Origin of the sequence: Sphingomonas jatrophae, assembly GCF_900113315.1 — a bacterium.
GTDB lineage: Bacteria > Pseudomonadota > Alphaproteobacteria > Sphingomonadales > Sphingomonadaceae > Sphingomonas_P > Sphingomonas_P jatrophae.
The window spans coordinates 1131984-1242367 of the sequence record NZ_FOZG01000001.1; the positions used below are offsets into that span (position 1 = coordinate 1131984).

The window sequence follows — 110384 nt, forward strand, 5'->3', positions numbered from 1 at the left end:
GGAGGAAGCGCTGATCGCCTCCGATCTCGGCCCCGCCGCCGCCGCCCGCGTGCGGGATCGGCTGGAGGGTGAGCGGTTCGATCGCGGCATCGACGAGGCGGGCGTCCGCGAAGTGACCGCGCAGGAGATCGCCAAGATCCTCATGCCCGTCGCCAAGCCGCTCGAGATCGAGGCCTTTCCCCGCCCGCAGGTCATCCTCGTCATCGGCGTCAACGGCTCAGGCAAGACGACCACCATCGCCAAGCTCGCCCACCTGCTGATGGAGCAGGATTATTCGGTCATGCTCGTCGCCGGCGACACCTTCCGCGCTGCCGCCATCGGCCAGCTCAAGGTCTGGGCGGAGCGGATCGGCGTGCCGATCATCTCGGGGAAAGAAGGCGGCGATGCCGCCAGCCTCGTCTGGGAAGGCGTCAAGCGCGGCACCGCGGAGGGCACCGACGCGCTGATCGTCGACACCGCCGGCCGCCTCCAGAACAAGGCAGGCCTGATGGACGAGCTCGCCAAGATCCGCCGCGTCCTCGGCCGCCTCAACCCCGCGGCACCGCATGATGTGGTGCTCGTGCTCGACGCCACCACCGGGCAGAACGCGATCAGCCAGATCGACGTGTTCGGCAAGGAAGCCGGCGTCACCGGCCTCGTCATGACCAAGCTGGACGGCACCGCGCGCGGCGGCGTGCTGGTCGCGGCGGCGGAGAAGTTCGGCCTGCCGATCCACGCCATCGGCGTCGGCGAAACGCTCGACGATCTCCGCCCCTTCGATCCGCAGGAAGTCGCCCGCGCGATCGCGGGGGCGTGATGCGGTCGTCACCCCGGACTTGTTCCGGGGTCCACCTGGCTGCCCCCCCCCCCCGCCGGCTGCTGCGCCGCGCGGTGGATGCCGGAACAAGTCCGGCATGACGAGGTAGAGAGCGAATGACTTCCCAAGCCAATCCCCGTCCCGAACCCTCGCCGCTGCTCAAGCTGGCGCTCGATCTCGGCCCGCTGATCATCTTCTTCGGCGCCTATGCGATCCTGAAGGACGTCTACATCGCCACCGGCCTGTTCATGGCCGCCACCGCCGTCGCGATGATCGCCTCGCGCCTGACGCATGGCCGCGTGTCGCCGATGCTGTGGTTCTCGGGCGCGATGGTGCTGCTGATGGGCGGCGCCACCCTGTGGCTGCGCGACGAGACGTTCATCAAGGTCAAGCCGACGCTCTATTATCTCGTCGTCGCGGGCATCCTCGCCTTCGGCCTGTGGAGCGGGCGGCCGACGCTGAAGCTGGTGCTGGGCGCCGCCTACCCCGGCCTGACCGAGCGGGGCTGGACGCTGCTGACGCGCAACTGGGCAATCTTCTTCGTGGTGCTGGCGGTCGCCAACGAGGCGGTGTGGCGCAACACCACGACCAGCCTGTGGCTCGGCTACAAGCTCTGGGGTGCGCTGCCCGCCACCTTGCTGTTCGCCGTCGCCAACGTGCCGATGCTGCTGCGCCACGGCCTGACCAGCACCGCCGGCGAGCCGGACGCGCCGCCATCCAGCTGAGGCCTACGAACTTCAGATCGTCATGCTGAACTCGTTTCAGCATCCACCGGGAGGCGCATCCAATGGCCGCTGGCTCACGCCGCCGGGTGGACCCTGAAACTGGTTCGGGGTGACGAGAGCCGAACTCCCGCCACCCCGATCTTCACGCCGAAGGCGTCTCGCGCTTACCAGCCGCGATAGTAACCCGGCCGGTACGGCTGGTTGTAGCCGTAACGCGGGCCGTAGCCATAACGCGGGCCATAGCGGCGCCCGTCGCGCCACCCGTAGCGATTGCCGCGCCAGTTGCGGTTGCCGTTCCAGCGCCGGTCGTTGCGGTAATCGCGGCCGGCGCGGCGCAGGTCGCGATTATAGTCGCGATAGGCCTGGCGCACGTCGCCCCGGTCGTCCGCACGGCGCAGGTCGCGGCGCAGATCCTGCCGGGCGTCGATCACGTCGCGGCGATACTCGATCCGGTCGCGCCGGCTCTGCGCCTCGGCGGCGGAGACGGGAACGGCGATCCCGGCGAGGGTGGCGGCGGCGGCAATGGCAATCGTCAGCATCTTCATGACACGTCTCCTTGTCCGGAGACGTAAATGCGCGAGTCGGGCTGAACGCTGCCGGTATGCGCCTGTAAGATGCGGTTCAGACGAGGCTTCACCTGGAAGGAGGCCGTTCGCCCTGAGCCTGTCGAAGGGCCGTCCTTCTTCCGTCCACGCGGTTGAGGAAATGCAGTGCTTCGACAAGCTCAGCACGAACGGGTGGGCAGAAGCTTCCGCCCACCCGTCCGAAGGTTCAACCCTGCGTCTGGTCCGCGCGCGACACGCCCTGGCCGTCCAGGTTCTGCGCCACGAACTCCCAGTTGATCACGTTGCCGAGCACGCTCTCGGCGAACTTCGGCCGCGCGTTGCGATAGTCGATGTAATAGGCATGTTCCCACACATCGAGCGTCAAGAGCGGCTTCACGCCGTCATACACGACGGGCGTGTCGGCATCGTGATAGGAGGTGATCTTCAGCTGATCGCCGTCCAGCACCAGCCACGCCCAGCCGCTCGCGAAATGGCCCACCGCCTCGGCGGCCAGCTTGTCGAGCATGGTCTTGTGGTCGCCGAACGTGGCGTTGATGCGCTCCGCCAGCTCGCCCGTCGGGCTCTGGCCGGCCGGCGCCAGGCAGTTCCAGAAGAAGGTGTGGTTCCAGATCTGCGCGCTGTTATTGAACAGGCCCTTGTCGCCGTCGGCCTTCGACTTCTTGATCACCTCGACCAGCGACATGCCGGCAAGGCCCTTCTCGTCGATCCAGCCATTGGTCTTGTCGACATAGGCCTTGTGATGCTTGCCGTGATGATATTCGAACGTCTCGGCCGACATGTACGGGTCGAGCGCATTCGGCTCGAACGGCAGCGGGGGAAGCTGGAAAGCCATGGCTTGCTCCTCTTGAGGGGGTGTTTCGGTGGCGTCGCGCGTCCTAACGCCCCGCCGCGCCGCTCGTCCCGGAAAATCGACTGTTGCGAGTGGTTCTCACCATACTCATCGATCATCGCAGCTTTGCCCGAAGCCTATGGCTCGGGGCCTTTAAGCGTCCCGCCCTTCATCGTCCTTCGCCACGCGGATCTTGCCCACCGGCCGGGGGCCGCGCCCGCCATGCTTCTGCGCGCGCCGCTCGCGCTCTGCCAGGCGGTGGGATCGCCAGCGATAATATCTGATCCGCTCGATCGCGAAGAGCAGCAGCCCGAACGCCACGAGCCCGCCGAGTACAAGGTAGGCCGTCCGCATGTCTTCTCACCTCGGCGCCTCCATGCCGCGGAACGTGGCCGACGGGAAGCCGTGTGACGCCCGCTCGCATCCATCTTCGATGGATTACGGCCTTGACGGCCAATGGCTTAGGCGAACAGGCCTGCGTCTGGCAGCCTGCCCTCACCCGCTCAGCATGCCCAGCCGCCGCAGCGAATGGCGCAGCTGGTCATAGGTCAGCCCCAGCGCCTTCGCCGTCGAGCGCTGGTTGAAGCGATTGGCCTGCATCGCCGCCTCCAGCGTCCGCCGTTCGAAGCGTTCCACCGCCGCCTTATAGTCGGTCACCGCCTCCACCTCAGGTGCCACGGGCACCGCCGCGTTCGCAGGCGCCACGCCTCCGGTGCGCTCCGCCGGCGCAGGATCGCGCGGACGCCAGGGGGAGGCGAAGGGATCGAACTCGATCTCGCCTACCGGCCGCTCGGGATCGTCCCAGCGGTAGACGGCGCGCTCCACCACGTTGCGCAGCTCGCGCACATTGCCCGGCCAGTCATGCGCCGCCAGCTGCTCGGCCGCCGCATCGGAGAAGCCGGGCCACTGCGTCCAGCCGAGCTCACTCGCCATGCGCCGCCCGAAATAGGCCGCCAGCACGGGCACGTCGCCTTCGCGCGCACGGAGCGGCGGCAACGTCACCACCTCGAAGCTCAGCCGATCCAGCAGGTCGGCACGGAAGCGGCCGCGCTCGACCAAGCCCGGCAGATGCTCGTTGGTCGCGGCGACGATGCGCACATCCACCCGGATCGCGCGCGACGAGCCGATCCGCGTCACCTCGCCATATTCCACCGCGCGCAACAGCCGCTCCTGCGCGCCCGACGACATCGTCGCCAGCTCGTCGAGGAACAGCGTTCCCCCATCCGCCTCCTCGAAGCGGCCCGCGCGGGCCTTGGTCGCCCCGGTGAAGGCGCCCGCCTCATGGCCGAACAATTCCGCCTCGATCAGCGTCTCGGGCATCGCCGCGCAATTGAGCGTGACCAGCGGGCCCGACCAGCGCGGGCTGAGGCGGTGCAGCCGCTCGGCGATCAGCTCCTTGCCCGTCCCCCGCTCGCCGATCACCAGCACCGGACGATTGAGCGCAGCGGCGCGGCTCGCCCGTTCGACGGAGTCGAAAAAGGCCGTTGATTCGCCAATGAACTGGGTGTCGCTCGCCATCGCCACTGTTTAGCGGATTTCGCTAATATTCGGCAAGTGCCTCAGGCCGTTCTTGGCGCGACTTTCGTGACCTTCGCGGAAAACCGCCATTCCTGAAACTGGCACGCCTCCTGCAAAACCCTTTGCAACACCGTCGGGCGCCGCCCGGCGGCCAAGACAAGCCAAGGTTCAGGGAGTCACCACAATGTCCAACACCAGCGAATTTGGCCGCATCCTTCTCTCCGCCATCGGCGCGCTCGTGGCCTCGGCCACCTGCCTCGTCGGTGCCGCCGGCCCGGCCCGCGCCAACCCCGCCGTGTCCGTCGCCAAGGTCGTCGTCTCTGCGCCGGCCACCACCGGCCTCGTCGGCGCGGTCCGCTACTGATAGCCTCGCCTCAAGCCCCCAGGAGTATCGTTCAGATGGGAATTTTCTCCCGCACCCGCGACATCATCGCCGCCAACGTCACCGACCTGCTCGACAAGGCGGAAGACCCGGCCAAGATGATCCGCATGATCATCCTCGAGATGGAGGAAACGCTGGTCGAGGTCCGCGCGTCGGCCGCGCGCACCATCGCCGACCAGAAGGAGATGCGCCGCTCCATCGCCAAGCTGGATACGGTGCAGGCAAGCTGGACCGAAAAGGCCGAGCTCGCTCTCTCCAAGGGCCGCGAGGATCTCGCCAAGGCGGCGCTGGTCGAGAAGCAGAAGGCGGGTGACCTGGCCGAGCAACTCTCGGCCGAGATCACCGTGCTGGACGACGCGCTCAAGGCTAACGAGGCCGACATCGCCAAGCTCCAGAACAAGCTGCGCGAGGCCCGCGCCCGCCAGAACTCGATCGCCACCCGGCTGGAAAGCGCCGAGAACCGCTTCAAGCTGCGCCAGGCCCATACCGGCCCGCGCATTGACGAGGCCTTCTCCCGCTTCGAGTTGATGGAGCGCCGCGTCGATCTGGCCGAGGGCCGCGCCGATGCCGCCGGCATGGGGGCTGCGCCCAAGACGCTGGAGGAGGAGATTGCCGAACTGCGCTCCGCCGACAAGGTCGAGGCCGAGCTCGCCGCGCTGAAGGCGAAGGCCGCCGGCCGCGAGGGCTGAGGCGATGGAGGACGTCCTTCTCCCCATCGTCATCTGCGGCATGCTGTTCATCGGCATGCCGTGGATCGTCCTCCACTATCTGATGAGCTGGAAGAAACATGCCAGCCTGACGGCGGAGGACGAGAAGCTGATGGACGAGCTGTACGAGACGGCCCGCCGCCTCGACGAACGGCTCCACACGATCGAGCGGATTATCGCCGCCGATCATCCGGAATATCGCCGTCCGACCACGGGCGGCATCACCAGCGACCGGTCGCCGGACCTCTGATCCGGCCCGCCACAAACAGGGAGTGACCGCAATGTCCGCGCGTCGCACGAAGTTCTACCTCGACAAGCGCAACGGCAAGATCATGGGTGTCTGCGCAGGGCTGGCCGATTATACCGGCGTCGATGTCACGCTGGTCCGCGTCGGTGTCGTCCTGCTCACCGTCTTCGCGCTCGGGCCGATCGCGCCGGTCGCCTATCTGGTGCTCGGCTGGGTGGCGACCGACCGCCCGCGCGAACTGGACGACATGAGCGACGAGGATGCGCGCTTCTGGCAGCGCGTCCGCACCAAGCCGCACGCCAGCGTCAAGGATGTGCGCAACCGCTTCCGCGACATCGATCGCCGCCTCGCCGACATCGAGCTACAGGTGACGAGCCACAACAGCCGCCTCGCCAACGAGATCGACGCGCTGCGCTGAGGCAAAGGTCCGGGCAGAAGTGGCGCGGACCGGGGGCACGCATCGCCAAGCCGACGCACGCCCCCCCGCCGGTCGCTCCATCGCCATCGCCGCCGCACCGGGGAAGCCCGCGGCACTCTGCTGAACTTAGGGGAATGACATGAACATCTGGGAGATGATCGTCCTGATCGTGGCGATCGGTGCCGTCGCGAGTGTGCTGCGGGCCCGTTATGGCATCCGGGAAGATGCGGAAGGCAACCAATATCCGATCGCCGATCCCGATGCCGCACGTGCCCGGGAGGAAATCCGCAACCTCAAGGAACGGATCGCCGTGCTCGAGCGGATCGCCACCGAGAATGATCGCAGCCACATGCTCGACCGCGAGATCGAGCGGCTGCGTGACCGGCCCTGATCGAGGGGAGTGCCGCCATGCCCACCGACCCGCTCGACACGCTGATCCTCGCGGGCGCCGCGCTGCTCGGCCTCGCCATCGCCGCGGCGGCGCTCCTGAGCGGGTGGCGCGGCTGGCTGGCGCTCCGCCGGTTCGAGCTGGAGCAACGCCGCGATTCCGCCGCCCCGCCCAGCCCCGCGGCGCGGATCGAACTGGCCGACCTGAAGGAGAGGCTGCGCAAGCTGGAGGCAATCGCCGCCGGGGTGGACCTCTAGGCCCGGCGGCGTCTATCCCGCGCGCCATGACATGCCCGGCCGCCCTCCTCTTCGACTTCGACGGCGTGCTGGTGGAGAGCGAATATAGCGGCAACGCGCATGTCGCGGCCTACCTCACTGGCATCGGCCACCCGACCACGCCCGAGCAGGCGATGGCGAGCTTCATGGGCCTGTCGGGCCAGGACTTCCTCAGCGCCATTGAAGCCGCGATCGGCCGTTCCCTGCCCGATGATTTCCACAGCGCACGTCAGGCGGAAAATGAGCGCGTCATGCGCGAGGGGATCGACGGGGTGGCGGGCGCCATCGCCTTCGTCCGCGCACTCCCGGCCGATCTGCCCCGCGCGATCGTTTCGTCGAGCAGCACTGCGTGGATCACGCGTCACCTCGACCATGTCGGCCTGCGCGATGCCTTTGAGGGATACATTTACAGCGGCAAGGAGCATGTGGCCCGCGGCAAGCCCGCGCCTGACATCTACCTTCATGCCGCCGAGCAGCTGGGCGTGCCGATCCAGGCCTGCGCCATTCTCGAGGATTCGCCTGTCGGCGTCACCGGCGCGGTCGCATCGGGTGCCCGCGTGATCGGGCTGTGCGCCGGCCTGCACTGCGGCGCAGACCATGGTGCCGCACTTCGCCGACTTGGCGTGACGGAACTCGCCGCAGACTTCGGCGAGGTCTCTCGCCTGCTCGATCTGCCTATCGCCTGAGAAGAACCGCGGCGGCCCCGATCAGGCCGCGCGGCGCGTGCGGCGTGCCTTGTCCAGCTTCTTCAGCAGCATCTCGCGTTTCAGGCGCGAGAGATGGTCGATGAACAGCACGCCCTCGAGATGGTCCATCTCATGCTGGAGGCAGGTGGCGAGCAGACCGTCCAGCGCTTCCTCATGCGAATTGCCGTCACGGTCGCGCCAGCGGGCATGGATGCGCGTCGGCCGCTCCACCTCGGCATATTGGTCCGGCACCGACAGGCAGCCCTCATTGTAGAGGGTCTTGTCGTCCGAAGGATCGAACAGCTCGGGATTGATGAAGACACGGGGATTGCGGACCGGCTTGCCCTCCGCATCCTCGTCTTCCTGAAGGTCGATCACCAGCACGCGCTGAGGCACGCCGATCTGGATTGCGGCCAGGCCGATGCCGGGCGCGTCGTACATCGTCTCGAACATGTCGTCGATCAGCGTCTGGAGCGCGTCGTCGAACGTCTCCACCGGCGTGGATTTCACGCGCAGCCGGGGATCGGGCGCCTCGAGGATGGGACGGATAGCCATGCCCACAAGGTAGGTTTGCGGGCGCGCCGGGTCAAGAAAACCGACCCGATCAGCCTGATCGCTCTAGCTGGCAACCGGGCGCCGCGCGCGGAGCGCCTGCGCCAGCGTGCCCTCGTCGAGATAATCGAGCTCACCGCCGACGGGCAGCCCATGCGCCAGCTGCGTCAGCCGCACCGGCAACCGGCCGATGCGATCCGCCAGATAATGGGCGGTGGTTTGCCCCTCCAGCGTCGCATTCATCGCCAGCACCACCTCGTCCACGCCACCTTCCTCCAGCCGGCGGATCAGCGTGTCAATGGCGAGATCCTCCGGGCGCACGCCCTCCAGTGCGGAAAGACGCCCGCCCAGCACATGAAAGCGGCCGGGGAACAGGCGCGACCGGTCGAGCGCCCAAAGATCCGCCACCTCCTCCACCACGCACAGCATGGCGCCGTCGCGGCGGGGATCGGCGCAGATCGCGCACGGATCGCGCGTGTCGACATTGCCGCAGGTCGAACAGGTGGACAGCGTCGTGCTCACCGCCTCCAGCGCGCGCAGCAGCGGGGTAAGCGCCGTTTCGCGCTTCTTCATCAGGTGCAGCACCGCGCGCCGTGCGGACCGGGGCCCGAGCCCGGGCAGGCGCGCCAGCGCCTGGGTCAGCGCGTCGATTTCGGAAGAAGCCATGAAGGTCCGATATGGGCGTGCGGCAGCGCTTGCCAAGCGCATGGTTGAACCAAAACGCTTATCCGCGATTGTCCCTCCCGCATGAAGATGGGGGCAGCACCAGCGGCGAACGGAGCCGACCGCGCAGCAGCGATGCGGCGCACCGCCACCGGCCTGCTCGTGGTCATGGCAGGCCTGTTCGGGCTTGCGCGGTGGATGGAGCCCGCCTACCCCGCCTGGAGCTTCGTCCGGGCGTTTGCCGAGGCGGCGATGGTCGGCGGCATGGCGGACTGGTTCGCCGTCACCGCACTGTTCCGCCATCCGCTCGGAATTCCGATCCCGCACACGGCCATCATTCCGAACAACAAGGACCGGATCGCAGAGACGCTCGCCCGCTTCCTGCGCGAGAATTTCCTGACGCCGATCATCGTGTCGCGCCGCATGCAGCGGATCGACGTCGCCGGTGCGGTGGGCCGCTTCCTCGCGGATCCGGTTCCCGGAGGGCGCCTGCGCAAGGGGGCCGGCCGGTTGCTCGCCGATGCGCTGGAGGCGCTCGATCCCGAACGGCTCGGCACGATGGTGCGCGGCGGCCTTGTCGCGCAGCTGCGCCGGCTGGAGGTGGCACCACTGATCGGTCAGGCGCTTGCCGCAGCGATGACGGACGGGCGGCACCGGCCGATTATCGACACGATGATCCTGTGGGCCGATCGCACGCTCGACGCCAACCAGGTGCTGATCCGCGAATCGGTGGCCAAGCGTGCAGGCTCCCTCCTGCGCTGGACAGGCCTCGATGAGCGGCTGGCTAACGCGATCCTCGATGCGCTGCACAAGCTGCTGGCCGAGATGGCGGCCGATCCGGACCATCCCGTGCGCGCCAAATCGGAAGAAGGCATGGCGGAGCTGGCGCATCGCCTGCAGCACGATCCCGAGCTGCGTGCGAAGGTGGAGCACGCCAAGGAGGAGATCCTCGACAATCCCGCGATCAGCTTGTGGTGGCAGGGCGTTTGGGAGCAGGCGCGCGCCGGGCTGTTGCGGGCTGCACGCTCGCCGGATACTGCCGTTGCGGGCTTCATCGGCGATGGCCTGCGCCAACTCGGCGACACGCTGCAGCGCGAACCGCGGCTCGCCCACACGATCAACCGCTTCGCCAGGCGTGCGACGGTCGGCATCACGACGGGCTATGGCGATCAGATCGTCCGCGTCGTCTCGGAAACGGTGCGTCGCTGGGATACGGAGACGCTTACCGGCCGACTGGAACAGACAGTCGGGCGGGATCTGCAATATATCCGGATCAACGGCACGCTGGTCGGCGGCCTCGTCGGCCTGCTGATCCACACCTTCGATACGCTGATATGACCTGCGGCACAGCGGGGTACGAGCCTGGCGCCTAGACAGGTGCGACTCGTCGTTACCATCGCGGCAGGGACGGGCGGGAGGCAGCGCGTTAACGCGCTCGCCGCTACGGCTCTGCCGACACCGTATGCAGGAGAAGTCCGATGACCCGCATGTTCACCCTGGCGCTCTCGGGCGCGCTGCTCGCCACCCCTGCCCTCGCCGCCGATCCGAAGCCAAGCCGCTCGGCCTCAGAGATCGTCTGCGCCCTGACCGGCGACTGCGCCGCCGCAAGCGACGGCCCGCGCGCACAGCGCCCGGCGGAGGCGGCATTCAGCTTCACGCGTCCCGGTGGTGCCAAGCCGACGCCGCCCGCCAAGGCTGCATCCGTCCGCACGGCGACGGTGGCTGAGCCGGCCCGGATGCGCCGCGCCGCTGCACCCGCTGCCGCTTCGTCGGGCCTCGACATGAGGATCAACTTCGCCTCGGGTTCGGCCGATCTGACGCCGCAGGCGCGCGCTGAGGCGGCGCAGTTCGCCAAGGCGATGGCGATGCCGCAGCTCGCCGGCCGCCGCTTCGTTGTCGAAGGGCATACCGACTCGGTCGGCAACCGCGACTACAACCTCGATCTTTCGAAGCGCCGTGCCGCGTCGGTCGTCAGCTACATCGTGTCGCTCGGCGTGCCCGCGGACCGCGTCGAAGCGAAGGGCTACGGCTTCGACAAGCCGCTGCCGGGCCGCGGCGCCGGCGCGCCCGGCAATCGCCGCGTGCAGTTCGTCCCCGCTGCGTGAGCCCAGATGGCGGGGCTCAGGCCCCGCCGACCCGCTCGATATCGGCACCGACGGCGGAGAGCTTGTCCTCAAGCCGCTCGTAACCGCGGTCGAGATGATAGACGCGGTGCACCTGCGTCTCACCTTCCGCCGCCAGCCCGGCGAGAACGAGGCCCATCGAGGCGCGCAGATCGGTCGCCATCACCTCGGCCCCGATCAGCCGCGGAACGCCGCGCACCACTGCCGAACGGCCACGCACCTGAATGTCGGCGCCCATCCGCGCCAGTTCGGGCACGTGCATGTAGCGGTTTTCGAAGATCGATTCGGTCAGCACCGACGCACCGTTCGCCAGCGACAGCATCGCCATGAATTGCGCCTGCATGTCGGTGGGGAAAGCCGGGAACGGTGCGGTTGAGAGCGTCAGCGGGTGGATCTCGCCCGCAGCAGTGACGGTCAGCCCCCGCTCCGTTTCCTCGATCTCCACACCCGCTTCGCGGAGCGCATGGAGGATCGCCGCCATGTCCTCGGCACGCGCACCGTCCAGCTCCAGCGTCCCGCCGGTGATCGCCGCAGCGCAGGCATAGCTGCCCGCCTCGATCCGATCCGGCATCACCTCGTGCGTCGCGCCGTGCAGCGCATCGCGCCCCTCGATCACGAGCCGCTCGCTGCCGACGCCGTCGATCGATGCGCCCATCGCGATGAGGCAGCGGCACAGGTCGATAATCTCCGGCTCGCGTGCTGCATTGTCGATTACGGTCGTGCCGCGGGCGAGCGTTGCAGCCATGACCGCATTCTCCGTCGCGCCGACCGAGACCAGCGGGAAGACGATGCGCCCGCCGACCAGTCCCCCCCGCGGTGCCGTCGCCTTGACGTAGCCCGCCGCAATTTCGAGCTCAGCGCCCAGCGCCTCGAGGGCCTTGAGGTGGAGATCGATGGGACGATTGCCGATGGCACATCCGCCCGGCAGCGACACTGTCGCCTGCCCCTCGCGGGCGACCAGGGGGCCGAGCACCAGGATCGACGCGCGCATCTTGCGGACGATGTCGTAGGGCGCGACGGTGGATTGCACCGCAGCCGCGTCGATGGTCATCGCCCGCGTCGCACCGGCGCCCCGCCCGGCAACCGTCGTCGAGGCGCCGAGTTCGTTCAGCAGATGGCCGAAGCTTTCGACGTCGGCGAGCCGCGGCAGATTGGTGAGCGTGAGCGGTGCCGAACTCAGCAACGCACACGGCATGAGGGTGAGTGCGGCGTTCTTGGCGCCGGAAATCGGCACGCGGCCCTCAAGCCGGCGGCCGCCGCGGATGACGATCCTGTCCATGCGCACGCCTTAACGGTTCGCATCGCGGGGGCAAGCGTGCCGCACCGGCGCCGAATGTTTGCAGCGATTGATCGTAGTTAGAGCGGCCGCCCGCGCCTTCGTCCACATCCCCTGCAAGATCAAAGAGGTCCGGGGGCGTTCGAAGGGTGGGAAGGAGTTGTCTGGCGGATCGGCTGGAGCATTACGTGCGCCTGACGGACCGGGAACAGCAGGCGCTCGCGCGTTTGGAGGAGAACGAGCGGCCGGTGCGTCGCGGCGCCATGGTGCGGCGGGAGCGCGACAACTCGACCGAGCTGTTCGTGCTGCGCAGCGGCTGGCTGTTCAGCTCGATCCTGCTTGATGATGGGAGCCGCCAGATCGTACGGCTGCATCTGCCGGGCGATGTGATCGGTCTGTCCGCGGCCGCGTTCGGCGAGTCTCCCGAAGCGGTGGTGGCGTTGACCGACGCGCGGGTTCACCCGTTCGACCGCGGCCTGCTGCGCGACCTGTTCGAGGATCATCCGCGCCTTGCCGCGATCGTGCTGATGCTCGCCAAGCTGGACTATGTCGCGGTGGTGGATCGGCTCGCCTCGATCGGCCGCACGCCGGCGCGCGCGCGCGTCGCATCGCTGATCCTCGAGACGGCCGGCCGCCTGCGCATCACCAAGCCGGACCTCGGCCGGGGCTTCGACTTGCCCTTGACGCAGGAGGAGATTGGCGACGCGACCGGGCTCACCGCAGTGCACGTAAACCGGATGATGCGGACGCTGGTCGAGGATGGCGTGATCGCGCGTTCAGGGTCGCGTGTGGAGATCCTCGACGAGCAGCGGCTCGCGCGGATCGCGAAGCATGTCGATCGTTATAGCCGGCTCGATACCGGCTGGTTGCCAGCGGCGCGCTGAGGCGGGCTGCGACAGTCGGTCGCGGCCGCCTCAGGCCTTCTCAAGCGTGCATTGCAGCGGATGCTGGTTCTGCCGCGCGAAATCGATCACCTGGCTGACCTTGGTTTCGGCGACTTCGTAGGAAAAGACGCCGCAAACGCCCACGCCACGCTGGTGGACGTGCAGCATAACCCGGGTCGCATCCTCCATGCTCATCCGGAAAAAGCGCTGAAGGCAGAGGACGACGAACTCCATCGGCGTATAATCGTCGTTCAGCATCAGCACCTTGTAGGGCGATGGCTTCTTGGTCCGCGTGCGGGTGCGCGTGGCGATCCCGAGACCGGTGCCGTCATTCTCCTCCTCATCGCCGCGCCGGTTGCCCATGTGCGGGGCAAGCGGGAGGCAAGCGCCTGCCGCCTCGGCGGGGATCGCAGCAGCTCGGTGGGTGACGGCCTGTGCCTTCATCTTATCGGATCATCGCTCGGGAGTGTGTCGCCAGAATATGGCAAGCCGCGGGGTGGAGGCAAGAGCGAGCTCCAGCGCCTGACATGCGAAACGGCCGCCCCGTCGCCGGAGCGGCCGTCACATCCGTCAGGCCGTTTCCGGCCGGAGCGGCTCAGATCAGAGCGCGGTCGCCTTGATCTTCTCGGCAGCAAGCGCATAGCGGCTGGAGAGCGGCTGAGCGATGTCGCCCATCAGCTTCATCATTGCTTCCGAGAACTTCGACGCATCGGCGACGGCACCGTCAAAGTAGCTGCGCGCATAGTCGCTCTGCAGCTGGAACAGCTCGGTCGGCGACTTCACCGCAGCGAAGCTCTTCATCGTCGCGGTCGCGCTCTCAAAGTTCTTCTTCATGGTCTCGGCCAAGTCCTGCGCCAGCGTCTCGCAACCCTTGGCGGCGACACGGCCGGACGTCACGAGCGCCTCGACATTGCCCTTGGTGAACTCGGTCATTTCTTCGCCGAGCTTGGCCGACTTCTCCATCGCGCTCTTGGCGCGGTCGTTGAAGTCACCGAACATGGCCTTGGCCTTGTCCGAGAAATCGGCAGTGGTGCTGGCAGCTTCGTAGGCAGTGGCCATTGCAGAAGATCCTTCAGATGAGTTCTCGGCAACCGCCGAGGAGAGAGAGGCGACAGGCTGTTCTTCGATTACTTCGGTAATTTCGGAAGCCGGCTCGACCGGCTCGGCCGCTTCGATCACCGGCGCAGGAGCAGCTTCTTGCTTCGGCTCGGCCGTCGGCGCAGCGCCGACCAGCGCGTCGATCGTGATCGCAGCCGGCTCGACCGGAGCGAAAGCGATCGCCGCCGTTTCACCAAACGAGACCGGTGGCACTTCGGCATCGACCGCCGGCTGGGCAAGGATCGCCGGCGCGGGCTTGCGGCCCCGCCTCTTGGACGTTGCGGTCTCGACCATGTGCAGGCTCCAACACCCCGTGATGCAGCGCACAATAACCGAATTGCCGAAATGTTGCAAGTGCGCTTGTGCGGTGCAGCAAAGTCGTTTGAACAGTCTGCTGCCCCGCCTTATCGCAGCTTTACGTAGCGTCCCGGCGCATCCTCGAGGGCGGGAAGGCTGCCCGAGCCCGGCTGTCGTGCGCCATCTGCAGCAACGGTCGCCGGATCGATCCCGGCGAGCCAAGCACGCCAGTCAGGCCACCAGCTGCCCTTCGTCTCCGTCGCGCCCGCGATGAACTCGTCGAGCGACTCCGGTTTTCCGTCATACGTCCAGAACTGGTATTTGCCGGCGGAGGGCGGGTTCACGACGCCCGCAATGTGGCCTGATCCAGCCAGCACGAAACGCGCCGGCCCGTTCAGATAATGCATCAGCTTCCACACGCTTTTCGCCGGCGCGATATGATCCTCGCGCCCCGCCTGCACGTAGGCGGGCGTCTCGATCCGCGAGAGATCGATGGGCGTGCCATCGATCGTGTAGCTTCCGTCTACCAGCCGGTTGTCGCGATACAGATCGCGCAGATAGGCGTTGTGCCAGTCGACGGGCAGGTTGGTCGTATCACCATTCCAGTGCAGCAGGTCGAAGGGCGGATAATCGTCGCCCATGAGGTAATTGTTGACCACATAGTTCCAGATCAGTTCGCGGCCGCGCAGCAGGTTGAACGTGGCCGCCATATAGCGCCCGTCCAGATAGCCATTGTCCTTCGCTAGTGCCTGCGCGAGCGCCAGCTGCTCATCGTCGACGAACAGCTTGAGATCGCCCGAATCGGCGAAGTCGACCTGCGCGGTGAAGAAGGTGGCGGAGGCGACCTTGTCCGCCTGGCCCCGCGCTGCCAGCAGCGCGAGCAAGGCCGCCAGCGCCGTGCCGGCAACGCAATAGCCCACCGTATGCACCGCCGGCACGTCCAGCAGCTCGCGCACCGTGTCGATCGCGTCCAGTTCGCCGCGCAGCAGATAGTCGTCCATCGTCGTCGCGGCCATGGCGGCGTCCGCCGATTTCCACGACACGACGAAGACGGTCAGCCCCTCCGCGACCGCCCAGCGGATGAAGCTTTTCTCGGGCGACAGATCGAGGATGTAGAATCGGTTGATCCACGGCGGGAAGATGACGAGCGGGATGCGCGCGACCGTCTCCGTCACCGGCGTATACTGGATCAGCTGGTAAAGCGGCGTTTCCTTGATCACCTTGCCCGGGGTCGCAGCAATGTTGCGGCCGACCTCGAACGCCTTGCTGTCGGTGTGCGTCAGCTGGCCCTTGCCGATGTCGGCCAGCATATGCTCCAGCCCCTTCACCAGATTCTGGCCGTTGGTCTCCAGCGTGCGCGCCAGCACCTCGGGGTTGGTAATGGCGAAGTTGGACGGGCTCATCGCATCGGCGAAGGCCCGCGTGGCAAAGCGCAGCCGCTCGCGCTGCGCCGGGGTCAGCCCCTCGACCGCATCGACACCTTGCAGCAGATGATCGGAGAGCAGCTGATAGCTTTGCCGGATCAGATCGAACATCGGGTTCTCGCGCCATGCTGCCCCCTTGAAGCGGCGATCCTTCTCGTGATCGGCGGGCGGCGGCGGGGCGGTTTCTGGCGTGATGAAACGCTGCCACAGGATCATCGAGTCCGACCAGAAATTGGCCTGCGCCTGCATCAGCCGGCTCATGTCGGGTGCGCCCACCCCCTCTGCCGGCTTGCCGCGGGCGAGTTGCGAAGAGACATATTCGAGCATCATCTGCTGCACGGAGCCGATCGCGCCGGTCCACGCCTGCATCTGCTCGAGCGTGGGGATGCCGCTGCCCGCGTCTTTTTCCGTCTGGTCGGTCATTGCGCCATCCTCTCTGTCCGACGCCCTGTCGCGCCGCGCCGTTTCGGCCTATAGCTGCCGGCGGCGTGTTTCCGCCGGGTGACGAGCGCCCGGGCGCGCCCCTGATCTTGAAAGGTCGTGAGGAACATCATGTCCGAGGAGTTCTACCGCATCAAGCGGCTGCCGCCCTATGTCATCGCCGAAGTCAACGCGATGCGGGCAGCGGCGCGCGCACGCGGGGAGGACATCATCGATCTCGGCATGGGCAATCCCGATCTGCCGCCGCCCGCCCACGTAATCGACAAGCTGGTCGAGGTGGCGAAAAAGCCCGACGCGCATGGCTACTCGGCCTCCAAGGGCATTCCGGGGCTCCGCCGCGCACAGGCAGCTTATTACGGCCGCCGCTTCGGCGTGGAGCTGGATCCGGAAACCGAAGTGGTCGTGACGATGGGCTCCAAGGAGGGCCTATCCAGCCTCGCGACGGCGATCACGGCGCCGGGCGACGTCATCCTGGCGCCCAATCCGTCCTATCCGATCCACACCTTCGGCTTCATCATCGCCGGCGCCACCATCCGCTCGGTGCCGACGACGCCGAACGAGGCCTATTGGGATTCGCTCGATCGGGCGATGAAGTTCACCGTGCCGCGCCCCTCGGTGCTGGTGGTCGGCTATCCGTCCAACCCCACCGCCGAGGTCGTCGATCTCGCTTTCTACGAGCGGCTGGTCGCATGGGCGAAGGAGCACAAGGTCTGGATCCTGTCCGACCTCGCTTATTCCGAGCTTTATTATGATGGCGTGCCAACCCCATCGGTGCTGCAGGTGCCAGGCGCGAAGGACGTGGCGGTGGAGTTCACCTCCATGTCCAAGACCTTCTCGATGGCGGGCTGGCGAATGGGCTTCGCGGTCGGCAACAAGCGGCTGATCGCGGCACTGACGCGGGTAAAGTCCTATCTCGATTACGGCGCCTTCACGCCGATCCAGGCGGCGGCCGTGGCGGCGCTGAACGGCCCGCAGGACATCGTCGAGCAGAACCGCACGCTCTACCGCAAGCGCCGCGACGTGCTGGTCGAGAGCTTCGGCCGTGCCGGCTGGGACATCCCCAGTCCTCGGGCCTCCATGTTCGCCTGGGCACCGATGCCGCCCGCGCTCGCCCACCTGGGCTCGCTCGAATTCTCCAAGCAGCTGCTCAGCGAGGCGGGCGTCGCGGTGGCGCCGGGTGTCGGCTATGGCGAGGAGGGCGAAGGCTTCGTCCGCATCGCCATGGTCGAGAATGAGCAGCGCATCCGCCAGGCGGCGCGCAACGTGAAGCGCTACCTTCAGAGCATGGGCGTGAACACGCCCGCCCGCGGCGCGGGCTGATCCGACAACCGCGGTTCGGGCGCTACTTGAGGCAGCGCCCGAACAGCTGCGTCATCGTCCGCCAGTGCCGCTCCGCCCCTGCCTCGTCATAGCGGGCTGAGCCGGGGACGGCGAAGCCGTGCGGCGATCCGGCATAGACTTCGTTGACGAAGTCGCGCCGCGCCTCCGCCAGCATCCGGTCCAGCTCCGGAAGCCGTGCCTCGGGCAGGGTCTCGTCCTTGTCGCCATGGCCGAACACCAGAGCGGCCGAAACGCGCGCAGCGATGCGGTGCGGGCTGTCCTCCCCGTCCACGATCAGGCCGGCGCTGTGATAGGCGGCTGCTGCGGCGACGCGCTCACCGCCCGCCTCCGCCGCGTAGATGGCGTAGGGGCCGCTCATGCAATAGCCGACCACGCCCATCGCCCCGCCCATCGTCTCCGTTCGCGCTTCAAGCGCATCGAGGAAGCGGACCGCGTCAGCGCGCATCACCTCGGGCGTCAGCGTCGCCTTCAGCTTCAGCAGGTTCGGGAACGTGTCGGGATGGTTCGGGTCGGCCGACAGATCCGGCACGGGCGCGCGGCCAAGCCGCCAATAGACGTTCGGCAGCAGCACGGCGTAGCCCTGCCCCGCGAGACGATCCGCCATGCCGTAGAAGGCGTCCCGGGGGCCGCGAATGTCGGTCAGCATCAGCACTTTTGGCCACGGGCCCGAGCCCTCCGGCAGGTGCAGCGTGGCGTCGATCGTGCCGCCGTCGGCAGGCAGGTCGAGTGCAATGCGGGGCATGAACGTCTCCTCCGGTCAGCGCATCCCGACATGCCAGCAGTTGAGGCGGCGCGCCACCGCGGCTAGGGCAGCCGGGTGCAGGGCAAGCGCATCCTCCTGATCGTCGGCGGCGGTATCGCTGCCTATAAGGCGTGCGAGATCGTGCGCCTGATCCGCAAGGCCGGCGGCAGCGTGCATTGCGTGGTCACGGACGCCGCCGCGCAGTTCGTCGCACCGATGACGTTCGCCGCCTTGTCCGAACAGCAGGTCCACACCTCCTTGTGGGATCTGAAGGACGAGGCGGAGATGGGCCACATCCAGCTCAGCCGTCAGGCCGATCTCGTCGTCGTGGCACCCGCCACCGCCGATCTGCTCGCGCGCATGGCCGCCGGCCTCGCCGACGACCTCGCCACCACCCTGCTGCTCGCGACCGACAAGCCGGTGCTCGCCGCGCCGGCGATGAACGTGCGCATGTGGCAGCACCCCGCCACGCGCCGCAACGTGGCACAGCTGCGCGCCGACGGCATCACGGTGCTGGAGCCCGACGAAGGTCCGATGGCGTGCGGCGAATATGGCCCCGGCCGCCTGCCCGATCCTGCGACGATCGTCGCTGCCATCGATGCGGCGCTCGCCCCCGTCCCGCGCCCTCTCGCCGGCCGGCACGTCCTCGTCACCGCGGGGCCGACGCATGAGCCGATCGATCCGGTCCGCTACATCGCCAACCGCTCCTCGGGTAAGCAGGGCTTCGCCATCGCCGGTGCGCTGGCGGCGCTCGGCGCGCGGGTGACGTTGGTCGCCGGGCCGGTAACGTTGGCGACGCCGGCCGGGGTCGATCGGGTGGACGTGGAGACGGCGCGTGAAATGGCAGCCGCGGTCGATGCGGCTTTGCCGGCCGACGTCGCCGTGCTGGTCGCGGCGGTGGCGGACTGGCGGGCGGAGGCTCCAGCCGGGCAGAAGATCAAGAAGGGCGCCGACACGCCCACGCTGACGCTCGCCGAGAACCCCGACATCCTCGCTGGCCTAGCCCGCTCCGACCGGCGCCCTTCCCTGCTGATCGGTTTCGCGGCCGAGACGGAGCATGTGATCGACCATGCGCGGGCCAAGCTGGCGCGAAAGGGGTGCGACTGGATCGTCGCCAACGACGTCTCCGGCAACGTGATGGGCGGCGCTTTGAACCGGGTTCATATCATCACCGCGGACGGCGTTGAGACCTGGGACGAGGCGCCGAAGGATGCAGTAGCCCGGAAATTGGCGGAGCGAATATCGGATGCCCTCTGAAATCGAGATCCGTCTCAAGCGGCTGGAACATGGTGCAGGGCTGCCGCTGCCCGCTTATGCCACAGAGCACGCCGCTGGACTGGACATCGTGGCGGCCGAGGATCTGACGCTGGCGCCGGGCGCGCGGGCGGCGGTCGCGACCGGCTTCGCCATCGCCATTCCGGTCGGCTATGAGGTGCAGGTGCGGCCGCGCTCGGGGCTGGCGCTGAAGCATGGTGTCACCTGCCTCAACACGCCGGGTACGATCGATGCGGACTATCGCGGCGAGGTGAAGGTGATCCTCGCCAATCTCGGGCAGGAGCCGTTCGCGCTGCGCCGGGGGGAGCGGATTGCGCAGCTCGTCCCGGCAGCCGTCCAGCGCGCCGGCTTCGTCGAGGTTGACGCGCTGGATGAAACCGTGCGCGGCAGCGGTGGTTTCGGATCGACAGGTCGATGATCGCCGCGCTCGCCCTTCTGCTCGCGGCGGCACCTGCCACGGAAGAGCCGGTGCCGCCCGTGTCGCGCTGGAACGCCCTGCCGCGGCTGGCCTACCAGGCGGACTACAAGCCGCGCGTGACATGGGTGCAGCGGGCGAATGCGCTTCAGGGCAGCGAAGGCTGCACCATGCCCGCGCCGGTGGAGGGGATCGTGCGGCTGCGCGTGCCGTTCGTCGTGCGGCTCGACAAGGGTGGCAAGGTGCTTCAGGCGCAGGCGGAGATGCCGGGCTGCCCTGCCCTCGCGCGTCTGGTGGAGCAGTTCGCGATGCAGCAAGGCCCCAAGACGCTGCAGCCTCCGGAGGGTGCGGGGCCGCCCTTCTGGCGCGCCAGCTCCTTCCTCGCCGGCTGGCCGGCTGCGCCGCGGATCGAGGCGGAGCCCGTCGCCGACGAGCCGCAGCCCAAGTGAGCCGCTCAAACTCGCTCAGCGACGACCAGCTCGACCGTTACGCCCGCCACATCGTGCTGCGCGAGATCGGGGGCGAAGGGCAGCGGCGGCTGCTCGGCGCGACCGTCGCGATCGTCGGTGCGGGCGGCATCGGATCGCCGGTGATCCAGTATCTTGCCGCAGCCGGGGTCGGCACGCTGCGGGTGATCGACGATGACACGGTCGCCAGGTCCAACCTCCAGCGGCAGACCCTGTTCGCGACGCGCGACGTGGGATCGGGCAAGGTCGCGATGGCGGCCAACGTGGTCCAGCGGCTGAACCCGGACGTGCGGATCGACGGACGGCCGCAGCGGCTGGAGGCGGACAATGCCACAGCGCTGCTGGAGGGCGCCGACGTGGTGCTAGACGGCAGCGACAGCTTCGCCACGCGGCTGATCGTCTCCGACGCGGCGACTGCACTTCGCATCCCGCTCGTCTCGGCGGCGGTCGGGCAGTTCGAGGGGCAGCTGGCCGTTTATCGCGGGTGGGAGGCGGGTGCGCCCTGCTATCGCTGCCTTGTCGGCGAGGCGCCTGAAGGGCCGGACGTGTCCTGCGCGGATCAGGGCGTGCTGGGCGCGCTGACCGGCGTAATCGGCAGCCTGGCGGCGGTGGAGGCGGTGCGCGCGATCGTGCCGTTCGGGGCGGACCCGGTCGGCCGGCTGCTGATCGTCGATGCGCTCGCCTTCCGCTTCCGCACGATCACGCTCGGCAAGGATCCGGGATGCCGGTGCGCGGCCTGACGGTCACGCTGGCGGCGGCAGATCCGGAGCGGCTGCGGGCGGCGCTGAACCTCGCCTGCGCTGCGGCGGCGCTGGGCGGACGGGCGCGGCTGTTCCTCGACGGCAGCGCGGTGGCGCTGGCGGGGGGTAAGCTGGAGAGCGCAGAGGACGGCGCTTATGCCGCGGCGGGGCTGCCGACGCTGGCGCAGCTGATGGACGAGGCGCTGGCGCTCGGGGTGGAGCCGATCCTGTGCCAGAGCGGGCTGCAACTGGCGGGCATCAGCATGGCGACGGTCGATCCGCGCTTTGCCAGCGGCGGGCTGGTGAGCTTGATCGAGACGCTTGGCGAGGATCGGCTGGTGGCGCTCTAGGCGCGCCGTACCTCGGTTAAGTTGACAAAGTTGACACTCAGAGGCCCTTTTCCGACATGGCCGGAGCGGACCCCGGACACGTCGGAACATCGGGTGTGAGTTGCCGCAGCCGGCATGTCAAAGAACCAATCTGGTTCCTCTACCATGCCGAAGCCGACAAGGCCAGCCCCGCTCAGTCCTTCGGCTTGGCCGCCTTCTTCGGTGCGGCCTTCTTGGCCGCGGACTTCTTGGCGGCGGCCTCCTTCTTTGCAGGCTCCTTCTTCGCCGCGGCCTTGCGCGCCGGCTTCTTGCCCTTCGCCGGGCCCTTGGCGGCGCGCTCCTCCAGCAGGCGGAGCGCCTCCTCGGGCGTGAGTGCGGAGGGGTCGGCGGACTTGGGCAGGGTCGCGTTGGTCTCGCCATCGGTCAGATAAGGGCCGAAGCGGCCTTCGAGCAGGCGGACAGGCTTGCCGGTGACGGGCGAGTCGCCGAACGTCGCCAGCGGCTCGCGCGCGGCGCCGCGCTGCGGCCGGCCGCCGCCCGCCGCCGCCTCCGCCAGCTTGACCACGGCGGCATTCATGCCCGTCTCGAACACCTCCGCCGTAGAGGTGAGCCGGGCATATTTGCCGTCATGCTGGAGATAGGGGCCGTAGCGCCCGATCGAGGCGGTGATCGGCTTGCCGCTCTCCGGATGCAGGCCGACCTCGCGCGGGAGCGACAGCAGCCGCAGCGCCGCGTCGAGATCGACCTCGGTCACGTCCTTGGGGATGGACGAGCGCTTCGCCTCCTTGCCGTCGCCGAGCTGGACATAAGCGCCGAAACGACCCGAGCGACGGGAGACTTCCTCACCGCTCACCGGATCGGTGCCGAGGACGACGGGGCCGGTATCGGCACCCTCGCCCTCGCCTGCGCCGCCCTGCGCGAAACGGCGGGTATATTTGCACTCGGGATAGTTGGAGCAGGCGACGAACGCGCCGAAGCGTCCGCCGCGCAGCGCCAGCTGGCCGGCATGGCAGGCGGGGCAGAGCCGCGGATCGGTGCCCTCCCCCGTTTCGGGGAAGAGATAGGGCGCGAGGAACTGGTCTAGCGCGGCAGTCACGTCGCTCGGCCGCTGCTCCATCACCTCGGCGGTCTTCGGCTTGAAATCGCGCCAGAAGGCTTCCAGCACCGCCTGCCACTGGGCGCGGCCGCCCGACACGTCGTCGAGGCTCTCCTCCAGCCCGGCGGTGAAATCATAGGAGACGTAGCGTTCGAAGAAGCGCTCGAGGAAGGCGGTCAGCAGCCGGCCGCTCTCCGCCGGCGTGAAGCGGTTATTCTCGAGCACGACATAGTCGCGATCCTTCAGCACCTGGAGGATCGAGGCATAGGTGGAGGGGCGGCCGATGCCGAGCTCCTCCATCTTCTTGACGAGGCTCGCCTCCGAATATCGCGGCGGCGGCTGGGTGAAATGCTGCTCGGCCATGACCGACTTCTTCGCGGGCGCATCGCCCTCGTGCATGCGCGGCAGGCGGCGGCTTTCCTCATCGCCCTCGTCGTCGCGGCCCTCCTCGTAGAGCGCGAGATAGCCGGGGAAGAGGACGACCTGGCCGGTGGCGCGCAGGGCATGCTGGCCGGTGCCGTCGGTCAGCTCGACGGTCGTCCGCTCCAGCCGGGCCGACGCCATCTGGCTGGCCAGCGCGCGCTTAAAGATGAGGTCGTAGAGCTTGGCATGGTCGCCCGAGCCGGCACGATCGCGGGCGAAATCGGTCGGGCGGATCGCCTCGTGCGCTTCCTGCGCATTCTTGGCCTTGGCCTGATAGACGCGTGGGCGGTCGGGCACGTAACCGGCATCGAAGCGATCGGCGATGGCGTGGCGCGCGGCGGAGATGGCGCTGCCATCCATCTGCACGCCGTCCGTCCGCATATAGGTGATCGCGCCATCCTCGTAGAGCGCCTGGGCGACGCGCATCGTGTGGCTGGCGGAGAATCCGAGCTTGCGCGCGGCCTCCTGCTGCAGTGTCGAAGTGGTGAAAGGCGCGGGCGGATTGCGCGTAAGCGGCTTGGTCTCGACGCTGGCGACGGAGAAGCGGCCGGCCTCCACCGCGGCCTTGGCTGCCTCGGCATCGCCGCCATTGCCGATCGACAGGCGATCCAGCTTCTCGCCCCGCCAGCGAACGAGGCGGGCGCTGAACGGGATGCCGTCATGCTCCATCGCGGCGGTGACGGACCAATATTCCTGCGCGCGGAACGCCTCGATTTCGCGCTCGCGGTCGACGATCAGGCGGAGCGCCACCGACTGGACGCGGCCGGCGGATTTCGCGCCGGGAAGCTTGCGCCACAGCACCGGCGAGAGGGTGAAGCCGACGAGGTAATCCAGCGCGCGGCGGGCGCGATAGGCGTCGATCAGGTCGCCATCCAGCTCACGCGGGTTCGCCATCGCATCGAGCACGGCGGGCTTGGTGATCGCGTTGAAGGTGACGCGTCGGACGTCCTTGGGCAGCGCGCGGCGCTTCTTCAGCACCTCCTGCACATGCCAGCTGATCGCCTCCCCCTCGCGATCAGGGTCGGTGGCGAGGATCAGCGTATCGGCGCCCTTGGCCTCGTCGGCGATGGCCTTCAGCTGCTTGGCCTTGTCGGCATAGGCCTCCCACTCCATCGCGAAGCCTTCGTCCGGGTTCACGCTGCCATCCTTGGGCGGCAGATCGCGGACATGGCCGTAGGAGGCGAGGACGCGGTGACCGGGCCCGAGATACTTCTCGATGGTCTTGGCCTTGGCGGGTGATTCGACGACGACGAGCTTCATGGGGCGTCCGTATAGAGGGCTTACGCGTACGTGCGAGGGTGGGGATCGCCGGAGGGGGCCGTCAAGCGGGGGCGCGCAGACCGGCGAGGCAGTGCGTCACCACCAGAGATCGCGCACCGTCTTCCCATCTGACGGCATGTCCTCGAATGTGTTCAGCCCATCGAAATGGTCGATCGGCAGGTGCGCCACGTCGTCGAGTGACGCCAGGCGCACGTTCACGGCCATGCGCCGGCGGCCATCGGCCTCAAGGCGCAGGCCACGCCATGCGACCACGCCAGCGCAGGTAGGGCAGAACAGGATCTCGAGCGCCGGATCGGCCTTGCCGGGGCGACGGAAGGCGGACGTGTCGCCCCGGATCGCGATCCGCTCGCGCTCATAATCATAGGCCCACAGCGCGCCGTAGCGATGGCAAAGCGTGCAGTTGCATGCCGTGACCGGGCCGGGATCGCCCGAGAAGGTCCATCCGGTAGCGCCGCAATGACAGGATCCGCTCAGCATTCCGCCCCTCCGCTGCAGCGCTGTCTATCCTGCCGACGCGGCTCACGCCATCGAGGCGTTGACGAAGCGCGTTTCATCAGTCATTTCTGTTTTTACAGAAATTAGTGAGTCGTCGATGCCGCTGATGGATCATCCTGCCGTGCAGAAGTTCGTGCTGCACTGGGGCGAGATGGGCTCGCAGTGGGGCGTGAACCGGTCGGTCAGCCAGATCCATGCTTTGCTATACCTGTCGGACCGGCCGCTGCATGCGGAGGAGATCGTCGAGGCGCTGAGCCTTGCGCGGTCCAACGTGTCCACCGGCCTCAAGGAATTGCAGGGCTATGGCATTGTCCGTCGCACGCATGTGCCGGGCGACCGCCGCGATCATTTCGTCGCGGAGACAGACCTGTGGGAAATGCTGTTGCGCATCGCCGCCGAGCGCAAGCGCCGCGAGATCGACCCGACCATCGCGCACTTGGCCGAGCTGGCGCGCGAGGCGGAGGCGGATGGCGCACTGCCGCCGCATGTCCGCCAGCGGATCGCGCGGATGCATGAGTTCATCGGCACCCTGTCCGGCTGGTACGAGCAGGTGCGCGGCCTGCCCAAGCCGACGCTCGTCGCGTTGATGAAGCTGGGCGGCAAGGTGGCGCGCTTCGTCTCGCCGTTCGGACGCAAGGGAGATGCGGCGGCGGACTGAGGTCGGCCCACGATGGGCCGGACTGTGCCAAATTCTTTCTGTTTTTACTGAAGCAAGCGAAGGAGACGACCAATGACCGAGATCGCCTATCTGCTCTATCTCGCCATCACGCTCGGCATCACGGTCTGGGTCGCGCGCACGCTGTCGCACAACGGCATCGTCTTCCTGCGGCAGTGCTTCGGGCAGGATGCGGCGCTGGCGGAATCGACCAATCACCTGCTGGTGGTCGGCTTCTACCTCGTCAATATCGGCTTCATCACGCTGACGCTCAGCCTGGGGGCGGAGCCGCACACGGTGGCGGATGCGATGCGCTTCCTCAGCACCAAGGTGGGCCTTGCGGTGCTGGTGCTGGGCGGCATGCACTTCTTCAACATGGGCGCGATCGCGCGGTTCGGCCGCAAGGTGAACGGCTGGCTGGCACAGCGGCTGGCAGTGGCGTGAGGCGCGGCGGGGCGGCTGGGAGGCCGCCCTGCTTGCTTGTGGGAGTGGGATCATGAGCGACACGGGCTACCGCTACAACTTTGGGGCCGCGGTGATTGCATGCGCTGTCGCCGGGCCGATCTTCGTCGGCGTGCTGGCGGCGGGAGCGTTTGTCGATGCGGCGAGTTCCCGGCCGCTGCCGGTCGGAAACATCTTCGGCAGCGTGGTCCCTGCCTTGGCCATCTTGCCGCTGACCGGACTGTTCGGCGCGGTGCTGGCCTGCCTGCCGGTCGCGCTCGGCACCACCGCGCTCACCTTTCTCGCGCGGCGGTATGAGGCGGCGGCGGCATGGGGAGTGTGGATCGGCGCGGGGGTGGCCATTGCTGGCGGCGCCGGGCTGCTGGCGAGCCGGACCTCGCCCGAGCCGATGTTGGCGCTCGCTTTGACCGGCGCGGCCTGTGCGGCGATCGCGCGGCGGGGGCTCAGGCGAGGCTGACGCGGCCGCCGGCGTGGCGTTCGAGGCGGCCGGCGAGCTCGAGTTCGAGCAGCACCGTCTGCACGGCCGCCGGGCTTTCGCCGGCGAGGCGGACGATCTCGTCCACCGGCACGGGGACGGGGCCGAGCAGGTCGGTGATGCAGCGACGCGTCGATTCGGCGACGTCGGTGGCGACGGGCGCGGCATCGAAGCGGCCGGCAGGGGCAGCCACGCCGGGGTGTAGGGGGCTCAGCGCTTCGAGGATGTCGGCGGCGGACTGGACGAGCGTCGCGCCCTCGCGGATCAGCAGGTTGCAGCCCTGCGCCCGCGCATCCAGCGGGGAGCCGGGCACCGCCATGACCTCCCGCCCCTGCTCGGCCGCCAGCCGCGCGGTGATGAGCGAGCCGGACTTGGGCGCGGCCTCGACCACCACGGTGCCGGCGGACAGGCCGGCGATGATGCGGTTGCGATGCGGGAAGTGGCGGCCGCGCGGCTCGGTGCCGGGCGGCATTTCGGCGACCAGCAGGGCGGCGCTCGCGATCTCCTCCTGCAAGGCGGCATTTTCGGGCGGGTAGGCGACGTCGATGCCGCCCGCGATGACCGCCAGAGTGCCGCCCTCCCCGCCGAGGGCGCCGCGATGGGCCGCGGTGTCGATGCCGCGGGCAAGCCCGGAGACGACGCAACGCCCGCCTGCCGCGAGTTCGGCGGCGAGCTGGCGGGCGAAGCGGATCGCGGCGGCGGATGCGTTGCGCGCGCCGACCATCGCCACCATCGGCCGATCGAGCAGGCGCAGATCGCCGCGGACGATCAAGGCGGGCGGCGCCGTCTCGATCTCCGCCAGCGCGGCGGGATAGAGGCCGCGGCCGAGGAACAGGTAACGCGCGCCCAGCGTCTCGACGCGCGCCATCTCCCGCTCCACCTGCGCGGCGGGCGGGGGCACGGGCGCGGCCCCGCCCCCGCGGCGGGCGAGATCGGGCACCGCGGCAAGCGCGGCCGCGGGCGAGCCGAAGCGCAAGAGCAGCTGGCGATAGGAAACGGGGCCGATGCCGGGCGTGCGGATCAGCCGCAGCCGGGCCAGCCTGTCGTCGGGCGCGTCCGCCTCGGCCAAGTCAGCCTTCGGCCGACGAGGTGCCGGAGCGGCCGCCGACGCGCGGCTCCTCGCCCGCCATCAGCCGGTCGATATTGGCGCGGTGCTTCCACAGGACGAGCAGCGCCAGCGCGATGAACAGGAGGACCAGCGAGAAATTGCCGAACCAGGCGGCGGAGACCGGCGCGGAGATCGCCGCGCTCATGCCCCCGACCGACGAGATGCGCGTCGCGGCGAGCGACAGCAGCCAAACCGCGGCGAAGACCAGCCCGGTCGGCCAATGCAGCGCGAGCACGACACCGAGCATCGTCGCCACGCCCTTGCCGCCGCGGAAGCGCAGCCAGACGGGATAAAGGTGCCCCAGGAACGCGCCCGTGGCGGCGAGCGGTGCCCAATCCGGCTGGATCGCCCCGGCGACCAGCACCGCCACCGCGCCTTTGGCGGCATCGAGGATCAGCGTGGCGGCGGCCAGCCCCTTGCGGCCGGTCCGCAGCACGTTCGTCGCGCCGATATTGCCGGAGCCAATCGCGCGCAGATCGCCCGCGCCCGAGGCCCGCGTGAGCAGCAGGCCGAACGGCACCGCCCCCAGCAGATAGGACGCGATCAGCGTCACCAGCGCGCCGATCCACGGCGTTGTCAGAAGCGAAACGTCCCCCACGGATCGGACCATAGCGGGAACGGGGCCGAAGCTCAAACCACATGGATCATTGATCTGCCGGTACGTGCATCTGCCCCGCGCGACGCTATAGGCGGCGGCATGGATGCGGACCGCCCTCTCCTCTTTTTCGATTCCGGCGTGGGCGGCCTATCCGTCCTTGGCCCCACGCGCGCGCTGCTGCCGCGGGCGCCGGTCGTCTATGTCGCGGACAATGGCGGCTACCCTTACGGCACCAAGAGCGAGGCGGAGATCGCCGCGCGCGTACCCGCGCTGCTCGGCCGGCTGGCGGAGCGGCATGCGCCCCGACTGGTGGTGATCGCCTGCAACACCGCCTCCACCATCGCGCTCGACGGCGTGCGCGCGGCGCTGGACCTGCCCGTCGTCGGCACGGTGCCCGCGATCAAGCCCGCCGCGCTCGCCTCGCGCAGCCGGGTGATCGGTGTCTTGGGCACGGAGGCGACGGTGCGCCAGCCTTATGTCGACCGGCTGTCCGCACGCCATGCGGCGGACTGCACCGTGATCCGCCACGGCTCTGCCGCGCTGGTGCGGCTGGCGGAGGCGAAGCTGGCGGGTGAGCCGGTGTCCGCGGCGGAGGTGGCGGCGGCGGTCGCGCCGATGATCGACCATCCGGAGGCGGCGGCGCTCGATACGGTGGTGCTGGCCTGCACCCATTTCCCGCTGCTGGCAGACGAGCTGGCGGCGGCGTTCGGGCCGCAGGTCGGCTTCGTCGATGGCGGCGCTGGCATTGCGCGCCGCGTGGCGTTCCTGACCGAGGGGCAGCCCTGGCCGGAGACGCCGGCACCCGGCATAGCCCTGTTCACGCAAAGCTTCTTGCCGCCCGCCGGGTTGGCCGCAAGCCTTGCCCGGTTCGGCCTGGAACAAATCGCAACGCTGTGATTTGCGCTCGCTCTAATCGAGCTTCTTCGCTCACGCCACGGTGGTCAAACGTCTCCGGCGACGCTATGTCGCGGGCGATCTGACGGGGCGAAGAGGCTCTAGGCGAGTGGATTATCAGCGCGTTTTCACGCAAGCGATCGACCGGCTGCATGCCGAGGGGCGCTACCGCGTGTTCATCGACATATTGCGCAACAAGGGGGCCTTCCCCAATGCGCGCTGCTTCCACGGCCATAACGGGCCCAAGCCGATCACCGTCTGGTGCTCAAACGATTATCTCGCGATGGGGCAGCATCCCAAGGTGATCGCGGCGATGGAAGAGGCGCTGCACGATGTCGGCGCGGGCTCCGGCGGCACGCGCAACATCGGCGGCAACACGCACTACCATATCGATCTCGAGTGGGAGCTGGCGGACCTGCACGGCAAGGAGGCCGCGCTGCTGTTCACCTCCGGCTACGTCTCGAACGATGCGACGCTCTCCACCCTCGGCAAGGTGCTGCCGGGCTGCATCATCTTCTCGGACGAGCTCAATCACGCCTCGATGATCGCGGGCATCCGCAATTCGGGTTGCGAGAAGCGCGTGTGGCGGCACAATGATCTCGCCCATCTGGAGGAGCTGCTGGCAGCAGCGGACCCCGAGGCGCCGAAGCTGATCGCGTTCGAGAGCGTCTATTCGATGGACGGCGATGTCGCGCCGATCCACGCCATCTGCGACCTTGCCGACAAGTATAATGCGCTGACCTACCTCGATGAGGTCCATGCCGTCGGCATGTATGGCCCGCGCGGCGGCGGCATCTCCGACCGCGACGAGGCGGCGAAGCGGCTGACGATCATCGAGGGGACGTTGGGCAAGGCGTTCGGCGTGATGGGTGGCTATATCGCCGCCGATCGCACCGTGATCGACGTGATCCGCTCCTACGCGCCGGGCTTCATCTTCACGACCAGCCTGTCGCCCGTGCTGGTGGCCGGCGCGCTGGCGAGCGTGCGGCACCTCAAGGCCTCGTCCGAGGAGCGCGACGGCCAGCAGGCGGCAGCGGCGCGGCTGAAGGCGATGTTCGCCGGAGCGGGCCTGCCTGTGATGGATTCCACCACGCACATCGTGCCGTTGATGGTGGGCGATCCGGTGAAGGCCAAGCGGATCAGCGACATCCTGCTCGCCGAATATGGCGTCTACGTGCAGCCGATCAATTATCCGACGGTGCCCCGCGGCACCGAGCGGCTGCGCTTCACCCCCGGCCCGTCCCACGACGAAGCGATGATGCGCGAGCTGACTGCCGCGCTGGTCGAGATCTGGGACCGGCTGGAGATGCGCCAGGCGGCGTGATGGCGCACTGGCTGCTCAGCTACACGCTGGCACCCGATTACCTGGAGCGGCGCGCGCAGTACCGCCAAAAGCATCTGGTGCTCGCCTGGGCCGCGGCGGAGCGGGGCGAGCTGCTGCTGGCGGGCGCCGTCGGCGATCCGGTCGAGGATGCGCTGCTGCTCTTTTTGGGCGACGGCCCGGAAACGGCGGAGGCCTTTGCCGCGGCCGATCCCTATGTCTGCGAAGGGCTGGTGACCGGCTGGCGGGTGCGGCGCTGGGCGACGGTGGCTGGCCGGGATGCGGCGACGCCCGTACGCCCCTGAACGCGGCCCAGCATGGCACGGCTGCCATCCTGTATTTTGCAGATCTTCAGCAGAAATTAGGGTGTTAGGCGCTAGCTCGCCGCTTCGCGAAGCGCAGGGGCCGGCACGATCTTGAGCACTCACAGCCCTGCCCGACTGTCGATCGAGGGAGGCGCCGCCTTCCTGCTGGCGACGGCTGTGACGATCGCGTGCGTGGTGAACGGCTGGTTCGACCACCTCTGCATGACGCTCCGCCGCAGCGAGCGATATGAGCTCGATGAGTTCGTCGGCGCGGGCGCTGTCTTCATGACGGTGACCGCGATCATGCTCGCCCGGCGCGAGTGGCAGCTGCGCGGACAGCTGAAATTCGTGGCCGAGCAGGAGCAGACCGCGCGCGAGGCGGCGCGCCACGATTATCTGACCGGCATCCCCAACCGGCTCGCTTTGGTCGAGCGGCTGGACGACATGGCGGGCGAGGAGACGGCGCTGCTGCTGATCGATCTCGACGGCTTCAAGTCGATCAACGATCGCCACGGCCATGCCGGCGGCGACGAGGTGCTGAAAGAGGTGTCGCGTCGGCTGATGAAGATCAGGGCGAGCGAGCGTGGCGGCTTCGTCGCGCGGCTGGGCGGCGATGAGTTCGGCTTTCTCCTGCATGTCCAATCCGCCCGGGACGCACAGGCGGCGATGCGCCGGATCGCGCGCGATCTGGCCAGGCCGATCCATCTGCCGGAGGGCAGCGTCACTGTCGGGGCCTCGATCGGCAGCGCCACTGCAACCGCGGGGCGGATCAATGCCGACACGTTGCTACGGATCGCGGACACGGCGATGTACGACGCCAAGCACGCGCGGCAGGCACCCCGGCGGGTTGGGACAGCCTGAGCACATACCATCGTTGCCGGGCCGGGATCTGAGACCCGGCGCGCGTATCTAGGCCGAGCCTCCGGTCTTTCGCTCGGGCGACGATGGCGACTGCTACTCCGCCGCCATCAGCCCTTCGTCCACGTCCTGCGTTTCCTCGGTGGCGACGCCCTGTTCCAGCGCGGCTTCGTCGGCGGCGAGCGCGGCGGCATCCTCGGCATAGAGGCCGAACCGCGCGGCGACGTCGGGGGCGTAGCGGAGGAGGTCGGGGCGGAGCTTGATCAGGCTGACGTCCTTGGACTTGCCCTCCAGCATCACGTCGAATTCGAGCCCGTCGGCGTCGCGCATGAAGCGGCTGAATTCGAAGGGATTGGTGAAATCGGCATGGCCCGTCCAGATGGGCGGGCGCAGCACCGTCTTCACACGGGCGGTGGGCTTGACGACGCTCTTGGTCAGCTCGCCCTTCTTCGGTGCCTTGCCCGCCTTGGCGGCGGCGCGCTGCTTGGGGGTGATCGCCTGCTTGACCTCGCGCATCTCGGTGCGGGGCGACGAAAAGTGGATCTTGGGGCGGACGCCCTCGGGCCAGGTGGCGAGGAACTTGATCAGCGTCTCGCGCATGTCGAGCCGCTCGGGATTGAGGCACCAGAAATGCTGATAGTCGAAGATCAGGCGGACGCCGGTACGCTCGTGGATCCAGAGCACGTCCGCGGCGGAGAAGCGGATGTCGTCATTCTCGAGGACTAGGCGTGCCTTGACGTGATCGGGGCACTGGTTCCAGCCGTCGATCCAGCGGGCGCGGGCGGCATCCTTGTCGTCATAGACGCCGCCGACATGCGTCACCATGACCGCTTCCGGGCCGCAGCCCATCCGGTCGAGGATCTCGGCCTGCGACGAGAAATCCCAGATCGACTTGGCGGTGATCTTCGGATCGGGTGAGTTGAGCAGGACATATTGCGAGGGGTGGAAGGACAGGCGAATGTCCAGCGCCCGCGCCTTCGCGCCGAAGGCGGCGAGTTCGGCATCGGCCTCGCTCAGCTGGTTGTGGAATTGCGGCAGATCGGGATGCGTCGCGTAGGGCGCGAGATCGGACGACAGGCGATACATGTGGATCCGCTCGGCCGCGAGGTGATCGAGGATCTTGTCGACATGGTCGAGCGAGCATTTCAGGTGCGGGTTCTTCTGCCAGCGGCGCGTATCGTTCGATTTCAGGCCGGGCTTGGCCATCACCTTGACGGGAATGCCGAGACGGAGGGGGCGCGCTGGATCGGTCATCGGGGGCCAACGTGCGGCAATCGCCGAGGCTCCGCCATAATGCCGCCACGGACATGACGGACGAGCGCGCGATGACGATCGACAAGGCCATCATCCTTTCCGCCGGCAAGGGCTCCCGCCTGCTGCCGCTGACCGAAGACACGCCGAAGTGCCTGCTCGACTGTTCGGGCAAGACGCTGCTGGAGTGGCAGCTGGACGCGCTGTTCGCGGGCGGCTTCACCGAGGCGGTGATCGTGACCGGCTTCCGCGAGGACAAGGTGGAGCGCGTGGCCGAGGCGCAGCGCGCCGCCGGGCGGGCGGTGACGACCCTGTTCAACCCCTTCTACCATGTCGCCGACAATCTCGGCTCGATCTGGATGGCGCGGGGTGCGTTCGATCGCGACTGCGCGGTGCTGAACGGCGATACCTTGATCTCGCCCGACATCGTGCGGCTGCTGCGCGAGGGTGCGGCGGCGGACGCGATCACGCTGTCGGTGAACGAGAAGGACGACTTCGACGCGGACGACATGAAGGTGCTGCGCGAGGGCAGCCGCCTGCTGCGCGTGGGCAAGACGATCGAGGCGTATGACGCGGAGTCGATCGGCTTCATGGCGTTTGCCGGTGCGGGGCGCGCGGCGTTCCTCGCCGAGGTGGAGGCGTGGATGCGGCGGCCCGAGGGGGTGACGAGCTGGTATCTGAAGGCGATCGACCGGATCGCGGCAGGCGGCATCGTCGGCACCGTCGCGATCGGCGAGGCGGCGTGGCAGGAGGTGGATTTCCCGCCCGACCTGGTGGCAGCGAAGGCGCTGACGGCCAAGTGGGCCGTAGCGGGCGGGTTCTAGGCCCCAGCCTGCGCTGGGGCGGCGGCTGTCAGTTCAGGCGGGCCAGTGGCCCTTCAGCCAATCGCGCAAGGTGACGATCTGGTCGGGGGTGAGCGTGGTCGCGTCGCCCAGCGCGGGCTGGCCCGGCCAGCCTGCGTCTGTGAGCGTCAGGCCGTGCGCGGCGCGCTGCCCCTCGTAGCGGGGCAGGACGTGATAGTGGACGTTGGGATCCACCATCATCAGCATCAGGTAATTGAGCTTGTCATAGGCGACGGCAGCGCAAAGCATCGCCTCCAGCCGCGGAACCGCCTCGCCAAGATCGGCGAAGGCGGCGGGCGGCAGATCGGCGAATGCGGTCGCGTCCGACTTGGCGGCGAGAACGAGGCTGCCGAGCGTCGGCTGCGCCGGGCGGAGGAGGACCAGCCAATGCGCGGTCTCAGCAACCAGCGTGGCGGGCCAGCCGAACTTCTCGATGGTGGGGTTCATGCGCGGTGTCCTCAATCGAGCCACGAGATGACGGCACGTCCCTGCGAGCGGGCAATGAGTGCCTGGATGAGCTGGATCATGTGCACGGCGAGCGAGATCGCCGTCCACCATGCGACAGCGACGATGCCGAGATCGGGGCGGGCGAACAGCATGGCGGCGAACAGGATCACCATGTTCGGATTGCGCCGCGCGGTGATCAGGCGGAACTGCGAATCGATCCGCCGCCAGACGTGGATGTGCATGCCGCCGAACAGGCGCATGAACGCCCCCTCGATCAGCCGCTGGACGACGTAGCCGCCGAGGATCACCGCCAGCACCCACGTCACCGTCTCCGCCGGTAGCGGCCTGCCATAAGGCGTCAGGCCCCAGATCCACGCGACCCACCAGAAGGGCGGATGGATGAGATCGATGCCGTGATCGAAGACGTTGCCCCATTTGGAAGAGGTTATGGTGCAGCGCGCAAGCTTCCCGTCGACCGTGTCCAGCACCATCAGCACCATGCCCGACGCGATGCCGGCCCAATACCAGCCGTAAGCGAACAGGAAGGTGGCGGCGACGCAGGCGATGAAGCCGACGAGCGTCACCTGATTGGGCGTGATGCCGAGATGCGCGGCGGCGCGCGTCAGGTGAAAGGCCCAGCGCGGCCAGAGATATTTGGTGAGCAGATCGGTGACGCCCTTGTAGCTCGCCGAATAGCTCGCCTCCTGCAGCGGGCGGACCGTCTCGGGCAGCAGCCGATCGACGAATGGGCGGATGCGCTTGCGCAGCGCCGGGTTGACCAGCTCGGGCTTGTCCTCCCCGGCCAAGACGTCGAGCCCGGCAACATCGGCGGGCGCCATCGCCGCCATCGCCGCGGCGACCGCGGCGGCCCGGCCGGGATGCGGCACATGCGCGAGGACGGGCACGCCGCCGAGTGTCAGCACCATGCCGGGATGCGCCGCGACATGGCGCAGCCACAAAGGCTCGAAGGCGAAGGCGGCGTTGGCGAGGATGGTGGCGGAGGCGGGCGCATCGACCAGCCCGAGACCCTGCGCCCGCGCGATGCGGGTTATCCGTTCACGCCCGGTCAGGCTCCACAGGCGCGCTGGCGCGTCGCCGACGATCGCGATGTTCATCATGGATCGCGTCGCTAGCGATGCGGCGCTGCCAAGTCACCAGCGGTTGCCGCGGGGCCCGGCGATCTGGCAGAGCGGCGCGATGCCCTCCCCTCCCCCGCGATCCGGCTGGACCGCCATCGTGCTCGCCGGCAGCCGGCCCGGCCCCGATCCGTTCGTCGAGGCGCAAGGCGTCCGGTCCAAGGCGCTGATCGACGTGGGCGGCAAGCCGATGCTGGGCCGCGTGCTGGAGACGCTGCTGGCCGTGCCGGAAATCGCGCGCATCGTCGTGCTGGCGCAGGCACCCGAGGCGCTGCTGACCGGGTCGCTGGCCTGGGCGGCGACGGAGCCGCGGATCGGATGCCATGCCAGCGGCGCGGGCATCTCGACTAGCATTGCAAGCGTGGCGGGCAGCGCGGCGGCGCCGTGGCCACTGCTCGTCACCACGGCCGATCATCCGCTGCTGACGGTGGCGACCGTGCGCGAACTGCTCGCTGGTACCGAGAACGTCGATCTTGCGGTCGGCATGGTGGAGCGGCGCGTGGTGCTGTCCGCCTATCCAGGCAATCGGCGGACGTGGCTGAAGCTGTCCGACGGCGCGTGGACGGGGGCCAATCTGTTCGCGCTGGCCGGGCCCGAGGTGATGCCGGCCCTGTCGCTGTGGTCGGGGGTCGAGCAGGATCGCAAGCGCGTGTGGCACGTCTTCCGCGCCTTCGGCTGGCCACTGTTCGCGCGGGCGATCACGCGGACGATCGGGCTGAAGGCGGCGATCCGCAAGGCGGGCGGGCGGCTGGGCATGACGGCGCGGCTGGTGCCGCTGAGCCAGGCGGAGGCGGCGATCGACGTCGACAAGCCGACCGACCTCGCGCTGGCGCGCGAGATCGTGGCGCGGCGCGAGGGGCGGTAGGAAGCCGCTTTCCAACAGCTTGCCACCTGGGCCAGCTTGGCCGGATGTTTCATCGAGTCGCACTTCTTGCCGCCCTCCTCTGTGCCGTTCCGGCGGCCGCCGCGGTGACGGTTGAGGAACGCTCCATCGCCGGGTTGCAGGCGATGATGGCCAGGGGTGTCTCGGCGGAGAGCATCACGCGTGCCTATCTATCCCGGATCGCGGCGATGGACCGGCGGGGGCCGGCGCTGCACGCGGTGATCGCGGTGGCACCCGATGCGGTGGCGCAGGCACGCGCGGCGGATGCGCGGCGCAAGGCCGGACGCCGGATCGGGCCGCTCGACGGCGTGCCGATCCTGATCAAGGACAATATCGAGACGCGCGAGATGGCGACCACGGCGGGCAGCCTCGCGCTCAGGGACAATCGCACGGGACGCGATGCGCCGCTGGTCGCAAGGCTGCGTGCGGCGGGTGCGGTGATCCTCGGCAAGACGAACCTGAGCGAATGGGCCAACTTCCGCTCCAGCCGGTCGATGAGCGGGTGGAGCGCGGTGGGCGGGCTGGTGCGCAACCCCTATGCGCTGGACCGGACCGCGTGCGGCTCCTCCAGCGGATCTGGCGCGGCGGCAGCGGCGAGCTTCGCGGCGGCCGCAGTGGGGACGGAGACGGACGGGTCGATCATATGCCCCTCCTCCAGCAACGGGCTCGTCGGGCTGAAGCCGTCGACGCGGCTGGGCGAGAAGGACGGCATCGTCCCGATCAGCCCGAGCCAGGACGTGCCCGGGCCGATGGGGCGCAGCGTGGCGGACGTGGCGGCGCTGTTCGAGGTGATGAGCGGGTCGCCCGCGCCGCTGTCCCCGACAGCGCTGCGTGGCGGACGTGGCGGCGCTGTTCGAGGTGATGAGCGGGTCGCCCGCGCCGCTGTCCCCGACAGCGCTGCGTGGCGTGCGGGTGGCGGTGCTGCGGCCGGCGATGGCGGCGGACCTGGCCGAACGGTTCGACGCGGCCTGCAAGGCGCTGCAAGCGGCGGGCGCGGTGCTGGTGCCGGTGGAGCGGCCCAAGACCGAGACGCTCGGCGAGCAGGAATATCTGGTGCTCAAGACCGAGTTCAAGGCGGCGGTCGCGGCCTATCTGGCCAAGGCGGCACCGGCGGTGACCGCGCGCGATCTGGACGCGCTGATCGCCTTCAATCGGGCGCATGCGGGCGAGGAGCTGCGCTGGTTCGGGCAGGAGCTGTTCGAGGAAGCGGCGCAGACCAAAGGGCTGGACGATCCCGCCTATCGCGCCGCACGGATCATGAGCCGGCGGACCGCCGCGGCGGCGATCGATGCGATGCGCTTCGCGGCCAAGGCGCAGTTCATCGTCAGCCCGAGCGGCGGGCCGGCATGGCTCTCCGATCCGGTGAACGGCGACCAGTCGAACGGGCCGAGCGCGAGCCGCCTGCCGGCGGTGTCGGGCTATCCGCACCTGACCGTGCCGATGGGGCTGGTGCGCGGATTGCCGGTGGGCCTGTCCTTCTTCGGGCCGAGCGGGCGGTCGGGCGAGGCCCGGCTGCTGGCGGCGGGCTATGCGTTCGAGCAGGCGGCGAAGGCGCGCGTCGCGCCGCGTTACCTCCGGACGATCGCCGCGGAGTGAGCGGGCGACGTGCCGGATGACGGCGCGGGGTGACGCGGGGCGGCTTGCGGCACTACATAAGCGGCATGACCGACGATCTGCCCGATGACGACCTCCGCCTCGATCCCGATTTCGCGCATCGATTCGAGGCGCAGCAGCGGCCTGCCTGCCAGCTCTACCTGATCTCGCCGCCCGCGATCGATGCGGGCTTCCGCGACTCTCTGGCGCGGGCGTTCGACGGTGGACCGGTCGCGGCGTTCCAGCTGCGGCTGAAGGGCATTGACGAGCATCGCATCGCCGCCGCGGCCGAGCCGATCCAGCGGCTTTGCGCGGAGGCAGGCTGCGCGTTCATCGTCAACGACAGCATGGGGCTGGCCAAGCGGATCGGCGCGGACGGCGTGCACCTGGGGCAGGAGGATGGCGATCCGCGCGATGCGCGGGCGCTGCTCGGGCCGACGGCGCAGATCGGCGTGACCTGCCACGACAGCCGCCACCTCGCGATGGAAGCGGGTGAAGCCGGCGCCGATTATGTCGCGTTCGGCAGCTTCTATCCGACCACCACCAAGGAGGTGCGGCACCGGCCGGAGCCGTCGATCCTCGGCTGGTGGTCCACCCTGTTCGAGCTGCCGAGCGTGGCGATCGGCGGGATCACGCCTGACAATTGCGGACCTTTGGCAGCGGCGGGCGCGGATTTCGTGGCCGCGAGCGGCTCTGTCTGGAACCACCCGGACGGGCCGGATGCCGCGGTGCGCGCATTCGTTGCGGCACTGGCGCGGTAAACGCTCCACAACGGACCCAAAGCCGCGTTATCCCAATATTCCGTAAGGAACCGGAGGCCGGGCCGTGTTAGGCGGCGCCTGCCCAAGGGACTGGGGGGAGAGTGGGACCGTGGCGCAATTCGAACGCCTGCTGGCCGAGCATGCGGCGCTTCGCACCGCGGCGCAGCGGCTGTTGAGTGTGACCGAGACGGAGGCAGGCTATCGCGCGGTTGCGCCCGGCCTGCTGCGTGAGATCGTCGATCTGCTGGTGGATCACGAGGCGAGCGAATCGTCGATCGACTATGCGCCGCACGATGAGCATGCGGGCGCGGCTCTGCCGCTGTCCGAGCGGCTGTTTGCGCTGCAGATGGAATGGGGCGACTTCGTCGATGCGTGGCCGACAATGAACGTCGCGCGCGACTGGCCCGGCTTCTCCGTGGCCGCGCGCGTCATCCTGCCGAAGCTGATCGAGGTGATCGACGCGGAAGACAAGCTGCTCGCCCGCATGCCGCACCAGCAATCGGGCGCGGCGACGGCGCGCTAGAGGATCGGCTGCTCGACCAGCGCCCAGAGCGGCCGGGCGCGATCGGGCACCGCTCCGGGGACGAGCGGATAGCCGAATCGCTCCAGCGGCAATTCGGGCCGGATCGCGCGGAGGCGCCGGTTACTCGCCTGGAAGCGATCGCGGATGTGGGCGGCGATCTGCGGGCCGAGCAGCGTCTCCGCCGACGGGCTGCGGCCGAACCAGCCGGTGCGGTTCAGGCTCTCCAGCAAGGCGCGGCGCAACCAGTACCAGCCGGGGATGTGGATCAGCGTGCGCTTGTCCAGCACGGTGCGACGGGTGAAATGGTTGAGCAGCAGCGCCAGCCAGACCAGCGGCAGCGCGTAGGAGGCGTTGCGCCGCTCCGCCGGCGGCACCGCATCGCCGAGGCACAGCCCTGTCGCCGCGCATAGCCGTTGCAGCGCGACCGCCGGCTCCGCGCACAATTGCTCGTGCAGCAGGACGTGGACATTCTCCGCACCGAACAGCGCGTCATAATGCGCGACGAGCCGGTCATAGGCGAAATGGTCGAAGCTGAAGCGCGGCACGCGGTGGCTCTCGGCGAAGGCACCGCGGAGATACTGGTCCGGAAAGAGATAGCGATGCGGCAGATAGGTACCGCCGCCGCGGACATATTGCTGATAGACCGCGGCGATCATCGCCGGCTGGGCGCGTACCGAGATCACGATCCGGGCATCGGGGAAGGTGGCGTGGATCCGCTCCGCCACGGTGCGCGACAGATGGCCGTTCAGACCGCCATTGTGCAAATAGCCGGACAGCCCCTCCTCGCACAGCAGCACCGGCCGCCCGTCCGGCGAGGCGAGCGCGTGACGCGCGGCGACGGGATCGAATTCATAGGCCGAGGGGTAGATCAGTGCCGCACGGATCGCCTTCCGCTCAAGCGCATAATGGCTCGCCGACGCCGGATAGACGGATTGCTGGAACCAGGTCGTGGCCGTCTTGTGATAGCCGATGTGCACGATGGGTCGCACGAGCAGTCTCCTGCCGGCCGGGCCGGACGGCTGTCGTTAACCCCCGCAACTCACTGCCAAATGTCCGGTTCATTACCTAGGTGAAATATCTTTCACGTTGGACGTTACCAGTGGCGCACGCGCCCGGTGTCGACATGGACGAAGCCGTCGCGCGGATAATAGCCGACACCGCCGCGCCCCATCGACAAGGCGGCCGTCCGGACGCGATCCAGCCCGACGCCCGGCAGTGCGATGTCGGTCGCCTTGCCCAGCATGTGCTGGCTCTTGGTCGCGACGCCGGTGTGCGCGCCGCCCTTGGCGCGGAGCGCGGCATTGGTGCCGGGCGAGCGATAGCCCGAGATGATGTCGAAACCACGGCGCGGATCGACGCCGAGCCGGTCGCGCAGCGTGGTCAGCAGGTCGACGAGCTGCGGATCCATGCGGGCGACGTGGCCGTTGCGCCAATCCCGCAGGCCATGGTTGATCTCCGCCAGGCCCTGCGGATCGAGGCCGCGCGGCGTGAGCCAGCGGGCGTCGACCCGCTCATTGTTGTGGATGTTGCGGAAAGCGAGCCGGCGTTCCGCCAGCGGCGCCCGGCCTGCATGGGCCACGCCGCCGAGCAGCGAAGTCGCTCCGATCGCCAGCGCAGCCCCCAGCAGGCCGCGACGGCTGGTGTCCGTCTCGATCATCTCGTTCCCGTGGAAAGAAGCGGCCCCCGCCGCGTTGATTCAAGAGATAGGAGCATTGCCGCATGAAATCACGTTTTGTTGCAAGCCTTTGTCTCGTTGCAGGCACGGCTGGTCTCAGCATTGCGGCGCTTGCCCAGGCTCCCGCCCCTGCCGCGAAATCCACAGCGCCGGCCAAGCCGGCCCCTGACATGACGACCCTGCACGTGCAGGTGCTGCTCGATCATCTCGGCTTCGGACCCGGCGTGATCGACGGACGCGGCGGGCTTTCGACCAAGCTGGCGCTGCAGGGTTTCCAGCGGGCGCGCAACCTGCCCGTGACGGGCGAGATCGACCGGCCGACGCTGCGCGCGCTCGCCCGCTACAAGGCGATCCGGCCGGTGCGCACGCTGAAGGTGGCGCAGAGCGACATTGCCGGACCGTTCTTCCAGATCCCGGACAAGGAGGCGGACCAGGCCAAGTTGCCGGCGCTCGGCTACGCCAACCCGCTGGAGCGGCTGGCGGAGCGGTTCCACACCACGCCCGAGACGATCGCCGCGCTCAATCCCGGCGGGCGGGTGGCCGCCGGCGTGGCGCTGCGCTTCCCCAACATCCTGCCCGCCTCACGCGATTACGATGCCAAGCTGAAGCCGGAATGGCGCCAGACGCTGTCGATGCTGAACGTCAGCGCGGTGCAGCCGCAGGGCGACCGCATCGTCGTCGACAAGTCGGAAGGCGTGCTGAAGGTGTTTGCCGGCGAGAAGCTGCTCGCCCAATTCCCGGCGACGATGGGCAGCGAGCATGATCCCCTGCCGCTGGGCACGTGGAAGGTGCAGGGCATGAGCTACCTGCCGCCCTTCCACTACAATCCGGACCTGTTCTGGGATGCCTCGTCCAAGGACGAGAAGGCGCTGCTGCCGCCGGGGCCGAACGGGCCGGTGGGCGTGATCTGGATGGATCTGAACAAGCCGCATTACGGCATTCACGGCACGCCCAAGCCGGAGACGATCGGGCGATCCGAGAGCCATGGCTGCATCCGCCTGACCAACTGGGATGCGGCTCGCGTCAGCCTGATGATCAAACCCGGCACGCCGGCGATCTTCCAGGCCTGACGATCGTCGGCGACAGGGCGGACGTACGCGCCCGCCCTGTCTGCCGTATCGATCAGTTCGTCTTCATCCAGTTCGTCTTGGCACGAGTGTCGTCGATCAGCGGCCGATCGGCCGCATAAGACATTGCCTGGGCCGTTCCCGATGCCGGGCGAATGTGAAACCAGTTCTGCCGCTCGATCCCGACGAGGAAAGCGAGCAGCGCGAGACCGAAGGACAGCAACAGAACATTGGACCACAGGCGATTGCTTGCGGCAGCACGATCATGGTCTGTCTTGCGCACGCGGGTAAGCTCCTTCTCTGCTTGGCAGCATCAGTTAGGAGCCCGATCCTTCCGGTCTACTGATCAAGGGTAACATAGTTTTGCTGCAATGCAGCAGCGCAGACACACTTGGCCGAACGGTTGTGGCGGAACGACCGGGCGCGTTCCGGATTGATCCACTGCTGCAACGATCAAGGGGGCGCAGGTGACTCGGTTCGGCCGGCTGTTTCTCGGGCTGCTCATCCTCGTCGTGATCGCTTTCGCCTCCATGCTGCGCTGGCAGCAGGCGGAGGAGGCTCCCGCCCCGGCAAGCGCCCCCCCGCCGCCTGCGCCGATGGCGAGTGCCGGGCCGCTCACCGTACCGGTCGCGGGCGTGCAGCCGGAACAGCTGGCCGACACGTTCCGCGATCCGCGGACGGGCCATGTCCACGGCGCGATCGACATCATGGCGCCACGCGGCACGCCTGTCGTAGCGGCGATGCCGGGCACGGTGGAGAAGCTGTTCGAGAGCGCGGAAGGCGGCACCACCGCCTATCTGCGCTCTCCCGATGGACGCTGGGTCGCTTACTATGCGCATCTCGACGGATATGCACCCGGCCTGCGTGAGGGGCTTTACGTGCAGAAGGGCGCGCCGGTCGGTCAGGTCGGTTTTACGGGCAATGCCAGTGCGGAGGGGCCGCACCTGCATTTCGCACTGAAGCGGATGGAGCCGGGCGAGGCGTGGCATGAGGGACGTGCGGTGAACCCCTATCCCCTGCTGCGCGGCGTTCGCTGAGGCGGGCCAGCCTTGCGGGCGGACGCGGGTCAAGCTAAGGCGCGCGCCGGCTCTTTCCAGACAAAATCGAGGCGATCGGCGTGAAGATCAGCGGCGTGGACATCCGTCCCGGCAACATCATCGAGTATGAAGGCGGCATCTGGCGTGCGGTGAAGATCCAGCACACGCAGCCCGGCAAGGGCGGCGCCTATATGCAGGTCGAGATGAAGAACCTGCGCGACGGCCGCAAGAACAATGTCCGCTTCCGCTCGGCCGAGACGGTGGAGCGCGTGCGCCTGGACACCAAGGATTTCCAGTTCCTGTTCGCCGATGGCGAGCAGCTGACCTTCATGGACAAGGAAACCTACGACCAGACGACGCTGCCGCGCGATCTGCTGGGCGATGCCGCTGCCTTTTTGCAGGACGGCATGGACGTGGTGATGGAGCTCTATGACGAGGAGCCCATCTCCGTGCAGCTGCCCGACACGATCGAAGCGACCATCGTCGAGGCGGATGCCGTGGTGAAGGGGCAGACCGCCTCGTCCAGCTACAAGCCGGCCATCCTCGACAATGGCGTGCGCGTGATGGTGCCGCCACACATCGCCTCGGGCGTGCGGATCGTGGTGGATACCGCGACCGGCGAATATGTCCGCCGCGCCGACTGATCGAGTGTCTGTGACTCCTCGCCGCCCAGGGAGGAGTGGAGTTATGTCATGGTTGCCCATTCCGGTCTGATTACCGTCATGGAGCGCGCCGCCCGCAAGGCGGGGCCGAAGCTCAGGCGCGATTTCAACGAGGTCCAGCAGCTGCAGGTCAGCCGCAAGGGCCCGGCCGACTTCGTCAGCCAGGCGGACCAACAGGCCGAGCAGACCCTGTTCGAGGAACTGAGCCGCGCCCGGCCCGGCTGGGGCCTTGTCATGGAAGAGCGGGGCATCATCGAGGGCGATCCCGACAAGCCGCGCTGGATCGTCGATCCGCTGGATGGGACGACCAACTTCCTCCACGGCGTGCCGCATTTCGCCATCTCCATCGCGGTGGAGGATCCGCGCGGCGCGGGCGGGCGGCCCGAGATCACGCACGGCTATATCTACCAGCCCGTCACCGACGAGAGCTTCTGGGCGGAGAAGGGCCGCGGCGCGTGGCTGCATGACCGGCGGTTGCGCGTGTCGGCCCGGCGCAACCTCGACGAGAGCATGATCGGCACGGGCATCCCGCATCTCGGCCGCGGCGACGTGGCGCGGTGGGCGCGCGTTTATGCGTCGGTGGCGCCGGAGGTTGCGGGCGTGCGGCGGTTCGGCTCGGCCGCGCTCGATCTCGCCTGGGTGGCGGCGGGACGGATGGACGGCTTCTGGGAAGACGATCTCGACGTGTGGGACGTGGCCGCGGGCATCCTGCTGGTCAAGGAAGCGGGCGGCTTCGTCACCGACTATCGCGGCGGCGACAAGGCGGTCGAGCGGCGCGAGCTGGTGGCGGCGAACGACGCGCTGCACAGCCGCCTGCACAAGCTGATCGCGGGGGCGGTGAAGGCCTAAGTCCGGCCGGAGACCCCGGCCCGCGCCGGGGTGACGGCCTCCCGGGTTCAGGGCAGCAGCAGCGTCGACCCGCTGGTGCGGCGTGCCTCCAGATCGGTATGCGCCTGCGCGGCATCCTCTAGGGGGTAGCGCGCGCCGATCGTCAGCTTGATCCTGCCCTCGCGGATCATCGCCCACAACCGCTCGGCGGCAGCGGCACGCTCCTCGGGCTCGCGCCAGTAATCGAACATGGTCGGCCGCGTGACGAACAGCGAGCCGTGGGCGGAGAGCGTGCCCAGCGCCACGCCCGTCACCGCGCCCGAGGCATTGCCGTAGCTGACGATCAGCCCGCGCCGGGCGGCCGAGGCGAGCGACGCCTCCCACGTGGCCTCGCCCACGCCGTCGAACACCACGCGCACGCCCTCCCCGCCGGTCAGCTCACGGACGCGTGCGGCAATGTCCTCGTCGCGCGAGAGGAGGACATGCCCGGCCCCCGCGGCGCGCGCGGCCGCGACCTTGGCCTGATCGCCGACGGTGCCGATCACCCGCGCGCCGAGGCTGGCGAGCCATTGCACGAGGATCAGCCCGACGCCGCCGGCGGCGGCATGGACCAGCACCGGCCAGCCCGCCTCCACCCTGGCGCAGCGCTCGGCGAGGAACTCGGCGGTGCCGCCCTTCAGCAGCGCGGCGGCGGCGACCTCGTCCGATATGTCGTCGGGCAACGCGACCAGCTCGGCCGCGGCGACGTTGCGAGCGGTGGCATAGGCGCCGCGGCTCGGCCCGAAGGTGGCGACGCGCTGGCCGGGGGCGAAGCCGGTGACGCCCTCCCCCACCGCCTCGATCACGCCCGCCGCCTCGCTGCCGAGGCCGGCGGGCAGATCGACCTTGTAGAGGCCGCTGCGATGATAGGTGTCGATGAAGTTGAGGCCGACCGCCTTGTGCCGCAGCCGCACTTCGCCGGGGCCCGGCGGCGGCAGGTCGACATCGTGCCACTCGATGACGTCGGGCCCGCCGGTTCGGGCGATGCGGGCGACACGCTCGGTCATGCTGGTCTCCTCAGGGCAGGCGGCGGGCGGAGAGGATCACCGGCTGCGCGATGATCGTCTGGCCCTTGGTGGTCTGGGAAAAGCCGCCGGGATAGGTCTTCAGCGCGAGGATACGCCGGACGAGTGGCATGCCCGAGACGACGCGGCCGAACACGGCATAGCCGGGGTAATTGGGCCGCGCGTCCAGATAGGCATTGTCGCCGACGCAGATGAAGAAATCGCCCATCGCGGTGCCGGGATCGTTGCGTGCCATCGAGATGGCGCCATCGACGTGGCGCAGGCCCGTTTTGCTGGTCGGCTCATGCTTGATGGGGAAGAAGGACTTGGCGATGTCATGATCGAGGCCCGCCTGGACGAGCCCGACCTGCGGGTTCTTTCGGCTGCGCGCGGCACGGTAGAAGCGGCGCCCATCGAAGCGCTTCGCATCGACATATTTCAGGAAATTCGCTGCCGTCACCGGCGCCCGCTTCGTCTCCAGCGCCAGCACGATGGGGCCGAGCGACGTCTTGAGCAGCACGCGCACCTCGCCCGGCGCGGCCTGGGCCGGCGCAGCGAGCAGAGCGAGCAGGAGGAGGAGCGCACGCAGCATCCAAGGAGCCGAGTGCCCGAGCGGCGCGGCGGGCACAAGGGCGAAGGGCTTGGGGATGCGACGGTGGCTGGCCTATGGGCGGCGGAATGAGCCTGCTGGACGATCATCGCGGCGATCTCGCCAAGCTGCACGCGCGTGACCGGCTGCGCACGCTGCGCCCCCGCGACGGCGTGGATTTCGCCTCCAACGACTATCTCGCGCTTGCCGGATCGGCGCGGCTGGCCGAGGCGGCGCGCGAGGCGGTGGTGCGCGGCGTGCCGATCGGCTCCGGCGGATCGCGGCTGCTACGCGGCAACCACGCGGAGCATGAGGCGCTGGAGGCGGAGGGTGCGGCGTGGACCGGGGCGGAGAGCGCTTTGTTCTTCGGCGCGGGTTTCGCCGCCAATGCCGCGCTGTTCGCGGCGCTGCCGCGGCGGGGCGATCTCGTCGTCCACGATGCGCTGATCCATGCCAGCGCGCATGACGGAATGCGGCTGGCGCGGGCGGAGCATTTCGCCGCTGCGCACAACGATGCGGACGCCTTTGCCGATGCCATCCAAGCCTGGCGCCGCGCGGGCGGGCGCGGACGCGCGTGGATCGCGGTGGAGAGCCTCTACAGCATGGATGGCGACCAGGCACCGCTGGAGGCGCTGGCGGCGGTGGCGGACCGGCACGATGCCTTCCTGCTGATCGACGAGGCGCATGCCGGCGGCGTGTTCGGCCCCGATGGGCGCGGGCTGGCGGCGGCGTTGCAGGGCCTCGAGAATGTCGTGACGCTGCACACGCTGGGCAAAGCGCTGGGCGCGGAAGGCGCGCTGGTGAGCGGGCCGGCGGTGTTGCGCGACGTGCTGGTCAACCGGGCGCGACCGTTCATCTTCTCGACCGCGCCGTCGCCCCTGATGGCGGCGGTGGCACGCGAGGCCATCCGTGCGGCGGTCGATGAGCCCGAGCGGCGGGAGCGCCTGTCCGCGCTGGTCGCCGCGGCGGAGCGGCTGCTGGCGCGGGTCGGCGTCGAGGCGACGGGATCGCAGATCCTGCCGCTGATCGTCGGGCGTGATGCGGAGGCGATGCGGCTGGCGGCGGCGTGCCAGGCGGCCGGCTTCGACGTGCGCGGCATCCGCCCGCCGACGGTGCCGCTCGGCAGCGCGCGGCTGCGCATCTCGCTGACGCTGAACGCCAGCGAGACGGACGTGGCGGCACTGGTGGACGTGCTGGCCGATGCACGGGCACGGCCGTGAGCACGCTCGTCGTCACCGGCACCGACACCGATGTCGGCAAGACGGTGTTCGCCGCCGCCCTCGCTGCGGCGCTGGGCGCGACCTATTGGAAGCCGGTGCAGGCCGGGCTGGACGGCGGCGGCGATGGCGACCGGGTGCGCGCGCTGGGCGTCGGCCGAGTGCTGCCCGAGGCCTATCGGCTGACCACCCCCTGCTCGCCCCACCGCGCCGCCGCGCTGGACGGCGTAACGATTGATCGTGCGCGGCTGACGCTGCCTGCGGTGGACGGGCCGTTGGTGGTGGAGGGTGCGGGCGGCGTGCTGGTGCCGTTGGCGGACGATCTGCTCTACGCCGATCTGTTCGCACGCTGGCAGGCGCCGGTGGTGCTGGTGGCGCGGACCGCGCTCGGCACCATCAACCACAGCCTGCTGTCGGTCGAGGCGTTGCGGCGGCGCGGGGTGCCGCTGCTCGGCATCGCGTTCGTCGGCGAGGCCGTGGAGGATAGCGAGGCGACGATCTGCCGCATTGCGGGCGTCAGGCGACTGGGACGGCTTGCGTGGGTCGATCCGCTGGATGCGGGGACGCTCGGAGCCGCGTTCCGGGCGGGGTTCAGCCTGGCGGACTTCACCCTGCCATCGTCATCCTGAACTTGTTTCAGGATCCACCGGGCGGCTTGGCTGAGCGGCCGCAGGATGCGCCGTACGGTGGATGCTGAAACGAGTTCAGCATGACGGAAGAAAGCATTCCGCACGTTCGCACGAACAGCCCTGCACCGTTGAAGCTGCAACGGTGCGAGCATGACGATAGAGGGGCGGAATGACCCACTCCCCCATCTGGCACCCTTTTACCCAGCATGGCCTGAACGAGCCGATCCCGCGCGTCACCCACGGCGAGGGGGCCGCCCTGTTCACCGCGGATGGGCGGCGGATCGTGGATGCGATCTCGTCCTGGTGGGTGACGACGCACGGCCATCGCCATCCGCGCATCGCCGCCGCGATCGCGGAACAGGCGCAGCGGCTGGACCAGATCATCTTCGCCGGCTGGACGCACGATCCGGCGGAGGAGGTGGCGCGCGAGCTGACGCGGATCATGCCGCCCTCGCTCACCCGCGTCTTCTTTTCGGATTCGGGATCGACCAGCGTCGAGGTCGCGCTGAAGATGGCGCTCGGCTACTGGCTGCACCGCGGGGAGCCGCGGCACCGCATCCTCGTCATGGCGAACAGCTATCATGGCGACACGATCGGCACGATGTCGGTCGGCGCGCGGGGGCCTTATAACGCCGCCTACGAGCCGCTGCTGTTCGATGTCGGCACCCTGCCCTTCCCGGCCGTCGGCGCGGAGCAGGTGACGCTGGATGCACTGGAGGCAGCCTGTGCGGAGAAGCCCGCCGCGCTGATCGTCGAGCCGCTGGTGCTGGGCGCGGGCGGCATGCTGATCTACCCGGCGCGAGTGCTGCGCGAGATGGCAGTGATCTGTGCGCGCCACGGCGTGCTGTTCATCGCGGACGAGGTGATGACCGGCTGGGGCCGCACCGGCACGCTGCTGGCGTGCGAGCAGGCGGGCGTGGTGCCGGATCTGCTCTGCCTGTCCAAGGGGCTGACCGGCGGATCGCTGCCGCTGGCGGTGACGGTGGCGGCGGAGCCGATCTTCGAGGCGCATTACGCGGCGGACCGGGCGCGGATGTTCTTCCACTCCTCCAGCTACACCGCCAACCCGATCGCCTGCGCGGCTGCTGCGGCCAATCTCGCCATCTGGCGCGAGGAGCCGGTGCTGGAGCGGATCGCAACGCTGGCCGGACGGCAGCGCGAACGGCTGGAGCGCGTCGCGGCCACGGCGCCGGTGCACAATGCCCGCGCGCTCGGCACCATCGCGGCGGTCGAGCTGGGCGCGGCGGACGGCGCCTATCTCAATCCGATCGGCCCGGCGCTCGCCGCCTTCTTCCGTGCGCGGGACCTGCTGGTCCGACCGATGGGGAATACCGTCTACGTGATGCCGCCCTATTGCATTGACGAGGCCGATCTCGACCGGGTGTGGGATGCGATCGGCGCGGCGGCGCGGCACTTCGCCGAACCCGGCCCGGCAGCGTCCTGAGCCGAGCCGCGTCATTCGGCTGATGCCATTTCCGCGTCCGGGCGTTATGCTGTGGATCAGTTTGGCCCCTCCCGTCTGACGGGGCCCTCGCCCGGACAGGAGAATCGCATGCACGGCCCCGGCGAAGTGGAAGTTTCCCGGCGTGGGCTGCTCGTCGGTGGCGCAGCATCGGTGGCGGCAGGTGCGGTGAGCGCGCCTGCGGATGCCCAGCGTGCGCCGGCCGCGCCGAAACCGGCCATGGCGAAGGTGTCGTTCGAGGTGAACGGCAGGCGCCAGTCGCTGGAGGTGGATACGCGCACCACCCTGCTCGACGCGCTGCGTGAGCATCTGAAGCTGACCGGCAGCAAGAAGGGGTGCGACCAGGGCCAGTGCGGCGCCTGCACCGTGATCGTCGACGGGCGGCGGATCAATTCGTGCCTCAGCCTTGCGGTGATGCATGAGGGCGACCGCATCACCACCGTCGAGGGCCTCGGCACGCCGGACAAGCTGCACCCGATGCAGGCGGCGTTCGTGCGCCATGACGGCTATCAGTGCGGCTATTGCACGCCAGGGCAGATCTGCTCGGCAGTGTCGGTGCTGGAGGAGATCCGCGCCGGCATCCCCAGCCATGTCAGTGCCGACCTGACCGCTGCCCCCGCGCTCACCGCCGCGGAGATGCGCGAGCGGATGAGTGGCAACATCTGCCGCTGCGGCGCTTATTCCAACATCATCGAGGCGATGGCTGACGTCGCGGGAGCCAAGGCATGAGGCCGTTCACCTATAGCCGCGCAAAATCCCCGGCGGAGGCGGCGGCCGAAGCGGCAAGCGCGCCGGGCGCGAAGTTCATCGCGGGCGGCACCAACCTGCTCGACCTGATGAAGCTCGAGATCGAGACGCCGTCGCACCTGATCGACGTGCAGGATCTGAAGCTCGACCGGATCGAGCCGACGGCGGAGGGCGGGCTGCGGATCGGCGCGCTGGTTCGCAACACCGATCTGGCGGCGGATGCGCGCGTGCGGCGCGATTATGGCGTGCTCAGCCGCGCACTGCTGGCGGGTGCATCGGGCCAGCTGCGCAACAAGGCGACGACCGCGGGCAATCTGCTCCAGCGGACGCGCTGTCCCTATTTCTACGACACCAACCAGCCCTGCAACAAACGCCAGCCCGGCTCCGGCTGCAGCGCCATCGGCGGCTTTTCGCGCCAGCTGGCGGTGATCGGCAGCAGCAAGGCATGTATCGCGACGCATCCGGGCGACATGGCGATCGCCATGCGCGTGCTGGATGCGACGGTGGAGACGGTGGACCCCAAGGGCCAGACCCGCGCCATTCCGATGGCCGATTTCCACCGCCTGCCCGGCGAAACGCCGCACATCGACACCAACCTGAAGGCGGGCGAGCTGATCACCGCGGTGACCTTGCCGAAGCCCCTCGGCGGCAAGCATTTCTACCACAAGGAGCGGGACCGCGCCTCCTACGCCTTCGCGCTCGTCTCCGTCGCGGCGGTGGTGCAGCCGGACGGGCGCGGGCGCGTCGCCTTCGGCGGGGTCGCGCACAAGCCGTGGCGCGTCGAGGCGGCCGAGGCAGCGATGCCGCAGGGCGCCAAGGCAGTGACCGGGGCGACCTTTGCCGGTGCCGCGCCGACACCGGAAAATGCATTCAAGCTGACCCTGGCCGAGCGTGCGCTCGGCGCGGTGCTGGCGCAAGCGAGGGCCTGAGCCATGAAGTTCGACAAGCCCGCCACCACCAATCCGATCGACCAGCTGAAGGTGGTCGGCAAGCCGACCGACCGCATCGACGGCCCGCTGAAGACAACCGGCACCGCGCCTTATGCCTATGAGCGGCACGATGTCGCGTCCGACCAAGCCTATGGCTATATCGTCGGCTCCGCCATCGCGAAGGGCCGGATCAACGCGGTGGACCTTGCCGCGGCCAAGGCGGCGCCCGGCGTGATCGAGATCGTCACATGGCAGAATGCCGGCCCGCTCGGCAAATCCAAGAGCCACACGGCCAAGCTGCTCGCCGGGCCGGAGATCGAGCATTACGACCAGGCGATCGCGATCGTCGTCGCCGAGACGTTCGAGCAGGCGCGCGCCGCCGCGCGGATGGTGCGCATCGATTATGCGCGCGCGCCCGGACGCTTCGACCTCGATGCGCAGATCAAGTCCGCGCCGCCGGTGGGCGAGGATAGCGGCGAAGGCAGCCACTCCCCGCCCATCGCGCGCCATGGCGACTTCGATGGCGCCTTCGCTGCTGCCCCGGTGAAGCTGGACGCAGTCTATCGCACGCCCGACCAGAGCCACGCGATGATGGAGCCGCATGCGACCATAGCGGCGTGGGAGGGCGACAAGCTGACGCTGTGGACGTCCAACCAGATGATCGCCTGGGGGGTGCGCGATCTGGCGCAGACGCTGATGATCCCGAAGGAGAAGGTCCGCCTCGTCTCTCCCTATATCGGCGGCGGCTTCGGGTCGAAGCTGTGGGTCCGTGCCGATGCGTTGATGGCGGCGCTCGGCGCACGCGCGGCGAAGCGGCCGGTGAAGGTGGCGCTGGCCCGCGCGCAGATCATGAACAACACGACGCACCGCCCCGCGACCGTCCAGCACATCCGGCTGGGCGCGACGAAGGACGGCAAGCTGACGGCCATCGCGCACGAAAGCTGGTCGGGCGACCTGCCGGGCGGGGGGCCGGAGACGGCACCGTCGCAGACCAAGCTGATCTACGCAGGGGCCAACCGGCTGATCGCGACGCGGCTGGCGACGCTCGATCTGCCGGAGGGCAATGCCATGCGCGCGCCGGGCGAGGCGCCGGGCATGATGGCGCTCGAGGTCGCGATGGATGAGATGGCGGAGAAGCTGGGCATGGACCCGGTTGCGTTCCGCATCCTGAACGACACGCAGGTCGATCCGATGAAGCCGGAGCGGCGCTATTCGATGCGCAACATGACGGGCTGCCTGAAGCTCGGCGCGGAGAAGTTCGGCTGGGCCAAGCGCAATCCGAAGCCGGGCCAAATGCGCGACGGCAACTGGCTGGTCGGCATGGGCGTGGCGGCGGGCTTCCGCAACAACATCACGACCAAGTCCGCCGCACGCGTGCGGATCGACGACAAGGGCGGGATCGTCGTCGAGACGGACATGACCGACATCGGTACGGGCAGCTACACCATCATCGCGCAGACCGCCGCCGAGGTGATGGGCGTACCGCTCGATCAGGTGAAGGTGACGCTGGGCGATTCCAGCTTCCCGGAAGCCGCAGGCTCCGGCGGGCAATGGGGTGCGGCCAATTCGACCGCGGGCGTCTATGCCGCATGCATGAAGCTGCGCGAGGCAGTGGCAGCGAAGCTCGGCTTCAACTCCGCCGACGCCGCCTTCACCGGCGGCCGCGTGACGAGCGGCAATCGCAGCGCGACGCTGGCCGATGCGGCAGGCTCGAGCGCCGAGGACGGCATCGAATATGGCGATCTCGGCAAGACCTACCAGCAATCCACCTTTGCCGGCCACTTCGTCGAGGTGGGCGTGGATGCGTGGACGGGCACCGTGCGCGTGCGGCGGATGCTGGCAGTGTGCGCCGCCGGGCGCATCATCAACCCGAAGTCCGCGCGCAGCCAGGTGATCGGCGCGATGACCATGGGTGTGGGCGCCGCGCTGATGGAGCATGCGGTGGTGGACAAGCGCTTCGGCTTCTTCGTCAACCACGACCTTGCCGGATATGAAGTGCCGGTCCATGCCGATATTCCCCACCAAGAGGTGATCTTCCTTGACGAGACGGACCCGATTGCCGGGCCGCTGAAGGCGAAGGGGGTTGGCGAGCTGGGAATTTGCGGCGTCGGCGGCGCGGTGGCGAACGCCATCTACAATGCGACGGGCGTGCGCGTGCGCGATTACCCGATCACGCTGGACAAGCTGATCGACAAGCTGCCCGCCATGGCCTGACCCCCGCGCGCGACGGAACCACTGCGCGCCGGCAGGATTCCTGTGCCTCCGAAGGGACAAGCATGTTAGGCGCGCCGTTCGCCTGCGGCAAAAGGGGTTGGAGCCGGAATGGAGCGCGACACGGCGCAGTCGATCGACGGGCCTGCATTCCTTGCAGGCGGCGGCGAGCTCGGCCGCCGTATCGCCCGGTTCGACTGGGCGGCGACCCCGATCGGCGCGATTGCGGACTGGCCGCCAAGCCTGTGCCACACCGTCAGCCTGATGCTGCGCAGCCCGGTGCCGCTGGTGCTGCTGTGGGGCCCGGACGGCGTGATGATCTACAACGACGCTTATTCGGTGTTTGCCGGCGGGCGTGACAGCCGCCTGCTCGGCTCCAACGTGCTCGAAGGCTGGGACGAGGTGGCGGAGTTCAACGCCAACGTGATGCGCGTGGGGCTCGCCGGTGAGACGCTCAGCTATCGCAACAAGGAACTGATTCTCCACCGCCACGGCCGGCCCGAGCAGGTGTGGATGGATCTCGATTACTCCCCGGTGCTGGGCGAGGACGGCAAGCCCGCCGGCGTGATCGCCTTCGTAGTGGAGACGAGCGACACCGTGCGGACGCAGCGCGCGCTGGAGACGAGCGAGACGCGGCTGCGCTTCCTCGACGATCTCGGCCGCGCCGTCACCGCCTGCCGCAGCGCGGAGGAGATCCTGTCGATCACCACGCGGATGACGGGCGAGCATCTCGGCCTGTCCAACTGCGCCTATGCCGACATGGACGAGGATGAGGACGGCTTTTCCATCCGCGGCGATTGGGCGGCGGCAGGTTCGCCCTCGATCGTCGGCCATTACAGCCTCGCCGCCTTTGGCCGGCTGGCGGTGCAGGAGCTGGGTGCCGGGCGCCCGCTGATCGTCAACGACAATCTCGCCGAACTGGCGCCGGAAGAGGCGAAGACCTTCCAGGATATCGGCATCGCCGCCACCATCTGCATGCCGCTGCGCAAGGACGGGCGGCTGACCGCGCTGATGGCCATCCACGCCGCGCAGCCGCGCCGGTGGAGCGACTATGACCTGTCGGTGATCCACGAGGTGACCGAGCGGAGCTGGGCGCACATCCAGCGCGTCGGCGCGGAAGCGGTGCTGCGCGAGCGGGAGGCCCGCAACCGCCAGATCCTCGACAGCGCGATCGATTACGGCATCGTCTCGACCGACCCGGACGGCCGGATCACGCTATGGAACCGCGGCGCGTCGGAGATGCTCGGCTGGAGCGAGGCGGAGATGCTCGGCCAGCCGATGGACACCTTCTTCACGCCCGAGGATCGCGCGGTCGGGCGGCCCGCGCAGAAGCGGCGCGAGGCGCTGGAGACGGGCCGGGCGCATGACGCGCGCTGGCACCTGCGCAAGTCAGGCGACCGGTTCTGGGGCCTGAGCGAGATGACGCCGCTGCGCGACGGCGACGGCCGGACCGTCGGCTTCGTCAAGCTGATCCGCGACCGCACCGCCGAACACCGCGCCGAACAGGCGCTGGCGGAGACGGAGGCGCAGCTCCGCCGGGCCGAGCAGGCAGGCGGCATCGGCCTGTTCGCGCTCGACATCGAAAGCAGCCGGGTGCGGGTGACGCCCGAATTCTGCCGCATCTTCGGCGTTCCGCCCGCGGCCGACATGCCGGCCGAGACGTTCGAGCGGCTGGTGCTGCCGGAGGATGCGCAGCTCGCCTCCGACGCGACGCGGCGGAGCGACGCCAGCGCCCCTGCCAATATCGAATATCGCATCCGCCGCGCGGATACGGGCGAGGTGCGGATCATCGCGCGCAAGGCGGAATATGAGCGCGGCGCGAACGGCCTGCCCATCGCGATGATCGGTGCGGTGCAGGACGTGACCGAGCAGCGTACGGTGCAGACCGCACTGGAACGCAGCGAGGCGCGGTTCGGCGCGCTGGCGCAGAACATGCCCAACCAGGCGTGGACCGCGCGGCCCGACGGCAGCTTCGATTGGTGCAACGCGCAGGTCTTTGCCTACACCGGATTGCCCGTGGACGACGTCCGCGACATCGGCTGGGTGCGCGTGGTGCATCCGGATGATGTTGGCCGCGCCACCCTCCAGTGGCGCGACGCGCTCGTCTCCGGCGAAGGATTCGAGATCGAGCTGCGGCTGCGCCATCACAGCGGCGATTATCGCTGGCATCTGACGCGTGCCTTGCCGCAGCGCGATTCCGAGGGCGCCATCACCGGCTGGGTTGGCACCAACACCGATATCGACGCGCAGAAGCAGGCCGAGGTGGCCCACGCCAAGGATCGCGACCGGCTGTGGCGGCTCAGCCGCGAACTGATGCTGGTGTGCGATTTCACCGGGATCATCACCGCGGTCAACCCGTCCGCCGAGCGGCTGCTCGGCTGGACGGAGGAAGAGATGGTCGGGCACGCGCTGGCCGAATTCGTCCACCCCGACGATGCCGCCGCGACCGCCGAGGAGGTGGGCAAGCTGGGTGGGGGCACCACCACCTTCGCCTTCGAGAATCGCTACCGCGCCAAGGACGGCAGCTATCGCCTGCTCGCCTGGACGGCGGTGCCCGAGCAGGATCGCATCCACGCCGTCGGGCGCGACATCACCGAGCAGCGCGGCGTGGAGGAAGCGCTGCGGCAGAGCCAGAAGATGGAAGCGGTCGGCCAGCTGACCGGCGGTATCGCCCACGATTTCAACAACCTGCTGCAAGGCATATCCGGCAGCCTCGACATCCTCGAATCCCGCGTGCGGCAGGGCCGGACGGACGATCTGACGCGCTGGCTGACGGGCGCGAAAGCCTCGGCCGGACGTGCCGCTGCGCTCACCCACCGCCTGCTCGCTTTCTCCCGCCGCCAGCCGCTCGATCCTCGGCCGATCCGCGCGAACCCGCTGATCGGATCGATCGAGGATCTGCTGCGACGGACGCTGGGCGAGCGGATCGGGCTGGAACTGGTGCTGGCGGAAGGCTTGTGGCTCACCCGCTGCGATCCGAACCAGCTGGAGAGCGCGATCCTCAACCTTGCGATCAACGCGCGCGATGCGATGCCCGATGGCGGGCAGCTGACGATCGAGACGTGCAACGCCTATATCGACGAGGCCTATGCCGCGCGCGAGCGCGACGTGAAGCCCGGCCACTATGTCTGCATCTGCGTGACCGATACTGGCACGGGCATGGACAAGGCGACGATGGCGCGCGCATTCGAGCCGTTCTTCACGACCAAGCCGATCGGCCAGGGCACGGGCCTTGGCCTGTCGATGGTCTATGGCTTTACCCGCCAGTCCGAAGGCTATGCCCGCATCGCCAGCGAGGTCGGTGAGGGAACGACGATCACGCTCTATCTGCCCCGCTTCCGCGGCGAGGACGAGGCGGAGCAGCCAGCGGCAGCGGCATCGCCTGCGCATGTGGAGACGGGCAACGGCGTCGTGCTCGTCGTCGAGGACGAGCCTGTCGTCCGCGGGCTGATCGTCGAGGTGCTGGAAGAGCTTGGCTACAGCGCGATCGAGGCGGCGGACGGGCCCAAGGGGCTGGACGTGCTGCAATCGGAGCGGCGGATCGATCTGCTGGTGACCGATATCGGACTGCCCGGGCTGAACGGCCGGCAGGTGGCGGATGCCGCGCGGCTGCTGCGGCCGCGGCTGAAGGTGCTGTTCATGACCGGCTATGCCGAGAATGCGGCGCTGGCCTCCGGCTTCCTGGAGCCGGGCATGGCGATGATCACCAAGCCGTTCGCGATCGACGTGCTGGCGACGCGCATCCGCGACATTCTCGCGGGGTAAGCGACGGCACCGGACCGGCGCCTGCTGGTTCGTGCCCCATGACGCTCGATCTCACCCCCGCCGACTTGGCGGCCGCCCGCCAGCTCAACCGCCGGCTGGCGCACATGCCGCGCTTCCGCATCCGTAGCCGGGTAGAGCCGCTCCTCTACCAGTCGCTGCTCAAGCTATCGCAGATCGGCGCGGACCGGCGCGTGCGCAGCCGCGGCGTGCAGCTGCACACGCTGCGGGTTGGCGCGGACCGGGTGCGGCTGCGCGTGCTGACGCCGCCGGGGCCACTGCGCGGCGTCGTGCTCGACATTCATGGCGGTGGTTGGGTGATCGGCAATGCCGCGCTCGACGACGCGCGCAATGCCGCGCTGGCGCGGGCGTGCGGGGTGGCGGTGATCTCTGTCGATTACCGGCTGGCGACAGTGAAGGCGCCGCTGCGGCCGCTGCTCGACGATTGCTTCGCCGCCGCCACCTGGCTGCTGCGCGAGGCGGTCGAGTATGATGGGCTGCCGGTGATCGTGACCGGCGAGTCTGCGGGCGGCCACCTTGCCGCCGCGACGTTGCAGCATCTGCGGGACGGACGGGTCGAGATGGCGCGGATCGCCGGAGCCCTCCTCTATTACGGCGTCTATGATCTGAGCGGCCTGCCGGGCGTGCGGATTGCCGGGCCGGAGACGCTGGTTCTGCATGGGCCGGGCATGCTCGATGCACTGCGGCTGCTGACGCCGGGGCTGGACGACGCAGGCCGCCGCGCACCGGCGCTGTCGCCGCTCTATGGCGATCTGGCAGGCATGCCGCCGGCGCTGATGGTGGTCGGCGCGCTCGATCCGCTGATCGACGACACGGTAGAGATGGCGGAGCGCTGGCGTCGGCACGCGCCGGTGGAGCTGCACGTCGTGCCCGATGCACCACACGGTTTCGTCCAGTTCGCCACGCCGGTCGCGGCGAAGTTGCTGGCGCGGGCCGCGGCTTGGGTCAACGAGCGGCTGGCGGCGGGGCGCTGACCGGCCGCCAGCGTGCGCTCACCTCCACCCGCGCGAGGATGCCGCGGCCGAGCGCCAGCAGCGCCAGCCCAGCGCTTGCGGCAAGGAAACAGGCCGCCGCCAGCGCCCAGGCGAGCGTGCAGACCGCGGCGTCCGACCAGTCACCGGCCGACGGACAATGATGCTTCAGCGCGGCGAACGCGCCCGCAGCCATAGCGATGAGCGCCAGCCCGCCAAGGCGCAGCGCGAGATCGTGGAGGACAGTCTTCATGCCACATGCTCCGATGTGGCCGTTCAGCTATCCCGCGCGACATAGGGCTTCGAGAGCGAAGCGGCGGCTTGGCATATAGCGGGCGTAGTGGGCGGATCAGTCCGCCAGCAGGCGATAGCCGACACCCAGCTCGTTCGCGATCAGGCTGCCGACCGGCTGCGGCGCCTCCAGCTTCTGGCGGAGGTTGCGCACCACGATGCGGAGATATTCGATGCGCGCATCGGCATCCCCCGCCCAGGCCTGCGCCATGATGCGATCATGCGTGACGACGCGGCCGGCCGCGCGGGCGAGGATGGCGAGCACGTCATGCTCCTTGCGGGTCAGATGCACCTCCTCGGCGCCGCGCGTCACCAGCCGCCGGTCGAGATCGATCGTCACCGGCCCGGCATGGACGGGCTTGGGCGGCGCACCCGCGCCGGTGCGGTGGCGGAGCGCGACGCGCAGGCGGGCGAGCAATTCCTCGCTGTCGAACGGCTTGGTGACATAATCGTCCGCGCCGAGATCGAGCGCGGCGACCTTCTCCTCCGTCGCATCGCGGGCGGAGACGACGAGGATGGCGGGCGCCCCCTCGCGCCGGATCAGCGGGATCAATTCCAGCCCGTCGCGGTCGGGCAGGCCGAGGTCGATCAGCGCGGCATCCGGCTGGTCGGCGGCGGCGCGGATCAGCGCATCGCGCCCGTTCACCGCTTCGGACACGGCATAGCCCGCCCGCTCGAGCGTGGCGCGGAGCAGGCGGCGGATGGACAGTTCGTCATCGACGACGAGGATACGGGCCGGCATCAGACGCTCTCCCCTTCCCCGCCGCCGCGGACGATCAGCGCGGCGGGGAAGACGAGCGTGAAGCAGGCGCCGGCCACGTCGGTGCGGTTGGCCGCCTCCACGCTCAGGTCCATCGCCTCGGCGAACGCCTTGACGATGGCGAGGCCGAGGCCGGTGCCGCCGGCCGCGCGGTCGGACCCTTCCAGCCGGCGAAACGTCTCGAACACCTGCCGCTCCCGTCCCGGTGGCAGGCCGGGGCCGCTATCCAGGACGGACAGGCGCAGCTCCCCATGCATGTGGCGGCCGCGGACGATCACCTCGCTGTCGGGATCGGCGTAGCGCCCGGCATTGTCCAGCAGGTTGAGCAGGATGTGGTGGAGCAGCTGCGGATCGACGCGCACCAGCGGCAGATCGGGCGGTACGTCGAGCAGCACGGCATGGCCGGTGAGCGCGGCGCGCGCGTCGTGCGCGGCGCCGGTGACGGCATCGGACAGATCGGTCGCCTCCACCTTCAGGCGCAGCGCCCCCGCCTCCACCCGCGCCATATCGAGCAGGTTGGCGACGAAGCGGTTGAGCCGCCGCGCTTCCACCCGGATCGTATCGACCAGCGCGGGATCGGCCCCGGCATCGAGCGCATCGGCGGCGGCGAGCACGGCGGTGAGCGGGGTGCGCAGATCGTGGCTGACGGACGAGAGCAACGCCGCGCGCAAGCGGTCGCGCGTACGCACCGCATCGAGATCGCGCATCTCGCCCTCCAGTCGCAGCCGCTCGAGCACGAGCGCGGCCTGATCGGCGAGGCTCATCAGCAGCGGCAGGCGGTCGGCCCGCACCGGATCGCCGCCATCGTCGCGCGCGAGGGCGAGGACGGCGAGCGTCCGCTCCCCCGCCTTCAGTGGCTGGAACAGCCATTCGGAGGCGGCGAGCGTGCCCGAGCCGCGGCCGGCGGGCGTGCCCGTATCCCACGCCCAGCGTGCGGCGGCGAGATCGACCGTCTCCAGCCGGTGGCCGGGGGCGCTGGCGGCCAGCACGGCGACGCCCTCCCCCTCCCCGCCCGCGATCAGCAGCGCCTGCGCGTCGAACAGGCGGGCAATCTCCTCGCAGATGCGCGCACGCACCTGGTCGGCATCGTTGAGGCCGGTCAGGTCCCGCAGGAAGCCGGCGAGCGCGGCGTTGGTCCGCGCACCCGCGGCGGCCAGATCGGCCTGCGCGCGGACGCGGGCGTTGAGCTGGCTGGTCGCCACCGCGACGCCCAGCAGCACGAGCAGCGAGATGATATTCTCGGGATTGCTGACGGTCAGCGTGCCGGTCGGCGGCAGGAAGAAGAAATTGTAGGCGAGGCTGGCGGCAAGGCCGGCGAAGATGCCGGTGCGCAACCCGTACAGCGTGGCCGCCGCCATCACCGGTAGCAGGTAAAGCAGCGCCACGTTGCCGATGTCGAGAATGTGGATGAGCCCGCGGCCGAAGGCGGTGACGGCAAGGATCAGCCCGGTGGCGACGGCATAGCCGGCCGGCGCACCCCATCCGCGCGAGCGGGCGCGCGCTCCGCCGCGTGCGGGGGGCGGCCCTTCCTCGAACGGCAGGACGTGGACGGCGACGCCCGGCATTCCGCGGACCAGCCGATCGACCACCGAACCATGGCGCAGCTCGAACAGGCGCGAGCGGCGGGACTTGCCGAGGATCAGCTGCGTCGCGCGCGCGTCGGCGACGAACGCGGTGATCCCCTCCGTCACGTTCGCCGCAGGCACCGTCGCCACCGCACCGCCGAGACTGGTGGCGAGCGTCATGGCGGCCGCGACGCGGCGATGCTCCGCCTCGCCAAATCCGAGCACACGCGGTGTCTCGATGAACAGGGCGGTCCATGGCGCGCGCAGGGCATCCGCGATCCGCTTGGCCGCGCGGACAAGGCCATCGGTGCCCGGCAGCTCGCCAATGGCGACGACGATCCGCTCGGATGCCGCCCAGGTGCCGCCGACACCCAGCGCCCGGACATGCTCCAGCATCTGCGCATCCACCGCCTGCGCGGCGCGGCGCAGCGCAAGCTCGCGGAGCGCCGACAGGTTGGGCTTGGAGAAGAAATGGGCGAGCGCCCGCGTCGCCTCCGCCGGCAGGTAGACCTTGCCCGCCTTCAGCCGCTCGATCAACTCGTCCGGCGGCAGATCGACCAGCTCGATCTCCGCCATGTCGAGGATGCGATCCGGCACCGTCTCCCGCACGCGGACGCGCGTGAACGAGGCGACGACGTCGTTCAGGCTCTCGATGTGCTGGATGTTGAGCGTGGAATAGACGTCGATGCCGGCGGCGAGCAGCTCCTCCACATCCTGCCAGCGCTTGGAATGGCGGCTGCCGGGCGCATTGGTGTGCGCCAGTTCGTCCACCAGCACGAGCCGCGGGCGGCGGGCGAGAATGGTGTCGAGATCCATTTCCGCCAGCACGCGCCCCTCATAGGGCACCTGCCGCCGCGGCACGATCTCATAGGGGCGCGTCAGCGCCTCGGTCTCGACGCGGCCGTGCGTCTCGACCACGCCGATCACGACATCGACGCCGTCGCGGCGGGCCGCGGCGGCGTCGGTCAGCATCTCGAAGGTCTTGCCGACGCCGGGGGCGGCGCCGAGGAAGATCTTGAGGCGCCCTTTGCCCTCCGCGCGGGCGAGCGCGAGGAGGGCGTCGGGATCGGGGCGGTCGTCAGTCGTCATCCGGCGGGTCCTAGCCGATCGAGCGCGCGGTTTAGGGCGAGGAGGTTAACGTGCGGCTCGCCCAGCAGGGGGCGGCGGACATTCGCCTCGACCAGCGCACGGACGCGCGGCTCGGGGAGCGAGCGGACGCGGGCGATGCGCGGCACCTGATAAAAAGCCGCCTCGGGGCTGAGATCGGGATCCAGTCCCGAGGCGGAGGCCGTCACCAGATCGGGCGGAACAAGCGATCCCGGTGATGTGCGATAGGAAGCGAGATCGGCGCGGACACGCTCGGCCAGGGCAGCCGAGGTGGGGCCGAGATTGGAGCCGGACGAGGCGAGCCCGTCATAGCCCTTGCCGGCCGCCGACGGACGCGAGCGGAAGTAGCGCTCCGACACGAAAGCCTGGCCGACGACGGTCGAACCGATCACTCGACCCTGCTCGACGACGAGGCTGCCATTGGCTTGTGCCGGGAACAGCATCTGGCCGAAGCCGGTCAGCACCAGCGGATAGATGAGGCCGAGCAGCAGCGCGAACAGCAGCGCCATGACGATGGCGGAGCGGAGCGCGGCGGTAAGAGTCTTGCCCATGAACAGCTCCTTCAGGCGAGGCCGGTGGCAGCGACGGCGAGGTCGATCAGCTTGATGCCGACGAACGGTGCGACCAGCCCGCCAAGGCCGTAGATGCCGAGATTGCGCGCCAGCAGCGGCCCGGCAGGCATCGGCCGGTAGGTGACGCCCTTCAGCGCCAGCGGCACCAGCAGCGGGATGATCAGCGCATTGAAGATGATCGCCGAAAGGATCGCGCTCTGCGGCGTGGCGAGGCCCATGACGTTCAGCACGCCGAGGCCCGGATAGAGCGCCACGAACATCGCCGGGATGATCGCGAAATATTTGGCAACGTCGTTCGCAACCGAAAAGGTGGTCAGCGCGCCGCGCGTCATCAGCAGCTGCTTGCCGAGGCCCACGACCTCGATCAGCTTGGTCGGATCGCTGTCGAGATCGACCATGTTGCCGGCCTCGCGCGCCGCCTGCGTGCCGGTGTTCATCGCCACGCCGACATCGGCCTGGGCGAGTGCCGGCGCATCGTTGGTGCCGTCGCCGCACATCGCGACGAGCCGCCCGCCCTGCTGCTCCTTGCGGATCAGCGCCAGCTTGTCCTCGGGCGTCGCCTGCGCGAGGAAGTCATCGACGCCGGCCTCAGCGGCGATGGCGGCGGCCGTAAGCGGATTGTCGCCGGTGATCATCACCGTGCGGATGCCCATGCGGCGCAGTTCGGCGAACCGCTCGCGGATGCCGGCCTTGACCACGTCCTTGAGGAAGATCGCGCCGAGCAGGCGGCCATTCTGCGCCACCGCCAGCGGCGTGCCGCCGGCGCGGGCGATCTCATCGGTGACGCGGCGCAGTTCGGTGGCGGCGGCGGTCTCGCCCAGGCCCGGATGCGCGCGGAGGACGGAGTCGACTGCGCCCTTCTCCACCAGCGTTTCGCCGAAGCGCACGCCGGACAGGCGGGTCTGCGCGGTGAAGGGGATCACCTCCGCCCCCTCCGGCAGGGTATTGCGGGCGACGCCGAATGCCTCGCGGGCGAGGACGACGATGGAGCGGCCCTCGGGCGTTTCGTCGGCCAGGCTGGCGAGCAGAGCGGCGTCGGCCAGTTCGGCCGGGGTGGTGCCGGCAACGGGGCGGAACTCGCTCGCCTGCCGGTCGCCGATGGTGATCGTGCCCGTCTTGTCGAGCAGCAGCACATCGACATCGCCCGCCGCTTCCACCGCGCGGCCCGATTTCGCCAGCACGTTGAACCGCACCAGCCGGTCCATGCCGGCGATACCGATGGCGGAGAGCAAGGCCGCGATGGTGGTCGGGATCAGCGTGATGAGCAAAGCCGCCAGCATCGCGACGGGGATCGCGCCGCCCGCATAAGCGGCGAAGGCCGGCACGGTGGCGACCGCGATCAGGAAGATGATCGTCAGGCCGACGAGCAGGATGGTGAGCGCGACCTCGTTCGGCGTCTTCTGCCGCTCCGCTCCCTCGACCAGCGCGATCATGCGATCGAGAAAGCCCTGACCCGGATCGGCGGTGACGCGGACGAGGATCTCGTCGGAGAGGACGCGCGTGCCCGCGGTGACGGCGGAGCGATCGCCGCCCGCCTCGCGGATCACGGGTGCGCTCTCGCCGGTGATGGCGGCCTCGTTGACGCTGGCGACGCCCTGGATCACCTCACCGTCGGCCGGGATCAGCTCGCCCGTTTTGATGAGAACCGTGTCGCCCGAGCGCAGCTTGCTGGCGGGCACCTGCTCCTCCCCGCCGGATTTCATGCGGCGGGCGGTCAGCTCCGCCTTGGCGGCGCGCAGGGATGCCGCCTGCGCCTTGCCGCGCCCCTCCGCCAGCGCCTCGGCGAAGGTGCCGAACAGCACGGTCAGCCACAGCCAGACGACGAGCTGGAGCTTGAAGCCGGTGGCGAGGCCGTCCTGCCCGATCACCAGCAGCACGGTGAGCAGCGCCGCCACGCAGGCGGTGACGAACATGACGGGGTTGCGGATCAGCACGCGCGGATCGAGCTTGCGGACCGCCTGGCCGAGCGCGGGTGCGATCAGCGCGGGGGTGAAGAGGGATTGGGCCTGGGCCATGATGGTATCCCGGATCAGAAGGTCTGGCCGCGGATCATCGCGAGATGATCGGCGATGGGGCCGAGCGCCAGGCCCGGCAGGAAGGTGAGGCCGCCAAGGATCAGGATGATCCCGATCAGCAGGCCGACCCACAAAGGCCCGGTCGTCGGCAGCGAGCCGGGACCGGCAGGCACGCCCTTCTTCGCCGCGAGGCTGCCCGCAATGGCGAGCATCGGCACGATGATGAAGAAGCGGCCGACCCACATCGCGACGCCCAGCAGGCCGTTGTAGAAGGGCGTATTGGCGGTGAGCCCGGCAAAGGCGGAGCCGTTGTTCGCCACCGCGCTGGTGAAGGCGTAGAGGATCTCCGAAAAGCCGTGCGCCCCCTTGTTGAGCGGCCCGGCCAGACCCGCTGCCGTTACCGAGGCCAGCGCGGTGAAGCCGAGGATGACGAGCGGCAGCACCGCGATCGCCAGCACCGCCAGCTTCACCTCGCGCGCCTCAATCTTCTTGCCGACATATTCGGGCGTCCGGCCGACCATCAGCCCGGCGACGAACACGGCGAGGATGGCGAACAGCAGGAAGCCGTAGATGCCCGCCCCCACGCCGCCGATCACGACTTCGCCCAGCTGCATGTTGAACAGCGGCACCAACCCGCCGAGCGCGGTGAAGCTGTCGTGCATGGCGTTGACCGCGCCGCACGACGCCGCCGTCGTCACCACCGCGAACAAGGCGGAGGCGGCGGCACCGAAGCGGACTTCCTTGCCCTCCATGTTGGCGCCAGGAAGGCCGAGCTGGTGCAGCACCGGATTGCCTGCGGCTTCCTGCCAATAGGCGACGGTGGTGCCGGCGAGGAACAGCAGCACCATCGCCGCCAGGATCGCCCAGCCCTGCCGCCTGTCGCCCACCGCGCGGCCGAACGCCGAGGTCAGGCCGAAGCCGAGGACGAAGATGGACAGCATCTGCAGCAGGTTGGTGAAGGCGCTGGGATTCTCGAACGGGTGCGCGCTGTTGGCATTGAAGAAGCCGCCACCGTTGGTGCCGAGCATCTTGATCGCCTCCTGCGAGGCGACGGGCCCGAGCGCGAGCGTCTGCCGCGCGCCTTCCAGCGTGGTCACATCGATCGCGCCGTCCAGCGTCTGCGGCACGCCGCACGCGATCAACACGAGCGCGTAGACGATGCAGACGGGCAGCAGCAGGTAGAGCGTGATGCGCGTCGCATCCGCGTAGAAATTGCCGACCGTCTTCGTCTCCTTGCGTGCGAACCCGCGGAACATCGCGAAGGCGAGCGCGATGCCGGTTGCCGCCGACAGGAAGTTGTGGATCGTCAGGCCGAACATCTGGCTGAGGTTCGACAGGGTCGATTCACCGCCATAGCTCTGCCAGTTGGTGTTGGTGGTGAAGCTGACCGCCGTGTTGAAGGCGAGATCGGGCGACAGCCCGCCGAAGCCTTGCGGATTGAGCGGCAGCAGCGCCTGTGCGCGCAGCACGGCATAGGTCAGCACCAGCAGCGCGACGTTGAAGATGAGCATGTGGACGGCGTAGGCGCGCCAGCCCTGCTCCTTGGCCGGATCGATGCCGGCCGCGCGGTAGTAGGCGCGCTCGACGGGCCCGAGCAGCGCGTGGAGCGGGGTGCGCCGCCCTTCGTAGAGCGCGAACAACCACGCGCCGACGGGCCGCGTCAGCGCGAGCAGGATGGCGACGAAGACGAGGATCAGGATCCAGCCCTGAGCGGTCATGGCCGGGCCCCTTTCAGAAGCGTTCGGGGCGGACGAGCGCCGCCACGAGATAGGCGAGCAGCCCGAGCGCGCAGAGCGCGGCGAGCCAGAGATCGAGCGTCATGAGAGCGGTCCCCAGCGCTCAGGCGTCGTCGCACAGCCGGGCATAAGCCAGCGTCGCCGCCAGCAGCCCGGCCACCGCCGACAGCCACAAAAAGTCCTGCATCGCCTGCCCTCCCGGCTATGGTGAGGAGGCGGAGTTAGGCGGGGGCGCGGTGCGGAAACGACGGCGATTCCGGAGAACCGCATATAGCTGGCATATAGCCGCGGCCGGCACGCATGGGCGCCGGCCGGGCGCTCAGCTCACCGGCACGACATTGTCGTCCGAATTGCGGTCGATCCGCTTGTTATACGGGTCCACCCCGACGAAGGTCGGCGCGCGGGCGGTGACGAAGCGCAGCACCTGCGTGCCCGAGCGTATCGGGCGGCGCTCCATCAGCACCACGTCCTTGGCGGCGAAGCTGCCGCGGCCGGGCATGGCGGTGAACAGGCCGATATCGACCGCCTCCGCCATGGGTGCTTGCCTTTCCGCGCCCTTGCCGTCGGCATAGAGCTTCCTGGCATTCACCGTCAGCGCCACGTCGTAGCGGCCGTCGGCGCGCCTGGTCACCTTCGGCGCACCCGCCTTCAGGTCGTAGAGGGTGATGCGCTCGAACAAATCGGTGATGAGCGCCTGTTGCGCGGGCGTCGTCGCCTCTCGGCGGAACTCGGCAATCAGGTCGACCGAGCGGGGATAAGGCGCGCCCTTGAAGCGGAACCGCATGAGGAAGCGGCGGAGCGCGGCGTTGACCTTCGCCTCGCCCAGCTCGTCCTTCAGCAGATACATGACCACCGAGCCCTTGCGGTAGTGGATATATCCCTGATCCTCGACGCGGACGAGCGGCAGCTCCTCCACCCGCTCGCCGCCGCGGGCTCGGAGATAGCGGTCCAGCTCATATTTCAGGAAGCGGCGGATCTGGTCGGGGCCGTAGAGCTTCTCCATCACCATCAGCGCCGAATATTGCGCCAGCGTCTCTACCAGCATCGTGCCGCCCTGCATGTCGGCGGACACCTCCTGATGCGCCCACCATTGGTGGCCCAGTTCATGCGCGGTGACATAGGTGACGTAGTCGATCTTCTCCTTGTCGGAGAGGTCGGCGATGAAGCCGATGCTCTCCGAATAGGGCATCGTGCCGGCAAAGGCCTGTGCGAACTGCTCGTAGCCGGGGAATTCGATGATCCGCGCCTGACGGAACTGGTAGGGCGCGAAGTTCGGCTCGTAATAATCGAGCCCTGCCGCCAGCGCCGCCAGCATCCGGTCCACATTCATCGGGTGATGCGGATCGTAATAGACGACCAGATCGGTGTTTCCGTGCCGGCGATGCTTCTCCAGATAGCGGGCGGACTGCACCGAGAAGAAGGACAGGATCGGCGCCTCGGTGACGAAATGCGCGGTGCGGCGGCCGTTCGCGACCGTATCGGACACGCGATTGCCGGGTGCGATCGGCGTCTGGTCCGCATCCGTCGTCACGGTGATGTCGGCATTCACCCAGTCGGCGCGGTTGACGTAGTTGAAGCGCGTGGCAGCGACATCCTCCAGCTTGGGTGGGCGCAGCTGTGCCGGCAGCCCGTATTTTCGGCGCTTGGTCGGATCGGTCAGCAGCGCATCGCGGGTCATGCCGATCTGCGGCGCGAACTCGCTATTGTTGAGGAAGGTGCCGTTGGCGACGACGCGCCGTTCATCCCCGCTGTTGCGGAAGCCGCGTTGCGCACGCAGCGTCTCGAATCGGATCGCCGCCGTCTGCCCGGGGGCGAGCGGCGTGTCGTAACGATAGATGCGATAGCCGTAGCGCGGCCATTCGCGCAGCAGCCTGGCGCCGGGCACGTCGAGCGAGACGAGCTTCAGGTCGCGGCTGGTCAGCCGGACATGCACGTCGCGGAGCGGCGCGCCGGTGCGGTTGACGAGCGCATAGCTGCCCGTCGTCCGCATCGAGGGTGCCGAGGGCCGCAGATCGACGGCGAGTCTCACGTCGGTGACCGACGGCTGCGGCGCGGTGTGGAAGCGGTAGAGCGCCTTCTCGTAATCCGCGGCCCAGCGATCGTCATCCAGGCCGGTGCGATACTCGTTCCAGACATGCGTGTTGGTGTAGATCCACACGCCCGTGCCGACCGCCACGACGAGCGCCGCCCCGCCGATCAGGCCGGGCATGCCGCGCAGCCGCGATGGCGCGCGCGCCAGCCGGGGCCTGAGCCGCGTCTCCGTGCCGCGCCGCCACAGCACATGCGCCGCCACCAGCATGACGATCGCCAGCGCCGCATAATAGAGGCGGAACCACCAGGCACCGATCCAGAACCGGCCGAGCCCGTTCATGTCGGAGAACTGCACGCGCGGGCCGCGGCCATATTGGTAGAGATTGTCGGCAAGGCCGATGTTCGACAGCGTGATCGTGGCGATCATGTAGAGCACCATGATGCCCCAGCCGACGAACTTGTGCGGGCTGAGCGCCTGCACGAACACGGCGAGCACCGCCAGCAGCGTCCAGTCGACCGCCTCGGGCAGGATATACCAGAGGAGATATTTGCCGGGCTCGATCGCCGTCCAGCCGCGGATCAGCTGCGCCAGGATGCCGCCCACCGCGCTGATGGCGAGAGCGGAGAGCATCACCAGCACCACCGCGAGCGTCTTCGGCACGACGAAGGCCCAGTCGGGCAATGCGGTCGCGTCGATGATCTCGTGCGTCTTGCGATCGCGCTCGCGCCAAACGAGCTCGCCCGAATAATAGATGGCGACGATCATCGGGATCAGCCCGAATGCGCCGAGCAGCGTCTGGATCACCTCGCGCGTGACGGGCAGCACCTCGGTGCCGAACAGGTCGCCGGGCGAGAGCAGCGCGCCAAGCGAGTTGAACAGGCCGAGCACCATCAGGACGAGGAAGGCGGGGCTGCGCAGCACCTGCGCGAATTCCAGCCGGGTGCGGGTGACGAGCTGCGCGCGGGCGGTGGCGCGGTCGAAACGCGGCGCCGGCAGCGGTCCTGCGGCGCCCTGCGGCGGGGTCGCGTCCGCAATCTCGGCCAGCCGCTGCTTTTTCGACTGCTTCTTGCCCTTCACCCCGAAGCGGAACAGGCTGGCCGCAAGCGCCAGCGATGCCGCCGCCACACCCAGCCACAGCGCCTTGTTCCACAGGAAGATGCCCGTCAGCGGCGGCAGCAGGTTGTTCCGCTCGGTCGCCGTCCAATATTTGGTGGCGAGATCGAACGCGCCGAAACCGAGCGGTTCGACATAGGCGAGCAGCGTTTCATATTGCGGCAGGCGGCCGAGCACGCTGGTCGTCAGCCCGTAGAGGATGAGGAAGGCGACGACGCCGACATAGGTCGTCATCATCGATCGCGTGACCGTCGCCAGCATGAAGAACAGGGCCGACGTCATCAGGATGTTGGGCGCGGCGAACAGCGCGAAGGCGAAGGCATAATCGCCGAGCCGGTTTGACCCCAGCGTGTCGGGATCGACCCACGGCATCCACGAACCGACCAGGATGCCGAGCGGCACGCTGAGAAACGCCAGCAGCGCCGCGGCATAGGCACCGGTGAAGCGGCCGAAGAGATAATTGAAGCGCGTGATCCGCGTCGTCCTGACGATCGGGCCGAAACCGCTCTCGTCATCGCGGACGATCACGTTGGCGACGAAGGCGGTCGTCACGAACATGAAGAACAGGGTCCAGATCATGTGGATCTGGATGATCGCATAAGGCGCGTTCTTGTGCGTGTTGCCGCCCCCGCCGATCGAGATCTGGTCGATCGTCATCGAACCGAAGGTGAGCAGGAAGAAGATCGCCACCGTCACCCAGAAGACGGGGTTCTTCAGCTGGTAGCGAAGCTCGAAGCCCGCAATCTTGAGGAACATGGGATCGCTCCTCAGGCAGCGCGGCGCGCGGCGGCGAGCGTCGAGAAATAGACGTCCTCCAGCCCGCCCTCGGCATGGCTGAAGCCCTCGCCGGGCGACGTGTCCGACAGGACGTGGATCACCGTGCGCCCGGCGAACAGGCGGGTGGAGATGATCGTGTGGCGCGCGGCATGATCGTCCAGCTCGTGCCGGTCGATCGTCTTCTGCCACACGCGGCCGCGCGCATCGGCCATCAGCGCGACCGGCGCGCCTTCCAGCAGGATGCGCCCGCCCGCCAGCACCGCCATGCGCGGGCACAGATCCGCCACATCCTCGACGATGTGGGTGGACAGGATGACGACGACATTCTCGCCGATCTCGGCCAGCAGGTTGAGGAAGCGGTTGCGCTCCTCGGGGTCGAGGCCGGCGGTCGGCTCGTCGACGATGATCAGGCGCGGATTGCCGATCAGCGCCTGCGCGATGCCGAAGCGCTGGCGCATGCCGCCGGAGAAGCCCGCCAGCGCCTTCTTGCGCACCGCCCACAGGTTCACCTGGTTGAGCAGCGCCTCGACCACCTGGCGCCGCTCGCCCGCATGGCCGATGCCCTTCAGCACCGCCATGTGATCGAGCATGTCGTAAGCGGACACGCGCGGATAGACACCGAAATCCTGCGGCAGATAGCCGAGCGTGCGGCGGAGCGCCTCCGGGTCCGCGATCACGTTCAGCCCGTCGAAGCTGATGCTGCCCGAGGTCGGCGTCTGCAGCGTGGCGATGGTGCGCATCAGCGTCGACTTGCCCGCGCCGTTCGGCCCGAGCAGCCCGAACATGCCGCGCGGCACGTCCAGCGTCACGCCGTCCAGCGCGCGCGTGCCATTGGCGTAGACGTGCGTGAGGTCACGAATTTCGAGCATCTGGCAGTCCCCCGATCTGCCGGCAGCATGCCCATCCGGGTCCGCCTTGCAAAGCCTGCCTTGATTGCCTTGGTCGAGCGGACTAGCGCCCCCGTCGATGGGCAGGCGATCCGATCACAGCCGGGACGAGTTGCGCGAGCTGATCCTCGTCGCGGGCGAGCAGCTGATCGCGGAGACCGGCTATGCCGATTTCTCCGCGCGTGAGGTGGCCAAGCGGGTCGGCTATACGATCGGCACGATCCACAACGTCTTCGGCAATGTCGACGGGCTGGTGACGCAGATCAACACGCGCACCTTCACCGCCTGGGCCGACGCGCTGGACGCCGCACTGGCGGAGGCGGGCGAGGACCGGATCGAGGCGCTGGTGCTGGCCTATTTCCGCTTCGCCGCGGACAATCTCAACCGCTGGGCCGCGCTCTACGATCACCGCCCCGGCGACGACACCTATACGCCCGAGGACGAGGCACCCCGCGCGCGGCTGCTCGGCATCGTCACGGACGAGGTGGCCCGCACGCTCGACCGCCCCGTCGACGAGGCGGTCGCCACCCTCGCCCGTTCGCTTGTCGCCACCGTCCACGGCCATGCCAGCTTCGCGCTGACCGGCAGCTGGGCAGCGATGGGGCAGACCGACGTGGAGGCGGCGGCGCTGGCGCGGGTGCGGGAGAGCCTTGCCGCGGCGGCGGGATAGTCTAGGTTCGCGCCGACCTTTGGGGAGGCACGCGATGGGTCTGGGAAGCTTTTTCCGCAAGCAGCTGATCGACGTGATCGAGCGGGAGGATGAGCCGGGCGTGCTCGCCGCGCGCTATCCGGCGGAGGATCGCGAGATCCAGAACGGCGCGAAGCTGACCGTGCGCGAGGCGCAGGCCGCCGCCTTCTTCGACGAGGGCCAGATCGCCGACGTGTTCCAGCCGGGCCTCTACACGCTCGACACGTCCACCCTGCCGCTGCTCACCGCGCTCTCCAACTGGGACAAGGGCTTCCAGTCCCCGTTCAAGTCGGACGTGTGGTTCTTCTCGCTGCGTGAGCAGGTCGACCGGAAGTGGGGCACCGCCCAGCCGATCACCATCCGCGACAAGGATTTCGGCCCCATCCGCCTGCGCGCGCACGGCCGCTACAGCTTCGCCGTTTCGGACGTGGTGCTGTTCTGGCGCACGCTCGTCGGCAATGGCGAGCGGTTCACGACGGAGGAGGTGGAGCCGCAGCTGCGCGCGGCGATCATCACCGCCTTCGCCACACGCCTCGGCCAGGGCGACATCGCCTTCCTCGACATGGCGCAGAACCAGGCGGCCCTGTCGGAAACGCTGCGCGAAGCGGTGGCGCCGGAATTCGCCCGCTTCGGGCTGACGCTAACCGGCTTCCTCGTCGAGAGCCTGTCGCTGCCCGACGAAGTGCAGGCGCATATCGACAAGGCCGCCTCGATCCGCGCGCTCGGCAATCTCGATAGCTATACCAAGTTCCAGACGGCCGAGAGCATCGCCGCCGCGGCCGCCAATCCCGGCGGCGTCGCGGGCGTGGGGGCGAGTGCGGCGGCGGGCATGGCGATCGGCCAGGCGATGGCGGGCGGCACTTCTGCCGCATCGGCCCCGGCCGAGGATCCGTTCGCGCTGATCGACAAGCTGCATCGCCTGCTCCAGGCCGGCGCGATCAGCCAGCAGGAGTTCGACGCCAAGAAGGCGGCGCTGCTCGCCAAGATCGGCTGACTTCGGCCATGGACGCGCCTGCGTGCCCGAATTGCGGCGCGCCCCTCGCCTTCCGCTCGGCCGCGCTGCCGGTGAAGGTATGCGACTTCTGCCGATCCACCGTGATCCGCCGCGGCCCTGCGTTGGAGCTGGCGGGCGAGGCCGCGACCGTGCCCGAGGGTGTCAGCCCGCTGCAGATTGGCACCACCGGCACCGCCACCGGCCGCCCGTTCGAGCTGGTCGGCCGCGTCCGCTGGCGCTGGACGGACGGCGCGTGGAGCGAATGGCTGATGCTGTTCGGCGACGGCAGCCATGGCTGGCTGAGCGAATCCTCCAGCCGCTGGATGATGCTGCCGCGTGAAGGGCGTGCGGCGGACGTGCCCGATCTGGTCGCGCGGATGCGCGGCGGCGCGGTGAAGCCGGGTCTGCGCGTCATGCTCGACGGCAGCGCCTACGAGGTGAACGACGCCCGGATCGTGACGTGCCTCGGCAGCGAAGGCGAACTGCCCTTCGCCGCGCCCGCAGGGCTGGAGATGTTCAGCGTCGACCTGATCGGGCACGACGGGCGCTGCGCCAGCGTCCAGATCGAGGATATCGACAAGCCCGCCGTCTACCTCGGCCGCTATGTCGCGCTGGCCGATCTCAAGCCCCGCAACCTGCGCACGATCGAGGGCTGGCCCGTGCCGGACTTCGCCCGCGCATGAGCAGCGCCGCCCCCGCCCTCGCCGTCCGCGCGCTCACCTGCCCGAATTGCGGCGGCGCGATCGAGATGCGCGCGGCGGGCAGCACCGTCAGCTTCATCTGCCCGCACTGCGGCAGCACGCTGGACGCGACCGACCGCGATCTCGCGCTGCTCACCCGCGCGCACAAGGCGATGAAGCGCCCCCGCATCGCACTCGGCACGCGCGGCACGATCGAAGGCACCGAGTGGCAAGCCGTCGGCTATATGGAGCGCGTCTCCGAGGATGGCGGCTGGTCCGAATATCTCCTGTTCAACCCGTATCGCGGCTATCGCTTCCTCGTCGATAGCGACGACGGCTTCTATCTGGGCGAACTGCTCGACCGCGCGCCCGAGGGCGGCGAGGATCGGGTCACGCTCGACGGCAACAGGTTCACGCTGGACGAGCCCGCTTATCCCGCACGCGTCACCTTCGTCGTCGGTGAATTCTACTGGCGCGTGGCAGTGGGCGAGACGGTCGACATTCTCGATTATTCGGGCCCCGGCGGCATCAGCCTGAGCGCCGAGACGAACGAGCAGGAGCGGACGTGGACGCGCAGCCGCCGGCTGGACGGCGGCAAGGTGATGCTGGCGTTCGGCATCCAGCAGTCGGCCCGCGCCACCCGCCCGCCCGGGCCCGGCAGCGCGATCCCGGGCGCGTTGCTCGTCGCCTTTCTCACGGTCGTCGCGCTGCTGATCGTCAGCGCGGCAGGCTATGCGCGGCGCCCGCTGCTCGCCTCCGGCACGATCGACCTGCCCGTCGACGGGCCGACGCGGATGACCGTCATCACCCCCATCACGCTCACCGAACCCGACGCGCTGACCATCGAGACGCGGGGCGGCCGCTTGAGCAACCAGTGGGTCGAGTATGATTACTCGCTCGTCGATCGCCGCACGCAGACCAGCTATGACAGCTCCGCCGTCGCCGAATATTATAGCGGCGGCAGCGGCGACGATAGCTGGAGCGAGGGTGACAGCTCACCCCACACCGCCCTGCTCGGCGTGCCCGCCGGCACTTACGACCTGATCGTCGAGGCGTCCGCACGCAACTGGCCCGAGCGCGGCATATCGTCCTTCGGAACGGGGGAGACGATCACCTCGCGCATCCGCGTGCGCCGCGGCGTCAGCTCGATGGACAGCTTCTGGTTCTCGCTGTTCCTCGTCGCCCTGTGGCCGGGTTTCCTGATCTGGCGCGCGATCAAGCGCAAAGACGAGGAGGATTGATCGTCATGCGCTGGTCCACCGTGGTCTATACATTGTTCTGCATGGCAGTGGTGACGCTGCACATCGCGCGGACCTTCGCCGGCTATACCGTTCCGGGCGACCGTCCGACCGGCACCTATGTCGGAGGCGTCTCCTCCGGGCCCCATCACAAGTGACGCCGACCGAAAGGAACAACCATGCTCTCCGCCGCCGTCCTGCTCGCCACGCTCGTCTACGCGCTGATCGGCATCGTGATCTTCGCCGTCGGATTCCTGCTGTGGGACCGGCTGACCCCGATCGACCTGTGGAAGGAGATCTGCGTCAACCAGAACAGCGCCATCGCTATCCTGGCCGGATCGGTCGCCATCGCCCTCGCGCTCATCATCTCCTCGGCGATACATGGCTGATGCTGCCGAAGGTGCCGGCCGGTCGCGGATCGGGCTTGCGCTGCTCGCCTCCGCCTTCGTCGTCGCCACCTGCGGGCTGATCTACGAATTCCTCGCCGGCACGCTCGCATCCTACCTGCTCGGCGACAGCGTCACCCAATTCTCCACCGTCATCGGCAGCTATCTGTTCGCCATGGGCGTCGGCAGCTGGTGCTCGCGCTACGTGAAATCGGGCGAATTGCGGCTGTTCGTCCGGGTCGAGCTGCTGATCGCCGCGATCGGCGGCAGCTCCGCGGCTGTGCTGTTCCTGCTGTTCGACCGGGTGGAGGATTTCCGCCTGCCGCTCTACGGGCTGGTGCTGGCGATCGGCGGTCTAGTGGGCCTGGAAATCCCGCTGCTGATGCGCATCCTCAAGGATCGGCTGGAATTCGGCGATCTCGTCGCCAAGGTGCTGACCTTCGACTATGTCGGCGCGCTGGCGGCCAGCCTGCTGTTTCCGCTGCTGCTGGTGCCGCATCTCGGCCTGATCCGCACCGGCTTTCTGTTCGGACTGGCCAATGCCGGCGTCGCCATCGCGCTGATCCTGCTGCTGCCCGAGCGGCGCCGGCTGACGGCCGAGCTGGTCGCCGGCCTGCTCGTCACCGGCGCGTTGCTCGCCGGCTTCGTCTCGTCCGAGCGGTTGCAGCGTGCCGCGGAAGTCGCCGCTTATGGCGAGCCGATCATCTACGCCGCCTCCACCCCCTATCAGCGCCTCGTGCTGACCAAGCGCAACGACGAGATCCGCCTCTATCTCAGCGGCAATCTGCAATTCTCGTCGCGCGACGAATATCGCTATCACGAGGCGCTGGTGCATCCCGCGCTCACCCGCGCAGCCACCTTGCGCGACGTGCTGGTGCTGGGCGGCGGCGACGGTCTGGCCGTGCGGGAGATCCTCAAATATCCCGGCATCGCCTCGATCACGCTCGTCGATCTCGATCCCGCCATGACCAACCTGTTCCGCACCAGCGCCATGCTGGCGGCGCTGAACGGCAATGCGTTCCGCTCGCCCAAGGTGCATGTCGTCACCGCCGACGCGTTCGGCTGGCTGCGCGCCAATCGGCGGCGGTTCGATGCGGTTCTGGTCGACTTTCCCGATCCGACCAACTTCTCCGTCGGCAAGCTCTACACGCTCAGCTTCTACCGTGAGCTGGCCCGCGCCGTCGCGCCGGGCGGCATGGCGGCGGTGCAGGCCACCTCCCCGCTCGTTGCGCCCAACGCCTACTGGACGGTGGCGACGACGCTGGAGGCGGCAGGCTTCGCGACCCGCGGCTATCACGCTTATGTGCCGAGCTTCGGCGAATGGGGCTTCGTGCTGGCCGGCCACACCGCGCCGGGCGCCCCCGTGCGGGCGCTGCCGCCGCGCCTGCGCTTCCTGAACGCGCGGGCCGAGCAGCTCGCCTTCTTCTTCCCGCCCGACATGGCGCGGCGGCCGACGCCGGTGAACCGGCTCGACAATCAGGCGCTGGTTCGCGCCTTCGATGCCGAATGGAGCCGGGTGGAGGGATGAGCCCGCACGTCTCCCGCCGCGTCCTGCTGGGCGGTGCCGCGGCGACGGCCGCCGCCGCCGGCGCGGGCGCGCTGGCGCTGCGGCGGGAGAGCTGGCCCGGCACGCTCGGCGGTGCCGATGCCGCGCGCGGTCATAAGCTGCGCGACGGCCGCTTCCCCCCGCCTGCCGAAACGCGCGAAACGGGCATTGCCATCGTCGGCGGCGGCGTCGCCGGGCTCGCGGCGGCGTGGGCGCTGGCCGAGGCGGGGCACGAAAACGTCACGCTGTTCGAGCTGGAGGATCAGCCCGGCGGCAATGCCCGCAGCGGACGCAACGCCGTCTCCGCCTTCCCGCTCGGCGCGCACTATCTGCCGATCCCCAACGCCGAGGCCACCAGTGTCCGCCACCTGCTCGAGCGGTTGGGCATCATCACCGGCTGGTCGGGCGGCAAGCCGATCTTCGATCCCTATCAGGTCGTCGCCGATCTCGACGAGCGGCTGCTCCGCCTCGGCCGCTGGCAGGAGGGGCTGGAGCCCAGCTTTGCCCTGTCCCCGGGCGAGCGGCGCGAGAGCGAGGCATTCTTCGCGGCCATGGCGAACTATCGGGCGATGCGCGGGCGGGACGGTCGCCCCGCCTTCGCCCTGCCCGCCACGTTCAGCTCGCGCGATGCCGAACTGCTCGCGCTCGACCGGATCAGCTTCGCCACCTGGCTCGACCGCAAGGGCTTCCGCTCGCCCGCCTTGCGCGCGCACCTGCGCTATTGCTGCCGCGACGATTATGGCTGCGAGCCGGAACACACCTCCGCCTGGGCCGGCATCCACTATTTCGCCGGCCGCCGCGGCGAGGCTGCGAATGTCGACGGCGATGCGGTGCTGACGTGGCCTAGCGGTAACGGCCACCTGACGCAGGCCATGGCCCGCCGCGTCGCCAGCCGGATAAGCGGCGGGCAGGTCGTCCATGCGGTGCGGACTGAGGGCGCGGGCGCCGTCATCGACAGCTACGATGTTGCGGCGGGGCGCACCATCCGCTGGCAAGCGCAGGCGGCGATCGTCGCGGCACCGCGCTTCGTCGCCGCGCGGCTGGTCGGCGGCTCGGCGGAGGGCTTCTCCTACGCGCCGTGGGTCGTCGCGAACGTCACGGTGGACCGGCTGCCGCGCGGGCCCGGCACGGCGCTGGCGTGGGACAATGTGTCGTCCACCAGCCCCTCGCTCGGCTATGTCGTCGCCACGCACCAGTCGCAGGGCGCGGTGGACGGGCCGACCGTGCTCACCTGGTATGATGCGCTGTCGAGCATGCCCCCGGCCGCTGCGCGCCGGCTGATGCTGAGTCGCCCGCTGGGCGAATGGCAGCGGCTGGTGGCGGACGATCTGCTGGCGATGAACCCCGACCTAAAAGGCGCCATCCGCCGGATCGACGTGTGGCGCTGGGGCCATGGCATGATCCGGCCGGTGCCGGGCTTCCTGTGGGGCGCGGCGCGCGAAGCGGCGGCGGAGGCCCGCCCGCCTTTGTTCTTCGCCCACTCCGATCTGAGCGGCCTCTCCCTGTTCGAGGAGGCGCATTATCGCGGCACGCTGGCGGCCGAGCAGGCGATGGCGCATCTCGGCCGCCCGTTCACGTCGCTGCTGGCATGAGCCCGTTCGACGGCACCCACCTGCTGGCCGACCTGCACGGCTGCGACCGGCTGGACGAGCCCGCGCTGATCGAGCGCGCCCTGCGCGCCGCGGTGGCGGGCGCTGGCGCCACCCTGCTCGGTCTCAAGCTGCACCATTTCGGTGGGTGCCAGGGCGTTACCGGCGTCGCGCTGCTGGCGGAATCGCACGTCTCGATCCACACCTGGCCCGAGCACCGCTATGCCGCGGTCGACATCTTCCTGTGCAGCGGCCGCGCGCATGTGGAGCGCGCCATAGAAGCGCTGACCACCGTCCTGGCCCCCCAATGCTGTGAAACGCAGCTGATCGCGCGCGGCTATTCGTCCGTCACCGAGACGAGCGCGCGCTGACCCTCTCACAGAGCCCGTCTAATAGACGCGCCACCGTGCCCCCGCCGGCCCCACCGATCGCAGTGACCGCAGCCCGAAGCGGGCGGCGACGCAGCGATTGGAGCGGTCGGCCGGATCGGGATCGATCTGCCGGTTGAAGAAGATGGACGGATAATAAGGCAGGTCGGCAACGGCGACATCCCGCCCCCGCGCCCGGCTCAGCTCAGCCCAGAACGCCGCCTGGCTCGCCTTCCATGCCGCCGCCTTGGGCAGATCGTGCAGCGCCATCGCGACGTTAGGCGCGGTGACGATCGATCCGGCAAGCGCCGCCAGCGCCGCGATCTCCAGCGCCGGATGCGCCGTCCGCCCGCGCACATGCCAGGCGACGAAGGCGCTGCCGGCCAGCAGGATGGCGAAGCAGGAACCGAGCACGCGGTAGGACGGCACCTGCCCGGTCGCGAGGACGAAGGCCGCGTTCGCCGTCGCCGCCACACAAAGGCTGAGCAGCGCCACCTGCCACCACCGTCGCCCCCCCGCCAAACCGAGCGAGGTCGAACAGGCGGCGATCATGACGAGTGCCAGGATGCGCGGATCCACCGCGTAGGCGAAGGCCGAGTCATAGGGCCGGAACAGCTTCACCGCGGAGCCGAGCAGGCCCACATCGCCGGCCGGCGCGGCGCTCAGCCGCACGTCGGTGCCCGGCGCGAACACGACCAGCGCCGTCGCGGCAAGTGTCGCCACCAGCGCCGCGGCGAGGCCAAGCGGGCGTTCGCGGTCGAGCAGCTTGCCGAGAATCACACCCGCCAGCGCAGGGGCCAGCGCGATGCCCGCCAACTCGTTGAAGGTCGGCGCGAGGAACGCCGCGGCGATGCCCGGCACGATATGGCGCAGCCGCGCGCCGGGCTTGAGCAGGAGGTAGAGGGCGAGCGCCGAGAAGAAGAAGGGCACCGGGTAGCTGATGATGCCCGCCAGCCAGTAGAACAGGTCCGAAATGCCGGGGCTGGCGGACCAGAACACTGCCAGCAGGATCAGCGCCGCACCAGCCTTGTCGCGCACACTGCGCGCTCGCATCGCCGTCGCGCAGATCAGGTAGAATCCCGCATACCAGATCGGCCCCGACCAGATGACGAAACCGCCGACATCCTCGCCGGCATAATCGTGCCCCTGCGCCAGCAACGCATAGAGGAACATCGCCGACCACCGGCCGGACCATGTGCGATAATAGAAGTTGGCGGTCGCGACCGGATCCCCGCTGCTGCCCATGAAGCAGAAATCGTCGAGATAGGGGTAAGCGAAGCGCGCGTAGATCGCTGCCAGCAGGATGGTGACGAGGCTCGCGCCCAGCACGGCCACGATCGCCAGCCGCCTGATCAACTTGACATCGAGCAACGCCCGCCCTCCCCGCCGCCTTTGCGGGTTGGGCTATAATCCCGGGGGTCGGTTGTCCAACAAACCGCTGCGCAGGCGCTACAGCACGAACCAGTCGGTCAGCCCCCGCACGTCGCCGATTAGCGAGATGATCATGTCGGCCTCGCGGTCGCCATTAACGTCGGCAAGCAGGTTGGTGCGCCCCTGCGACTCGATCCAGATCAGCGATAACTCGCCCGCCTGCCCGGTGAAGCGGTCGGTCAACACGAAGGCCTCGTTGCCGGGCGACATTTGATCGGCATCGATCGCGGAAAGGTCGAGAAGATCGCCAGCGGTAAAATCCTGGATCGTGTCGCGACTGTAGGGCCCTGAGTCGAAGGTCGAATAATAGACGAAGCGGTCCGCTCCGGCCCCGCCGACCAGGCGGTCAGCGCCGCCAAGGCCGATCAGCGTGTCGTCTCCGGCATCGCCCGCGAGCCGATTGGCGCCACCATTACCGCGCAGGATGTCGCTGAAGGTCGAGCCGAGCAGCTGTTCGATCCCGATCAGCTGGTCGAGCCCCGCGCCCACGGTGTCCTGCAGGGCCGACGTATCGAGCCGCACGCTGACGCCCCGTGTCGCCGAATAATAGCTGGCCATATCCTGACCCGCCTCGCCGTCGAGCACATCCTGTCCCGCGCCGCCGACCAGCATGTCATCTCCCTCGCCGCCGCGCAGCACGTCGTTGCCGGCGAAGCCCTGCAGCATGTCATTGCCGCCGCCGCCGAGGAACAGGTTGTTCTGCGCATTGCCGTAGAGTGCGTCGGCGAAGGCGGAGCCATAGAGTGACTCGATCGAGACGAGCGTGTCGATCCCGGCACCGGCCGTATCCTGTGCCGTGGTGATCGCCAGATTGACGGTCACCGCGCCGCCTTCCGCGTAGGAAGCCGCGTCGATCCCCTCTCCCCCGTCGATCTGATCGTTCCCGGCACCACCTGAGATCGTATCGTTGCCGCCACCGCCGAGAATTCGATCATCGCCTGCCAGCCCACGCAGTTCATTGGCGCCGCTGTCTCCGGTCAGCACGTCGGCGAACGCGGACCCGGTGAGATTTTCGATTCCGACGAGCGTATCGTTCCCCGCGGCGCCGGTTTGCTGCGCCCCCGCAACGTTGAGGCTGACGGTCACGCCGCCGCTTGCGCCGCCATAGCTGGCGACATCGCTGCCGGCGCCACCGGCCAGCGTGTCGTTCCCGCGACCGCCCTCCAGCACGTCGGCCAAGTCGCCGCCGGTCAGCATCACGCGGGATTCGACCAGCGTCACCGCCGAGGCATGCAGCCGGTTGGCCTGGTAGCGCCCGCCTTCCAATATGAGCGTGCCGTCGCTGCCAAGCTGCGCATCGCCCACCGTCAGCGTCCCGCCGTCCGCCAGTTGGAAGCGCTCGATCCCCGTCACGCCGGCAAGCCCGACTGGATCGACGATGTAGGCGCTCGAGCGGAATCTCAGCGTATCGAAGCCCGCACCGCCATCGACGACGGTGGCCGCCGTGAAGTTCCCGCCCGGCAGCGCGAACACGTCCGCGCCCGCACCGCCGCGGAAGGTGTGCTCCTGATAGCCCGTCACGTTCACCGATCGCGTCGGATCGGTGATCCCCGACGCGTCGACGCCGCCATCGCCGACGGTAAGCTTCAGGACCGGCGCGTTGGCCTGTGCGAAGGCATTGCTGATCTCCACCGAGCTTGTGGCAAAGTAGGTCTCGATACCCGAGATGTTGGCGAGCTGTGCTGCGGTGCCGCCATTGGCGTACAGCGTGTCACGCCCCGATCCGACGATCGTCACCGCAGCGCCGATATTGTTGTTCAGCCGGTAGACGTTGGGCGCCTGGCCGCCGATGATCGTCAGCGACTGCACGGATTGGCTGAGCGTCTCCACAACGAGGCCCGCATTCGTCATTGCCGAACCGTCGATCCGCGCAACCAAGCCGGCCTTCACAGTCACCACGTTGCCGAGCGCCGTGCTGCCCATCCGATCGGTCAGCTCGATCAACTGACCCTCGCCAAGCACGATCCGCTCGATCCCGGAGATGCCCGCCAAATCCGCGCGCGTGAAGGCAGTCGTGCCCGTCGTCGGCAGAAGAGTCAGCACGTCGGTCCCGCCGCCGCCGTCGACGATGTCATTGCCGTCGAGATCGCCCGCGGCGAAGGTGAAGCTATCCGCCCCGCTGCCCCCGAGCAGTGTGTCACGTCCCGCGCCGGACAGGAAGGTCACCGCCCTGGTGGCTTGCGCGGCATCAATCCGGTCGTCGCCGCTGCCGCCGACGATCGTCAGCTCACTGCTCGATCCAATCAGACTGGCCGGCAGCGTGATGACGTTGACGCCATCCGCCAACTCAACCCGCTCGACCTGCGTGACCCGCGACAGCGCGGCGGCGGAGATCGTGCCGGCGGCGGTGAAGCGCAGGATGTCAATGGGACTGCCCGTGCCGCCGGTCACGGCGTCCGCGCTGGTCAGCGTTTCTGGCGTGAACAGGAAGAGATCGGCCACGTTCGTCTTGCCGGCGAAGATATCGGCACCTGCGGTTCCGGTGAATGTCGCCACGTTCGTCTCCCGCGATAGCTCGGGTGCTTTGCAACAGGATTGCGTCACCGAGAAGAGATGCGAAGTGGTACTGACGTTTAACGGACGGGCAAGAGCAGCGAGGCATCCCCGTAGGAGTAGAAGCGGTAGCCATTTTCAATGGCATGGCTGTAAGCCGCTTTCATCCGCTCCAGCCCCATCAACGCCGAGACCAGCATGAACAGATACTGGTGACAGCTAATTTTCCCGTGCAATAACATCTAGATAGATGGCGGTGAGAGCCGTTTGGCGACGACTCCCACCAACCTCCCATTTTCGGCCGAAACCGACCTAGGCCACGCTTCCTGCTGGAGGCATTTTGGTCGGATCGGATTTGGCAAAGTCGCCTACAGCCCACCGACACGGCGTATCGACGGCTAGGATCAGACCGACGGCAGCACCTGCTCGGCCCACGTCGTCCCCGTAACCCTCGCCGCCGCATTCACGGCGTTCAAGAGCACGCCCTTGTCGGCATGGGCGTACCGCTCCGTCGTCCGCGTCTGCGCGTGCCCGAGAACCTTCGCCACGATGAACAGCGAGTGGCCCGAGTTCACGAGGTTGCTCGCTGCGCTGTGCCGAAGGTCATGCACGCGAAGATCGGGGAGCCCAGCCCGCCGCCGGGCCGTGTCCCAGCTATTGAAGAAGGACGTGAACGGCTCACGCGTCTTCGGGTTCGGCACGATGAACGGGCAGTCCTCGAACCGAGGCACCTGCCGAAGCACCGCGATCGCCTCGTCCGACAGTGGTACATCGCGCTTGCCCGTCTTGCTGTACGGCAGGTGCCAGACCTTGCCCTCAAGGTCGACGTCGCCCCAGCGGCCGTCGAGCAGCTCGCGCTTGCGGCAACCGGTGAGCAGCAGCAGGGCGACGATGTACTGGAGCATCGGGTTCTCGCTCTCCTGCACCGCCTTCTGCAGCCGCTTCGTCTCGTCCGGCTTGAGGAACCGCTCGATCCGGTTGTCGGGATCCTTCTGCCTGACGCCTTCCAACGGGTTCTTGTCAGCACCAGGCAGGCCCCACTGTTTGGCGAGCCGGAGCATATAGCCGAAGATCACCTGCCAGCGGTTCACGAAGGATTGCGAGTAGCCTGACTTCACCTGTCGGTTGAGCCAGTCGATGATTTCCTCTTGTCGCAGCTGATCAAGGTGAAGTCGTCCGAACTTCGGCAGCAGGTGCAGCCGAAGGATGCGTTCGTCGATATCGTGCGACTTCTTGTTGGAGCGAATGAAATCGAGATAGCGCTCCGACAATTCCTTAACGGTCGGGATACGGCGGTTCTCTTCCCGCTTCTCCTGCGGATCGATTCCAAGAGCGACAAGCCCTTTGACACGGACGGCTTCCTTCTTCGCCTCCGCGAACGTGACGTCGGCGGCGTTGGCGATCTTATACTGACGCTGGCGTCCGTACTGGTTCTTGTAGCGCAGCGCGTAGGTTGCGCCTCCACGCGGACGAGCGTCGAGCACAAAGCCGGTGACGATCTCATCGAAGAACGTCTCGGGCTTCGTGCGCGGCGTGGCACGAATCGCCTGAACGGCGGCGGCGCTAAGGGTGATGCTGGGCATGATGCTTCCTTTGCTGAAGACATGACTTGCCGATCCCGGAACCTCATCGCTGAGGCTCCGGGGCGGCTGCATTCGATTGACGATGGTGTGGAGTTAGCTCTGCGGGCTGGACGGGTTCAGGGCTGAGGCCTGGGCTCGTTCACGCAGGTCGTTCGGCCAGTAGCCGGCGAAATCCTCCGGCGCGGCGGGCATCACCGGCAGCGCTGCAGCCGGCTCAGACGACACGGCCATCACGGCCCATGCACGCCGCTCCGAGTGCGGCGCTTCCAGCAGCTGCAAGCCGTTGACGATGCGGTTCCTGTTGCGTGCCAGATAACGCCCGAACTTCGACTGGTTGACGAAGCCCCGCTCCACGCAGGGCAGGTCCATGACGGCATCGTGCAGATCGCCATGCTTGTCGTTGTCGATGTGCTTGAGCACCTGACGGACGAGCGTGCCGCGCTGACCGAATGCATCCTTCCACGCGAGAAGCAGGTTGCCGAGCTGCTCGCGATCGGGATCATGCATGATCTGCTCGATCAAGCTCGTCGCCGGGTCAGGCTCGCCCAGCCAGATGAGGCTGTGGCGGCACAGGTCCGACCATTCCTCGAAGCCGGCGATGTTGGGCACGTTCGCCTTCGGGCACTTCGCCGCGCGCCACGCGGCGATGATGGTGAGCGCGTCGCTTACATAGCGGCCCCGCGCCTCCCGCACGCGATCGGCGGGACGCCCGGTGAAGTCGCGCGTGGCCGCCATCTCCGTCTTCGGCAGCAGGTAGATGGAGGCGACGCGCCGGGCCATGTCCCGCAGCGGCCGGATGTTGTTACCGGTGCCCATGACGAAGCTCGCCGCCCGCGGTGACGACCCTGCTCGATCCCAGCACGCGTTCGGTGATCGAGCCGTTAGTGAGCATTCGGTTCATCGCGCCGTGCGGCAGCCAATCGGTCGGCATGTCGTCGAAGCAGACCGCGGCAGGCTGCTCCAGCGCGAGCGAGAGGACGACCTTGGTCGCCTCCTCGTTCGTCACCGGATAGCTGATGCTGCGCGCTTCGCCCGGCCCCGCGAAGGGTGCGATCACCGAGGCGAGATAGCTCTTGCCGCTGCCCGGCGACGAAGCAGTGATGTTAAAGGCGGGCGCCACCTTCAGGGAGTCGCGGATGCTGGCCGTCAGCATCGCGCACAGGGCCGCCGAACGATCCTCGCTCGACTCGAACTCAAACTCGGTGAGCAGGGATTTCAGGCGGTTGAGCGCCGCCAGCGCGTTCTCCCTTGTCAGCAGCGGGATCGAATAGTGCGATGGATCGAACGCTGCATAGATGCCAGTGACGGGATCGTAGCCCGGAGTGGACACCAGCCGGGCGTCGCTCGGACGCAAATAGGGCTGCCGCGCCAGCCGGGTCAGGGCCGGCAGCTCGCCGGTGCCCTGCGACTTGTGCAGAGCGTTGACAACGTTGCTGGGGACGTCGCGCCGCTCCCACTTCTCGGAACGAGCGTCATACTTCATCCAGTCGCTTGCGGCCGACAGATGCAGCGTAAGCGATTGCTCCGTGACCGCATCGGTCGTCACGTCACCCGTGGCCGGATCGGTCTTGAGCGTTACGATGACGCCGTTCGAGCGATAGAAGGCACCGCGTGCGGCAAGCACCTTCTCCGCCGCCGTGACAACGCGATGCACCTCCCCGTTGATGACGCGGATGGTCGCCTTGCACCGCGCCGCGTGCCGATCGACCTTCAGGTGATCGAACAGCGCGCCGATCCCCCGCGCCTTTTCATGGCTGCATGGGCAATGGAACAGGCCGGACGGCACCGCCTCCGTGGGCGCGAAGTACAAGGCGTCGCCCTGTTCGCCGGGCGCGTGTTCGCCTGCCCAGGGGCAGGTGATGCGATGCTCGCCCTCGTGCGGCTCGTCGCGATAGAGGCCGCTGCGGGCCAGCGCATCGATGACGGGGTTCGTCTCGGGCGCCGGGCGGTAGATGTCGCGGGCCTCCGCCTGCGGTGCGGCCGGGGCGCCGCTTTCGCTAGCCGGGGCGTCGGAAGGGGGTGATGGGGGCGTGGCCCCCTTCCCACCTTCACCCCCTTCGCCGGGGTTGTCGGTCGGATTCGTCGCCGGCTCGGGCGCCTCACTGCTGCTCGCAGGCGCCGCGTCGGCGGGCGTCGGTGCCGTGATCGTGTTGAGACTGTCGGACGAAATCGAAGTCTCGGCCGCTATCTGGAAATTCGTGTCGTGCTTCAATGATTTAACCCACTTAAGATGCGCGTGGCTTCACGCGATCAATGTTGTGGGCTTGCGTGTTGAGCTTTTCGCTGATCCCGGCGGCTCAAACGCAAGCCCGCTGATCCGAAGAGACTTCGGGGCGACATGCATTTGGAGCAGCCACAATCTCGAGCGAACTCGAACGGCGGGTCAGGCCATGTGCTGCAGAGAAGCGACAATCGGCTGGACGCTCGCCAGGAGCGCCTCACCAACCGTCAGGTGGCCCTAACATATGTTCGGGCGGAACATGGTCAAGGAGATTGTAGGTCGTTTTTAGTTGCGTTTAATGCAAGCGTCAGCCGCTCGTCCCAACGTAGCTTCGGCATAGCTGGTAGAGTTCGGGCCAAGCGGGTTGTTCAGCGGAGATAAGTAGGACGTAGGCGAAGGAGCTGCCGAAGCTGACCGACAGCTCGAACCAGCCGCCGTGATCGACGAAATGATCCCAGAACGGCTGAAAGCCCTCCTCGCCGAAGCGAACCCCGTCGATCGGCTCAACAAGCGGAGAGAAGCCGACCTCGCGCACGATGTCAGCCTCGGTGTCGCCGGGCTCGACGATCACGAACTCCGTCCAGTCGAGTAGGTCGGCGAGTGCGGTGAAGCGGCTCTCCAGCAGATCGCGCAAGCGAGGGTCGAAGTCGAGCGTGAGCACGCGCACCCTGTCGGCGGCGTTGTAGATCCTGATCATGCTGGAGATCCTTTCGGCAAAGAAAAAGCGCCCGAGGCGGGATGCCTGGGCGCTGGAGCGGCTTGGGGTGAGCTAGGCGCTAGGCGGCGGGAGCAGCAGCGGCGGCGGGGCCGCACGTCGAAGCCGGCGCCAGCGAACGATCCAGCCGACGACGGCTAGGCAGGCAAGGCCGCCGAACACCGGCAGCGGGTAGGTGATCGTCAGGTGTCCGACGCCGAGCGCCAGCAGGACCAGCATGCCCTCGCGCGGGCGGGCGACGAAGGCGAGCACGCAGCAGGTGGCGAGCAGCAGGACGAAGCCCGTCACCGCCAGCTGCAGCGCGGTGATGAGCAGGCACAGGCCGACGATCTGACCCAACGTCTTCATGGGGCATCTCCGATGGTGGGGCCGCGCGGGGGCGGCGTTTTTGAGGATTTCCGAGCGTTTGCCGTTCAAGACGGCGCCGCCTTGGGCGGTTCAGGGCGTGAGCGGTGTCGTCGCGTGGAACCGGCAGAGCGCCAGCAGATCGGAATCGATTCCGTCCGTGTCCGGCACGAGCATGACGTCGGCGGCACTATCGTCGGACAGGTTGAAGGCGGCTTCGAACAGGCCGTCATGGTCAGCCGCCCAGTCGAAGCAAGGCTCGCCCTCGTCGGCGAGCGGGAAGGCGAGCGCCCGTTCCACGTCGGCAACCGTGTCGCCGGGCTCGACGACGATGAAGCGGGCAGCGCCTTCAATGGTGCCAAGCTGCGTCCGGCGAAGCGTCAGCAGGCGCTTGATGTTGGGGGCGAGGGGCGAGACGAGCGCACGCGCGAGCGCGGCGGTGGTGTCGATGAGTTGCATGGGGGATCCCTGAAATTAAAAACCCCGGCGCGATGGCCGGGGTCATGGTGGATCGGTGCTGTCGGATCGCCTCATTCGAGGTGCTTGGGTTCGTCGCCCTCGTCTGTGCCCTTGGACTTGGCCAAGGCGACGAGCCCGCCGGCGGCGAGCAGCCCCAGGCAGATGTAAGGGTGCGCGGCGAACAACGAGATGGTGCCGCAGATCAGCAGCAGGCCGATCGTCTCTTTTGGGCGGAAGATGAGCCCGGCGAGCACCAGCCCGACGAGCGCCATCTGAAGGACGGCCATCGCTAAGGCGAAGGCGACGATGGCGAGGATGAGGCGGACCACCACGTCAGTCGACCTTGCGGGTGGGAAAGCTCTTGTCGTCCGCCCAAGTGCGGCGGCACTCCTCCGGCGACTCCTCGTGCTCGCCGTTCCAATGCCAGACGCCATCCTGGCGGATGAGATACGCTTGCGACTTGCCGCCATAGCCGCCCATCTCGTTCTTGGCGTTGAAGGTGAGGCAGGCCCGCCGCAGTTCCTTGTTGTAGTAGAACTCCTCGAACTGAGCGGACTCGGGGTCCTTCAGCACGTCGCGCACGGCCTGCTCGGCGGCTTTTCGCTCACCGCTGCAACCTGCAAGCGCGATGAGAAGGGCGACCGCCGCCAGCGGCCGCTTGAAGCGGTTCTCGATCATGGATGTCCTTTCGGGAGAGGGCGTCGCGCGGACGCACGGGATCGCGTCAGGCGCCGGCGGCGCTGACGTCGGATGGTGGTGCTTCTGTCATTCGCGTCGCCCCCGTTACGGAGCGACCTTCGGCTTCAACCTCGCGCCGCCCCTATGTTCCTCTCGGGGCGACGGCCGAAGCCGGATGTTGGAAACCCGCTGAGACAACGAGCGCACGTGCCTTTACCGGCAAGCCGGTTGGACATGCGCACGTGCCACCCGGCCCCCGAAGATCGGCGACCGAGATGTCTCAAGAGGGGTTTCCACGCCCCGCCCCCCGGCTTTCACGGGAGGCAAAGCGATCATGGAGGGCTGGTGGGCGGATCGCAATAGGCCTACGCAGGCGCGAGCGATGCTTCTAAGCCTTTCCATTAAAAGATACCAAACCTTGCGCGTGCTTGTCGCTGCGCTGAGCGGTTGATTGGACAGCACCCGCCGCTATGTTCACGCGCAATTGCTGGGGGGTACACATGGCTGAGCTTTCGTCACAACCAACGTCAATCCAGACGATCTATGCGATGTTCAGCGACGAAAAGCTGTTCGTTAATCGGCGCTACCAACGAAAACTCGTCTGGACGCTTGAGGAAAAGCAAAAGCTAATTGAGTCGATTCAGAAGAAGTATCCAATTCCTGCGATCTTGATTGCAGAACGCGAGGACTCTCCGGGAACCTACGAGATCATCGATGGCCTGCAGAGGCTCCACGCCATAATCTCCTTTATCGAAACCGGTTTCGCGTCTCTGGAGGACAAAAGATTCGCAATCGAGCATTTCCCACGGCCAAACGGGTAGCTGACGAGGGAGGCTTCGCTGCAATCGAAGCTGACAGCTACTTGTCTGCCCGCGAGGTCGGCGACATGCTCAACTACAACTTGGCGACCTCGTATATGCGTGGGGCGTCAGAAGGAGAAATCAACGACGTCTTTGACCGTATCAACACGTACGGTCATCGCCTCAGCGATCAAGAGAGACGTCAGGCGGGTGTTCAGAACGATTTTTCCAATATGGTCCGAGACATAGCTTGCACTCTACGCGGAGACGCCTCTGCAGAAGTGCTTCCCTTACGTAGCATGCCTTCCATCAGCATCGACTTGCCCATGACCAAGCACGGTTATGATGTTCAGGCAGACGAGGTGATGTGGGTGGAGCACGGTATCCTTCGATCCACTGATCTCCGCGACAGTATGGATGAGCAGTGTATTGCAGACCTTGCTGCTTGTGTCGTCGGCGGAACGTTAATCGACAGGTCCAAGGATGCGCTTGACGCGGTCTACACGGAGGGAAGCCCGGAAGAAGTCCGCATTAGCAATGCTCTTACAATATACGGGGCAGATAATTTTGCTGATGAACTCAAGTACTGCATTGATGAGATTCTTAAAGTCTGCGCGTCAACAGCCCCAATCAAGCTAAGAGAGTTGATATTCAAGAAAAGCCAGACCAACGCTTTCCCGTCTGTATTTGCCGTTCTGTTTATCGCATTTCATGAACTAATCGTTGGTGACGGTCTCGTTATTTCTGATTATGACGGCGTTAAATCTTCCATGCGAGATATTGCCGAGCGTATTGAGCGGGGACGTAAAGCAACGTCTCCAGACGAACGACGCAAAAACGTTGATGCTGTTAAAGGCTTGATCCGCTCCTGCTTCATAGTGGCAAGCCCGAAGCCAAAAATATACGCCAACCACAGCACTGCGGACATTGATTCTGCAATTCGACGGTCGGAAGTAGAGCTCAGTGATTACGAACTGAAGCAGGGTTTGCTAACTTTATCAGATAACCGCAAGATAGATGATAATGTCATCAATAAGGTTTTGAGAACTATTTGTGCTATGGCTAACAATGGTCCTGGGCGCGATGGTAGAGTGCTGATCGGGGTCTGCGACAAAGACGCCGACGCCGTTCGTGTTCAGAAGCTTGATGGAGTCGAACCGAGGAAGGTTGGCAAAAGGAAAGTAGTAGGAGTTTCGAGAGAGTCCGCGTTCTTGAAAATCTCTCCTGAGCAATACTTGGCCAAGTGGAAGGATTCTATTAAACACTCTACGTTGACGCCCAGCGTGCGTGACAGCGTTCTCTCTCATGTTGATTTCAACTCTTACTTTGGGCTCGGCATCATCGTTATCAGCATACCGTCACAGAACGAACTGTGCTATCTGGATGGCAATGTTTACTGGCGAAGTGCTGACTCGACCGAACTGGCAGACACGCCGCAAAAGATCGTGAACGTGGCTAAGCGCTTCTAACTCGGCGCCCATCGCCAACCCACATGAGCGTGCTTTGCGCAGGAAGTCCCATCGCCATCGACGGAAGAGGCCTTCATGGCAGAAGGAGCGAGGCATCCCCGTAAGAATAGAAACGATAGCCATTCTCAATGGCATAAGCGTAAGCCGCTTTCATCCGGTCCAGTCTCATCAGCGCCGAGACCAGCATGAACAGGGTCGAGCGCGGCAGGTGGAAGTTGGTCAGCAGGCCGTCGATGCCGCGGAAGGTGTAACCGGGGGTGATGAAGATGGCGGTGTCGCCCTCCCACGCGGCGATGCGGCCGTCGGCACCGGCGGCGCTCTCGATCGTGCGCAGGCTGGTGGTGCCGACCGCGATCACCCGGCCGCCGCGCGCGCGCACCTGGTTCAGCCGCTCGGCGGTGGCGGCGTCGATGCGGCCCCATTCGGCGTGCATCGCGTGGTCCGCCGTATCCTCCGCCTTGACCGGCAGGAAGGTGCCCGCGCCGACGTGCAGCGTCAGCGTCTCGTGCCCGATCCCCGCCTCCGCCAGCGCCGCCATCAGCGCGGGCGTGAAATGCAGCGCGGCGGTGGGTGCGGCGACGGCGCCGGCCTCGCGCGCGAACATCGTCTGGTAATCCGCCGCGTCCGCCGCATCGGCGGCGCGGCGCGCGGCGATATAGGGGGGCAGCGGCATGCGGCCGGCGCGCTCCAGCAGCAGCTCGACCGGCTCGTCGCCGGCGAAGGTCAGCTGCCAGCTGCCATCGGCACCACGCTCGCCCGCTTGCGCCTCGACGCCCTCGCCGAAATCGATCCGATCGCCGTCGCGCAGCCGCTTGGCGTTACGGACGAACGCCCGCCACGCCCGCGGCCCTTCGCGCTTGTGCAGCGTGGCACCGATCCGCGCCTCGCCGCGACGCCCCTCCAGCTGGGCCGGGATGACGCGCGTGTCGTTGAACACGAGGCAGTCGCCTTGGCGCAGCAGCGCCGGCAGATCCCGGACGGTGCGATCCTCGGTCCGCGCGCCATCGAGCAGCAGCAGGCGCGCGGCATCGCGCGGATCGGCGGGCCTGAGCGCGATCCGCTCGGGCGGCAGTTCGAAATCGAACAGGTCGACCCGCATCGGGCCGGCCTTAGCGCTCGTCCTGCTGGCTGGCCGGCAGGGTCTTGCGCGTCGCCTCGATCGCGCGCTGCACGTCCCGCGCGTTGCTCGCGGGCGAGGCGGGCGTGGACAGGACGGGCGCGGCCGGCGTCGGTGCAACGGGCGCCGCCGCCGCGGTGCCGACGCTCGCGCCGCCATCACCCAGAGTCGCGCGGACGATGCGGCTCGGCTCGGCCGGCGGCTCGCCCCGATTGATCGCGTCGACATAGTTCATGCCGGAGACGACGCGGCCGAAGGGCGAATATTTGCCGTCCAGCGACAGGTTCGGCATCAGCATGATGAAGAACTGGCTGTTGGCGCTGTCCGGCTGCTGCGCGCGCGCCATCGCCACCTCGCCGCGGACATGCGGCATGTCGTTGAACTCGGCCTTGAGGTCCGGCAGCTCGGATCCGCCCTCGCCCGTGCCCTTCGGGTCGCCGCCCTGCGCCATGAAGCCTTCGATCACGCGGTGGAAGGTGAGGCCGTCATAGAAGCCGCGCTTGGTCAGCGTCTTGATCCGCTCCACCGCCAGCGGCGCCTTGTCGGGCCGCAGCTGGATGACGACGCGGCCGCCGGTGGACAGGTCCAGCACCCAGGTGTTCTCCGGGGTGAGCGGCGGCACCGATGAAACCGCCGCGGTGGCGGGTGCCGGAGCCGGCTTGTCCTTGGCGATGGCGGGGGCCGCCATCAGGCCGGCGACGATGCCGGCGGCGATCAGCTTGCGCATGCTATTTTCCACGTTCCCGATGCTCTTGCCGTCGGTTGCGCGCGTCGGCTTGCCCGACGCTGAACCGCTACGAACCTTTCCTGCCCACCTGCTCGACGCGCGCGCGCATCTCCGCATCGATGGCGGGGGTGACGAACTTGCGGATCGCGCCGCCATAAAGCGCGATTTCCTTCACCAGCCGGGATGCGATCGGCTGCAGCGCCACGTCGGCCATCAGGAAGACGGTCTCGATGCGGTTGTTCAGCTGCTGGTTCATCCCCGCCATCTGATATTCATACTCGAAATCGGCGACCGCGCGCAGCCCCCGCACGATGATGCTGGCGCCCTGCCGCTCGGCAAACTCCATCAGCAGCGAATCGAACGGCACCACCTCGATCGTGGGGGAGATTTCCGCCACTTCGCGCCGAACATGCGCCATCCGCTCGTCGATGGTGAACATCGGCGATTTGGACGGGTTGGTGGTGACGCCGACGACCAGCCGGTCGACCAGCTTGGCGCCGCGGCGGATGATGTCGAGATGCCCCAGCGTCACCGGATCGAAGGTGCCGGGATAGACGCCCACCCGCTCGCGCGCGGAAACGTTCATCGGTCGCGCTCCACCACGTAAGCCGCGATGGCGCGCAGCAGGTCCGCCTCCGTGCCGAAGCCGCGCAGATGCGCCACCGCCTGCTCCACCAGCAGGCTCGCCTGCCGCCGCGCCGCCTCTGCGCCCATCAGCGACACGAAGGTGGCCTTGCCCGCCGCCTCGTCCTTGCGTAGCGCCTTGCCCGCCGTCGCCTCGTCACCCTCATGGTCGAGCAGGTCGTCGGCGATCTGGAAGGCGAGGCCGATGTCGCGCGCGTAACCGCGCAGATGCTTGCGCCCCTCGGGCGGCACGCGGCCCATGATGCCGCCCGCCTCCAGGCAGAACCCGATCAGCGCGCCCGTCTTCAGCTGCTGCAGTCGGGTGACGGTGGCGAGCTCGGTCAGCGGCACCCGCTCCGCCTCAAGGTCCATCATCTGCCCGCCCGCCATGCCCGACGGGCCGGAGGCGCGCGCCAGCTCCAGCGTCAGCTCGGCGCGGACGAACGGATCGGCATGCGTGTCGGGGTCGGCCAGCAGCTCGAACGCCAGCGCGTGCAGCGAATCGCCCGCCAGCACGGCCGTAGCCTCGTCGAACGCCTTGTGCACCGTCGGCTTGCCGCGGCGCATGTCGTCATCGTCCATGCAGGGCAGATCGTCGTGGATCAGGCTGTAGACGTGGATGGCCTCGATCGCCGCGCCGACGCGCAGCGCGCCGTCCCGCGCGACGCCGTAAAGGTCGCACGCGGCGCAGACGAGCAGCGGCCGCATCCGTTTGCCGCCGCCGATCGCGGCATGGCGCATCGCCTCGAACAGGCGGGCGCGGCCATCATCCTCGGGCACGGCCAGCAACGTGTCGAAGATCGCGTCGATCTCCGGCCCGATGCGCGCCATAGCGGCGCCGAGGACGACCGGAACCGCGTCCGTCATGGCCTCACTTGCCATCGAACGGCTGCGTGCCGGTGGCGCGGCCGTCGGCGCCGGCCACGATCCGCTCGATCCGGGCCTGCGCGGCGGCCAGCCGCCCCTCGCATTGTTTGCGCAAGCGATCCCCCTCGCCATAAAGGCGGATCGACTCCTCAAGGCTCGCCTCGCCGCTTTCCAGCCGCTGGACGATCGCCTCCAGCCGCTTCAGCGCGTCTTCGAAGGAAAGCTGCTCGATCTGTTCCGGGTCTGCCGCCATGGTGGGGCTTGTAAGCCGGGTCACCGGCCGGTCAAGCCGAGGCGGCGACGAAGCGCGCCACCCCGTCCTCCACCAGCCGCCGCGCGCGCCCGTCCCGCTCCAGGCGGTGGAGGTGCGCCAGCGCCTCGCCCGCCGCCATGCTGCGCTCGCCGCTGCGGATCGCGCGGCCGAACAGCGGCGCGAACACCTCCAGCGCGGTCTTCGGCCGGTCGAGCGCCGCCGCCATCGCATCCAGCCGGCCGAGATGACCGTCGCGCAGCGCCTTCAGCCGCCGGTGGAGGCCGGTGAACGGCTTGCCGTGCGCGGGCAGCACCAGCAGGTCCGCGGGCAGCGCCAGCAACCGGTCGATCGAGGCGAGCCAGTCGCCCAACGGGTCGCCGTCCGGCTCGTGCACGCCGACCGACACGTTGGGGGAGATGCGCGGCAACACCTGATCGCCCGCGATCAGCACGCCACCCGCCTCGTCCCACAGGCAGGCATGTTCGGGCGAGTGGCCGCTGCCGACCACGATGCGCCAGTCACGCCCGCCCGCATTCAGCACGTCGCCGTCGCTCAGCCGCGTGAAGGCGCCGGGGATCGGCGAGGTGCCCTTGGCGAACAGCGCCCAGCCCGTCCCGCGCGCCTCGGCGATCTGCGCATCGTCATAGCCTGCCATGCGCCACCACGCTTCCGCCTCGGCGGGCGGCGTGTCGCTGGCGTGCGCGCGCAGCATCCGCGCGGTCAGCCACTCGCCGCGCGTCATCGCCAGCGTGGCGCCGTCGCGCTCGCACAGCCATCCGGCGAGCCCGACATGGTCGGGATGCATGTGCGTCACGATCACGCGCGCAAGGCGGCGGTCGGCCAGCGCGCCGGCGAACAGCGCCTGCCAGGCCTCACGCACCGGCGGCAGATCGGGCCCGGTATCGACGAGCGCCAGATCCTCCGCCTCGCCCAGCAGCCAGACGTTGATGTGATCGAGCGCCCACGGCATCGGCAGCCGCACCCAGGTGACGCCCGGCGCCACCTCGGTCGGCGTGGCGGGATCGGGCACGCGATCCCCGAAGGGATAGGTCAACCCGCGATGGCTGGTCGGCACGAGACCCTGGTCGCGAAACCCGACGTCGCTCATGCCGGAGGAGCGATCAGCGCTTGAACGGATCGACGAAGCCGCCCGGCAGCGAGCCGACCGGCTCGTCCTCCCCATGCTCCGCGGCATAGGCCGCCGCCTCGCGCTCATGGCGCAGCTGCTCGATCAGCGCCTCGCGGTCGCCGTCCAGACGCGTGTCGACGGGCGCCTCGATGCCGGCCGCCTTCGCCGCCTTGGCGACCAGCGCGTCCAGCTCGCGCTGCGAGCAGAGGCCCAGCGTCACCGGATCCTTGGGCACGATGTTGGCGATGTTCCAGTGCGTCCGGTCACGGATCGCGGCAATGGTGGTGCGCGTCGTGCCGATCAGCTTGCTGATCTGGCCGTCGGACACTTCCGGATGGTTGCGGATGATCCAGGCGATGCCGTCCGGCTTGTCCTGCCGCTTGGAGACAGGGGTGTAGCGCGGCCCCTTGGTGCGGCGGACCTGCTCCGGCCCCTTGTTCATCACCATCCGATAGGCGGGATTGGCCTGCGCCTTGTCGATCTCGCTCATCGCCAGCTCGCCCGCGCGCACGGGATCGCGGCCGGTCAGCTTGGTCGCAGCGGTATCGTCGGCGATCGCCTGCACTTCCAGGATGTGCAGGCCGCAAAAGGCGGCGATCTGCTCGAAGGAGAGCGCGGTGTTGTCGACCAGCCAGGAAGCGGTCGCGTGCGGCATCAGCGGCTGCGCCATCGTTCGGCACCTTTCAGATAAAAGAAGGGCCGCCCCTCGCGGAGCGGCCTGAAGCTGTGGCACGAGATGTAATCCAGCCGGGGCGGCACGGCAAGGCGGGGGCGAACAGCGTGGAAATCTGGGGCGACAGGATCTCGGGCAATTGCCTCAAGGTGCAATGGATCGCCGATCGGCTCGGCCTCCAACATCGCTGGATCGATGTCGATATCCTTGCCGGCGACACCCGCTCGCCCGCCTTTCTGGCGATGAACCCGGCGGGTCAGGTGCCGCTGGTGCGGTGGCCGGACGGCCGCACGCTCGCCCAGTCCAACGCCATCCTGCTCCATCTGGCGGAGGGGTCGGCGCTCATCCCGGCCGATGCCTTCACCCGCGCCAAGATGCTCGAATGGCTGTTCTGGGAGCAATATAGCCATGAGCCCGCGGTCGCCGTCGCCCGCTTCCGCGTGCTCTATCAGGGTCAGTCGCCAGACGATCTCGATCCGGCGCTGCTCGCGAAATGCGCCGCCGCGCTGACGCGGCTGGAGGCGGGCGTGGCAGACGGCTTTCTCGTCGGCAGACGGCTGAGCCTCGCCGATGTCGCGCTGGTCGCCTACACCCGCATGGCGGGCGATGCCGGCCTCTCGCTCGATCCCTTTCCTGCGATCCGCCGGTGGATCGGCCTGGTCGAGGCGGAACTCGGCCTGCCGCCCTATCGGTAGGAGGCCGGATAGGCTGCGACGCTTTGCTGCATCCACGCGGGTCTGCCGAGTCGGATCGCCCCGCGCCCCGAACGCAAAATCGCGCCGAGGCTGGTCAGCCCGGCGCGATTTGGATAATCCGACCGATCAGGTGAATGGTGGAGACGAGGGGGATCGAACCCCTGACCTACGCAATGCCATCGCGTCGCTCTCCCAGCTGAGCTACGTCCCCATCCTTCTCGCCGGCCTGGGAGCCGGCGCCGCCTCGCCACCGGGGCGAGGAGCGCGTCCTTAGAGCGACCCGCCGCGCTTCGCAACAGGGAAACGCACAGGGCCCAAGGACGCGCCGAAACTTAGTTCTCGTCCTCGTTGTCGCTCGTGTCGACGCCGATATCGTCGTCGCCGCCCAGGTCGACATCGTCGTCCGCGTTCGGCTCCGCCTCCTCGTCGATGTCGAGATCCTCGGACAGGTCCGAATCCTCCTTCTCGACAGCTTCCTTCTTGGGCGCCTCGAACGGCATCGGCTGCTTGGACTTCAGGATCTGCTCGGGCTCGAACGCGGTGCCGCACTCGATGCAGGTCACCGGATCGTCCTTGCCGAGATCGTAGAAGCGCGTGTTGCACTTCGGGCAGCTGCGCTTGGTGCCCCACTCAGGCTTGATCATGGGCTCTCATGGCCTTTCGGTCAGGATAAACGAAGAACGGCCGGATGCCGGAAACCGGCCCGGCCGAACGCTTGGGGCGCGCCTTGCCACAGGGTATGCGCGCTGTCAAAAGCCGCGCCCGATGCAGCCCGCTCCCCCCGCCCCCGCCGCTTTCCACGCTCCCGGCCCGCTTCGCGGCACGGTGCGCGTGCCGGGCGACAAGTCCATCTCGCACCGCGCGCTGATGCTGTCGGCGCTGGCGGTCGGCACCAGCCGGATCGAGGGGTTGCTGGACGGGGAGGACGTGCTCGCCACCGCCGCGGCGATGCGGGCGATGGGGGCGGAATGCGTGCGCGAGGGCGATGGCCGCTGGATGGTCCACGGCGTCGGCGTCGGCGGCCTGCTCCAGCCCGCCGCCGCGCTCGACATGGGCAATAGCGGCACCTCCACCCGGCTGCTGATGGGCGTCGTCGCCAGCCATCCGATCACCGCCACCTTCACCGGCGACGCGTCGCTGTCCGGCCGCCCCATGGGCCGCGTGATCGAACCGCTCGCGCGCATGGGCGCGGACATCACCGCATCGCCCGGTGGCCGCCTGCCCTTGATGGTCCGCGGCCTCTGCCCGGCGGTGCCGATCGAATATCGCCTGCCCGTCGCCTCCGCGCAGGTGAAGTCGGCGGTGCTGCTCGCCGGCCTCAACACGCCCGGCCTCACCCGCGTGATCGAGCCGGTGGCGACACGCGATCATAGCGAGCGGATGCTGCGCGGCTTCGGCGCGGAGCTGACCGTCGAGGAGGACGGCACGGCCACACGCATCATCACCATCCGCGGCGAGGCGGAGCTGCGCCCGCAGGAGATCGCCGTGCCGGGCGATCCCTCGTCCGCCGCCTTCCCCGCCGTCGCCGCCTGCCTGGTGCCGGGATCGGACGTGCTGGTCGAGCATGTCGGCCTCAACCCCACGCGCGCCGGCCTGTTCGCCGCGCTGCAGGCGATGGGCGCGGATCTCAGCTTCGAGAATGCCCGCGAGATCGGGGGCGAGCCGGTGGCCGACATCCGCGTGCGCGGCTCGGCGCTCTCCGGCTTTGCCAACGATCCGCGCGACGTCGCCTCGATGGTGGACGAATATCCCATCCTGTTCGTCGCCGCCGCGCTCGCCCGCGGCCGCTCGGTCTTCACCGGGCTGGAGGAGCTGCGCGTCAAGGAAAGCGATCGCATCGCCGTGATGGCGCAGGGCCTCGCCGCCATCGGCGCGCGCGTCGAAGAGACGGCAGACGGCCTCATCGTCGAGGGCACGGGCGGCGACAGGCTGGCCGGCGGCGCCACCGTCGCGGCCCGCCTCGATCACCGTATCGCGATGAGCTTCGCCGTCGCCGGCCTCGTCAGCCACGCGCCCGTCATCATCGACGACATGGCGCCCGTCGCCACCAGCTTCCCCGGTTTCGAGGCCTTGATGACCACGCTCGGCGCCGAACGACGCCAGCTCGCTCCGGCATGATCGCGTGGCAACGCCGCTCGCCCGTCGTGACCTGCTCGCTCTGCTCGGGGCCGGCGGCATGAGCACCGCCGCCCTCGCCGCAGCCCCCGCCTTCGCGCCCGGCCGCGAGCTGATGGTGCCCGTCTCGGGCGGGCGGCTCTACGTCCGCATCGATGGCGATCTCGCCTCGTCCCGCCCGCCGCTGCTGCTGATCCACGGCGGGCCCGGCGGCAGCCACTACGCCTTCACCCAGGCGCTCGCGCTGGCGGGCACGCGCGCGCTGATCCTCTACGATCAGCTCGATTGCGGCCGCTCCGAGGGGCGCATGGACCCGGCCGACTGGACCGTGCCGCGCTTCCTGTCCGAGATCGAGGCGATCCGCGCCGCGCTCGGCATCGAGCGCTGGCATGTGCTGGGGCATAGCTGGGGCGGCACGCTGGCGCTCGAATATGGCGCGCGGGCACCCGCAGCGCTCGCCGGGCTGATCCTGTCGAGTCCGCTCATCTCCACCGCCAGCTGGATCGAGGATGCGCAGGCGCTGGTCGGCGCCTTGCCGCCCGCCGCGCGCGCGGCCATCGCCGCCTGCGATGCCGATCCCGCGAACGCGGCGGCGTGCGAGGCAGGCAATGCCGCGTTCGAGGCGGCCTATTACATGCGCCACCCGCGCGATCCTGCGGTTGCCGCCTATCGCGACGCCATGCCGCGCAGCTTCACGCCCCCGCTCTATCATGCCATGTGGGGCCGCACCGAGTTCCGCTGCACCGGCACGCTGAAAGATTATGACGGCACGCCCCTCCTTTCCCGCCTCGCCCGCGAACGCACTTTGTTCATGACGGGCGAGCATGACGAGGCGCGCCCGCAAACGATCCGCGCCTTTGCCGAGGCGGCCGGCGCACGCTTTGCCGTGCTGCCCGGCGCCGGCCACTCGACGCTGAGCGACGCGCGGCCCGCCTGGCTCCACACCGTCGCCGGCTTCCTCGCGGAGCAGGACGCATGATCATCGCCGTCGATGGCCCCGCCGCGTCCGGCAAGGGCACTATCGCCCGCGCGCTCGCGCTCCACTATGCGCTGCCGCATCTCGACACCGGCCTGCTCTACCGTGCCGTCGCCATCACCGTGCTGCGCGCCGATGGCGATCCGGCCGACCCTGCCGACGCGCTCGCCGCCTGCGCGTTCGACGATCTGCTGCTCGGCGATCCCGAACTCCGCTCGGAAAAGGCGGGCGCCGCCGCCTCGGTCGTGTCGGCGCATCCGGCCGTGCGTGCAGCGCTCGTCGATCGCCAGCGCCGCTTCGCCGGCCAGCCGAGCGGGGCGATCCTCGACGGGCGAGACATCGGCACCGTCATCGCGCCGGAGGCCGCGGCCAAGCTGTTCGTCACCGCCGATCCGCAGGTCCGCGCCACCCGCCGCCACGCCGAGCTCGCCGGCCGCGGAGCCAGCCCCGGCCTCGATGCCGTCCTCGCCGACATCCGCGCGCGCGACGAACGCGATAGCGCCCGTGCCGCGGCCCCGCTCAGGATGGCCGACGATGCGGTGCTGATCGACACGACCGACCTGAACGTCGCCGAAGCCGTCGCCGCCGCCATTGCGGCGGTCGAGGCGAAACGCGGCTGATCTTCCTCCGCCATCCGCCTTGCTGCGCATCGTCCCATGCGCTATGAAGGCACGTCCGGCGGGTGGGTGCTCGCGGAGGCAGGCGCGGAGCGGGCGGCGGCAAGCCGTCTCTCTCACGCGCCCTTTTCGCATTGGCGATCCCTCCGTCCGATCATCCGCATGTCCGGGCGCCGCGGCGGCATCCGGCCGGCGCGGCAGTTCTGGCCAAAAGACCTCCGGATACAACCGGATGGCCGGAAAAACAGACTGAGTAGGAACGCTGAACGCATGGCAACTGCCGCCACTCCAACCCGCGACGATTTCGCCGCGCTGCTCAACGAAAGCTTCGGCGACACGGAAGGCTTCGAAGGCCGCGTCGTCCAGGGCACCGTCACCGCCATCGAGAATGATCTCGCCGTCATCGACGTCGGCCTGAAGTCCGAAGGCCGCGTGCCGCTGCGTGAGTTCGCCGCTCCCGGCCAGAAGGCCGAGCTGAGCGTGGGCGACACGGTCGAGGTCTATGTCGATCGCGTCGAGAACATGCATGGCGAGGCGATGCTCAGCCGCGATCGCGCGCGCCGCGAAGCCGCGTGGGACAAGCTGGAGGGCGACTTCGCCGCCGAGAAGCGAGTCGAGGGCGTGATCTTCGGCCGCGTCAAGGGCGGCTTCACCGTCGACCTCAATGGCGCGGTGGCGTTCCTCCCCGGCTCGCAGGTCGACATCCGTCCCGTGCGCGACGTCACCCCGCTGATGGACATCCCGCAGCCCTTCCAGATCCTCAAGATGGATCGCCGCCGCGGCAACATCGTCGTGTCGCGCCGCGCCGTCCTCGAAGAGACGCGCGCCGAGCAGCGCACCGGCCTGATCCAGAGCCTCGCCGAGGGCCAGGTGGTCGAGGGTGTCGTAAAGAACATCACCGATTACGGCGCCTTCGTGGATCTGGGCGGCATCGACGGCCTGCTCCACGTCACCGACATGAGCTACAAGCGGATCAACCATCCGTCCGAGGTCATCAACATCGGTGACACGCTGCGCGTCCAGATCATCCGCATCAACCGCGAGACGCAGCGCATCAGCCTCGGCATGAAGCAGCTCGAGAGCGATCCGTGGGAAGGCGCCGGCGCCAAGTACCCGGTCGGCGGCAAGTTCACCGGCCGCGTGACGAACATCACCGAATATGGTGCCTTCGTCGAGCTGGAGCCCGGCATCGAGGGCCTCGTCCACGTCTCGGAGATGAGCTGGACGAAGAAGAACGTGCACCCCGGCAAGATCGTGTCGACCTCGCAGGAAGTCGATGTGGTCATCCTCGAGGTGGACGAGGACAAGCGTCGCATCTCGCTCGGCCTCAAGCAGGCGATCAACAATCCGTGGGAGACGTTCGCGGATCGTCACCCGATCGGTTCGCAGGTCGAGGGCGAAGTCAAGAACGCGACCGAGTTCGGCCTGTTCATCGGCCTCGATGGCGACGTCGACGGCATGGTCCACATGTCCGACATCGCGTGGGGCGTCACCGGCGAGGAAGCGCTGGCGCTGCACCACAAGGGCGAGACCGTGCAGGCGGTCGTGCTCGACATCGATCCGGAGAAGGAGCGCATCTCGCTCGGCATGAAGCAGCTTGAGCGTGGCGCCCCCGCGGTCGGCGGCAGCTCGGCCGGCGGTCTCCAGCGCAACCAGGTCGTCACCGTCACCGTCCTCGACGTGCGCGACGGCGGCCTCGACGTGCAGGCGGGCGAGGATGGCGCGATCGGCTTCGTCAAGCGTGGCGATCTCGGCCGCGACCGCGACGAGCAGCGTCCGGAGCGTTACCAGGTCGGCCAGAAGTTCGACGCGATGGTGATCGGCTTCGATCGCTCCAAGAAGCCGAACTTCTCGATCAAGGCGATGCAGATGGCCGAAGAGAAGCAGGCCGTGGCGCAGTATGGCTCGTCCGACTCGGGCGCGTCGCTGGGCGACATCCTCGGCGCGGCACTGAAGGCGCGCAACAACCGCGACTGACGTTCCCGTTCAGTTCATTTCGGAGGCGCGTCGGGCAACCGGCGCGCCTTCTTTTTTTTACCCTGCCTTTCCGTCGCTTGGCCCTAAACGGGACCGGAACAGGCCCCATTATGGTTGCACCGCACACAAGAATTCGACATTGATCGAGGTTGTATCGGAACAGCGCGACCCGCCCTCCTGCGCGCGCGATCCGGCGCGGGGAAGAAGATGATCCGATCGGAACTGGTGCAGCGCCTGGCGCGCGACAATCCGGAGTTCACCGCAAAGGAGATGGAGCGCGTGGTGGCGCTCTTCTTCGACGCGATCGTCGAACAGTTGGCGACGGGCGGCCGTGTGGAGCTGCGCGGCTTCGGCACCTTCACCACGCGCGCGCGCGACGCCCGCACCGGCCGCAACCCGCGCACCGGCGATGCGGTCGATGTCGATGCCAAGCGGGTGCCCTATTTCAAGCCCGGCAAGGAAATGCGGCAGAAGCTGAACGTCTGAGGCCTTGACGAACCCGCTCGTGACGCCTTGATCGGCCTCAGGCGGACGTGGCGAAACCGGTAGCCGCAGCGGACTTAAAATCCGCTTCCTGATGGAGTGCGGGTTCGAGTCCCGCCGTCCGCACCACGCTTTCCAATCCGGGCTCGCCCATCATCGGTGGCTGCGACTGCTGGCAACCCGCGTCGCGCACCAGACCTCCGAGCACGCCCCGAACGGGGACACGACCGCCGGCCGCAGCGGCACCGGCAGCGCCAGCCCCGTTCTCGACATTGCGCGCCGCCTTGCCTATCGACGGCCACCGAAGATCAGGCAGGATGGGGCAAGAATATGGTGAGGCCGAGCAAGGCGCTGGATCGCGTGCTGGTTCTCGAAATGGTGCGCGTGACGGAAGCCGCGGCGATCGCCGCCTCCAAGCTCGTCGGCCGCGGTGACGAGAAGGCGGCCGACGCCGCCGCCGTCGAGGCGATGCGCGCCGCGTTCAACACGCTGGAATTCGACGGCACCGTCGTGATCGGCGAGGGCGAGCGCGACGAGGCGCCGATGCTCTACATCGGTGAGAAGGTCGGCGCCGCGATCGGCACGGGGCCGAAGATCGACATCGCGCTTGATCCGCTCGAGGGCACGACGATCACGGCCAAGGCTGGCCCCAACGCGCTCGCCGTGCTCGCCATCGCGGAGGAAGGCGGCCTGCTGAACGCGCCCGACGTCTACATGGACAAGCTGGCGATCGGGCCGGGCTATGAGCAGGGCATTGTCGGGCTCGACAAGTCGCCGACCGAGAATGTCCGCGCGCTTGCCGCCGCCAAGGGCGTCGAGCCGAACGAGATCATCGCCTGCGTGCTGGATCGCCCCCGCCACGACAAGATGATCGCGGAGCTGCGCGCTCTCGGCTGCGGCGTCGTGCTGATCCCCGATGGCGACGTTGCCGGCGTGATCGCGGTGACCAATCCCGACACCACGATCGACATCTACATGGGTTCGGGCGGCGCCCCCGAAGGCGTGCTGGCCGCCGCGGCGCTCAAGTGCGTCGGCGGGCAGTTCCAGGGCCGCCTGCTGTTCCGCAACGATGCCGAGCGCAGCCGCGCCGCCAAGTGGGGCGTCACCGATCTCGACCGCATCTACTCGCTCGACGATCTGGTGAAGGGCGATGCCATCTTCGCCGCGACCGGCGTCACCGACGGGTCGCTGCTGGAAGGCGTCAAGCGCCGCGCCGGCGGCTGCATGACGACCGAGAGCGTCGTCATGCGCGCCAGTTCGCGCACCGTGCGCTGGGTGAAGGGCGAGCACCGCAAGGCTTGAGCACGTCGCTGCCGCACGCCGCCGGGCATGGGCCGATCCTGTTCGGCGGCCCTCCTGCCCCCCGCGGCGTGTTGCGTGACGCCCTGTTCGATCTGGTCGAGGCCGCGCCGCCCAGCGCGCGGATAGACTGGGCAACCTATTATTTCCGCGACACCGCCCTCGCCGCCGCGCTGATCCGCGCCGCCGATCGCGGCGTGGCGGTGCGGCTCGTCATGGATGCTGCGCCGCGCCGCGCGGAGGCCAATGCGCAGGTGGTGGCGATGCTGTCGGCGCATGGCCTGCGCGGCGGCTTCGTGCTCCGCCGTCGCGCGCTCAGCCCCGGCCACCTCCACAGCAAGATCTACGCCTTCTCCGACCCCGCCCTTGCGCTCGTCGGCTCGTTCAACCCGTCTGGCGATGCTGCGGCGGACGCGGCGGATCCGGCGGTGGTGCAGGAGATTGGCGATCAGGATGCCGGCTACAATCTCCTCTACGCGATCATCCAGCCCTCGTTGGTCGCGGCGCTCGGCCGCTATGTCGGGCGCATCGCCGGCGGCACGGCTGGGCTCGGCCGGCGGCTGTCGCCGGCGCAGAACCGCATCGTCCAGGGCACGGACGAAGCCCTCTACTTCTACCCGCGCCTGTCGCCCGGCGTCGTCGAGCGCGATCTCGCCGAAGCGGGTCGCGGCTGGCGGATCCGCGCGGCGATCTCGCACCTGAAGCGCGGCGGCCTGCTCGATGGGATGATGGCGGCCAGTCGCCGCGGAGCCGATGTCGCGCTCCTCGCCCACGCGACCGAGCGGCGCGTGCCCGAACGCGCCGTCCGCGCGCTTGCGGAAGCCGGCATCGCCACGCACCGCGTCGGCGACGGCCATGTGCTGCCGATGCACGACAAATATATCCTGGTGGAGCCGCCCGCCGCGATGCCGCACGCATGGATCGGCAGTCTCAACTACAACCCAAAATCACGCTGGCTGAACGACGAGCTGCTGGTGCGGACGACCCACCCTCGCGCCCTCGCCCAATTGCATGAGCGGTTCGACGCGGTGCGCGCCACCGCCCGCGCCTGACGCTGTCTCAGCGCCCCGTCATTGCCGCCAGCGCCGGCGGATAGCGGTCCCCGATCACCTCGATCGCTGCCAGGGCATCGCCGATCGCGCGCAGGTCCTCCGCCGACAGGTCCAGTTGGGTGGCGGCGATATTCTCCTCCAGCCGGTGCAGCTTGGTCGTGCCCGGGATCGGCACGATCCACGGCCGCTGCCCGAGCAGCCAGGCCAGCGCCACTTGCGCAGGCGTCGCCCCCTTGTCCGCCGCCATCCGGCCGAGCAGGTCCACCAGCGTGCGATTGGCGGTGCGCGCCTCCGCGGTGAAGCGCGGCACCGTGTTGCGGATGTCCCCCTCCGGGAATTGCGTGTCCGCGTCGATCGTGCCGGTCAGGAAGCCGCGGCCGAGCGGGCTGAACGGCACGAAGCCGATGCCCAGTTCTTCGCAGAGCGGCAGGATCTCCGCCTCGGGCGCCCGCCACCACAGCGAATATTCGCTCTGCACCGCCGCCACGGGCGTCACCGCATGCGCGCGCCGGATCGTCGCCGCACCAGCCTCCGACATGCCGAAAGCGCCGACCTTGCCCTCGCGGATCAGCTCGCCCACCGTGCCCGCCACATCCTCGATCGGCACGTCCGGATCGACACGGTGCTGGTAGAACAGGTCGATCCGCTCCGTCCGCAGCCGCTTGAGCGAAGCCTCCGCCACCGCGCGGATCCGCTCGGGCCGGCTGTCCACGCCGCCGCGCGACTCCCCGCTCTTGAAGCCGAACTTGGTGGCGATCACCACGTCCTGCCGCACCGGCTCCAGCGCCTCGCCGACCACTTCCTCGTTGACGAACGGGCCATAGACCTCCGCCGTGTCGAAGAGAGTGACGCTTCGCTCCACCGCCGCGCGGATCAGCGCGACGGCATCCACCCGCGCCACGCCTTCACCGATGCCGAAGCTCAATCCCATGCAGCCGAGGCCGAGGGCAGACACCTCGATCCCGCTGCGTCCGAGCGTGCGTTGCTGCATGGCGAACTCCCGATATGGCCGCCCTGTTGTCGGATGAAGGCCGCAGGAAGGTCAACAGCGCTTGTCGCGCCGCCGGGAGGCGAACGGGTGCGCATCGCATCATCCGTGGACCCGCTTGCAGATCGGTGTGCGGCGGCTGTGCGCCACCATCATCACGAGCCGAAACATGCCGCGGCATGCTTCGAATCTCGTGGTGACCCCTACGGGAATCGAACCCGTGTTTCAGCCGTGAAAGGGCCGCGTCCTAGACCGCTAGACGAAGGGGCCAAGCGAGAGCGGCCCATTAGGCGAGCCGTTCGCCCCGGTCAACGGCTCAATAGACCCAGGCGGCATCCTCGATGTGCATCTCCGCCGTGCCGCGCCCGCTCCACTCGTCACGCCGCACCCGGCCGGCCAGCCACAGCCGCCGCGTCGTGCCCGCGGCCAGCAATGCCTGGCCCAGCGGCCCGTCCGCCTGGCGGAAGGCGATAGTCTTGATCGTGCGGCCATCCTCGCCCGAGACGAGCGCGCGGACATGCCCCGCCCCCACCACGTCGGCGCGCAGCACGCGCACCGGGCCCGCCGCCACGCGCGGTGCCGGCCAGCCCGCGCCATATGGCCCGCCGCCCTCCAGCGCCTCCACCAGCGAAGTCGCGACGCCGCCCGGCGCCACCACCGCATCAAGCAGCAGCGCCCGGTCGTCCCGCGCGCGCGCCACATCCGCCGCCAGCCGCTCGTCAAGGAAGTCGGCCAGCGCGTCGACGCCGTTCGGCGCCACCGTCACGCCCGCCGCCATGGCGTGCCCGCCGCCCGCCTCCAGCAGGCCCATGTCCTTCGCCGCCAGCACCGCCGCGCCGAGATCGACGCCCGCGATCGAGCGGCCCGATCCCTTGCCGCGCCCTTCCGCGTCGAGCGCGATCACCAGCACCGGCCGGCCCAGCCGCTCCTTCAGCCGCCCCGCGACGATGCCGATCACGCCGGGATGCCAGCCGACCCCCGCCACCGTCACCACCGCGCGATTGGCCTGGCCGTGCGCCGCCGCCTCCGCCGTCTCGGAGACGGCCGCCTCGATCGCCCGCCGCTCCTCGTTCAACCGGTCCAGCTCGGCGGCAATCCCGCGCGCTTCCTCCTCATCCTCGGTGGTGAGCAGCCGGACGCCCAGATCCGCCTTGCCGACGCGCCCGCCCGCATTGATCCGCGGCCCCAGCGCAAAGCCGAGGTCGGTGCAGGTCGGCGCCGCCTTCAGCCGCGCCGCATCCGCCAGCGCGGCCAAGCCGACATTGCGCCGCGCCGCCATCACCTTCAGCCCCTGCGCGACGAAGGCGCGATTCAGGCCCCGCAGCGCCGCCACATCGGCCACGGTGCCCAGCGCCACGAGGTCGAGCAGCTCGATCAGCTTCGGCTCGGCCCGCCCCTCGCCGAACCAGCCACGCCCGCGCAGCGTCCGCAGCAGCGCGGCGCCCAGCAGGAAGGCAACACCGACCGCAGCAAGGTGGCCGTGGCTCGCCCCCTCTTCCTCGTCCAGCCGGTTGGGGTTCACCAGCGCATGCGCGACAGGCAGCGCCGTCGCGCATTTGTGATGATCGACGACGATCACGTCGAGGCCCGCTGCCGCCGCCTGATCCAGCGCCTCGAACGCCTGTGCGCCGCAATCCACCGTCACGCAGAGCGTCGCGCCGCCCTCGGCGATGCGCACCAACGCCGCACCTGACGGACCATAGCCCTCCATCAGCCGGTCGGGGATGTAGGCGGCAGGCTCCAGCCCCAGCATCCGCAGCAGCCGAACCAGCAGCGCCGCCGAGGTTGCCCCGTCCACGTCATAATCGCCGAACACCGTCACCCGCTCACCCGCCTGCACCGCATCGGCCAGGCGCTCCGCCGCGCGGTCCATGTCGCGGAAGATGGAGGGATCGGGCATGAAACCGCGCAATGTCGGCGCGCGGTGCGCATCGAGCGCCTCGCGCGGCGCGCCGCGGGTCAGCAGCAGCCGGTCGATCAGCGCGTCGGGCGCGAACTCAAGGTCGAAACTGCCCTCCCCCCGCCAGCGCCACGGCTGGCCGAGGATCGAGCGGGCAATGCCAAGAAGCGGCGGCGCCGCAAGGAGCGTCATCCCCGCGCCTGTCGCAGATGCAGGCGGGCGAGGGAAGAGTCCGGCGGCGAAACGGCCGGGCAACGATGCCCTGTCCCGTTCGTGCTGAGCCTGTCGAAGCACTGTCCTTCTCACGCGCGGAGAAGGGCGGCCCTTCGACAGGCTCAGGGCGAACGGGACTGAGATCCCTATCTTACCCCAGAGCCGCCTCGATCGCCTCCACCACCTTGGCGTCATCCGGCGCCAGGCTGGGTGCGAAGCGGGCGGCCACCTTGCCGTCGCGGCCGATCAGGAACTTCTCGAAGTTCCACAGGATGCCCGGCGCCGGGTTCGGCTCCATGCCATATCCCTTCAGCTTCTCGCGGAACTCGTCCGCCGGCCCGTCCACCTGCGGGTGCTCCGCGATCAGCGCGCGGTAGAGCGGGTGCGTGTTCTCGCCCGTCACCGCGATCTTGGAGAACATGGGGAAATCGACGTCGAACGTCGTCGAGCAGAATTCGGCGATGTCCGCGTCCGTCCCGGGTTCCTGCGCGCCGAAATCGTTGGCGGGAAAACCGAGCACGACGAAGCCACGGTCGCGATACTGGCGGTACAGCTTCTCCAGCGCGTCATATTGCGGCGTCAGCCCGCATTTGGACGCGACGTTGACGACCAGCGCCACCTGCCCGTCCCAGTCGGCCAGCTTGGCCGGCTTGCCGTCGATTGTGTTGACCGGGATGTCCTGGATCGCCGTCACGTGCCTCTCCTCATGGCCGATGCGGGCGCACCCTGCCCCGCATCGGCCACCAGGATCAAGCGCGCGCTCAGATCGGGGACACGCCCATGAACTTCAGCAGACCCAGCACCAGGATCAGCAGCGCGATGGCCGCGATCACGTTGGCCACGTTGAAGCTGCTGCGCTCCACCACCACCTTTTCGTCGCTGCGCACGTCGGACATGGTCGGCCCTTTCTGATTGTTGCCGACCCGGAACGCGTCCGATGCGGACCCGTTCCTAAGCCCGCATCGCCGCGATCCGCGCATCCACCCGCGCGTCGAACAAGGTCAGCGGCATCGCCCCTTCCTTCAGGATCTCGTGGAACTGGCGCGCGTCGAACTTCGGCCCCAGCGCCGCCTCGGCCTTGGCCCGCGCCCGCGCCCACGCCATGTGGCCGATCTTGTAGCTGCACGCCTGCCCCGCCTGTGTGCAGTAACGCTCCACCTCGCGCTGCGACCGCGGCTGCGCAAAGCCCGTTGCCTTGACGAGGTAATCGGTCGCCTGTTCACGCGTCCAGCGCTTGGCGTGGATGCCCGTGTCCACCACCAGCCGCGCCGCGCGGAACAGGAAGGACTGGAGATAGCCCGCCTCCTCCACCGGCCCGGCATAGCCGCCGAGCGTCTTGGCCACCTCCTCGGCATAGAGCGCCCAGCCCTCGCCATAGGCCGACAGGAAGATGATCTTTCGCAGCATCGGCATGTCGACTGCCTCCTGCGTCAGCGACAATTGCAGGTGATGCCCCGGCACGCCCTCGTGATAGCTGAGCGCCGGCAGCGTATATTTCGGCCAGTCGCCGACATCCTTCAGGTTGATGAAGTAGATGGCCGGCCGCGATCCATCGAGCGCGGCGGTGCGGTAATAGCCGTTCGATGCGCCGTCCTGGATCTCCACCGGCACCGCGCGGATCTCCAGCGGCTGCGTCGGCAGCGTCGCAAAGGCTTGCGGCAGCTTCTTCTGCATCGCCGCCACGCCCTCGTTCAGCCCGGCGAGCAGCTCCGCGCGGCCCGCCTCGCTGTTGGCGTAGAGCTGCGCGGGCGACTTGTTGAGCGCGACCAGCCGCTCGCCAACGCTCCCTTTCGTCAGCCCCTGCCCCTTCAGGATCGTGTCGAGCCGACCGCTGATCTCCGCCACCTGCTCGAGACCGGCGCGGTGCACCTCGTCGGGCGTCATGCTGGTCGTCGTCGCCTGCGCCAGCGCCATGGCGTAGATCGCATCGCCCTGGCGCAGCCGCCACAGCCCGTCCCCCGGCGCGGTCGATCCCTTCAGCTGCTCGACCAGCGCGATCTGCCGGTCGAGCGCGGGGTAGACCTTGCCCTCGACGATCTTCGCCGCGCGGGCCTGCCAGTCACCCGCCACGCCCTTCGCCTGCGCGCGGGTCGCCAGCGACTGCGCCAGCGTGGACTCCGCCGCCGGCCTGCCGCGCAGCTTGCGCATCTGCCCCAGCGTCAGGTCGAGCGACCAGGCCGGCGCCACGAAGCCGCGCGCCGCCTCCTCGCGCTGCAAGCCCGTCTCGGTGTCGAGCAGCGGGCCGAACTGGTCCAGCCGCGCGAGGTAAGCCTCTGCATC

The 110384-nt window shown here is 68.6% G+C and carries 116 protein-coding genes, 3 tRNA genes and 2 pseudogenes (2 of these 121 cut by a window edge); 63 read left to right on the forward strand and 58 right to left on the reverse strand.

The window, feature by feature from the left end:
- Both ftsY and BM360_RS05300 read left to right on the forward strand, forming a co-directional pair.
- On the forward strand, positions 1–796 hold the 3' portion of the coding sequence (gene ftsY / locus BM360_RS05295; RefSeq protein WP_093311829.1) for a signal recognition particle-docking protein FtsY. Its footprint begins 134 nt before the window's first position; the window shows 796 of its 930 coding nt (coding positions 135–930); its start codon lies off the left edge, out of view; the stop codon is at positions 794–796.
- A gap of 116 nt (positions 797–912) precedes the next feature.
- Positions 913–1521, forward strand: coding sequence for an inner membrane-spanning protein YciB (locus tag BM360_RS05300; RefSeq protein ID WP_093311831.1), 609 nt, complete (start codon positions 913–915; stop codon positions 1519–1521).
- Between the two features lie 164 nt (positions 1522–1685).
- On the opposite strand, the gene BM360_RS19735 is transcribed toward BM360_RS05300, so the two are convergent.
- The 4 genes from BM360_RS19735 to pspF all read right to left on the reverse strand — a co-directional run bounded on the left by BM360_RS19735 (position 1686) and on the right by pspF (position 4434).
- A complete protein-coding gene (locus BM360_RS19735) occupies positions 1686–2066 on the reverse strand; it encodes a hypothetical protein (protein WP_207544530.1) in 381 nt (126 codons plus the stop codon).
- A 226-nt stretch (positions 2067–2292) separates the two neighbouring features.
- Positions 2293–2919, reverse strand: coding sequence for a superoxide dismutase (locus tag BM360_RS05310; RefSeq protein ID WP_093311834.1), 627 nt, complete (start codon positions 2917–2919; stop codon positions 2293–2295).
- 150 nt (positions 2920–3069) lie between these two features.
- Entirely contained in the window at positions 3070–3270 is a 201-nt protein-coding gene (locus tag BM360_RS05315) for a hypothetical protein (protein WP_093311840.1), read from the reverse strand.
- A 141-nt stretch (positions 3271–3411) separates the two neighbouring features.
- Positions 3412–4434 carry a phage shock protein operon transcriptional activator gene (pspF, locus tag BM360_RS05320; RefSeq protein ID WP_093311843.1) on the reverse strand — a complete coding sequence of 341 codons (1023 nt, stop codon included), beginning with the start codon at positions 4432–4434 and terminating at the stop codon, positions 3412–3414.
- Positions 4435–4618: 184 nt separating this feature from the next.
- Between pspF and BM360_RS05325 the strand changes: the two genes are divergently transcribed.
- The 7 genes from BM360_RS05325 to BM360_RS05355 all read left to right on the forward strand — a co-directional run bounded on the left by BM360_RS05325 (position 4619) and on the right by BM360_RS05355 (position 7537).
- Positions 4619–4798 carry a hypothetical protein gene (locus tag BM360_RS05325; RefSeq protein WP_093311846.1) on the forward strand — a complete coding sequence of 60 codons (180 nt, stop codon included), beginning with the start codon at positions 4619–4621 and terminating at the stop codon, positions 4796–4798.
- Positions 4799–4833: 35 nt separating this feature from the next.
- Complete coding sequence (gene pspA, locus BM360_RS05330; RefSeq protein WP_093311849.1) at positions 4834–5505, forward strand: phage shock protein PspA; 672 nt, start codon at positions 4834–4836, stop codon at positions 5503–5505.
- 4 nt (positions 5506–5509) lie between these two features.
- Positions 5510–5773, forward strand: coding sequence for an envelope stress response membrane protein PspB (gene pspB, locus BM360_RS05335; RefSeq protein ID WP_093311854.1), 264 nt, complete (start codon positions 5510–5512; stop codon positions 5771–5773).
- 31 nt (positions 5774–5804) lie between these two features.
- Positions 5805–6188: an envelope stress response membrane protein PspC gene (gene pspC / locus BM360_RS05340; RefSeq protein ID WP_093311857.1), complete on the forward strand. Its 384-nt coding sequence runs from the start codon at positions 5805–5807 to the stop codon at positions 6186–6188.
- A gap of 139 nt (positions 6189–6327) precedes the next feature.
- On the forward strand, positions 6328–6579 hold the full coding sequence (locus BM360_RS05345) for a hypothetical protein (protein WP_093311859.1): 252 nt from the start codon (positions 6328–6330) through the stop codon (positions 6577–6579).
- A gap of 17 nt (positions 6580–6596) precedes the next feature.
- Entirely contained in the window at positions 6597–6833 is a 237-nt protein-coding gene (locus BM360_RS05350) for a hypothetical protein (RefSeq protein ID WP_093311866.1), read from the forward strand.
- Positions 6834–6859: 26 nt separating this feature from the next.
- Positions 6860–7537 carry an HAD family hydrolase gene (locus tag BM360_RS05355; RefSeq protein WP_093311873.1) on the forward strand — a complete coding sequence of 226 codons (678 nt, stop codon included), beginning with the start codon at positions 6860–6862 and terminating at the stop codon, positions 7535–7537.
- A 21-nt stretch (positions 7538–7558) separates the two neighbouring features.
- On the opposite strand, the gene def is transcribed toward BM360_RS05355, so the two are convergent.
- Both def and recR read right to left on the reverse strand, forming a co-directional pair.
- Positions 7559–8092, reverse strand: coding sequence for a peptide deformylase (gene def / locus BM360_RS05360; RefSeq protein ID WP_093311875.1), 534 nt, complete (start codon positions 8090–8092; stop codon positions 7559–7561).
- A 63-nt stretch (positions 8093–8155) separates the two neighbouring features.
- Positions 8156–8755, reverse strand: a complete 600-nt coding sequence (gene recR, locus BM360_RS05365; protein WP_093311878.1) for a recombination mediator RecR — start codon at positions 8753–8755, stop codon at positions 8156–8158.
- A gap of 81 nt (positions 8756–8836) precedes the next feature.
- Between recR and BM360_RS05370 the strand changes: the two genes are divergently transcribed.
- Complete coding sequence (locus tag BM360_RS05370; protein WP_093311881.1) at positions 8837–10090, forward strand: DUF445 domain-containing protein; 1254 nt, start codon at positions 8837–8839, stop codon at positions 10088–10090.
- A gap of 140 nt (positions 10091–10230) precedes the next feature.
- Positions 10231–10857, forward strand: coding sequence for an OmpA family protein (locus BM360_RS05375; protein WP_093311884.1), 627 nt, complete (start codon positions 10231–10233; stop codon positions 10855–10857).
- Between the two features lie 16 nt (positions 10858–10873).
- Here the strand turns inward: BM360_RS05375 and murA are convergent, their stop codons facing one another.
- Positions 10874–12154, reverse strand: a complete 1281-nt coding sequence (murA, locus tag BM360_RS05380) for a UDP-N-acetylglucosamine 1-carboxyvinyltransferase (RefSeq protein ID WP_093311887.1) — start codon at positions 12152–12154, stop codon at positions 10874–10876.
- Between the two features lie 185 nt (positions 12155–12339).
- On the opposite strand from murA, the gene BM360_RS05385 reads away from it, so the two are divergent.
- The gene (locus tag BM360_RS05385; RefSeq protein WP_242653326.1) at positions 12340–13035 is read left to right on the forward strand and encodes a Crp/Fnr family transcriptional regulator; all 696 of its coding nucleotides are present in this window, start codon (positions 12340–12342) and stop codon (positions 13033–13035) included.
- A 30-nt stretch (positions 13036–13065) separates the two neighbouring features.
- Here BM360_RS05385 and clpS read toward each other — a convergent pair whose 3' ends face one another.
- The 3 genes from clpS to BM360_RS05400 all read right to left on the reverse strand — a co-directional run bounded on the left by clpS (position 13066) and on the right by BM360_RS05400 (position 16277).
- Entirely contained in the window at positions 13066–13398 is a 333-nt protein-coding gene (gene clpS, locus BM360_RS05390) for an ATP-dependent Clp protease adapter ClpS (RefSeq protein ID WP_093311892.1), read from the reverse strand.
- 237 nt (positions 13399–13635) lie between these two features.
- A complete protein-coding gene (locus BM360_RS05395) occupies positions 13636–14427 on the reverse strand; it encodes a phasin family protein (RefSeq protein WP_093311895.1) in 792 nt (263 codons plus the stop codon).
- 110 nt (positions 14428–14537) lie between these two features.
- Positions 14538–16277: a PHA/PHB synthase family protein gene (locus BM360_RS05400; RefSeq protein ID WP_093311897.1), complete on the reverse strand. Its 1740-nt coding sequence runs from the start codon at positions 16275–16277 to the stop codon at positions 14538–14540.
- Positions 16278–16406: 129 nt separating this feature from the next.
- Between BM360_RS05400 and BM360_RS05405 the strand changes: the two genes are divergently transcribed.
- Positions 16407–17615, forward strand: a complete 1209-nt coding sequence (locus BM360_RS05405; RefSeq protein ID WP_093311900.1) for an LL-diaminopimelate aminotransferase — start codon at positions 16407–16409, stop codon at positions 17613–17615.
- 22 nt (positions 17616–17637) lie between these two features.
- Here BM360_RS05405 and BM360_RS05410 read toward each other — a convergent pair whose 3' ends face one another.
- Positions 17638–18378, reverse strand: a complete 741-nt coding sequence (locus BM360_RS05410) for a dienelactone hydrolase family protein (protein ID WP_093311903.1) — start codon at positions 18376–18378, stop codon at positions 17638–17640.
- 75 nt (positions 18379–18453) lie between these two features.
- Here BM360_RS05410 and coaBC point away from each other — a divergent pair, with 75 nt between their 5' ends.
- The 5 genes from coaBC to BM360_RS05430 are packed head-to-tail and all read left to right on the forward strand — an operon-like array spanning position 18454 to position 21625.
- Positions 18454–19635, forward strand: coding sequence for a bifunctional phosphopantothenoylcysteine decarboxylase/phosphopantothenate--cysteine ligase CoaBC (coaBC, locus tag BM360_RS05415; protein ID WP_093311905.1), 1182 nt, complete (start codon positions 18454–18456; stop codon positions 19633–19635).
- The gene (gene dut / locus BM360_RS05420; protein WP_093311908.1) at positions 19625–20071 is read left to right on the forward strand and encodes a dUTP diphosphatase; all 447 of its coding nucleotides are present in this window, start codon (positions 19625–19627) and stop codon (positions 20069–20071) included. The genes coaBC and dut overlap by 11 nt, the downstream gene beginning before the upstream one ends.
- Entirely contained in the window at positions 20068–20517 is a 450-nt protein-coding gene (locus BM360_RS19850; RefSeq protein ID WP_242653327.1) for a hypothetical protein, read from the forward strand. Before dut ends, BM360_RS19850 begins: the two co-directional genes overlap by 4 nt.
- Positions 20514–21275, forward strand: a complete 762-nt coding sequence (locus BM360_RS05425; protein WP_242653328.1) for a HesA/MoeB/ThiF family protein — start codon at positions 20514–20516, stop codon at positions 21273–21275. Before BM360_RS19850 ends, BM360_RS05425 begins: the two co-directional genes overlap by 4 nt.
- Complete coding sequence (locus BM360_RS05430; protein ID WP_093311913.1) at positions 21257–21625, forward strand: DsrE family protein; 369 nt, start codon at positions 21257–21259, stop codon at positions 21623–21625. The genes BM360_RS05425 and BM360_RS05430 overlap by 19 nt, the downstream gene beginning before the upstream one ends.
- A 172-nt stretch (positions 21626–21797) precedes the next feature.
- On the opposite strand, the gene topA is transcribed toward BM360_RS05430, so the two are convergent.
- Entirely contained in the window at positions 21798–24383 is a 2586-nt protein-coding gene (gene topA / locus BM360_RS05435; protein ID WP_093311916.1) for a type I DNA topoisomerase, read from the reverse strand.
- A gap of 96 nt (positions 24384–24479) precedes the next feature.
- Positions 24480–24881 carry a GFA family protein gene (locus BM360_RS05440; protein ID WP_093311918.1) on the reverse strand — a complete coding sequence of 134 codons (402 nt, stop codon included), beginning with the start codon at positions 24879–24881 and terminating at the stop codon, positions 24480–24482.
- Between the two features lie 115 nt (positions 24882–24996).
- On the opposite strand from BM360_RS05440, the gene BM360_RS05445 reads away from it, so the two are divergent.
- From BM360_RS05445 to BM360_RS05455, 3 genes are all read left to right on the forward strand, one after another.
- Positions 24997–25557, forward strand: a complete 561-nt coding sequence (locus tag BM360_RS05445) for a GbsR/MarR family transcriptional regulator (protein WP_093311920.1) — start codon at positions 24997–24999, stop codon at positions 25555–25557.
- Positions 25558–25629: 72 nt separating this feature from the next.
- Positions 25630–25998: a hypothetical protein gene (locus BM360_RS05450; protein WP_093311922.1), complete on the forward strand. Its 369-nt coding sequence runs from the start codon at positions 25630–25632 to the stop codon at positions 25996–25998.
- A gap of 52 nt (positions 25999–26050) precedes the next feature.
- Positions 26051–26473, forward strand: coding sequence for a hypothetical protein (locus BM360_RS05455; protein ID WP_093311925.1), 423 nt, complete (start codon positions 26051–26053; stop codon positions 26471–26473).
- On the opposite strand, the gene dprA is transcribed toward BM360_RS05455, so the two are convergent.
- A complete protein-coding gene (dprA, locus tag BM360_RS05460) occupies positions 26460–27560 on the reverse strand; it encodes a DNA-processing protein DprA (RefSeq protein ID WP_093311928.1) in 1101 nt (366 codons plus the stop codon). The two genes, BM360_RS05455 and dprA, sit on opposite strands and share 14 nt — an antisense overlap.
- A gap of 1 nt (position 27561) precedes the next feature.
- Entirely contained in the window at positions 27562–28179 is a 618-nt protein-coding gene (gene plsY / locus BM360_RS05465) for a glycerol-3-phosphate 1-O-acyltransferase PlsY (RefSeq protein WP_423228896.1), read from the reverse strand.
- Between the two features lie 117 nt (positions 28180–28296).
- On the opposite strand from plsY, the gene murI reads away from it, so the two are divergent.
- The 4 genes from murI (at position 28297) to BM360_RS05485 (ending at position 31578) form a co-directional block, all read left to right on the forward strand.
- On the forward strand, positions 28297–29094 hold the full coding sequence (gene murI, locus BM360_RS05470; RefSeq protein WP_093311934.1) for a glutamate racemase: 798 nt from the start codon (positions 28297–28299) through the stop codon (positions 29092–29094).
- 106 nt (positions 29095–29200) lie between these two features.
- Positions 29201–30415, forward strand: a complete 1215-nt coding sequence (hemA, locus tag BM360_RS05475) for a 5-aminolevulinate synthase (protein WP_093311943.1) — start codon at positions 29201–29203, stop codon at positions 30413–30415.
- Entirely contained in the window at positions 30415–30717 is a 303-nt protein-coding gene (locus BM360_RS05480) for a YciI-like protein (RefSeq protein WP_093311946.1), read from the forward strand. The genes hemA and BM360_RS05480 overlap by 1 nt, the downstream gene beginning before the upstream one ends.
- A 111-nt stretch (positions 30718–30828) precedes the next feature.
- Complete coding sequence (locus BM360_RS05485; RefSeq protein WP_131819187.1) at positions 30829–31578, forward strand: GGDEF domain-containing protein; 750 nt, start codon at positions 30829–30831, stop codon at positions 31576–31578.
- 93 nt (positions 31579–31671) lie between these two features.
- On the opposite strand, the gene uvsE is transcribed toward BM360_RS05485, so the two are convergent.
- Positions 31672–32829 (reverse strand): UV DNA damage repair endonuclease UvsE, encoded by a 1158-nt coding sequence (gene uvsE, locus BM360_RS05490; RefSeq protein ID WP_093311952.1) that lies wholly within the window; start codon positions 32827–32829, stop codon positions 31672–31674.
- Positions 32830–32900: 71 nt separating this feature from the next.
- On the opposite strand from uvsE, the gene BM360_RS05495 reads away from it, so the two are divergent.
- On the forward strand, positions 32901–33650 hold the full coding sequence (locus BM360_RS05495) for a phosphocholine cytidylyltransferase family protein (RefSeq protein ID WP_093313794.1): 750 nt from the start codon (positions 32901–32903) through the stop codon (positions 33648–33650).
- A 33-nt stretch (positions 33651–33683) separates the two neighbouring features.
- Here the strand turns inward: BM360_RS05495 and BM360_RS05500 are convergent, their stop codons facing one another.
- Positions 33684–34115, reverse strand: coding sequence for an HIT family protein (locus tag BM360_RS05500; RefSeq protein WP_093311959.1), 432 nt, complete (start codon positions 34113–34115; stop codon positions 33684–33686).
- An 11-nt stretch (positions 34116–34126) separates the two neighbouring features.
- The gene (locus BM360_RS05505) at positions 34127–35233 is read right to left on the reverse strand and encodes a CDP-alcohol phosphatidyltransferase family protein (RefSeq protein ID WP_093311965.1); all 1107 of its coding nucleotides are present in this window, start codon (positions 35231–35233) and stop codon (positions 34127–34129) included.
- Between the two features lie 79 nt (positions 35234–35312).
- Here BM360_RS05505 and BM360_RS05510 point away from each other — a divergent pair, with 79 nt between their 5' ends.
- From BM360_RS05510 to BM360_RS05525, 5 genes and pseudogenes are all read left to right on the forward strand, one after another.
- Positions 35313–36116, forward strand: a complete 804-nt coding sequence (locus BM360_RS05510; RefSeq protein ID WP_093313796.1) for an NTP transferase domain-containing protein — start codon at positions 35313–35315, stop codon at positions 36114–36116.
- A gap of 206 nt (positions 36117–36322) precedes the next feature.
- A pseudogene (locus tag BM360_RS20000) lies at positions 36323–36829 on the forward strand (amidase family protein); the annotation flags it as partial.
- Between the two features lie 136 nt (positions 36830–36965).
- Positions 36966–37730: an amidase family protein gene (locus BM360_RS20005; protein ID WP_278247394.1), complete on the forward strand. Its 765-nt coding sequence runs from the start codon at positions 36966–36968 to the stop codon at positions 37728–37730.
- Positions 37731–37795: 65 nt separating this feature from the next.
- Entirely contained in the window at positions 37796–38488 is a 693-nt protein-coding gene (gene thiE, locus BM360_RS05520; RefSeq protein ID WP_093311967.1) for a thiamine phosphate synthase, read from the forward strand.
- A 109-nt stretch (positions 38489–38597) separates the two neighbouring features.
- Positions 38598–39011: a hypothetical protein gene (locus BM360_RS05525; RefSeq protein ID WP_093311971.1), complete on the forward strand. Its 414-nt coding sequence runs from the start codon at positions 38598–38600 to the stop codon at positions 39009–39011.
- On the opposite strand, the gene BM360_RS05530 is transcribed toward BM360_RS05525, so the two are convergent.
- On the reverse strand, positions 39008–40000 hold the full coding sequence (locus BM360_RS05530; protein ID WP_165611210.1) for a sulfotransferase: 993 nt from the start codon (positions 39998–40000) through the stop codon (positions 39008–39010). The genes BM360_RS05525 and BM360_RS05530 overlap by 4 nt on opposite strands.
- A gap of 104 nt (positions 40001–40104) precedes the next feature.
- Positions 40105–40668, reverse strand: coding sequence for a peptidoglycan L,D-endopeptidase MepK (locus tag BM360_RS05535; protein ID WP_093311982.1), 564 nt, complete (start codon positions 40666–40668; stop codon positions 40105–40107).
- Positions 40669–40730: 62 nt separating this feature from the next.
- Between BM360_RS05535 and BM360_RS05540 the strand changes: the two genes are divergently transcribed.
- Positions 40731–41756: a L,D-transpeptidase family protein gene (locus tag BM360_RS05540; RefSeq protein WP_093311984.1), complete on the forward strand. Its 1026-nt coding sequence runs from the start codon at positions 40731–40733 to the stop codon at positions 41754–41756.
- Between the two features lie 52 nt (positions 41757–41808).
- On the opposite strand, the gene BM360_RS05545 is transcribed toward BM360_RS05540, so the two are convergent.
- On the reverse strand, positions 41809–42036 hold the full coding sequence (locus BM360_RS05545; RefSeq protein WP_093311987.1) for a hypothetical protein: 228 nt from the start codon (positions 42034–42036) through the stop codon (positions 41809–41811).
- 184 nt (positions 42037–42220) lie between these two features.
- Between BM360_RS05545 and BM360_RS05550 the strand changes: the two genes are divergently transcribed.
- The 3 genes from BM360_RS05550 to BM360_RS05560 all read left to right on the forward strand — a co-directional run bounded on the left by BM360_RS05550 (position 42221) and on the right by BM360_RS05560 (position 44301).
- Positions 42221–42790, forward strand: coding sequence for a M23 family metallopeptidase (locus BM360_RS05550; RefSeq protein ID WP_242653330.1), 570 nt, complete (start codon positions 42221–42223; stop codon positions 42788–42790).
- Between the two features lie 80 nt (positions 42791–42870).
- Entirely contained in the window at positions 42871–43434 is a 564-nt protein-coding gene (efp, locus tag BM360_RS05555; RefSeq protein ID WP_093311990.1) for an elongation factor P, read from the forward strand.
- A gap of 48 nt (positions 43435–43482) precedes the next feature.
- Complete coding sequence (locus tag BM360_RS05560; RefSeq protein WP_093311993.1) at positions 43483–44301, forward strand: inositol monophosphatase family protein; 819 nt, start codon at positions 43483–43485, stop codon at positions 44299–44301.
- Positions 44302–44348: 47 nt separating this feature from the next.
- Here the strand turns inward: BM360_RS05560 and BM360_RS05565 are convergent, their stop codons facing one another.
- Together BM360_RS05565 and BM360_RS05570 are read right to left on the reverse strand one after the other, a co-directional pair.
- Positions 44349–45326 (reverse strand): quinone oxidoreductase family protein, encoded by a 978-nt coding sequence (locus BM360_RS05565; protein ID WP_093311995.1) that lies wholly within the window; start codon positions 45324–45326, stop codon positions 44349–44351.
- 10 nt (positions 45327–45336) lie between these two features.
- Complete coding sequence (locus BM360_RS05570) at positions 45337–45915, reverse strand: peptidylprolyl isomerase (protein ID WP_093311998.1); 579 nt, start codon at positions 45913–45915, stop codon at positions 45337–45339.
- An 86-nt stretch (positions 45916–46001) separates the two neighbouring features.
- Between BM360_RS05570 and BM360_RS05575 the strand changes: the two genes are divergently transcribed.
- From BM360_RS05575 to BM360_RS05610, 8 genes are all read left to right on the forward strand, one after another.
- Positions 46002–47132: an 8-amino-7-oxononanoate synthase gene (locus tag BM360_RS05575; RefSeq protein WP_093312002.1), complete on the forward strand. Its 1131-nt coding sequence runs from the start codon at positions 46002–46004 to the stop codon at positions 47130–47132.
- Positions 47129–47758 (forward strand): dethiobiotin synthase, encoded by a 630-nt coding sequence (bioD, locus tag BM360_RS05580; RefSeq protein ID WP_093312005.1) that lies wholly within the window; start codon positions 47129–47131, stop codon positions 47756–47758. The genes BM360_RS05575 and bioD overlap by 4 nt, the downstream gene beginning before the upstream one ends.
- Positions 47759–47927: 169 nt before the next feature.
- Complete coding sequence (locus tag BM360_RS05585; protein WP_093312007.1) at positions 47928–49202, forward strand: adenosylmethionine--8-amino-7-oxononanoate transaminase; 1275 nt, start codon at positions 47928–47930, stop codon at positions 49200–49202.
- 108 nt (positions 49203–49310) lie between these two features.
- Entirely contained in the window at positions 49311–49949 is a 639-nt protein-coding gene (gene paoA / locus BM360_RS05590; protein WP_093312010.1) for an aldehyde dehydrogenase iron-sulfur subunit PaoA, read from the forward strand.
- On the forward strand, positions 49946–50896 hold the full coding sequence (locus BM360_RS05595) for an FAD binding domain-containing protein (protein ID WP_093312013.1): 951 nt from the start codon (positions 49946–49948) through the stop codon (positions 50894–50896). Before paoA ends, BM360_RS05595 begins: the two co-directional genes overlap by 4 nt.
- A gap of 3 nt (positions 50897–50899) precedes the next feature.
- A complete protein-coding gene (gene paoC, locus BM360_RS05600; RefSeq protein WP_093312017.1) occupies positions 50900–53110 on the forward strand; it encodes an aldehyde oxidoreductase molybdenum-binding subunit PaoC in 2211 nt (736 codons plus the stop codon).
- 108 nt (positions 53111–53218) lie between these two features.
- The gene (locus tag BM360_RS05605) at positions 53219–56872 is read left to right on the forward strand and encodes a PAS domain S-box protein (RefSeq protein ID WP_093312020.1); all 3654 of its coding nucleotides are present in this window, start codon (positions 53219–53221) and stop codon (positions 56870–56872) included.
- A 38-nt stretch (positions 56873–56910) separates the two neighbouring features.
- A complete protein-coding gene (locus BM360_RS05610) occupies positions 56911–57864 on the forward strand; it encodes an alpha/beta hydrolase (RefSeq protein ID WP_093312022.1) in 954 nt (317 codons plus the stop codon).
- Here the strand turns inward: BM360_RS05610 and BM360_RS05615 are convergent.
- The 9 genes from BM360_RS05615 to BM360_RS05655 all read right to left on the reverse strand — a co-directional run bounded on the left by BM360_RS05615 (position 57836) and on the right by BM360_RS05655 (position 70698).
- Entirely contained in the window at positions 57836–58114 is a 279-nt protein-coding gene (locus tag BM360_RS05615) for a hypothetical protein (RefSeq protein WP_093312025.1), read from the reverse strand. The genes BM360_RS05610 and BM360_RS05615 overlap by 29 nt on opposite strands.
- A 96-nt stretch (positions 58115–58210) precedes the next feature.
- Positions 58211–58894: a response regulator gene (locus BM360_RS05620; RefSeq protein ID WP_093312027.1), complete on the reverse strand. Its 684-nt coding sequence runs from the start codon at positions 58892–58894 to the stop codon at positions 58211–58213.
- Positions 58894–61566 (reverse strand): sensor histidine kinase, encoded by a 2673-nt coding sequence (locus tag BM360_RS05625; protein ID WP_093312030.1) that lies wholly within the window; start codon positions 61564–61566, stop codon positions 58894–58896. Before BM360_RS05625 ends, BM360_RS05620 begins: the two co-directional genes overlap by 1 nt.
- Complete coding sequence (kdpC, locus tag BM360_RS05630; protein ID WP_093312033.1) at positions 61563–62135, reverse strand: potassium-transporting ATPase subunit KdpC; 573 nt, start codon at positions 62133–62135, stop codon at positions 61563–61565. The genes BM360_RS05625 and kdpC overlap by 4 nt, the downstream gene beginning before the upstream one ends.
- 11 nt (positions 62136–62146) lie before the next feature.
- On the reverse strand, positions 62147–64171 hold the full coding sequence (gene kdpB, locus BM360_RS05635; RefSeq protein WP_093312036.1) for a potassium-transporting ATPase subunit KdpB: 2025 nt from the start codon (positions 64169–64171) through the stop codon (positions 62147–62149).
- Between the two features lie 14 nt (positions 64172–64185).
- On the reverse strand, positions 64186–65889 hold the full coding sequence (gene kdpA, locus BM360_RS05640) for a potassium-transporting ATPase subunit KdpA (RefSeq protein WP_093312039.1): 1704 nt from the start codon (positions 65887–65889) through the stop codon (positions 64186–64188).
- 13 nt (positions 65890–65902) lie between these two features.
- Positions 65903–65992 carry a K(+)-transporting ATPase subunit F gene (kdpF, locus tag BM360_RS05645; protein ID WP_093312042.1) on the reverse strand — a complete coding sequence of 30 codons (90 nt, stop codon included), beginning with the start codon at positions 65990–65992 and terminating at the stop codon, positions 65903–65905.
- Positions 65993–66226: 234 nt separating this feature from the next.
- On the reverse strand, positions 66227–69808 hold the full coding sequence (locus BM360_RS05650; protein ID WP_093312045.1) for an ABC transporter permease/M1 family aminopeptidase: 3582 nt from the start codon (positions 69806–69808) through the stop codon (positions 66227–66229).
- Positions 69809–69819: 11 nt separating this feature from the next.
- Positions 69820–70698 (reverse strand): ABC transporter ATP-binding protein, encoded by an 879-nt coding sequence (locus tag BM360_RS05655; RefSeq protein WP_093312049.1) that lies wholly within the window; start codon positions 70696–70698, stop codon positions 69820–69822.
- A 97-nt stretch (positions 70699–70795) separates the two neighbouring features.
- On the opposite strand from BM360_RS05655, the gene BM360_RS05660 reads away from it, so the two are divergent.
- The 9 genes from BM360_RS05660 to speD are packed head-to-tail and all read left to right on the forward strand — an operon-like array spanning position 70796 to position 78208.
- Positions 70796–71386, forward strand: a complete 591-nt coding sequence (locus BM360_RS05660) for a TetR/AcrR family transcriptional regulator (RefSeq protein WP_093312058.1) — start codon at positions 70796–70798, stop codon at positions 71384–71386.
- A gap of 34 nt (positions 71387–71420) precedes the next feature.
- A complete protein-coding gene (locus BM360_RS05665; protein WP_093312068.1) occupies positions 71421–72398 on the forward strand; it encodes an SPFH domain-containing protein in 978 nt (325 codons plus the stop codon).
- A gap of 8 nt (positions 72399–72406) precedes the next feature.
- Entirely contained in the window at positions 72407–73081 is a 675-nt protein-coding gene (locus BM360_RS05670) for a DUF4178 domain-containing protein (RefSeq protein ID WP_093312074.1), read from the forward strand.
- Positions 73078–74319 (forward strand): DUF4178 domain-containing protein, encoded by a 1242-nt coding sequence (locus BM360_RS05675; protein ID WP_093312077.1) that lies wholly within the window; start codon positions 73078–73080, stop codon positions 74317–74319. The genes BM360_RS05670 and BM360_RS05675 overlap by 4 nt, the downstream gene beginning before the upstream one ends.
- Positions 74320–74324: 5 nt before the next feature.
- On the forward strand, positions 74325–74474 hold the full coding sequence (locus tag BM360_RS19515; protein WP_165611211.1) for a hypothetical protein: 150 nt from the start codon (positions 74325–74327) through the stop codon (positions 74472–74474).
- A 21-nt stretch (positions 74475–74495) separates the two neighbouring features.
- Positions 74496–74705 carry a DUF350 domain-containing protein gene (locus BM360_RS05680; protein WP_093312079.1) on the forward strand — a complete coding sequence of 70 codons (210 nt, stop codon included), beginning with the start codon at positions 74496–74498 and terminating at the stop codon, positions 74703–74705.
- Entirely contained in the window at positions 74698–76230 is a 1533-nt protein-coding gene (locus BM360_RS05685) for a polyamine aminopropyltransferase (RefSeq protein WP_093312081.1), read from the forward strand. The genes BM360_RS05680 and BM360_RS05685 overlap by 8 nt, the downstream gene beginning before the upstream one ends.
- Entirely contained in the window at positions 76227–77840 is a 1614-nt protein-coding gene (locus BM360_RS05690) for an FAD-dependent oxidoreductase (RefSeq protein WP_093312084.1), read from the forward strand. Before BM360_RS05685 ends, BM360_RS05690 begins: the two co-directional genes overlap by 4 nt.
- Complete coding sequence (speD, locus tag BM360_RS05695; RefSeq protein ID WP_093312087.1) at positions 77837–78208, forward strand: adenosylmethionine decarboxylase; 372 nt, start codon at positions 77837–77839, stop codon at positions 78206–78208. Before BM360_RS05690 ends, speD begins: the two co-directional genes overlap by 4 nt.
- A gap of 18 nt (positions 78209–78226) precedes the next feature.
- Here the strand turns inward: speD and BM360_RS05700 are convergent, their stop codons facing one another.
- The 11 genes and pseudogenes from BM360_RS05700 to BM360_RS05750 all read right to left on the reverse strand — a co-directional run bounded on the left by BM360_RS05700 (position 78227) and on the right by BM360_RS05750 (position 88130).
- Positions 78227–79576, reverse strand: coding sequence for a DUF6056 family protein (locus tag BM360_RS05700; protein ID WP_131819189.1), 1350 nt, complete (start codon positions 79574–79576; stop codon positions 78227–78229).
- A 78-nt stretch (positions 79577–79654) separates the two neighbouring features.
- The gene (locus BM360_RS05705; protein ID WP_093312092.1) at positions 79655–82132 is read right to left on the reverse strand and encodes a calcium-binding protein; all 2478 of its coding nucleotides are present in this window, start codon (positions 82130–82132) and stop codon (positions 79655–79657) included.
- A 77-nt stretch (positions 82133–82209) separates the two neighbouring features.
- Positions 82210–82335, reverse strand: a pseudogene (locus BM360_RS05710) (S-adenosylmethionine:tRNA ribosyltransferase-isomerase); the annotation flags it as partial.
- A 198-nt stretch (positions 82336–82533) separates the two neighbouring features.
- Positions 82534–83712 (reverse strand): tyrosine-type recombinase/integrase, encoded by a 1179-nt coding sequence (locus tag BM360_RS05715; RefSeq protein WP_165611212.1) that lies wholly within the window; start codon positions 83710–83712, stop codon positions 82534–82536.
- A 93-nt stretch (positions 83713–83805) separates the two neighbouring features.
- Positions 83806–84528 carry a hypothetical protein gene (locus tag BM360_RS05720; RefSeq protein WP_093312099.1) on the reverse strand — a complete coding sequence of 241 codons (723 nt, stop codon included), beginning with the start codon at positions 84526–84528 and terminating at the stop codon, positions 83806–83808.
- On the reverse strand, positions 84515–85924 hold the full coding sequence (locus tag BM360_RS05725; RefSeq protein WP_093312102.1) for a hypothetical protein: 1410 nt from the start codon (positions 85922–85924) through the stop codon (positions 84515–84517). Before BM360_RS05725 ends, BM360_RS05720 begins: the two co-directional genes overlap by 14 nt.
- 316 nt (positions 85925–86240) lie before the next feature.
- Positions 86241–86630: a hypothetical protein gene (locus BM360_RS05730; RefSeq protein WP_093312105.1), complete on the reverse strand. Its 390-nt coding sequence runs from the start codon at positions 86628–86630 to the stop codon at positions 86241–86243.
- 72 nt (positions 86631–86702) lie between these two features.
- Positions 86703–86996, reverse strand: a complete 294-nt coding sequence (locus BM360_RS05735; protein ID WP_093312110.1) for a hypothetical protein — start codon at positions 86994–86996, stop codon at positions 86703–86705.
- 90 nt (positions 86997–87086) lie between these two features.
- Positions 87087–87452 carry a hypothetical protein gene (locus BM360_RS05740; RefSeq protein WP_093312112.1) on the reverse strand — a complete coding sequence of 122 codons (366 nt, stop codon included), beginning with the start codon at positions 87450–87452 and terminating at the stop codon, positions 87087–87089.
- 71 nt (positions 87453–87523) lie between these two features.
- Complete coding sequence (locus BM360_RS05745) at positions 87524–87784, reverse strand: hypothetical protein (RefSeq protein WP_093312115.1); 261 nt, start codon at positions 87782–87784, stop codon at positions 87524–87526.
- Position 87785: 1 nt separating this feature from the next.
- A complete protein-coding gene (locus BM360_RS05750) occupies positions 87786–88130 on the reverse strand; it encodes a hypothetical protein (protein WP_093312120.1) in 345 nt (114 codons plus the stop codon).
- A gap of 500 nt (positions 88131–88630) precedes the next feature.
- Here BM360_RS05750 and BM360_RS19740 point away from each other — a divergent pair, with 500 nt between their 5' ends.
- Positions 88631–88951, forward strand: coding sequence for a DUF262 domain-containing protein (locus BM360_RS19740; protein WP_207544531.1), 321 nt, complete (start codon positions 88631–88633; stop codon positions 88949–88951).
- A gap of 65 nt (positions 88952–89016) precedes the next feature.
- Positions 89017–90399, forward strand: coding sequence for an AlbA family DNA-binding domain-containing protein (locus BM360_RS05755; RefSeq protein ID WP_207544532.1), 1383 nt, complete (start codon positions 89017–89019; stop codon positions 90397–90399).
- Positions 90400–90472: 73 nt separating this feature from the next.
- Here the strand turns inward: BM360_RS05755 and queA are convergent, their stop codons facing one another.
- From queA to BM360_RS05790, 7 genes are all read right to left on the reverse strand, one after another.
- Positions 90473–91498 carry a tRNA preQ1(34) S-adenosylmethionine ribosyltransferase-isomerase QueA gene (queA, locus tag BM360_RS05760; protein ID WP_093312128.1) on the reverse strand — a complete coding sequence of 342 codons (1026 nt, stop codon included), beginning with the start codon at positions 91496–91498 and terminating at the stop codon, positions 90473–90475.
- A 10-nt stretch (positions 91499–91508) separates the two neighbouring features.
- Entirely contained in the window at positions 91509–92243 is a 735-nt protein-coding gene (locus BM360_RS05765; RefSeq protein ID WP_093312134.1) for a peptidylprolyl isomerase, read from the reverse strand.
- Positions 92244–92310: 67 nt separating this feature from the next.
- A complete protein-coding gene (gene coaD / locus BM360_RS05770) occupies positions 92311–92829 on the reverse strand; it encodes a pantetheine-phosphate adenylyltransferase (RefSeq protein ID WP_093312137.1) in 519 nt (172 codons plus the stop codon).
- Positions 92826–93734 carry a polyprenyl synthetase family protein gene (locus tag BM360_RS05775; protein ID WP_242653331.1) on the reverse strand — a complete coding sequence of 303 codons (909 nt, stop codon included), beginning with the start codon at positions 93732–93734 and terminating at the stop codon, positions 92826–92828. Before BM360_RS05775 ends, coaD begins: the two co-directional genes overlap by 4 nt.
- Positions 93735–93738: 4 nt before the next feature.
- Complete coding sequence (locus tag BM360_RS05780; RefSeq protein ID WP_093312146.1) at positions 93739–93987, reverse strand: exodeoxyribonuclease VII small subunit; 249 nt, start codon at positions 93985–93987, stop codon at positions 93739–93741.
- 31 nt (positions 93988–94018) lie between these two features.
- Positions 94019–95095 (reverse strand): MBL fold metallo-hydrolase, encoded by a 1077-nt coding sequence (locus BM360_RS05785; protein ID WP_093312149.1) that lies wholly within the window; start codon positions 95093–95095, stop codon positions 94019–94021.
- A 13-nt stretch (positions 95096–95108) separates the two neighbouring features.
- Positions 95109–95786 (reverse strand): DUF1013 domain-containing protein, encoded by a 678-nt coding sequence (locus tag BM360_RS05790; RefSeq protein ID WP_093312152.1) that lies wholly within the window; start codon positions 95784–95786, stop codon positions 95109–95111.
- A 56-nt stretch (positions 95787–95842) separates the two neighbouring features.
- Here BM360_RS05790 and BM360_RS05795 point away from each other — a divergent pair, with 56 nt between their 5' ends.
- Entirely contained in the window at positions 95843–96484 is a 642-nt protein-coding gene (locus BM360_RS05795) for a glutathione S-transferase family protein (RefSeq protein WP_242653332.1), read from the forward strand.
- Between the two features lie 135 nt (positions 96485–96619).
- Here BM360_RS05795 and BM360_RS05800 read toward each other — a convergent pair.
- Both BM360_RS05800 and BM360_RS05805 read right to left on the reverse strand, forming a co-directional pair.
- Positions 96620–96695, reverse strand: a tRNA-Ala gene (locus BM360_RS05800).
- A gap of 121 nt (positions 96696–96816) precedes the next feature.
- Complete coding sequence (locus tag BM360_RS05805) at positions 96817–97128, reverse strand: TIGR02300 family protein (protein WP_093312154.1); 312 nt, start codon at positions 97126–97128, stop codon at positions 96817–96819.
- Positions 97129–97249: 121 nt separating this feature from the next.
- On the opposite strand from BM360_RS05805, the gene aroA reads away from it, so the two are divergent.
- The 8 genes from aroA to BM360_RS05845 all read left to right on the forward strand — a co-directional run bounded on the left by aroA (position 97250) and on the right by BM360_RS05845 (position 105003).
- On the forward strand, positions 97250–98602 hold the full coding sequence (aroA, locus tag BM360_RS05810; protein ID WP_093312157.1) for a 3-phosphoshikimate 1-carboxyvinyltransferase: 1353 nt from the start codon (positions 97250–97252) through the stop codon (positions 98600–98602).
- A 4-nt stretch (positions 98603–98606) separates the two neighbouring features.
- Positions 98607–99578, forward strand: a complete 972-nt coding sequence (locus tag BM360_RS05815; protein WP_242653333.1) for a proline iminopeptidase-family hydrolase — start codon at positions 98607–98609, stop codon at positions 99576–99578.
- A complete protein-coding gene (locus BM360_RS05820; protein WP_093312159.1) occupies positions 99575–100195 on the forward strand; it encodes a (d)CMP kinase in 621 nt (206 codons plus the stop codon). Before BM360_RS05815 ends, BM360_RS05820 begins: the two co-directional genes overlap by 4 nt.
- A 267-nt stretch (positions 100196–100462) precedes the next feature.
- On the forward strand, positions 100463–102169 hold the full coding sequence (rpsA, locus tag BM360_RS05825; RefSeq protein ID WP_093312162.1) for a 30S ribosomal protein S1: 1707 nt from the start codon (positions 100463–100465) through the stop codon (positions 102167–102169).
- 177 nt (positions 102170–102346) lie between these two features.
- The gene (locus BM360_RS05830) at positions 102347–102655 is read left to right on the forward strand and encodes an integration host factor subunit beta (protein WP_278247413.1); all 309 of its coding nucleotides are present in this window, start codon (positions 102347–102349) and stop codon (positions 102653–102655) included.
- Between the two features lie 41 nt (positions 102656–102696).
- Positions 102697–102781 (forward strand) — tRNA-Leu (locus tag BM360_RS05835).
- Positions 102782–102982: 201 nt separating this feature from the next.
- Positions 102983–103954, forward strand: coding sequence for a class II fructose-bisphosphatase (gene glpX, locus BM360_RS05840; RefSeq protein WP_093312167.1), 972 nt, complete (start codon positions 102983–102985; stop codon positions 103952–103954).
- Entirely contained in the window at positions 103951–105003 is a 1053-nt protein-coding gene (locus BM360_RS05845) for a phospholipase D-like domain-containing protein (protein ID WP_165611213.1), read from the forward strand. Before glpX ends, BM360_RS05845 begins: the two co-directional genes overlap by 4 nt.
- Before the next feature lie 7 nt (positions 105004–105010).
- Here the strand turns inward: BM360_RS05845 and BM360_RS05850 are convergent, their stop codons facing one another.
- From BM360_RS05850 to BM360_RS05870, 6 genes are all read right to left on the reverse strand, one after another.
- The gene (locus BM360_RS05850; protein ID WP_093312179.1) at positions 105011–105994 is read right to left on the reverse strand and encodes an aldo/keto reductase; all 984 of its coding nucleotides are present in this window, start codon (positions 105992–105994) and stop codon (positions 105011–105013) included.
- 191 nt (positions 105995–106185) lie between these two features.
- A tRNA-Glu gene (locus BM360_RS05855) sits at positions 106186–106261 on the reverse strand.
- 46 nt (positions 106262–106307) lie between these two features.
- Positions 106308–108083, reverse strand: a complete 1776-nt coding sequence (recJ, locus tag BM360_RS05860; RefSeq protein ID WP_093312183.1) for a single-stranded-DNA-specific exonuclease RecJ — start codon at positions 108081–108083, stop codon at positions 106308–106310.
- A 172-nt stretch (positions 108084–108255) separates the two neighbouring features.
- Positions 108256–108798: a glutathione peroxidase gene (locus BM360_RS05865; RefSeq protein ID WP_093312186.1), complete on the reverse strand. Its 543-nt coding sequence runs from the start codon at positions 108796–108798 to the stop codon at positions 108256–108258.
- A 67-nt stretch (positions 108799–108865) separates the two neighbouring features.
- A complete protein-coding gene (locus BM360_RS20010; protein ID WP_278247396.1) occupies positions 108866–109000 on the reverse strand; it encodes a hypothetical protein in 135 nt (44 codons plus the stop codon).
- A gap of 55 nt (positions 109001–109055) precedes the next feature.
- Positions 109056–110384 carry the 3' portion of a DUF885 domain-containing protein gene (locus BM360_RS05870; protein ID WP_093312189.1) on the reverse strand. 480 nt of this gene lie beyond the right edge of the window, so 1329 of the gene's 1809 nt are visible here — the last part of the coding sequence; its start codon lies off the right edge, out of view — the gene reads right to left on this strand; its stop codon occupies positions 109056–109058.

What these genes read in the sequence shown, in the direction of transcription:
- BM360_RS05300 (WP_093311831.1), top strand. Translation starts at nt 913, where the DNA reads ATGACTTCCCAAGCCAATCCCCGTCCCGAACCCTCGCCGCTGCTCAAG.
- BM360_RS19735 (WP_207544530.1), bottom strand. Translation starts at nt 2,066, where the DNA reads ATGAAGATGCTGACGATTGCCATTGCCGCCGCCGCCACCCTCGCCGGG.
- BM360_RS05310 (WP_093311834.1), bottom strand. Translation starts at nt 2,919, where the DNA reads ATGGCTTTCCAGCTTCCCCCGCTGCCGTTCGAGCCGAATGCGCTCGAC.
- BM360_RS05315 (WP_093311840.1), bottom strand. Translation starts at nt 3,270, where the DNA reads ATGCGGACGGCCTACCTTGTACTCGGCGGGCTCGTGGCGTTCGGGCTG.
- pspF (WP_093311843.1), bottom strand. Translation starts at nt 4,434, where the DNA reads ATGGCGAGCGACACCCAGTTCATTGGCGAATCAACGGCCTTTTTCGAC.
- BM360_RS05325 (WP_093311846.1), top strand. Translation starts at nt 4,619, where the DNA reads ATGTCCAACACCAGCGAATTTGGCCGCATCCTTCTCTCCGCCATCGGC.
- pspA (WP_093311849.1), top strand. Translation starts at nt 4,834, where the DNA reads ATGGGAATTTTCTCCCGCACCCGCGACATCATCGCCGCCAACGTCACC.
- pspB (WP_093311854.1), top strand. Translation starts at nt 5,510, where the DNA reads ATGGAGGACGTCCTTCTCCCCATCGTCATCTGCGGCATGCTGTTCATC.
- pspC (WP_093311857.1), top strand. Translation starts at nt 5,805, where the DNA reads ATGTCCGCGCGTCGCACGAAGTTCTACCTCGACAAGCGCAACGGCAAG.
- BM360_RS05345 (WP_093311859.1), top strand. Translation starts at nt 6,328, where the DNA reads ATGAACATCTGGGAGATGATCGTCCTGATCGTGGCGATCGGTGCCGTC.
- BM360_RS05350 (WP_093311866.1), top strand. Translation starts at nt 6,597, where the DNA reads ATGCCCACCGACCCGCTCGACACGCTGATCCTCGCGGGCGCCGCGCTG.
- BM360_RS05355 (WP_093311873.1), top strand. Translation starts at nt 6,860, where the DNA reads ATGACATGCCCGGCCGCCCTCCTCTTCGACTTCGACGGCGTGCTGGTG.
- def (WP_093311875.1), bottom strand. Translation starts at nt 8,092, where the DNA reads ATGGCTATCCGTCCCATCCTCGAGGCGCCCGATCCCCGGCTGCGCGTG.
- recR (WP_093311878.1), bottom strand. Translation starts at nt 8,755, where the DNA reads ATGGCTTCTTCCGAAATCGACGCGCTGACCCAGGCGCTGGCGCGCCTG.
- BM360_RS05370 (WP_093311881.1), top strand. Translation starts at nt 8,837, where the DNA reads ATGAAGATGGGGGCAGCACCAGCGGCGAACGGAGCCGACCGCGCAGCA.
- BM360_RS05375 (WP_093311884.1), top strand. Translation starts at nt 10,231, where the DNA reads ATGACCCGCATGTTCACCCTGGCGCTCTCGGGCGCGCTGCTCGCCACC.
- murA (WP_093311887.1), bottom strand. Translation starts at nt 12,154, where the DNA reads ATGGACAGGATCGTCATCCGCGGCGGCCGCCGGCTTGAGGGCCGCGTG.
- clpS (WP_093311892.1), bottom strand. Translation starts at nt 13,398, where the DNA reads ATGGGCAACCGGCGCGGCGATGAGGAGGAGAATGACGGCACCGGTCTC.
- BM360_RS05395 (WP_093311895.1), bottom strand. Translation starts at nt 14,427, where the DNA reads ATGGTCGAGACCGCAACGTCCAAGAGGCGGGGCCGCAAGCCCGCGCCG.
- BM360_RS05400 (WP_093311897.1), bottom strand. Translation starts at nt 16,277, where the DNA reads ATGACCGACCAGACGGAAAAAGACGCGGGCAGCGGCATCCCCACGCTC.
- BM360_RS05405 (WP_093311900.1), top strand. Translation starts at nt 16,407, where the DNA reads ATGTCCGAGGAGTTCTACCGCATCAAGCGGCTGCCGCCCTATGTCATC.
- BM360_RS05410 (WP_093311903.1), bottom strand. Translation starts at nt 18,378, where the DNA reads ATGCCCCGCATTGCACTCGACCTGCCTGCCGACGGCGGCACGATCGAC.
- dut (WP_093311908.1), top strand. Translation starts at nt 19,625, where the DNA reads ATGCCCTCTGAAATCGAGATCCGTCTCAAGCGGCTGGAACATGGTGCA.
- BM360_RS19850 (WP_242653327.1), top strand. Translation starts at nt 20,068, where the DNA reads ATGATCGCCGCGCTCGCCCTTCTGCTCGCGGCGGCACCTGCCACGGAA.
- BM360_RS05430 (WP_093311913.1), top strand. Translation starts at nt 21,257, where the DNA reads ATGCCGGTGCGCGGCCTGACGGTCACGCTGGCGGCGGCAGATCCGGAG.
- topA (WP_093311916.1), bottom strand. Translation starts at nt 24,383, where the DNA reads ATGAAGCTCGTCGTCGTCGAATCACCCGCCAAGGCCAAGACCATCGAG.
- BM360_RS05440 (WP_093311918.1), bottom strand. Translation starts at nt 24,881, where the DNA reads ATGCTGAGCGGATCCTGTCATTGCGGCGCTACCGGATGGACCTTCTCG.
- BM360_RS05445 (WP_093311920.1), top strand. Translation starts at nt 24,997, where the DNA reads ATGCCGCTGATGGATCATCCTGCCGTGCAGAAGTTCGTGCTGCACTGG.
- BM360_RS05450 (WP_093311922.1), top strand. Translation starts at nt 25,630, where the DNA reads ATGACCGAGATCGCCTATCTGCTCTATCTCGCCATCACGCTCGGCATC.
- BM360_RS05455 (WP_093311925.1), top strand. Translation starts at nt 26,051, where the DNA reads ATGAGCGACACGGGCTACCGCTACAACTTTGGGGCCGCGGTGATTGCA.
- murI (WP_093311934.1), top strand. Translation starts at nt 28,297, where the DNA reads ATGGATGCGGACCGCCCTCTCCTCTTTTTCGATTCCGGCGTGGGCGGC.
- BM360_RS05480 (WP_093311946.1), top strand. Translation starts at nt 30,415, where the DNA reads ATGGCGCACTGGCTGCTCAGCTACACGCTGGCACCCGATTACCTGGAG.
- uvsE (WP_093311952.1), bottom strand. Translation starts at nt 32,829, where the DNA reads ATGACCGATCCAGCGCGCCCCCTCCGTCTCGGCATTCCCGTCAAGGTG.
- BM360_RS05495 (WP_093313794.1), top strand. Translation starts at nt 32,901, where the DNA reads ATGACGATCGACAAGGCCATCATCCTTTCCGCCGGCAAGGGCTCCCGC.
- BM360_RS05500 (WP_093311959.1), bottom strand. Translation starts at nt 34,115, where the DNA reads ATGAACCCCACCATCGAGAAGTTCGGCTGGCCCGCCACGCTGGTTGCT.
- BM360_RS05505 (WP_093311965.1), bottom strand. Translation starts at nt 35,233, where the DNA reads ATGATGAACATCGCGATCGTCGGCGACGCGCCAGCGCGCCTGTGGAGC.
- BM360_RS05510 (WP_093313796.1), top strand. Translation starts at nt 35,313, where the DNA reads ATGCCCTCCCCTCCCCCGCGATCCGGCTGGACCGCCATCGTGCTCGCC.
- thiE (WP_093311967.1), top strand. Translation starts at nt 37,796, where the DNA reads ATGACCGACGATCTGCCCGATGACGACCTCCGCCTCGATCCCGATTTC.
- BM360_RS05535 (WP_093311982.1), bottom strand. Translation starts at nt 40,668, where the DNA reads ATGATCGAGACGGACACCAGCCGTCGCGGCCTGCTGGGGGCTGCGCTG.
- BM360_RS05540 (WP_093311984.1), top strand. Translation starts at nt 40,731, where the DNA reads ATGAAATCACGTTTTGTTGCAAGCCTTTGTCTCGTTGCAGGCACGGCT.
- BM360_RS05560 (WP_093311993.1), top strand. Translation starts at nt 43,483, where the DNA reads ATGGTTGCCCATTCCGGTCTGATTACCGTCATGGAGCGCGCCGCCCGC.
- BM360_RS05565 (WP_093311995.1), bottom strand. Translation starts at nt 45,326, where the DNA reads ATGACCGAGCGTGTCGCCCGCATCGCCCGAACCGGCGGGCCCGACGTC.
- BM360_RS05570 (WP_093311998.1), bottom strand. Translation starts at nt 45,915, where the DNA reads ATGCTGCGTGCGCTCCTCCTCCTGCTCGCTCTGCTCGCTGCGCCGGCC.
- BM360_RS05575 (WP_093312002.1), top strand. Translation starts at nt 46,002, where the DNA reads ATGAGCCTGCTGGACGATCATCGCGGCGATCTCGCCAAGCTGCACGCG.
- BM360_RS05585 (WP_093312007.1), top strand. Translation starts at nt 47,928, where the DNA reads ATGACCCACTCCCCCATCTGGCACCCTTTTACCCAGCATGGCCTGAAC.
- paoA (WP_093312010.1), top strand. Translation starts at nt 49,311, where the DNA reads ATGCACGGCCCCGGCGAAGTGGAAGTTTCCCGGCGTGGGCTGCTCGTC.
- BM360_RS05595 (WP_093312013.1), top strand. Translation starts at nt 49,946, where the DNA reads ATGAGGCCGTTCACCTATAGCCGCGCAAAATCCCCGGCGGAGGCGGCG.
- paoC (WP_093312017.1), top strand. Translation starts at nt 50,900, where the DNA reads ATGAAGTTCGACAAGCCCGCCACCACCAATCCGATCGACCAGCTGAAG.
- BM360_RS05605 (WP_093312020.1), top strand. Translation starts at nt 53,219, where the DNA reads ATGGAGCGCGACACGGCGCAGTCGATCGACGGGCCTGCATTCCTTGCA.
- BM360_RS05610 (WP_093312022.1), top strand. Translation starts at nt 56,911, where the DNA reads ATGACGCTCGATCTCACCCCCGCCGACTTGGCGGCCGCCCGCCAGCTC.
- BM360_RS05615 (WP_093312025.1), bottom strand. Translation starts at nt 58,114, where the DNA reads ATGAAGACTGTCCTCCACGATCTCGCGCTGCGCCTTGGCGGGCTGGCG.
- BM360_RS05620 (WP_093312027.1), bottom strand. Translation starts at nt 58,894, where the DNA reads ATGCCGGCCCGTATCCTCGTCGTCGATGACGAACTGTCCATCCGCCGC.
- BM360_RS05625 (WP_093312030.1), bottom strand. Translation starts at nt 61,566, where the DNA reads ATGACGACTGACGACCGCCCCGATCCCGACGCCCTCCTCGCGCTCGCC.
- kdpC (WP_093312033.1), bottom strand. Translation starts at nt 62,135, where the DNA reads ATGGGCAAGACTCTTACCGCCGCGCTCCGCTCCGCCATCGTCATGGCG.
- kdpB (WP_093312036.1), bottom strand. Translation starts at nt 64,171, where the DNA reads ATGGCCCAGGCCCAATCCCTCTTCACCCCCGCGCTGATCGCACCCGCG.
- kdpA (WP_093312039.1), bottom strand. Translation starts at nt 65,889, where the DNA reads ATGACCGCTCAGGGCTGGATCCTGATCCTCGTCTTCGTCGCCATCCTG.
- kdpF (WP_093312042.1), bottom strand. Translation starts at nt 65,992, where the DNA reads ATGACGCTCGATCTCTGGCTCGCCGCGCTCTGCGCGCTCGGGCTGCTC.
- BM360_RS05650 (WP_093312045.1), bottom strand. Translation starts at nt 69,808, where the DNA reads ATGTTCCTCAAGATTGCGGGCTTCGAGCTTCGCTACCAGCTGAAGAAC.
- BM360_RS05655 (WP_093312049.1), bottom strand. Translation starts at nt 70,698, where the DNA reads ATGCTCGAAATTCGTGACCTCACGCACGTCTACGCCAATGGCACGCGC.
- BM360_RS05660 (WP_093312058.1), top strand. Translation starts at nt 70,796, where the DNA reads ATGGGCAGGCGATCCGATCACAGCCGGGACGAGTTGCGCGAGCTGATC.
- BM360_RS05665 (WP_093312068.1), top strand. Translation starts at nt 71,421, where the DNA reads ATGGGTCTGGGAAGCTTTTTCCGCAAGCAGCTGATCGACGTGATCGAG.
- BM360_RS05670 (WP_093312074.1), top strand. Translation starts at nt 72,407, where the DNA reads ATGGACGCGCCTGCGTGCCCGAATTGCGGCGCGCCCCTCGCCTTCCGC.
- BM360_RS05675 (WP_093312077.1), top strand. Translation starts at nt 73,078, where the DNA reads ATGAGCAGCGCCGCCCCCGCCCTCGCCGTCCGCGCGCTCACCTGCCCG.
- BM360_RS19515 (WP_165611211.1), top strand. Translation starts at nt 74,325, where the DNA reads ATGCGCTGGTCCACCGTGGTCTATACATTGTTCTGCATGGCAGTGGTG.
- BM360_RS05680 (WP_093312079.1), top strand. Translation starts at nt 74,496, where the DNA reads ATGCTCTCCGCCGCCGTCCTGCTCGCCACGCTCGTCTACGCGCTGATC.
- BM360_RS05685 (WP_093312081.1), top strand. Translation starts at nt 74,698, where the DNA reads ATGGCTGATGCTGCCGAAGGTGCCGGCCGGTCGCGGATCGGGCTTGCG.
- BM360_RS05690 (WP_093312084.1), top strand. Translation starts at nt 76,227, where the DNA reads ATGAGCCCGCACGTCTCCCGCCGCGTCCTGCTGGGCGGTGCCGCGGCG.
- speD (WP_093312087.1), top strand. Translation starts at nt 77,837, where the DNA reads ATGAGCCCGTTCGACGGCACCCACCTGCTGGCCGACCTGCACGGCTGC.
- BM360_RS05715 (WP_165611212.1), bottom strand. Translation starts at nt 83,712, where the DNA reads ATGCCCAGCATCACCCTTAGCGCCGCCGCCGTTCAGGCGATTCGTGCC.
- BM360_RS05720 (WP_093312099.1), bottom strand. Translation starts at nt 84,528, where the DNA reads ATGGGCACCGGTAACAACATCCGGCCGCTGCGGGACATGGCCCGGCGC.
- BM360_RS05730 (WP_093312105.1), bottom strand. Translation starts at nt 86,630, where the DNA reads ATGATCAGGATCTACAACGCCGCCGACAGGGTGCGCGTGCTCACGCTC.
- BM360_RS05735 (WP_093312110.1), bottom strand. Translation starts at nt 86,996, where the DNA reads ATGAAGACGTTGGGTCAGATCGTCGGCCTGTGCCTGCTCATCACCGCG.
- BM360_RS05740 (WP_093312112.1), bottom strand. Translation starts at nt 87,452, where the DNA reads ATGCAACTCATCGACACCACCGCCGCGCTCGCGCGTGCGCTCGTCTCG.
- BM360_RS05750 (WP_093312120.1), bottom strand. Translation starts at nt 88,130, where the DNA reads ATGATCGAGAACCGCTTCAAGCGGCCGCTGGCGGCGGTCGCCCTTCTC.
- BM360_RS19740 (WP_207544531.1), top strand. Translation starts at nt 88,631, where the DNA reads ATGGCTGAGCTTTCGTCACAACCAACGTCAATCCAGACGATCTATGCG.
- BM360_RS05755 (WP_207544532.1), top strand. Translation starts at nt 89,017, where the DNA reads ATGCTCAACTACAACTTGGCGACCTCGTATATGCGTGGGGCGTCAGAA.
- queA (WP_093312128.1), bottom strand. Translation starts at nt 91,498, where the DNA reads ATGCGGGTCGACCTGTTCGATTTCGAACTGCCGCCCGAGCGGATCGCG.
- BM360_RS05765 (WP_093312134.1), bottom strand. Translation starts at nt 92,243, where the DNA reads ATGCGCAAGCTGATCGCCGCCGGCATCGTCGCCGGCCTGATGGCGGCC.
- coaD (WP_093312137.1), bottom strand. Translation starts at nt 92,829, where the DNA reads ATGAACGTTTCCGCGCGCGAGCGGGTGGGCGTCTATCCCGGCACCTTC.
- BM360_RS05775 (WP_242653331.1), bottom strand. Translation starts at nt 93,734, where the DNA reads ATGACGGACGCGGTTCCGGTCGTCCTCGGCGCCGCTATGGCGCGCATC.
- BM360_RS05780 (WP_093312146.1), bottom strand. Translation starts at nt 93,987, where the DNA reads ATGGCGGCAGACCCGGAACAGATCGAGCAGCTTTCCTTCGAAGACGCG.
- BM360_RS05785 (WP_093312149.1), bottom strand. Translation starts at nt 95,095, where the DNA reads ATGAGCGACGTCGGGTTTCGCGACCAGGGTCTCGTGCCGACCAGCCAT.
- BM360_RS05790 (WP_093312152.1), bottom strand. Translation starts at nt 95,786, where the DNA reads ATGGCGCAGCCGCTGATGCCGCACGCGACCGCTTCCTGGCTGGTCGAC.
- BM360_RS05805 (WP_093312154.1), bottom strand. Translation starts at nt 97,128, where the DNA reads ATGATCAAGCCTGAGTGGGGCACCAAGCGCAGCTGCCCGAAGTGCAAC.
- aroA (WP_093312157.1), top strand. Translation starts at nt 97,250, where the DNA reads ATGCAGCCCGCTCCCCCCGCCCCCGCCGCTTTCCACGCTCCCGGCCCG.
- BM360_RS05820 (WP_093312159.1), top strand. Translation starts at nt 99,575, where the DNA reads ATGATCATCGCCGTCGATGGCCCCGCCGCGTCCGGCAAGGGCACTATC.
- rpsA (WP_093312162.1), top strand. Translation starts at nt 100,463, where the DNA reads ATGGCAACTGCCGCCACTCCAACCCGCGACGATTTCGCCGCGCTGCTC.
- glpX (WP_093312167.1), top strand. Translation starts at nt 102,983, where the DNA reads ATGGTGAGGCCGAGCAAGGCGCTGGATCGCGTGCTGGTTCTCGAAATG.
- BM360_RS05850 (WP_093312179.1), bottom strand. Translation starts at nt 105,994, where the DNA reads ATGCAGCAACGCACGCTCGGACGCAGCGGGATCGAGGTGTCTGCCCTC.
- recJ (WP_093312183.1), bottom strand. Translation starts at nt 108,083, where the DNA reads ATGACGCTCCTTGCGGCGCCGCCGCTTCTTGGCATTGCCCGCTCGATC.
- BM360_RS20010 (WP_278247396.1), bottom strand. Translation starts at nt 109,000, where the DNA reads ATGTCCGACGTGCGCAGCGACGAAAAGGTGGTGGTGGAGCGCAGCAGC.